Source organism: Actinoallomurus purpureus (assembly GCF_024055795.1).
Lineage (GTDB): Bacteria > Actinomycetota > Actinomycetes > Streptosporangiales > Streptosporangiaceae > Actinoallomurus > Actinoallomurus purpureus.
Genome location: NZ_JAMXMY010000009.1, coordinates 229,584 through 323,194 on the forward strand (window position 1 = coordinate 229,584; position 93,611 = coordinate 323,194).

The window sequence follows — 93,611 nt, forward strand, 5'->3', positions numbered from 1 at the left end:
CCCAGCAGTGGAACGGCTCGGCCTACAGCCCCGTGGATTCCTGGGCGCTGGATGAGACACTGCCGGCGACCGGGGACGGAACCTCACCCACTCTGTGGCTGTCGAAGATCACTCACACCGGCTCGGACACCAGCGCCGGTGGGTCGGCGGTCACGTTGCCGTCGGTGACCTTCACCCCGAAGGACCTGCAGAACCGGGTCGCCACCCATGATGGCCTGCCCATCTTGACGCGGAAGCGCATCGAGTCGGTCACCACCGAAACCGGTGAGGTGATCGGCGTCAGCTATGAGCAGGTGGATGCGTGCTCCTGGCCTGTCAGCACCACTCCGTCCGCGAACACCTCGTCGTGTTACCCGGTGTATTGGACCCCGAACGGTTACAGCAAGCCCATCCTGGACTGGTTCAACAAGTGGCAGGTCGCCTCCGTCACCGATGCTGACCCGACCGGCGGCAACCCGACGATGTTCACCTCCTACAAGTACCTGCACGGAGGTGCATGGCATTACGACGACAACGAGGTCGTCAAGGCCAAATACCGGACCTACGGCCAGTGGCGCGGATTCGGCGACGTGCAAACGTTCACCGGTCAGGGCAACGACGCCCAGACCGAGAGCGAGACCACCTACTACCGCGGGATGTCGCAGGACAACGACACCACCAAAGTGCCCCTGACCGACTCCCAAGGCAGCACCCACGACGACACCGACCAACTCGCCGGCTCGGTGCTGGAGAGCACCTCCTACGACTACGCCGGTGGACCGGCCACCAAGTCGACGATCACGTCCTACTGGGTGTCCCCGCCCACCGTGTCCCGATCGCGTACCGGGCTGCAGCCGCTGACCGCCAACGCGAGCGGTCCGGTGGAGACGTGGACCCGCGAATTGGTCACGAGCAGCGGATCTGCCGTCTGGCGCAAGACCGAGACCGACACCAGTTACGACACTGACACATCCTCGGCCACGTTCGGCCTTCCGCTGGTGAGCTTGACCCATGGTGACCTGTCCGACACCAGCCAGCAGAGCTGCACCGTCACCACCTACGCGCCTGCCAACACCGACAAGAACCTGGTCGGGTTGCCCGCGGAGGTGGAGACCGACGCGGCCTCCTGCGGCGGCGCCAACCCGGGAGGCGCCTCCGCGCCGTCGGCCGCTCAGATCAACGCGCTGACCGCTCCCACCTCGGTCACCCGGCCCGACGATGTGGTCTCCGACCAGCGCGCCTTTTATGACGATCCCCCGCAGAAATCAACGTGGCCGCAGCCGTCGAACCCGGCATGGCCACAGGCCGCTCCGACCGAGGGCAACGTTTCGGAAACTCAGGTCGCCGCCGGGTACTCCAACGGGGCCTTCCAGTACTTGGTCAACTCCGCGAGCGTCTACGACGCCTACGGCAGGACCGTGGATGCTTACGACCCGCTCGGTAACAAGACGCACGTCGACTACACGATGGCCAACGGGCTGACCACCGCGACCAAGACGACCAACCCGCTCAACCAGGCGAGCACCCAGAGCCTCGACCCGCTGCGCGGGCTGGCGACTTCCGCCACCGACGCCAATGGCATCACCACGACCACCCACTACGACGGGCTCGGCCGCACCATCGCGGTCTGGGGCTACAGCCGGGCCACCACCTCGCCGGCCAACGCGAAATTCACCTACCAGATCTCGGCGAGCGCACCGTCGGTGGTCACCACCCAGACGATGAACGACGCGCAGGGGTCCGTGACCTCCTCCACCACGCTGTACGACGCGCTCCTGCGGACCCGCCAGGTCCAAAAACTCACGCCCAGAGGCGGTCGGCTCGTCACCGACACCTTCTACGACACCCGCGGCTGGGCGTGGAAGACCAACACCGACTGGTACGACTCAAGCGGCACCCCCGGCAACGCGCTGCTGACCGTCCCGGACTCCCAGGTGCCCAACCAGAGCGTCACCGCCTTCGACGGGCTCGACAGGCCGGTCCTGGGCACCTCCTACGAGGACTCGAACATCAAGTCCCAGACGGCGACCTCTTACCTGGGCGACAAGACCATCACGGTCCCGCTGAACGCTTCCGGGTCGCCCTTCCCGGGCGCGACCGCCAAGGCCACCGTCACAGACGCCCTCGGCCGCACGACCGAGCTGGACTCCTACACCCAGCCCCCGACCGTCGCGGTCTCCACCAGCGGCACCCCGCCGATCACCAAGGTGACCATCAGCGGCGGAACCAGCCAGGCCACCCAGTACAAGTTCGACCACGTCGGTCACCAGACCGACGTCAAGGACGTGACCACCGGCGAGGACTGGAACAGCGGCTACAACCTGCTCGGCCAGGTCACCTCGAAGAAGGACCCGGACACCGGCACCTCCACCATGGTGTACGACGACGCCGGCAACCTCGCCCAGACCACCGACACCCGCAACAAGACCATCTCCTTCGCCTACGACCCGCTGAACCGCAAGACCGGCGAGTACGACGCCCCCGTTTCCGGCCAGAGCACCTCCAACCGGCTCGCCTCGTGGGTGTATGACAACTCCGACAACGCCCTCCCCGGCATGAAGAACCCGGTCGGGCAGCTCACCACCGCCACCGCCTACGTCGACGGAAACCCCTACAAGACCCAGGCGGCCGGATTCAACGCCTACGGCGAATCGGCCGGCGAGACCATCACCATCCCGGACAGCGAAGGTGCCCTCGCCGGCCCGTACACCTTCACCCACCTTTACACCAGCGGCACCGCCCTACCTGATTCGGACCGCTACCCGGCCTCCCCCGGCAGCGGATCCCTGCCCGCCGAAACGGTCACCCACGGCTACTCGGGCGCGATGGACGTCCTCGTCACCATGGGTGGCCTGGCCGCTTACACCGCCAACCTGACCGTCACGCCCTACGGGCAGGTCGCCCAGGCCGAACTCGGCAGCCACCAGGCCAACCACGCTTACATCAACAACACCTTCGACCCCCACACCGGGGCCCTCACAGACAGCCAGCTCGCCAAGACCGCCGATCCGTCCACCCGGATCGATGAGACCTCCTACACCTACGACCCGACCGGCAACCCCCTGGCCCAGACCGAGACCCGGCAAGGCGGCGCTGCGGAGACCCAGTGTTTCCGCTACGACGCCCTGGACCGGCTCACGCAGGCTTGGACCGGCACCGACAACTGTGCCGCCGATCCGTCTGACAACGGCGGAGGCACTGTCGGTTCCGGCATTACGGGCGGGGCCTACTGGACCACCTGGACACTCGACCCGCTCGGCCAGCGCACCAAACAGACCCGGCACGGACTGAACGGTGCCGGCGACACGGTCACCGCCTACGACTACAACACCGGCCAGCCCAACACGCTCGCCTCAACAAGCACCACCGGACCGGGCGGCTCCGCCGCGACCTCCTATGGCTACGACCCGGCCGGCAACACCACCACCCGCACCACCCCGGCCAATGGCCAGGAGACATTGACCTGGGACGACACCGGGCAGTTGACCGCGGTTACCGGCACCTCCGGCGGTTCCGGATACATCTACGACGCCGACGGCCAACTACTGCTCCAAAAAGACCCCGGCAAGACCACCCTGTACCTGCCGAACGAAGAAATCGCCCTCGACACCACGACCGGGGCGATCACCGGCACCCGCTTCTACAGCCTGCCCGGCGGCGGCGAAGCGGTCCGCACCGGATCTGGAACCGCCTACGGCTTCGAACTCGGCGACCAGCACGGCACCGCCAACCTCAGCCTCGACGCCACGCTGACCACCCCGACCTGGCGGCAACAAGATCCGTACGGCGACACCCGCGGCACGCCGCCGTCCAGCTGGCCCGACAACCACGGCTTCCTCAACAAGCCCCAAGACACCACCACCGGCCTCACCGACATCGGCGCACGCTGGTACGACCCCTCAACCAGCCGGTTCGCATCCATCGACCCGGTGTTCAACCCGGCGTCTCCGCAGGAACAGAACGGCTATACCTACGCCGCCTCCAATCCCGTCACCAGTAGCGACCCGACCGGGTTGATGGTTCCGTGCTCGACCGGTGCCGGGGGCTGCGGGAAGACGGGCTACATGGGCGGCTCGCCTACGCCGTCCAGCTACTGCGACACCCATGACTGCCAGGGCCCGCCCAGCTATCAGGGCTCCGGAGGCGGCAGGGGCGGCGGCGGTGGTAGCGGCGGCGGTGGTGGTGGCGGTTCCCATGGCTGTGGTGTCTGGTGTGGCGTCAAACGCTTCGTTCAAAAACATCACACGATCGTCGCTACGGTCGTCACGGTCGCTTATGAGGTCGGCTGCAACGCGGCAGCCGATGCCGAAACCGCCGGAACCGGCGCCTTGTTCTGCGCAGGGACCGGCGGGGCGGTCTACGGGTGGTTCAACAACCAGCTCGACCCGAACGCCGACCACAGCCTCGCCGCCACCGTCAAGTCGATGGCCATCAACGCCGCCGTCTCGGTCGCCACGGCCGGAGTCCTCGAAGCCGGCAGTGCTCTAGCCGCACCGATCGGAGGAGCGGTCGCCCGCGCGGCCGCGAAACCGGCTGCCAGAGCAGCTGCCCGGGCGGCCGAGGATGCTGCGCCATCAGCAGGGCGACGAGCCGCCTCCCAGGGCGGACGTGATCTGGCCGGCGCCTGCAACAGCTTCGCGGCGGCCACGTTGGTGCTGATGGCCGACGGGACCTCCAAGCCGATCGCTCAGGTCAAGGTTGGCGACAAGATCGCCGATGCGGCCCCCGGCACCGATGCCGGCACCCGTGACCAGGCCCACACCGTCACCGACGTCCACGTCACCTACGACGATCACGACTACACCGACGTCACCATCGCGACCGGCAACGGCCCGCGCACCATCACCGGGACCAGCCACCACCTGTACTGGGACATCACCACCCGCGCCTGGACCCCGGCCGACCACCTCCACTCCGGAGACCACCTCCAGACCGCGGATGGCAAACGGGCGACGATCCTGGAGCTCCGCGCCTACACCGCCGCGATGGTCACCTATAACCTCACCATCGACCACCTCCACACCTACTATGTAGAGGCAGGCACCACACCCGTCCTCGTCCACAACTGCGGGCCGAATGGCGTCATCCAGCTGCGAGATGGGGTCAAGTCAACTGGTGCGCTATCTAATTTTAACGCGAAGGCGATCGACGACGCGAAGAATGCTGGTGTACGCGGCAGTGACTATCAAACGGGCGGCAGGGACTTCATCTTTGATCCGGCCAATGGGATATTCGCAGTATCTGGAAAGAGGTACACGCTGGGGCATCCTGGGCTGGTTTCCGCTACTGGAGCAGATGATGGCTCGGTTGTCGGAGGTGAGTTGGTTAGGGGGCCCGATGGAACCTTCCTTACTGACGAGCGTTCTGGTCACTACGGTCAACAGTGGAATGATGACACACGCCAATCTTTTGAGCATTTTATGTCTGACTATGGATTTGCGGTCGATCACTTTCCAGGATGGGGGAGGTTTCATTGACAGATGGCCGCCTTGTTTCGGCGCTGAACTCAGTCGAACCAAACTCCTGGGTGCAGGCGGTGGCGTACGGGGATCCGACGCGCTGGCTTCCATTGGTTGAAGTAACGAGAACTCGCCTATGGTTGGGCCTGGACGCCGCCGGTCGCTGGGTGATCGGGCGGAAGGGAGGTGCTGTGACGCTAGACGATAGTCTCGAATCGCCAGCTTGGCTCCCTCTCTTGGAGCAATCTAGAGAGGAATTGAATCGCAATGTTGCCGAAATTGTAAAAGAATTGTCGATTCCAATATCTTTCCTCGATTTTCCCGTGCGTGAAGTAATAGCCTCGGGGCTGATGTCCGGGCGCAGGGAGTGGGTTTGTTCTGCTCTGGATTGGCTGGAAATGGAGCAGGATTTTTCTGGTTACCGTGATCCGTTGCTTGTTGCTGCACGTTCGCGCGGTGCGGGTCAGAGGAATCGTCAGCGGGCTTGGCGTCTACTCACCTCAGAGTCCACTGGCTGAAGGATCCGAAGGACTACTTCTCCCTACGCGGCGGTGACGATGGAATTTCCGGCATACCCAAACCCCGAGGTGCTCCTAGCGGGTCTCGTGCGTTGTCAGGACCTCGGTCTGCCGCAGGGGAAAAGTGGGTTCCTGTGGTTTAGCTGAGGCGTCGTATGTGCCACTGTGTCGCCTATTCAGAGGTGATGATGGTGTTTGGGCGTTGAATGACGGCGAGGAAGTAATTAGGCGGGAACTCGCCAAGCTGGCTTGTGTCGAGGTGGAGCCAAGGTTGCGTCCACGGAGGCGGTACGCGAGTTTGCGCTGATGACGGGCGTGACGTCGTGAACTGAGACGGGTCGGGTAGCGCCGGCGCATTGCTGCGCCGGCGCCCCCTCAGAACCGGGCGTGCGGTTTCCCCGCACCCGGCTTAAGCAGGCCGCGAGGGCATGAGCCAGCCCGGGTTTGTTGGAGGCTCGATCAGAAGGGAAGATCGAGTCCATGGCACGGAAGTCCCCCTACTCCTCGGAGCTGCGCCGGCGTGCGGTGCGGATGGTCGGTGAGTGAACCGCCTCGGGCTTGACGGAGACTTTCAGTGGTTGCATCCAGCCGCGTTACATGGCTGATACTGAGCGTAGTTGACAGCTTTGTTTTCCGCGGGCGGGAGGTCTCCGATCGCGAAGGCGTCGGGCGAACGAGTGCGATGTCTTCTTTAGATTTCCCTGGACTTCCCGTCTTTCCTGATCACAGCTGATGGGCGCACGCTGGTGGTGTTTGGATGCGGTGGTGGGAGGGGAGGTGAGGTCATGCGATCGTCAGGTCGGGTTTATCGGCGGTGCGGGTGTGTCGATCCGGGCTCGGGGAAGGCGCTGGGGGACCGTTGTCCGCGGCTTGCGGCTGGGCGCCGGCATGGTAGTTAGTACGTCCGGTTGGAGCTGCCGGTGGGGATCGATGGTCGTCGCCGTCGGATTCGCCGTGGCGGGTATCCGACGCGTAAGGCCGCGCTGGAGGTGCTGCGGCGGCTGCGGGTGCCGCAGTCCGGCGATGAGTGCGGTCGGGTGCTGACGGTGGGGGAGTGGCTGGCGCATTGGCTGTCCTCCCGGACGTCCCCGGCGTCCTCGACGGTCCGTGGCTACACCGGCCACGTCCGTCTCTACCTGGCCCCGTATCTGGGCCGGGTGCTGCTGGCGGAGCTATCGGTGGGGCAGGTGCAGGCGATGTTCACCGCGATCATCCGCCAGCACGAGGCGCTGGGTGCGCCGGTGTCGGCGGCGACGTTGCATCGGATCCGCGCGACGCTGCGGGCGGCGTTGAACGCCGCCATCCGCCACGGGCTCATCAGCGACAACCCCGCCACGCGCGTGGAGCTGCTGGGAGCGCGGCGGCCACGCGCGGTCGTGTGGACCAAGAACCGCATCGAGCACTGGCGCCGGACCGGAGAGCGGCCTGCGGTGGCGGTGTGGACCGTCGCCCAGACGGCAGAGTTCCTGCACGGCATCGAAGACCACCGGCTGTATGCGGCTTATCATCTGATCGCCTTGCGGGGGCTGCGGCGCGGTGAGGCGGCCGGGCTGCGCTGGTGCGACGTCGACCTCGATGGTGGTGTCGCGGTGATCTGCCGGCAACTCCAGCAATACGACGGTCACCTGATGGTCTGCCCGCCCAAGACCGCGCACAGCGCCCGGGTGATCGCGCTGGATCACACCACCATCGCCGCGCTGCGCGCCCACCAGGTCCGGCAGGAGACCGAGCGGGCGGCGTCCGATGCGGGATACAACCGCAGCGGCTATGTATTCACGAACCTCAATGGTGATCCGATGGCCCCGGACCGCCTCACCCGCATCTTCCGGACGCTGACCGCCCAGGCCGGGCTGCCGCCGATCCGCCTGCACGACCTGCGACACGGTGCCGCCACCCTCGCTTTGGCGGCAGGGGTTGATCTGCGGGTGGTCCAGGAGATGCTCGGGCATTCCAGCATCGTGCTGACCGCCGACACCTACACCTCGGTCCTACCGGACGTCGCGCACGCGGCGGCCGAAAAGGTCGCGACCCTCATCATCAAGGCGGGTCGCCTGGTTCCGGGCACGAGAAGGGTCCGGCGCAAGCAGACCGGTCGACCCAAGCGCCGCGGCCAGAAACGACGCGGCCGCACCCCGGCTAGGTCGCGGGCGCATCCGGGTCGTCAGATCGGCCGCCCCTATCGCCGCCGACGACGTAGATCCCGGGTCTGACGACCAGCCCGCGCGCTCATCGGCTCGCTCGAGCCCTCCGCACCTTGGTCGACCACACGGAAAGGCGCCAACTGAACATCGGCAGAGGCGTCGAATGGACTCCTTCGACGCGGTCTTCGCCGTGCCCACCGGAGCCGGGTTTCATGGCGGAGCGGACGTCTGCAACGGGCAGGAAGGGGCACCCGAATTCCGGCCCCAGATCGGCCTCAGTCCGGCCCCATACAAGATCAGCGGCGATGCCCTACTCAAGGCATCGCCGCTGATCACTGCCGGTGCGCCGCCAGGGACTTGAACCCCGAACCCGCGGATTAAGAGTCCGCTGCTCTGCCAATTGAGCTAGCGGCGCTTGCGACGTCCGTAACTCTAGCAGCCCCCTTGCCCAGGTTGCGAATTCAATGATCCACCCCCCGGAGGGCCAGGTCACAGGGGTCGGCGGCGGGCCTGCCAGAGGGTGATGGCCGCCGCGCGCGAGCCGACCCTGAGCTTGGCGTAGATCCGGTTGACGTGGTTCTTCACGGTCTTCTCGCTGAGGAACAGTTCCCGGGCGATCTCGCCGTTGGAGCGGCCGCCGGCGATGAGGTCCATGACCTCGGCCTCGCGGGCGGACAGGTCGAGGTCGGCGCGGCCGGCGTCGCGGAAGACCTGGAGGAGTTCGCGGGCGGTGAACCGGCCGGGCGTGAGGTGACCGGTCGCGCCGTCGCGGAGCGCCGCCGTCGCGGCCGTGGGTTCGCTGCAGATGACGAAGACGCGCGCTCTGCGGCTCAGAGGAGCCGTGTGGGCGGCGTACTCCGGGCCGAGGATCACAACGTCGGGTCTGAGGCGTTCCGCGGCCTCCAGGGCCTCTCCCGGCGCTGTGGCCTCACCAGGCTCGTTGACCACATCGAGTTCGTCGCTGTCCTGGAGCAGTGAGATGAGGGCGGGGTCGCCGTCGACGACCATGACGCGTAGCGGCAGCGGGCCGTCGGAACTCATCCTGCCTCCGGGGGGCGCCGGTCGCGGCGGGGCGTGCGCCGGGCGGTGACGAAAGGGAGACGAAGGCCGGGGTGGGCCGGAAAAGGCCGACGGCCCCGGCGCGTGCGCGCGGGGGCCGTCATCTTGGGGTGAGTGAGGGGACTTGAACCCCCGACACCCAGGACCACAACCTGGTGCTCTGCCAACTGAGCTACACCCACCATGTCCGCACGAGGCGGCAGGATGAAGTGTAGCGGTTCTCGGCACCTCATCGGTCACCGATATTCGTCGCGATGGAGCGCGCCGTCTCGGAGTCGGGTCCCGGCTGTGGGACGAAAACGGCCTCCCGGTAATAGCGGAGTTCGGTGATGCTCTCGGTGATGTCGGCGAGGGCGCGGTGGCCGCCCTTCTTGACGGGGCTCGCGAAGTACGCCCGCGGGTACCAGCGCCGGGCCAGTTCCTTGATCGACGACACGTCGATCATGCGGTAGTGCAGGTGGGCGTCCAATGCGGGCATGTCCCGGGCGAGGAAGGACCGGTCGGTGGCGATGGAGTTGCCGCACAGGGGGGCCTTCTTCACCCCGGGGACGTGGGTGCGGACGTACTCCAGGACGCGGTCCTCGGCCTCGGCGAGGGTGATCCCGCCGGGCAGCACCTCGAGCAGGCCGGAGGTCGTGTGCATGTCGCGCACGACCTTCGACATCTGCTCCAGGGCGTCCTGAGGTGGTTTGATCACCAGGTCGATGCCCGCGTCGAGGACGTTGAGCTCACTGTCGGTCACCAGGGCGGCGATCTCGATCAGCGCGTCGCGCCGCAGGTCGAGCCCGGTCATTTCACAGTCGATCCAGACCAGCCGGTCGTTCATGACCTTCACCATAAGTCCTGTCAGGACACTTTGAGCGAGGTCAGGAGCAGATCGAGGTCGCCCTGGTGCTTGTGACTGTCCGGGATCGAGACGTAGAACTGGGCCGGTGCCTGGCCGTTCCCGCGGTCGATGATCACGAGCGCGGCCGTCTCCGTACGGAAGTTCCAGCCCTGCGACTTGGCCTGGGGGAAGGTCAGTTTGACCTTCACGAGCCAGCCGGTGTGCCCGTCGACGGGGTGGGATTCGGACGTGAGGTCCTGGCGGGTGTGGGCGGGGTAGGCCGTGGGCTCCAGGGCCGCGAGCACCGCCTTGGCCTTGACTTCCAGCGGGACGGAGGTGGTGTCGGTGCCCACGCCGCTGTAGGCGCTCGCGACGTACGGCTGGCCGTTCTGGAAGTCGGTCATGACGGTGGCGACCTCGCCCTGGTCGAAGCCGAGCTTGCCGAGGCCGCTCGTGGCGGTGACGGCCTCGGTGCGCCAGCTTCCGCCGAGCCGGGGGTAGGAGATGCCGGCCTGGGTGTCGGTGGTGGTCGCGATGACCGGGGACCGGCCTCCGTTCCCACCGCCGAAGACGTTCGTGGCCAAGAGGATCGCGACGACCGTGATGATGATCACAATGGCCGCGCCGCCGCCGATCAGGAGAGGGAGCCGGGAACGGGTCCGCCCGGGCGGTGTCACCGCGCCGGGCCCCGCCCACGTCGGCGCGCCGGGCCCCGCCTGGCCGGGTGCTCCCCACGCCGTTCCCGCCTGGCCGGGCGTTCCCCACGCCGCTCCTGCCTGGCCGGGGTCTGCCCACGCCGCTCCTGCCTGGCCGGGGTCTCCCCACGCCGGCCCCGCCTGGCCGGGGTCTCCCCATGCCTGGGTCGGTCCTGTCCGGCCCGGTTCTCCCGTCGGCGCGGCCGGCCCCGCCTCTCCCCACGTGGGGGCCGGTCCCGCCTGGTCGGCCTCTTCCCCGGCCGGTGCGGTCGGCTGCGCCTGGCCGGGGTCTGCCGGCGTCTGCCGGGCCGGGTCCACCGGTCCCGGCGGGGCCCACGTCTGCGTGGTCGGCTGGCCGGGGCCGGGGCCGGGGCCGGGCTGGGCCCATGCCGGCGGAGCGTCGCTCTGGTCGCCGGCCGGCTGGTGCCCTTCGCCCAGAGGTTGCGTCGCCTGGGTCCACTGGTAACCGTCCCACCAGCGCACCAGACCCGGGTCGCCGTACGGATCGCGGTACCAACCGGCAGGAGTCATGGGGTCAGGGTATGTGGCTCATATCACTATTTGGAATACCCGATCCCGGGCCGCAACAGGGGGTCGGGGACCGGCTCGCCGAGGGCCTCCCGGACCGGCAGCACGCCCGCCCAGACGTCCAGGGCGAGGTCCTCGTCGTCGTCGGCGGGCGGGCCCTGGCGGCTCTTCACCGACGCCTCGTCGAGGGAGAGCGCGAGGACGACGGTCGCGGCGAGCTCCTTGCGGGTCGGGCGCCGGGCGGCGTCCCAGCGGCCGGGGGCGAGGTTCTCCACCAGAGCCCGGAGCCCGGTGAGCTTCTCCTCCGGGTCCGTGACGAGGCGGGGCCGTCCGTAGATGACGGCGCTGCGGTAGTTCATCGAGTGGTGGAACACCGAGCGGGCCAGGACGAGGCCGTCCAGGTGGGTGACCGTGACGCAGACCTCGCCGCCCGCGCGCAGGCTGGCGGCGCCCGTGGAGCCGTGGAGGTACAGGGTGTCGCCCTCCCGGCCGTATCCCGTCGGCAGTACCCGGACGGACCCGTCGACGATGACCCCGAGGTGGCAGATTCGCCCGGAATCGAGGACGTCGTACAGCGCCCGCCGGTCGGTGGCGGCGCGCTCGGCGAGGCGGCGGACCCGTGTGCGCTCGGTGCCGGAGAGCGCCGGAGCGCCGGCAGTGGCGTCGTACGGCGGGGAGGTCGTCATGGGCATCACGGTAGGGTCGAAGTGGCCTGGCGGGTATGGCCACTTATTCTCGGAACAAGGGAACCACTTTGTCGCGGGACCATTTCGACCTGCCCCTCGCGGTGGAGCGCGACGCCGGGACGCCGCTCAGCGTCCAGCTCGGCGGGCAGCTGCGCGCGGCGATGAACGACGGACGGCTCAAGGCGGGGGAGCAGCTGCCGTCCAGCCGGGCGCTGGCGTCCGCGCTGGGGGTCAGCCGCACCGTCGTCACCGAGGCGTACGAGCAGCTCTATGCCGAGGGATGGATCGAGGGCCGGCACGGATCGGGCACGTACGTGGCCGACATCGCCCCGCCGAGCGCGCAGTTCCTGCGCGCCGCCGGGCCGGTGTCGGAGGACCGGTCCCGGGCCGCCGGGTCGGCCATCGACCTACGGCCCGGCGTGCCCTGGGTCGACGGGCTGGACACGCCCGCGTGGCGGCGTGCCTGGCGGCTGGCGGCGACCGTGACCCCGGCGGGACGGCCGGACCCGCGCGGCCTGCCCGGCCTGCGCGCCGCGCTCGTCGACTACCTGCGCCGCAGCCGTGGGGTGGCGTGCCCGGTGGACCGGGTGCTGGTCACGCGGGGCGCGACGAACGGCCTGGATCTGCTGGGCGCGGTGGTCCTGCGGCCCGGCGACCGGGTCGGTGTCGAGGAGCCGGGCTACACCAAGGCCCGCTCGATCCTGGCCATGCGCGGGGCGGAGGTGGTGCCGTGCCCGGTGGACGAGTCGGGACTGGTCGTTGACGCGCTCCCCGACGGACTGCGCATCGTGTACACGACTCCGTCGCACCAGTACCCGCTCGGTGGCCGGCTGCCGGTGCCGCGCCGCCAGGCGCTGCTGGCGTGGGCGCGGCGCAACGGCGCGCTGATCGCCGAGGACGACTACGACAGCGAGTTCCGGTACGACGTGGCGCCGCTGCCCGCGCTGTACGGGCTGGACCCGGAGGTGACGGTCTACCTGGGCACCACGTCGAAGACGCTGGCGCCCGACGTCGGCGTCGGCTGGCTGGTGGCGCGCCCGGACCTGGTCGAGGCGATCACGGACCTGCGCGAGCGCGTCAACGACCGTACGGCGGCGGTGCCGCAGGAGGCCGTGCGCATCCTGCTGGAGCGTGGTGACCTGGACCGTCACGTGCGGCGGATGCGAGCGGAGTACGCGCGTCGGCGGGCCGCCGTCGTCGACGCCCTGGGCCACCTGCCCCTCCTGGGGGACAGCGCCGGGCTCCACATCGTCGTCACGCTTCCCCGGGACGCCGCCGCGTGGGTGGTCGAGCGCGCGGCCGAACACGGTGTCCTGCTCGCGACACTGGAACAGCGGTTCGGCGGACCGCCGGTGGTGCACGGCCTCGAGATCGGCTACGGCTCCGCGACGCTCGCGCAGGTCAGGAGCGGCTGCTCGCTGGTGCGTGCGCTGGTCCGGGAGGCTCGATCCGGTCCGGCGTACGCAGCCGCCGGCTGAGCAGCGCGTCGGGGTCGGCCGAGGCGGTCTCCTCACCGGGTGGGACCCGGGGACGGGCGATTCCCGCGGGCGCCTCCAGGCCGGTGATCTTGTGGGTGTCGATCCGGCCGGGATCCGAGCAGGTCGCCCCGGGCACCTGGGACGCTCCGTAGTGCCCGCCGCGTGCCCAGGGCCGGCGCCTGCGGGCGGCGTCGTACGCCTCGGGCCGGGGGAGCGGCTCGCCGGCGGGCCAGCGGCGCGGCACGTGCCAGCCGTCGAGCCAGCCGACGATCCTCTCCAGGCCGTTCAGCGGGCCGGCCGTGAACGGCTCGCGGGAGAACCCGACGACGACGATCTGGAAGCATGACCGGCCCTCGCGGCCGACATCGCCGGGAAGCAGTTTCGCCGCTCGCGTCGCGGGCACCATCTGCACGATCTCGCCGGTGCAGGGGTTCCACACCAGGTGGGCACTGCGTCCTTCGTACTCCAGGCGCTGGGCCACCGAGCGGGCGGAGATGTGGTGCGGATCGTTCTCGCTGGTGTGCCAGACCGTACGGGGCGCGCCTCCCTTGGGCGATCCACCGTCATGTGCGGTATGCAGGCGTCCGGCTCCAGGCAGCCATGCGTCGGCCACGATCTGTTTCCCCCCATCGGGTCGGATCCTTGCCCGAGTGGTGTTTCGCTGTCTAGGAAGTTTGTCCCATGGATAGGACATTTGGGGTGACGGGTACCTTTCTACTTTCTGGTACCCCAATGGGTCGAATGCCTACCCCCGGTGACACTCCGGTACCCGGGCCGGATCCGGCCGGGCGGGGGGCGGTTGGCGCCCGAATACCGAGTCGCGTTCTAATAGGCGCGTGAGTGGCGCGCGACCGGCCGGCGCGTGCCACGGACCGAAATGGAGGGAGGGCCCATGGTCGAGCAGGTCGCCGGGGTACCCGGGATCGACGTCCCGCGTCTGTCGTCCTGGCTGGCGGACAACCTGCCCGGCGAGGGCGGCCCGATCGCGGACATCGAGATGCTCGCCGGCGGCCGGTCCAACCTGACCTACCTTCTCCGGCTGGGCGACCGGGACGTCGTTCTCCGCCGCCCGCCGCTCGGCCACGTGCTGCCCACCGCCCACGACATGCGCCGGGAGCACACCGTCCTGTCCGCGCTCGCCGGCAGCGACGTCCCCGTGCCGACGCCCCTGGCGCTGTGTCTGGACGAGGACGTCATCGGCGCGCCCTTCTACGTCATGGAGCACGTCGACGGGCGCGTGCTGCGCACCGTGGAGGACGCCGCGGACGTCACACCCGAGGAGGCGCGCGCCCTCAGCGAGCGCCTGGCGGACGCGTTCGCCGCCATTCACCTGCTCGACGTCGAGAAGGCCGGGCTCGCCGGGTTCGGCCGCCCGCAGGGGTACATGGCCCGCCAGCTCGCCCGCTGGCGCAAGCAGTGGGACGCCTCATTCTCCGCCGACCCCACCGCCGGTGACGCCACCCGCGCGTCGTACGAGCGGCTCGTCGAGCGGCTCGCCGCACGCCTGCCCGGCGACGGGCTCACCGGCCTGGTGCACGGCGACTTCCGGCTCGACAACGCGCTCGTACGGCTGCGGCCCGAGCCCGAGATCGCCGCGGTCGTCGACTGGGAGATGTCGACGCTCGGCGACCCGCTGTCCGACCTCGGGCTGACGATGGTGTACTGGACCGACCCCGGCGACGACGAGCGCGGGTCGATCCCGGTCGGCTCCACCGTCACCACCGCCCCCGGTTTCCTGTCGAGCGGGGAGTTCGCCGAGCGCTACGCCGCGATCACCGGGTACGACCTGGCGGACCTGGACTTCTACGTGGCGTTCGGCTGCTTCAAGCTGGCCGTCGTGCTGGAGGGCATCCACGTGAGGTACCTCCAGAAGGCGACGGTGGGTGAGGGCTTCGACCGGATCGGCGAGTCCGTCCCGGTCCTCCTCGACCGCGCCCACCGTACGCTCGACGAAGGCCCTGCCTGAGCTCTCGTCAGAGTTCGGGGGTCTCGCCGACGTACAGCCCCTCGGCGAGCCGGGCGAGCACCGTCAGCGTCGCCCGGTGCAGACCGGGCCCGAACGTCACCCGCCGGACCCCCAGCTCGCCCAGCCGGGCGATCGAGGGCATGCCGGGCCGGTACAGCACGTTGACGGGCGCCGGGATGCGTTCGACCAGGGCGGCGATGGCCGCCTCGTCGGAGACCATGATCGTGAAGATGCCGTCGGCTCCGGCGTCGAGGTAGGCGCGGGCGCGGCCGACGGCCTCCTCCAGGCGTTCGGCGTCCGAGGCGTCCGGTATGGCCCCGGGGGCGTACACGTCGACCCGGGCGTTGATGAACAGCTCACGATCGGCGTCCCGCAGCGCGGCGATCCGCTCCGCCTGCTCGGCCACGTCGGCGAGGACGCGCCCCGCACCGGTGTCCGGGCCGCCGTGCACGGTGTCCTCGAGGTTGCAGCCCGCCGCCCCGGTCTCGCGCAACCGGGCGGCCAGCTCGGCCGGCGGCAGGCCGTACCCCGCCTCGGCGTCGACCGAGACCGGGACGTCCACGCCGTGCGCCACGCGGCCGGCCGCGGCGAACATCTCCTCATGCGGCGCCGCCTCGCCGTCGCCGTACCCGAGGCTCGCGGACACCGCGGCGCTGGCGGTGGCGATCGCGGCGAAGCCGGCGTCCGCGAGCACACGCGCGCTCGCCGCGTCCCAGGCGTTCGGCAGGATCAGGGGGCGGTGCTCGTCATGCAGGGCACGCAGCAGCGCCTTCTTCTCAGACAGGTCCATAGGACCGACCGTACGGCCCCGGGCGGGACCGCCGGAATGGCCACTCGGCGGCGACGGCCGGGAACCACCGAGCCCCTCGGAACCGCCGAGCCCCTCGGGCGGCGATGGCCGTGAACCGTCGTGCGCCCCGGGCCGCGACGGTCGACGACCGCCGGGCGCCTCGAGCGATGATGGCGAGGGGCCACCGGCGCTCCGGGCGGTGATGGCGAGGGACGACCGGGCGCCTCGGGCGGTGATGGCCGGGGGCGCGCCGAGCACCCCCGGCGGCGATCAGCAGTTCCAGGTGACGGAGGCGACGTGGCCGGTGGAGAAGGACACGGTGCCGCTGCCCGTGCCCCAGCACCATTCGTGGGAGCGGCTGACGTTGAGGTAGATCGGCTGATTCGGCCAAGCGGTGCCGCTGCCGCCCGTGCTGACGCCGCCCGTGGTGCCCGTGACGGCCCATTTGACGGGCCCATCCACCGCAATCAGCGTCACCTGGCAGCCGTATACCTGGTGTCCCATGCCGCACCCCTTGACCAGGAGCCTGCCCGGCTGCTGCTGCGAGGGCGTCGACGGGTTCGGCGCGGGCCGCCCGGGCCTGGTGTGATGCCTGGGCGCGGCCGTCTTGGAACTCTTGGACGGCGTCGGGGTGGGTGTCGGGGTCGGGGTGGCCGTGGGCGTGGGCGTCGGCGAGCCCGTCTTGGCCGTCGGCGAGGCGCCCGCCGTGTGGGACGACGTGCCGCCGTCATCGGTCGGGGAGTCGCCGGGAGCGGCCGCGACGCCGTTGTTGCCGGCGGGCCGCTTGCCGCCCGACGACCCGGGCGAGACGAGGAGGAATCCGCACAGGACGAGGACCGCGCAGACGACCGTGCCGGCGACGACCCAGACGCCCGTGGACTTCCGCTGCGGCTCCTCTTCGGTCCGCGGCTCGGGCGGAGGGGGATCGAAGCGCATCGCGATCGTCGCCCTGGTCCGGGCGTGTTCCGGGGAGAACGCCGTGGCCAGGACGCGCCCCCGCAGGTTCTCGGGGGCGGCGGCGACCGGCATGGCGCGCAGGAGCTGCGCGGTGGCGACCCTGCCGCTCGTGCGCAGGCCGCAGATGGGACAGCCGGCGATGTGCCGGGCCAGCGTCGCGCACCGCTCCGCGTCGAGGGGCTGCCCCGGGGGGCCCGCCAGGGCCGGAACGCTCGGGCAGTCGTCCCGGCCGGTCGCGGCGATGACGACCGCGGAGAACGCGTCGTCCAGGTCGTTGCGCGCCTGCTCGATCAGCACGGACGCCTCGTGTGGTGTCGTCGACAGCACCTCGGCGAGCTCGTGAGGGTCCAGCTCATGCCGTACGGCCAGGTCGAGCGCCTCCCGCTGCTGGCCGCTGAGCGCCAGCAGCGCCGCGTGCACGAGCTCGCGGGTCGACTCGTCGATCCCGCCGGCGGCGTCGGCCTCCGGCGCCCGCCGGCGTTCCGCGGGGAGCCCCGCGTTGGTCCGCCGGCGCAGGCACTCGGCGCGGGCCGTGGCGTACAGCCGGCCACGGAACAACCGCGGGTCGGGGAGCGCGGCGATGCGCTCGCGCACGGTGATCAGGGAGTCGTGGACGGCCTGGGCGGCGGCCTCACGGTCGCGCAGCAGGACGTGACAGTAGTCGAACAGGCGCGCGCCGTACGCGTCGTAGACCTGGGCGAGGGCGTTGGTGTCGCCGGCGTCGAGTGCCCGTGCCATCCGCTGGTCGTCGGCCCTGTCGATGCTCGGCCAACCGGCCACGTCAGCCTCCCCGCTGATCGGTTCGTCCCCCATGGCCCGGACGTCCCAGGCGCACCGTCGAATCACGCATCCTGCCACCAACAGACCACTCGCCGCGGTCTTCTGGGGTGAATGTGTTCATAGTGACAGCGCGCTGCGGCCCGGAGGCGGAGGAGGCGGAGGAGGCGACGGCGTGAGCGACCGAAACCCCACGCGACGGGCCCGGGAAGGGCCGTCCGCTCGCCGGATCGGCGGGGTGGGGCGGCCGCGCTCGGTCCGGAGCTTCAGCAGCTCCACCGCACATCGGCCGACGCGCCGGAGGTGAAGGACACCGTGCCGCTGCCGCTGCCGATGCAGATGCCCGCGTAGGTGCGCGAGACGGTGACGTAGGCCGACTCTCCGGTGCCGAGGTCGCCGCTGCCACTGGCGCGCATCGCCCCGCTGGTGCGGGCGACGGCCCAGTTCACGGGGCCGCCCTGCGCGGTCACCGTCACCTTGCAGTGGCTCGAGTAACGCATGTCGCATCCGGAGACGGCCAGCGTCCCCGGGGCGGACGAGGGCGGTGAGCCGGGCGTCGTCGGGGCCGGCCCCGTGGTCGCGGGCTTGGTGTGCTTCGGCTTCGGGGTCTTGCTCTTGCCCGGTGTGGGCGTCGGCGTGGGGGTGTGCGACGTCTTGGTCTTGGTCGGGGTCGCGCCCGCGGGGGACGACTCGGACGGATCATCGCTCGGCGAGCCGCTGGGCGGGGCGGCGATGGCCTGGTTCCCGGAGTTCTCCTTGCCGCCCGAGCCGGGCAGCAGGAGGAGGATCCCCGCGAGGAACATGACGCCGAAGGCGGCCGCGCCGACGGCGACCCACACCCCCGCCTTCCTGCGCGGCTCGTCTTCGGGGTCGTGGTCGGCCGCGCGGCGCGGCGGGTCGGATCGCATCGCGATCGTCGCCCGCATGTCGGCGTACTGCGGTGCGGTCGCCGTGCCCATCACCCGTTCGCGCAGGTCGGCCGGTACGGCGGCGATCGGCATCGCGTGCAGCAGGCGGGCGGTCGCCACCTTCCGGTTCGCGCGCAGCCCGCAGATCGGGCAGTTCCCGATGTGGCGGGCCAGCCTGCCGCAGGTCTCGGCGTCCAGCGGCCGGCCCACCGGACCAGCCAGCGCAGGGATGCTCGGGCAGTCGTCGCGCCCGGTCGCCGCGACGACGACGGCGGCGAACGCGTCGTCCAGGTCGTTGCGGGCCTGCTCGATGAGCACCGACGCCTTCTGCGGCGTCGTGCTGAGGACCTCGGCGAGCTCGTGCGGGTCGAGCTCGTGCCGCAGCGTCAGGTCGAGTATCTCCCGCTGCTGGCCGCCCAGCGCCATCAGGGCGGCGTGCACCAGCCGGCGCGTGGACTCGTCGGTCTCCACGAGCCCTTCGGCCTCACGCGCCTTCTGCCGGTCCTCGGGGATCCCGCTCTCGGCGCGGCGGCGCAGGCACTCGGCCCGGGTGACGGCGTACAGCCATCCCCGGAACAGCCGGGGGTCGGGCAGTCCGGTGATCCGTTCCTGCACGATGATCAGGGAGTCGGTCAGGCCCTGGGCTGCCAGGTCCTGATCGCGGAGCAGCACGTGGCAGTAGTCGTACAGCCGTGCTGCGTAGGCGTCATACAGCTCCGCCATGGCGGACGTGTGGCCCGCTCGCAGGGCCTGTGCCAGCCGCTGGTCATCGGCCCTGTCGATGATCGGCCACCCGGCCACTGATCCTCCCGTTGCTGCTCGCCGAAAAAGGACGCAGACGCCCCAGGGGCCTCTGTGGTTTACGCATCCTGCCACTAAAAGCCTGCCGATAGGCCAGTTTTGATCGCAAATGTGGCATAAGCGACAACGGTGAGTTATTAGTTTCGGTGTCGTGCAAGAAACCCTGACGCTGAGTGATCGGAACCGCTCAGGACGTCAGGTCCGGGAAGTCCTCCTCGCGGAACTCTCCGGCGCGGCGCTCCTCGCCCTCCAGGCCCCGAAGCTCGACGCGGCGGATCTTCCCGGAGATCGTCTTCGGCAGTTCACCGAACTCCACCCGCCGCACGCGCTTGTACGGGGCCAGCCGCACCCGGGAGTGGGCGAGGATCGAGCGCGCCGTCTCGGCCGTCGCCTCATGGCCGGCGGCCAGAGAGACGTACGCCTTCGGCACGGCCAGGCGCACCGGATCGGCGGCGGGCACCACGGCGGCCTCGGCCACCGCGTCGTGCTCCAGCAGCACGCTCTCGAGCTCGAACGGAGAGATCTTGTAGTCCGAGGCCTTGAAGACGTCGTCGGTGCGCCCGACGAACGTGATGTAGCCATCGGCGTCCCTGGAGGCGACATCACCGGTGTGGTAGTGGCCGCCGCTCATCGCCTCGTCCGTACGCCCGGCGTCGTCGCGGTACCCCGCCATCAGCGCGAGCGGGCGTTCGGCCAGGTCGATGCACACCTCGCCCTCCTCGGCGGGCTCCCCGGTCACCGGATCGATGATCGCGATCCGGTAGCCCGGCAGGGGACGGCCCATCGAACCGGGCTTCAGCGGCTGCCCGGGGGAGTTACCGACCTGCGCCGTGGTCTCGGTCTGGCCGTAGCCGTCGCGCACGGTCAGGCCCCACTGCTCGCGGACCTGGTCGATGATCTCGGGGTTGAGCGGCTCGCCCGCCGCGACGGCGGTGCGCAGGCTCAGCCGCCACGACCGCAGATCCTCCTGGATCAGCATGCGCCACACCGTCGGCGGCGCGCAGAACGTCGTCACCTCGCACCGCCGCATGACCTCCAGCAGCGCGGGCGCGCTGAACCGCGTGTAGTTGAACACGAGCACGCACGCGCCGGCGTTCCACGGCGCGAAGACGTTGCTCCAGGCGTGCTTGGCCCAGCCCGGCGACGAGACGTTCAGGTGCACGTCGCCGGGGCGCAGACCGATCCAGTACATCGTCGACAGGTGCCCCACGGGGTACGACGCGTACGTGTGCTCGACGAGCTTCGGCCGGTCGGTCGTCCCGGAGGTGAAGTAGAGCAGCAGCGTGTCGCCGGCGTGGGTCGCCGTCTCGCCGGCCCCGTCGTACGGCTCGTGTTTGTAGGCGTCGCCGTACGTCAGCCAGCCCTCGGCCGCGCCCACGCAGATCCTCGTCCACTCGCCCGTCAGTCCCGCGAACTTCGCGGTGTCGGGGGCCCCCGTCACGACGTGGGAGACGCCGCCCCGGTCGATCCGGTCGCGCAGGTCGTCGGGGGTCAGCAGGGTGGTCGCGGGGACGACGACGGCACCGAGCCTCATCGCCGCCAGCATCGTCTCCCACAGCTCGACCTGGTTCCCGAGCATGAGCAGGATCCGGTGGCCCCGCCGCACGCCCCGGGCCCGCAGCCACCCGGCGACCCGGCGGGACCGCTCGGCGAGTTCGGCGAAGGTCAGCTTCACCTCCGAGCCGTCCTCCTCGACGATCCACAGGGCGGGCCGGTCGGGGGTCTGCGCGGCCAGCACGCCGTCGAACCAGTCCAGCGCCCAGTTGAACCCGGCGACGTCGGGCCAGCGGAAGTCCCGGTAGGCGGTCTCGTAGTCCTCGGCGTTCGCCAGCAGGAAGTCGCGGGCGGCTTGGAAAGTGGCCACGTCAGGAGTCATGGGCCGCATCCTGGCACTCCGGCCGCCCGTCGCGTAAGGACCCGCGACGGGGACTTCGGCGTCCGGCGCGGCGCGTCAGCAGGTCCAGGTCAGCGCGACCGCACCGTTCGGGGAGAACGAGACATCGGACCGCTCGACCGGGGGTGTGGCCGCGCACGCGCCCGCCGTGTCGGCCGTGACGGTCAGGACCACCGAGGCCCCCGCCGTGAGCCTCCCGTGGCCGGGACCGGCGATCGAGACGTACGGGCCGGGGCTCGCCGTCCAGTCGACGGTGCCGCCGTCGGCGGTCAGGGTGACGGTGCGCGTGTCGCCCGAGCCGGTGGCGGCCACCGTGAGCCTGCCGGGAAGGGGCTTCGGCGTCCGCTTCCTCGTGCGCGTCGGCTTCGGCGTCGGCCGTGCCCTGGTCGTCGACGGCTTCGGTGCCGGGGTTCTCGTCGTACGCGTCGGCGTGGGTGTCGGCGTCGTACTGCTCGCCGTCGGCTCGGGCGAGCCCGGGTCGTCGCTGGACGAGGGGCTGTCGGATGGACCGGCGCTCGTTCCGGCGGCGATGGGACGCCGGGCACCGGACGGATGCTGTGCGGACGAGCCGCCCGTGACGAGGAAGACGGCCCCGGCCACGAGGAGGACGCACGCGGCCGCGCCCACGGCCGGCCACAGGCGCGGCACCCCCCGCCGGGCGTCCTCGCGGTCCGGCCGGATGTGATCCACGCTCGTCGGCCAGCCCCAGGCGTCGAACGGCTCCGCGCGCTGCGCGATGAGCGCACGGGCCTCATGCTGGTCGGGGGCGGCCGCCAGCGACAGCACGGTCCCGCGCAGACGCGAGGGCGGCGCCGCGACCGGCATCACCTGCAGGAGCCGGTTCGTCGAGACCTTGCGCTTGCGTCGGTCCCGGCAGGTCGGGCACGAGCCGATGTGGCGCATGAGCTTGCGGGAGACCTCCGGCGGCAGCGGCCAGTCGTGCTCGTCCACCAGCGCGGCGACGCTCGGGCAGTCGCCCCGGCCCGTCCGCGCGATGATGGCGGCGGCGAGGGCGTTGTCGAGCTCGTCGCGCGACTCGGCCACCAGCTCGAGCGCCTGCTGCGAGGAGATGCCCAGGACGCCGGTCAGCTCCTCGGCGGACAGCTCGTGGCGCACGGCCAGGTCGACCGCCTCGCGGTGGCGGCCCGGCAGGCCGGCCAGGGCACTGTGCACGAGCCGCCGGGTCTCCATGCGGCGCTGGCGCTCCTCGGCGTCGAGGAACGTGTCGTCGGCCTCCTCGGCGGCGGGGTGCCGCTGTTCGGGCGTCTGCTCGTCTCGCAGACGCCGCAGGCACGCGTTGCGCACGATCGTGTAGAGCCAGCTGCGGAACCGCTCCGGCTCACGCAGCTTGTCGATGTGCAGCAGCGCGGCGATCAGGGAGTCGCGGAGCGCATCCGCCGCGAGGTCCTCGTCGCGCAGCAGCGCGTGACAGTAGTCGAACAGGCGTGGCGCGTAGATGTCGTGGATCTGCGCGAGCGCCGTTGCATCGCCGGCGCGCAGCTCCTGCGCCAACCGGCGGTCATCGACGCGACCGAGACTGGGCCAACCGGCCACAGCGACCTCCAGGAGGTGTGGTGTCGGACGCGCCCCCGGAAATGAGAAGGAGGCCCGACGCCCCGCTCCCGTCGGGCCTCCACAAGAGAGACGCCGCTCCGGAGACCTTGGTTCACAGGATCACCGGGAGAATCTCGGATTTTTTCGGCCCGGCTCGGCGGGCATGGCGCAGAGCCGGGTTACAGCAGTTCAGTGGCAATCGGGTGCGCAGATGCGGCGGGCGACCGTGTTCAGGAAGATCCGCTGGATCTCCTGCGGTTTCATCGCCTGGTACGCCGCCCCGTCGGTCTCCGCGGCGATCTTCTGCATCGAGGCCATGTCGACGTCCGGGCCGAAGCCGATGAAGAGAACCATGACCGGCTCGTTCGGGTCGTTCTCCTTCTTCAGCGTCCGGAGCAGGTTGCTCAGCGAGATGCCGTTGGCGTCGTCGTTCTTGCCGTCGGTGAGCACGAGCACGGTGTTGTAGTAGCCCGGCTTGTAGCTGTTCTTCATCGACCGGAACGCCGCCAGCACTGAGTCGTACAGGCCCGTGTCTCCGTCGGGCTTCGGCCGGACACGGCCCAGCGCGCTGAGGATCGCCTGCCGGCGCGTCCCCGACCCGAGCCGGGTGGACAGCGGGCCGATCGGCACCTCGGTCCGGTAGTCCTGGGAGCCCTGCAGCTTCGTGGAGAACGTCCACAACCCCAGGTCGGTGTCGTCGGGCAAAATCGCGAGCCCGCCCTGGGCGACCTGGGCCGTCGCCTCCATCCGGGTGACGCCCTTGCCGACCGGCTGGACCATCGACCCGGAAACGTCGAGGAGCGTCAGCATCCGCGTGCGCAGCGACAGCTTCGTCCATGCCTGCATGACGTCGGTGACGTCACCCGAACTCGGCGTCGGCAGGGCCCGGGGGATGCGGGGGCTCAGTCCGCTCGCACTCCCGAACTCGGTGCCGGCCCGCCCGTCGGGGGTGCGGAACCCGAGGGCGTGCACCGCGGCGTGGGCCTGCTCGGAGTTCATCGCCTTCTCCAGCAGCGCCGCCGCACGGAGCTTCGTGTCGTCGTTGGTCGTCAGCGCGAAGGGGTGGTCGAGGCTGAGCATGCCCTCGTTGGGATAGATGGCGCTGGCCGGTGCGGCGGATTTGCCCTGGTTGTACTTCCACACCGCCTGCTCCGGGGCGATCACGACGGGCGCCCGGCCGTGCAGGTTCCGGTGGAAGCTGGCGAACAACGCCTGGTTGTTAGGAGAGATGCTGTTCTGCACCTTGCGCGTGATCTGCGTGAAGATCGCGTTGGCGTTCGGGTCGCCCTGGAGCAGCATCCGGGTCATGACGACCGCGCCCAGCCCCCCGGCGGTGCGCGTCGGGTCGAGGATCTGCAGGTGCACGGAGTCGGCCGGGAGCATGTCGTTCTTGCTGACCGCGCCAGCGGCGAGGGCGTCGGTGGCCTTGAGGAGCATGTCCCACGTGGGCCGGACGCCCTGCCCACGGATCTTGTTGGCGAAGGTCCGTGTGGTCGCGACGACCAGCGGCGTCTCGGCCACGCTCGTCGGCGTGGTGTTGACGCTGGCCGCGCCCTTCGGCGAACTGCGGACGAGAGTGAGCCACAGCGACGAGTCCGGGATCCACACGTCCGGGGTCACGTCGCCCGGCACGGCGCTCTGGCCGGACACGATGGTGGACGTGCTCGCCGGGTCGGAGGACTTCACCGTCGCCTTGACGCACTTGCCGCCGACGGCGTGCCGTTCGTTGTTGAACGACGTGGCGATGTCACTGATGGCCGGGGCGATGTCGGGCGCTGCGGCGACCTTGAGGTCGATGGGGGTTCCACCGCACTTGCTGCTGTCCGCGAGCGCGTACACGCCCGCGCCGAGCAGGATGGCAAGGCCGATCGCACCCGCCAGCGGGCCGATCAGGGCGCCGAGTGAGCGGCGGCGCTGTACCCGGCGGCGTCCTCCGCCGGAGGCCGGAGGCTCCGGACGGCCGTCGGGCCCGCCCGGACCGCCGGAACGCGGACCCATGGGACCGTTTCCTCCCGGCCCGCGGCCCTGCCCGCCCGCACCCTGGCCCAGGACGTCCGCGCCCCGGCCCCGACCCTGTCCGCCCGGGCCCTGACCAGGCCCGCCCGCACCTTGGCCCTGCCCGGGTCCGGGGGTACCGTGGCCGGGGCCGTTCGCAGGCCCGGCGAGGCCGCCGCCCTGCCTGCCGAAGAACGGGCCGCCCTGGACGTACGACGGGGAGTCGTAGGAGCCGCTGCCGTAGGGGTCCCGCTCCGCGCCGTAGGGGTCCCGCTCAGCAGGGCCGGGATAGGGGCCACCGGCGCCGTACGGACCGGGCGCAGGGTAGCCGGGACCGCCCGGCTCGGGCGGGCGCGGGCCGAAGTAACCCGGCTCGTCACCGGCCGCCTGGTGCCCCATGGGCCGGCCGCCTCCCGGGGGCGGATAGGGCTGGCCGTCGCCGGGCGTCTCGCTCGGGGGCATCTCGTTGCGGCGACGTCGGCTCACAGCTGTCCCATCTCGCGGATCTCAGGGCTGAGTGTAGAGCGGAACTGTAGCGGTCTTCGCAATTCGTAACAAAGATGATCAAATGAGTCGATGCCGCAGGTCAGTCCAGTAAAGATCAATGCAAACCCGGCGGTGTCCCGCTGCGGCGCCGTCCGTCCGGGCTCTCGGCGTCCGCCCTCCCGCCCCCGAGGCGCTGGTGGAACAGGGGACCCGCGACCGGGGCCGCCCACTCGCCGGGCCACCGGTGCGGCGAGGCGGCGTCGTCACGGTGAGTAACCTGGACCGTTCCGGGTGACGGTGGCCCGGCCGCATGGTCAACACCCGCGTCAACACGGCCCGCAGTCGGCCCGCATCGACGCGGCTCCCCCGGCCGGCGCCCGGCCGCCTCGGGGCGCAATCCGCCGCCGGTCGGCTTCCACACGGCCCCCGAGCATCGTCCGGCCGTCTCGTCAACGGCCCGTCGGTGCGGTCCGCCGCCGGTCCAGGCCGACACGGCTTCCGGCCGGCGTCCGGCTGTCTCGTCAACGCTCCGTCAGCGTGCCCCGTCACGTGTCCGTCCGCCTCGTCGACGCCCGCCGGCGCGGTCCGCGACCGGCCCACGTCGACACGGCCCCCGACAGGTCCGGTCAGCGCGTGGGCCGACGCACGCCTGCGGATCCGTACGTCCCGCGCGTCGTCGGTCCGACTCCCGTCGAGATCGGGCAGAGTGGTAGGGAAACGGGTACGGGGGAGGCGGCGAATGACGGACTCGCTCACGGCACCGGTGACCGATCCGCCGCGGGCCCGCCGGCGGGGGAGAAAAGCGGTCGCCCGGATCCTCGTGGCCTGCTTCGCACTGTGGGCGCTCGCCCGCCTCTCCGGCGCCGACCGGATCGGTTCCCTCACGCCTGTCCTGATCCCCGCGATGGCCGTCGTTCCGTACGCCCTTGCCGCCGCGGTCCTCCCGCTCGGCGTCGCCGCACTGATGCGGGACCGGACCGCGTTCGTCGCCGCCGTGGTCGTCACCGCGGTGCTCGCGGGGATCGTGCTGCCGCGCGCGTTCGGCGGGGACGCCCCGCGCGCGAGCGGTCCCGAGCTGCGGGTCCTCACCGCGAACCTGCGGTTCGGCCGAGCCGGCGACGCGACGCTCGTCGACCTGGTCCGCCGCACGCGCGCCGATGTCCTCAGCGTGCAGGAGTTCACGCCGGAGGCGGCCTACCGCCTCGATGAGGCGGGGATCGCCCGCCTTCTCCCGTACCGGGTGCTCGACCCGCTGCCCGGGGCGGCGGGCATCGGACTGTACGCCCGGTACCCGCTCACCCGGCAGCCCGTGCAGGGGCCGACGATGTCCGCCATGCCCAGTGCGAGCCTCGCCGTTCCCGGCGCCGCGCCCGTGCGGATGACGGCCGTGCACCCGCCCGCACCGATCGGCTCGGACATCACGTCCTGGACGCACGACCTTCGGCGGTTGCCTCGTCCGACGCCCCACGGCCAGGTCGGAATCCTCGCCGGCGACTTCAACGGCACCCTCGACCACGCGCGGCTGCGGCAGGTCATTCACAGCGGGTACGTCGACGCCGCCGACGCGAGGGGGCAGGGTCTGGTGCCGACGTTCCGGCCGTGGCCGCCCATCACCATCGACCACGTACTGGCCGACCGGCGCTGCGCGGTGCTGCGGGTGAAGGTCTACACGCAACCGCGCAGCGACCACCGGGCACTCTTCACCGTCCTGCGGCTGCCCTGACCGGAAGGCTCACGCACCGCCGGGCCGCGGCCGTCCCCGGCGAGGGCGCCCGCGATACTGAGGCCATGGCCCGCCTGATCCCCGTCACCGACCCTGCCGACCCGCGGCTCGCCGACTACACGCGCCTGCGCGACGTCAACCTGCGCAAGAGCCTCGAGGCCGAGCACGGGCTCTTCATGGCCGAGGGGGAGAAGGTCATCCGGCGCGCGGTCGCCACCGGCCATCCGGTGCGGTCCCTGCTGACGGCACGACGCTGGGTCGAGTCGCTGTCCGACGTGGTGGGTGACGCCCCGGTGTACGTCGCGGACGACGATGTGGTCGAAGCGGTCACCGGGTTCGCCGTGCACCGCGGAGCCCTCGCCTCGATGGAGCGCCTCCCCCTCCCCTCGGTCGCGGCCGTGCTGGCCGGCGACGCCCCCGCCGGCCGCGCCTTCGCACGCGACGACGTCGATGACCGGCCTGCCGAGGCGGTCGCCGGGTACGACGGCGACGGAGAGCGGGGGCGGCATTCGCCGCCGCGCCGGATTCTCGTACTGGAGGACCTGGTGGACCACGGCAACGTCGGGGCCATCTTCCGGTGCGCGGCGGCGCTGGGGATCGACGCCGTCGTCCTCTCCCCCCGGTGCGCCGACCCCCTCTACCGGCGGTCGGTCAAGGTCTCGATGGGAGCGGTCTTCGCGATCCCGTACGCGCGGATGACCGACTGGCACGGCGGCCTGGCCGAGCTGCGCGCCGCCGGGTTCACGCTGCTCGCCCTGACCCCGGACCAGTCGGCCGTCCCGCTGCGGAAGGTGCCGATGGGGGAACGGGCCGCTCTCCTGCTCGGCACGGAGGGCGACGGGCTGTCCTCGCGCTGGCTGAGCGAGGCCGACCACCCGGTCTGCATCCCGATGAGTTCGGGCGCGATGGAGCTCGGCGTCGACTCCCTCAACGTGGTCGCCGCCACCGCCATCGCATGCCACGAGCTGATGCACGGCTGAGCCCGTCAACCGGCTCGTAGGGGACACTCACCCGGGCGTGGGGCCGATCAACTGCGGGTCGGTGACGCCGCCCGGTGAAGAGAGCCCGGCGATGTCCCAGCCGGCGAGACGGGCACCGGCCTGATAGGCGCTCTCGTAGAAGGCCAGCACGGCGGCGCGCGGATCGGCCTCCGCCCGCGCGTCGTCGTAGCGCAGGACGGCCAGGTGACTCTCTCGTTGCGACACCCAGCGCGCGCTCGCGGGGGAGAGGGCCTCGTCGTCCAGTCCGGCGGGCTCGGGGGCGGTGTAGGAGTAGAAGGCCGGCTCGGGGAACGCCTCGTCGCCGAACCAGAAGCCGAAACTGATCACCTCACGGGAGTACGCCTCCCGGGTCACCGGATCGACCTCGGGCGGCTGGTCGACCCGGCGGTCGGAGAACCGCGTGCACGCGATGTCGAACGTGTGCCAGAAGTGGTGGACCGGGCTGATCTTGCCCGAGTAGCCGGCGGCGAACTCCTCCAGCAGGAGGTTCACCTGGCTGAGCACCTGCCAGTACCGAGTCGCCAGGGAAGGGTCGTACGCCGCGTGCGCGGTGTCCTCGGCGAACGGCCGGCCGGAGTCGGGCAGGTCGAACGGCCGCGGGATGGCCATGTCCACGCGTACGCCCAGGTCGGCGAGCGTCCGCATGGTGTCGCCGTAGAACGACGCCACGGACCGCCCGTACAGCGGGAACGACGCGGCCTGCCCGTCCAGGGTGGTGACGACCAGCCGGTGGGCGACGAAGTCGAAGTCGATGGTGAAGACAGGGCCGCCGTCGGCCCTTCCCATCGGCCGCGTCGTCAGGCCCCGGCCGGTCAGGTGGAACGGAACACCCCACCAGTGGTCACGCCGGACGCCGGCGGCGAGCCGGATCTTCCCGACCACCTGCGCGAAGCGGTGGAGGGTCTCCTTGGTGTCGCGCCATTCGGCCAGCGGCATGGCGGGGAACAGCTCCATGCGATCACCATTCCCTGGACGGGTCGCGCCAAGACTCTCCAGGTGAGGCCCAGTCCGTACGCTGACCTCAGCGGGACCGCGTGACGCGCGGCCCAGAACGACCTCGCGTGCGAAACGGCCCCCGCTCCCGACACTTGTCGTCGGGAGCGGGGGCCGTTCGTTACGTGAGGACCGTCAGCGGGCGCGGCGGGGAAGACCGCCGCGCAGCTTCCGGTGCGCGCCCTTGGGCTTTGCGGCGGCCTTGGCGCTCCGGGTGCTCGCCCTGCCGAGCCGCACCTGGGTGAGCAGCAGGGAGAAGGCCACCAGCAGCGCGGCGAGCCAGGCGGCCTGCGTGCTGGCCAGCTTGTCGAACGTCAGAACGTCGGGGCCCTCGGCGGCGTTCTGCATCGACTGCGAGTTCCCAGCGTTCTCGATCAGCGGTGCCGTGGACGGCGCCTGGTTCGGGCTCTGCGTCTGGTTCTGGTTCTGCCCGATCTGGGGCAGCACCGCGTTGTTCTGCGCGGCCGTCGACGGCGAGGTGTTCGCACCGTTCGCGGTGGAGCCGGAGTTCAGGTTCCCCGTCGGAGTCGACGAGCCCGTACCCGATCCGGACCCACTGCCGGACCCCGAGCCCGACCCGCTCGAATGCGTAGCCTTCGGCGTCGGCGACTTGGTCGGCGTCGGCTTCTTCACCGTGAAGCTCCGTACCCCCCTCGCCTCCGCAGCGTTCGTAGCACTGATGTACGCCGTAACGGTGACGGTGCCCTTCGTGAAGCTGCTCGGAACGGCAACCGTGATTGAGATGTGCCTGGAGTAGGAGAGCCGCCCGAGCGTGTAGGCGCGGTCATGTGTGGCATTACAGGTGACCGCGGCTTGGGAACTGCGCAGGTTGAGGACCACACCTGTGGCTGTGCCGCCTTTAGGCGTCACGAGAACGTCCATCGCATAGCTCGAGCCTGGATGGGCTGAGCTCGGAGGGTTCAGAACAGACACCGAGAGCGTCGGATCCGGTGTAGGAGTGGGTGAGGTCGTCGGCGAGGATGACTTGGTCGTCGCCCCGCCCGAAGGCGTTGGTGTTGGGGTCCCTGTTTCGCCCGCTGCGAGGGCTGGGGGTGAGTTGCCGACGATCAGGACGATCCCTGCGCCGAGAACGATGACCAGCGGGTTTCGTGCCGATCGTGCGAGCACTGCTCACAACCTCCCCATCGCACCGTAAAGACGCCCACCCCGGCCTACCCGTGTGGGCCGGGTACGAATCATGCGATCACGTGAAAGCCGATCAATCAACCGTGCTAACTGAGTTATATCGCAGCAACCTCTAGATGAGCTCTTGGTGAAGCCCGGTGATCTCGTCGCGGGACACCCAGGCCTGGTACACGCCGATGTCCACGCGCTCGAGTTCGAGGGTGGCGGCGACGGGCGCGCGACCGCCGCTGTACTCGACGCGCACCCACCCCTCGTGTTCGCCGATGACGACGAACGGCTCGCCGCGCCAGGTGCAGCGGGTCCGGATGTAGCGCAGGCTGTCGACTTCGTCTTCGCGTAGGACCTGCAGGAACCGGCCAGGCCCGACCTCGGTGAAGCCCTCCGCCGGAGTGGTGGAGTACAGCCGGACGTCACCGTCGACGCCGGGCACGGCGTCGTAGTCGGTGCCCTGCCATCGAGCGACATAGCCGTCTTTGATCACTTCTCGTTCTCCCACACGAGCCGATCCGCGTCGTACCTCGCGACGAAGCGCTCGGACTCGTCGCTGCTGATGACGTACATCTCCGAACCGTGCGGCAGCCTGAAACTTTCGGCCTTGTACTCGGGGATGCTCCCCGCGCTGCCGGAGGCGAAGCCGTCACCGGTGAACGGTGGCGCCTCCACCACCCACCCGTCCTGGCCCCACTCCTTGAGGGCGTCCTCGCTCGTGCCGCCGAACGGGGTGCGGTAGAGCCCGGATCGGTACGCCGCCCATCGGATGACGTGCACCTGGGGGTCGTCGATGGTGAAGGGGGACCCGTCGCGGAGCAGTCCGAGGCATTCGTACAGCCGACGGGGCGTGTTGAGGTCGATCACGTCCTGGACGCGGTGCACGAAGCCGGCGACCCGGTCGTACGCCTTGTCGAGGTACCAGGGGACCTGGTCGTGCGCCAGGACCTTCTGCATGATCGTGAACGCGCCGTCGGAGGGAGATGGCGGGGCCGCCTGAGCCTCGGGCCGCGGTGCGGGCGGTGTCGTCTCGCCCGCGACCGGTGCCGTCCGCGGCTCGGCCGGTGGCGTCGCGACCAAGGTCACGGGTGCCTGGGGCGGCGCCTCCGCCACGGGCTCCGGAGGTGGCGCGATGGAGACCTGCCGGGGCTCCGCGGGCGCGCCCTGGGACGGGCCGCCGGGAACGGGTTCGAAGGGGTGTGCGGCGGGGCGCGACGCGATCGCCCGAATCTGCTCCCCGGACAGTTCGATCTCGATGGGGGTCCCGGGGTTGACCGAGACGTCCCACCCCGGCTCCGGCCACCCGGCGAGGAGGTCGGCGAAGGTCGGCATGACGAATCCGGTGGTGCCGACCGCCTCCTTCATCCAGTCGAAGGAGGTGAACACGAGCACCGACGCGCGGCCCCGGACGGGAACGGCCGACCACGGGAACGCCGGGTCGTTCGGCGACGTCTGCACCGTCGGCGGGGTACGGCTCCACACTGGTAGGAACACCGATGCCCCGAGCAGCGTCTTCAGCCGCGCGTCCGGATCATTCCGCGTCTCGAACAGCCGTCGCTCGGCGTCGTTCTGCGCGGGGAAGTCGGCCGCCAGGCGGTCGGCGGCGTCGTCGTCGACGCGGCGCGACAGCGCGGTGATGCGCTCGCCGGGGATCGTGGCACCGATCGGGGAGCCGTCGTTGATGACGAGGTCCCACGCCGCGTCCGGCCAGAAGCGCAGCACCTTGGCGAGGTCGGACAGGACGAACGGGTGGCCGCCCATCACCTCGCGCATCCGGCTCGGTCCGGTGAACAGCGGCACGACGGTCCGTCCGCCGGACTCCCGGGTGTACCACTGGAAGCCCGGACGGCCGGGGCCGAGCATGAGGTCGCCGCCCTCGACGATGGGCACCCAGATCTGGCGCACGCCCAGGAGGATCCGGAGGAGCCCCTCGCGATCGTCGCGCGCGGCGGCGTCGTACAGGACGCGCTCTTCCTCGTCCAGCGGGACGAACTCGGCGTCCGCCGTGTAGTGCGGTGTGAGGGGCACGTCGGAAGAGGACGGCCGCGTCCGCGGCGGTGCGGGTGCGTCCGGGGGCGGTACGGGAGGAACGGCCGCCTGGCCGGGGCCGGCGGGCAGCGGCTCGTCGCCGGAGATGACCGGCTGCGGCGCGGTGGCGGCCAGTGGCGGCGCGCCGTGCGCGGGTGCGGGTGAGGGTGCGGGCGGCACTGCGCTCGCGGTCGAGAACGAGGGGTACGGCGGCGGCACCTCCCCGGCCGGTGGCGCGGTGTTCGGACTCGGCACAGCGTCCGCGGCCGGCGGTGCGGTGTCGAAGCCGGGCGCCGGTGGTGCGGTGTTGAGGCCGGGCGCCGGTGGTGCGGTGTTGAGGCCGGGCGCCGGTGGTGCGGTGTTGAGGCCGGGCGCCGGTGGTGCGGTGGCGGGGCCGGGCGCCGGCGCGCGACCGTCCGGCGGGAACGCGGGAGGCGCGGGAGGCGCGGGGTAGGGCGGGGCGTCGCGGAGGGGCGCGGGCGGCGGTCCGCCGGGGGCCGGATGGTGCGCGTCCGGGAAGGGGACCGCGGGCGGCGTCGGCGTGAAGCTCGGCTCCGGGGCGGCGGGTTCGGCCGGCGGCACGGCTGCCGGGGCGCCTTGAGGCGCCGGAGGGGCCGGCATCGGACCCTGGGCGGGCGGGGCGGGGTACTGTCCGCCCTGCGCGGCATGCGATCCGGCGGCCGTCTCCTGCCCGGTCGGGGCGGCGGGGGCCCGATGCCCGGCGGGCGCGGCGTGGGAGCCCGTGGGGGTCTCGTGCCCGGCGGGCGCGGCGTGCGGGCGGACGCCCGTCTCGTGCCCTGTCGCGGCGGGAGCCGCCTCGTGAACGGGGAACGCCTCAGCGGCCGGCGCGGAGTCCGTCCGCTGGGCGAGAGGCATCTGCTCGGCGGGCGGCCGTCCGGAGGTGATCTCGCCGATGAACCAGGCGGGAAGGTACCCCTCGATCGGCAGCCCGGAGTTCACCGCGAGCCACCACTCCGGGTTCGGCCAGGACCGGGCCACCTCCGCCAGCGACATCCGTACGAACTGCTCGTAGCCGGGGCCGAGGCGGAGGCGCACCGCCTCGACCGACGTGTAGACGAGGATGTGGGTACGGCCCTCGTGGGTGCTGGTCGGCCACGTGAACGCGGGCTGTCCGGGGGTGCCCGGCTCGGTCTTCGGCAGCGGAACCACGAGCTCCGCCGCGCTCAGCAGCCTGAAATAGGCGTCCTGGTCACCGGCGCGCAGCACCTCGCCCATCTGCTGCTCGAGTTGGTTCGCGGGCTCCCATGTGTCGGTCATTCGCCACCCCCCGGAAGCTCTTTGCACAAGGTGTCCACCGTACCGGCAGCAACCCAACGGTGCGCATGAGTACCACCAGTCGATCCGACTTCTCGGGACTAATCGGTATCTTCCGTCACTCTGAACAGGGCGAAGACCGACCGCTTCAGGCCACCAGCCGCCTGAGAGCGGCGAGCAGACGGTCGATGTGCTCGTCGGTGGTGCCGATGCCGAAGCTGGCCCGCAGCGCGGTGCCGTCACCGTCGCCGCAGCCGCCCTTCCCCTGACCGACGAGCCGCCGGACGAACGGGTGCGCGCAGAACTTCCCGTCCCGGACGCCGATGCCGTACTCCTCGGACAGCGCGGTGGCGACGGCGCGGGACTCGCGGCCCTCGACGACGAACGACACGATGCCGACGCGCGGGTGCCGGTCGCCCCACAGCGACAGCTCCCGTACGCCGGGGATCGCCGCCAGCCCGGTCCGGAGGCGCCGCAGGAGCCGCTCCTCCTCCGCGATGAGACCTTGCCAGTCGGTCAGGGCCTCGCAGGCGGCGGCGATCGCGACGACGCCGAGGACGTTCGGCGTGCCGGCCTCGTGCCGCTGCTGCGGGTCGGCCGACCACGTCACGTGCTCGCCGACGCTCGCCGTGGCGCCGCCGCCCAGCAGGTACGGCTCGGCGGCGCGCAGCCAGTCGGAGCGGCCGACGAGGCAGCCGGCACCGAACGGCGCATAGAGCTTGTGCCCGGAGAAGGCGACGTAGTCGACGTCGAGCGCGCCCATGTCGAACGGCCGGTGCGGGACGAGCTGCGCGGCGTCCACCGCGATGCGGGCGCCGTGCGCGCGGGCCGCGGCGGCGAGCTCGGCGACGGGCCACAGCTCGCCCGTGACGTTGGAGGCGGCGGTGACGACGAGCAGACGCGGCCCGGCCGGGGCCGCGGCCAGGGCCTCCTCCGCCGCCGCGACGGCCGCCGCGGGGGAGCCGGGGGCCGGGAGCCGTACGACCCGGTTGCCGCGCGTCCAGGGCAGCAGGCTCGCGTGGTGTTCGGACTCGAAGACCACGACCGTGGTGCCGTGCGGCAGGGCATGCGCGAGGAGGTTCATCGCGTCGGTGGTGTTGCGGGTGAACACCACGGCGTCCCGGCGCCACGCGCCGACGAACTCGCGGACGACCCGGCGGGCGCGCTCGTAGCGGTCGGTCGTCACCTGCGACGCGTACCCCGCGCCGCGGTGCACGCTGCTGTAGTAGGGGAGGGCGGCGTCGAGCGTGTCGCGGACCGCCTCCAGACAGGGGGCGCTCGCCGCGTAGTCGAGGTTCGCGTACGGAACGGTGCGGCCGCCGGACACGGGGACGGGGACGCCTTCGCCCACGATGCGCAGGGTGGGACGGGCGACGGCGGGGAGATCGAGGACAGCGGACAAGACGCACCTCCGGCGGGGCCTGGGACCCCGCGAGGGGTCCGCGCTTGCCCGGCACGGTCGTGCCGGACCCGGTCATCACCCGGGGCACCCCGCCACGGACGGAGGGTTGCCGGCCAGCAAGCCGGGGCTTCGCGCTGGCACTCGTGACCTGGTCGGGATTATAGACCACGCGCCCGAAGAACTCCGATTCGACGCCATGTGATCGCTTCTCCCGGTTCAATACCGGCAGGGGAATCGTCGAAGGGAGCAGGGAGATGCGGCGTGTATGGCGGCGGCCGGTGGGGGTCCTTCTGGTCGCGGTGTGCGCGGCCGGCTGCGGCGTCGGCACGAACAAGGGACGGGTCTGCAAGGACGCCGTCAAGGCGGTCGGGGCCTACAACACGACCCTGAACCGCATCTCACCGGACGACGTCACCCAGTGGAAGCAGGCGGCGGCGGCCCTCGCCACCCGGTTCGACGCGCTCGCCCGCGAGTCCGACGACCGCACGCTGAGCCGCACCCTGCGCGGCATGGCCGCTGAGTGGCGCGGGGTCGGCACCGGCATGACCCCGCGCGACATCTCGGGCATGCAGACCGCCGTCCAGCGTCAGCCCGCCGCACTGGCGAAGGCCTGCCGCTGAGCGTCTGAGCGTCTGAGCGCCCGCGACCGTTCGGCCGCGGGCGCTCAGACGCTCAGAACATCGAGTTCGGGTCGCTCTCGTCCACGCGGCCCGTGGGCTGGCCGGTCGGCGGGCCGCCGGTGGGCTCGTGCGTCGGGATGTGCGTCGGGATGTGGGTCGGCGAGGACGGACGCGACGGCGCGATGGTCCGGGGCCGCGACATGGTGGGACGCGGCCGCGGCTGGACGGGCGTGGTCGGGTACTGGCGCCCGCCGACGTACACCGACGGGTCGCCGAACGACTTCACCGACATGTTCTGGTCGGCCTTGACGAGGTAGTTCTTCCAGATCGTGGCCGGCAGGTCCCCTCCGTACGAGGAGTAGCCGGGAAGGCTCAGTGCCTTGTTGTCGGTCCGGAAGAGCGCCACCGAGGCCGCCAGTTGCGGGATGAAGCCGTTGAACCAGAGCTGCTTGCCGCTGCTGGTCGTGCCGGTCTTGCCGGCGGCGTTCCGGTCGGGCAGCGCGGCCCTGGTGCCGGTGCCCGCGTCGACGACCTTCTGCATGGCGTACGTCGCGTCCCGGGCGACCTGTGTGCTGAACGCCCGCTTGCCGGTGGTCGAGACGACGCGCTTCTTACCGTTCCGGTCGGTCACCGACCGGATGACGTGCGGGGCGTGGTAGACGCCCTCGGACGCGAACGCGGCGTACGCGGCGGCCTGCTGCTCCACGCTGACGTCGATCACGCCGAGCGGGAAGACGACGGCGGTGTTCGCGCCGTTGGCGGTCAGCTGCGACTCGGGGATGCCGAGCTTCTCCGCCATCTTCATCACCCTGTCGTTCCCGATCTTCTGGGCGATGTTGACGTAGGCGGTGTTGATGGAGTTCTGCGTCGCGGTGACGAGGTTCACCGGGCCGAAGTCCTCGTCGTCGTCGTTCACGACCTTGCTGCCATCGAAGGTCTGCGGGGTGCTGCCGTCGACGTAGTCGTCCAGGGACATTCCGTCATCCAGCGCCGCCGCGAGGGCATACGGCTTGAAACCCGACCCCGGCTGCACAGGGGTCAAAGCGGAGTTCAACTGCTGGTCGAGGTAGTTCTTACCGCCGTAGAACGCGTTGATCTCGCCGGTCGACGGGTCGACCGACACCAGGCCCGCCCTCACCTTGCTGGAGACGCCCGAGGGCATGGCGTCCTCGACCGCCTGCTTGGCGTCGTCCATGAGGTTCTTGTCGAAGGTCGTACGGACCCTCAGCCCGCCCTTGTCGATCTGGTCCTGGGTGTACCCCATGCGCTTCAGCTCGGCCTCGACGAGTTCGTGGATGTAGCCCCGCTGGCCGCCGTCGGTGTCCTTGATCTTCTGCTTCTGCGGCACGGGGAATCGCATGACGGCCGCCTGCTGCGGCGTGATGCTCTTCATCTGCACCATGCCGTCGACGACGTACTTCCAGCGGGCCTGCATGTACCCCTGGGCACCCTGCCTGGACAGGTCACCGGCGTAGGTCGGGACCTGGATGGCCGCGGCGAGGTACGCGCCCTCGGACGGAGTCAGGTTCTGGACGTCCTTGCCGTAGTACGCCTGCGCGGCCGTCTGGATGCTGTACGCGCCGCGGCCGAAGTAGATGGTGTTGAGGTACTGCTGGAGGATCCAGCTCTTGTCCTTCTCGCGCCCGACCTTGAGCGCGATCATGATCTCCTTCAGCTTCCGCGACGCGGTGCGCTGCTGGCTGAGGCCGCTGTAGTAGTTGCGGACCATCTGCTGGGTGATGGTGGAGCCGCCCTGCAGCGACCCGCCGGTCGCCGTGGCCCAGAACGCCCGCGCCGTGCCCTTGAACGACACCCCGGGGTCGCTGTAGAAGCTGCGGTTCTCCGCCGAGATCACGGCGTCGCGGACCTGCTTGGGGACCTTCGACAGGGGCACCGGCTGACGGTTGGTTCCCGTCCGGAGAATCACGCTGCCGTCGCTGTAGTAGAAGACCGACGCCTCTTTCACGGCCTCGGCCTGCGCCGTGCTCGGGATCGGCGTCATCAGGTAGGCGACGATGAAGCCGGCGACGGGCAGCAGGAGCAGCACGCCCAGTACGTACGCCGTGCGCCGCAGCCACTTGGCCCGCCGGCTGCCCTTCTTCTTCGGCTTCTTCTCGGGGTTCTCGGGCTTCTCGCCCTCGGGAAGAGCGCGGACGGCGGTCACGGCCGACGGGCTCTCGTCGGCCACGACCGGCGACGGACCGCCCACCGTGGGTTCCACGGGCGGGGCGATGTCGGGTCGAGTGGTGTCATCGGGATCAGTGGCTCCGGACTCGACGGCAGATGCCGGTGCGGTGACGCCGCGCGGATCGGCCGCGTCTTCCGGTCCGGCCGCGGCCTCGGGCCCGGCGGCGTCATCGTTGTTGGACGCGCCGGACGGCCCGGAAGTTGGCACGGACCCGTCATCGCTCTCTGCGCGTCCGCCCAGGGAAGGATCGGCGCCGTCGGCGTGCCCCGTGGGCTCGCCGTCGTTCGCAGAGGTGTCGGGCCTATTGGATTCGCCGGCTCCGACGCCGGCGTCTTTGTCACTCACTCGTCCCCCGTGACCTGCGTGAACCCTCGAACCTACCGCAGGGTCGCGGCTGCGCCGATCGGCGTGCCGGGCGTCCGGGGGCTTGACGATCCTAAGCCACGGAGGATAGAGGGCCCGTCAGCCCCCGGTGAGCACCGTGCCGAGCAACCGCGCCACCTCACGCGCCACGGCGTCCCGCCCCGGCGCCAGATATTTTCGGGTGTCCACAACCGTCGGATGGTCGGCGAGGTATCCCCGAACCGCGTCGGTGAAAACCTTGTTCAGGTGGGTGGCGATGTTCACCTTGACGATCCCGGCCCGTACGGCCCGGGCCAGGTCGGCGTCGGGCACGCCGGACGACCCGTGCAGGACGAGCGGCACCGGCACCGCCTCGCGCAGCCGCGCGATCAGCGCCAGGTCGACCGTCGCCGTCCGGTCCGTCATCGCATGCGAGGTGCCGACCGCGACCGCGAGCGCGTCCACGCCGGTCGCGGCGACGAAGCGAGCGGCCTCCTCCGGGTCCGTGCGGGCGCCCGGCGCGTGCACGCCGTCCTTGCCGCCCACCTCGCCCAGCTCGGCCTCGACCCACACGCCGTGATCGTGGCAGTGGGCCGTCACCTCGGCGGTGGTGGCGACGTTGGCGTCATAGTCCAGGGCGGACGCGTCGTACATCACCGAGCCCAGGCCCAGCCCGACCGCCTCCCGTACGAGCTCGGGGGAGGTCGCGTGGTCGAGGTGGACCGCGACCGGGACCTTCGCGGCGCGCGCGGCGGCGAGGCTTCCCGCCGCGATCGGCTCGAGCGCGCCGTGGTAGCGCACGCAGTTCTCGCTGATCTGCAGGATGACCGGACGGTCCGCCGCCTCGGCCCCCGCGATCAGCGCCTCGGCGTGTTCGAGCTGGATGACGTTGAACGCGCCGACGCCGTGCCCGGTGACGACGATCTCTCCTGCGGAGACGAGAGGCATCAGCGGAATCCTTCGTACGCGGCGGGATCGTACGATCCCGCGACGGGGGCGAGCACGGCCGCGGCCGACAGGGCGACGGCGTCCTTGAGCAGGTCCGGCCAGGGCGATCCGACACCGGCGGCGAGCGCGGCGACGACCGCGTCGCCCGCGCCGGTCGGGTTGCCGCCGACCACCCGGGGCGGGGCCACGCGGTGCACGTCGTCGCCGGTGACGGCCAGCAGGCCCTCGGCGCCGAGCGAGACGACCACCGCGCGCGCCCCCAGCGACCGGGCCCCGGTCACGGGGTCGTCGGTGCCGGTGAGCTCGGCGAGCTCGGCGGCGTTCGGCTTGACCGCCCAGGCGTACGGCGCGGCGTGCCGCAGGGGCTCGCCGGACGTGTCGACGATGACCGGCACGTCACGCCGGGCGAGCCGGGCGACGGCGTCCGCGGGCACTCCTGGCGGGAGGCTGCCGGAGACGACGACGACGTCGGCGTCGGGGATCCGCGCCTCCAGGGCCGCCCATTCGTCCGGCGTGACGACCGGGCCGGGCTCGTTGAGCAGGGTCGCCTCGCCGCCGGCGACGATGGTGACCGTACGGCGGGTCTCGCCGCCGATCGAGGCGAGGTCGTGCGTCAGCCCGGCGGCGTCGAGGTCGGCGCGCACGGCGTCGCCCGTCGCCCCACCGGCCAGGCCGACGACGAGGACGTCGTGGCCGAGCGACCGCAGCACGCGCGCGACGTTCACGCCCTTGCCGCCGGCGCGGGCGTGCACGGTCTCGACCCGATGGGTGAGCCCCGGACGCAGCTCCGGCACTTCGTACGTGACGTCGAGGGCGAGATTCGGCGTGACCGTGACGATCACGCCGTCACCACCGTCTGGACGCGGAGGTCCTCGTCGAGGAGCACCAGGTCGGCGCGGAGCCCGGGGGCGACGGCGCCCCGGTCGGTGAGGCCGAGCAGGGTGGCCGGGGTCGTCGCCGCGAGCCGTACGGCCTCCGATAGTGCGACGCCGGACGTCAGCACTGTGCGCCGGAACACCGCCGCGGCCGTCGCCGTGCTTCCGGCGATCGATCCGCTCTCGGCCAGGCGCGCCACGCCGTCGCGCACCTCGACGTCCAGGCCGCCGAGGCGGTACTCCCCGTCGGCCATGCCCGCCGCCGCGACGGCGTCGGTCACCAGCGCGGTCCGCGCGCCGCCCGCGACACGGGCGATGTGCGCCACGATCGACGGGTGCAGGTGCACGCCGTCGCCGACCAGCTCCACGACGACGTCCGGCGCCTCCAGGAGGGCGAGGATCGGCCCCGGTTCGCGGTGGTGCAGCGGGCGCATCCCGTTGAACAGGTGGGTCGCGACCCGCGCGCCGGCCCGCGTGGCCTCGACCGCCACGTCGTACGTCGCGTCCGTGTGCCCCACGGCGGGGATCACCCCGGCGTCGCGGACCCGGCGCAGCGCGTCCAGGCCGCCGTCGAGCTCGGGCGCGAGCGTCATCATCCGCACGCGCGGGACCTTCAGTAGCCGGTCCACGGTCGTCGGGTCGGGCGTGCGCAGCAGCGCGGGATTGTGCGCGCCCTTGCGGGCGAGCGACAGGAACGGACCCTCGTAGTGGATTCCCGCGACGACGCCGTCGTCGGCGAGTTCGGCGAGCACGGACGCCCGCCGTTCGAGGTCGTCGGGCGCCGCCGTCACCAGGCTCGCGACCAGGGTCGTGGTGCCGTGCTCGCGGTGGTACGCCGCAGCCCGCGCGCACTCCTCGTGGTCCGCCGAGTCGAACGACGCCCCGCCGCCACCGTGGCAGTGCACGTCGACGAAGCCGGGGACGATCACGTGCGCGTGATGGTCGGCCCGCTCCGGGCGGCCGTGTTCGACGCGCGCGATCCGGCCGTCCTCGACGCTCACCCATCCGGGTTCGAGGATCCCCCCGGGGGTGACGACCTTGTCCGCGCTCAGCACTGTCATCGTCGCTCCAACAGGTCGCGTGCCCAGAGTCCGGCGCCGACACACCCGGCCTCGTCTCCGAACCGCGCGATGGTCAGGCGCGGCCGGCGGTGGAAGGTCAGCCGCCCGGCGAGGTCGTCGCTGAGCGGGCCGAGCAGGAGGTCGCCCGCCCGTGACAGCCCCCCGCCGATGACGATCACCTCCGGGGCGACCAGCGCGGTCGCGGCGGCCAGGGCCGTGCCCAGGAAGCCGATCGTCTCCGCCCAGATCGCCGCCGCGTCGGCGTCGCCCTCGGTCACCAGGGCCGCTACCGCGTCGGCGGTCGCCTCCCGGCCCGTACGACGGGCGAAACGGCGGGCGACCGCGGCGGCGGAGGCAACGGCCTCCAGGCATCCGGTGCCTCCGCAGACGCACGGCTCGTCCACGCCGACGGACATGTGCCCGATCTCTCCGGCGTAACCGTTGCCGACGCACAGGTGCCCGTCGATCACCATCGCCGCCGCGATGCCGGTTCCGATCGGCATGACGAGCGAGTTGCGGGCACCCCGGGCCGCGCCGAGGCGGATCTCGGCGGTCCCGCCGGCGCGTACGTCGTGGCCGACCGCGACGGGCAGGCCGGTGCGCTCGGCGATCAGGTCACGGAAGGGGGCGTCGCGCCAGCCGATGTTCTCCGACCAGACGGCGACGCCGCGCTCGTCGTCGACGATGCCGGGCACGGCGAGGCCGACCGCCCGCGCGGTGCCCGCCCGCTCGACCAGCTCCACCACCGTCTCCACTACGGCGCCGACGGCGGCGTCGCCCTGCGGCGTGGGCCGCCGCAGGGCCGTGACCCGGTCGAGGCCGGGGGAGAGGACCGCTCCCTTCATCGACGTGCCGCCGACGTCGAGAGCGACGATCACTTGAGCACGACCGAGCGGGTCAGCGACCGCGGGCGGTCGGGATCGAGTCCCTTCTCCTCGGCCCGCGCGACCGCCAGCCGCTGCGCGACGACGAGGTGCGCCAGCGGATCGAGGTCACTGGTCACGAACGTCGCGCCGGTCGCGGCGACGTCGTCGGTGAGCCCCTCCGGAGCGGCGCCGAACATCCAGGTGAGCCGGCCCGGCTGGGCGATGCTGATCGGGCCGTGGCGGTACTCCATCGCGGGGTAGGACTCGGTCCACAGCTGTGCGGCCTCGCGCGCCTTCAGCGCCGCCTCGTCCGCCAGGCCGTTGGTCCAGCCCCGGCCGAGGAAGGTGATCTGCTCGGCGGCGAGCCACTCGGGGTGCAGGGGCTCGGCCAGCGCCCGTTCGGCGTCGTCGGCGGGCACCGCGTCGCCCAGGGAGGCGCGCAGCAGCGCCAGCGCCGTCGTGGCGAAGCGCGTCTGCACCACCGACCTCTCGTCCGCGAAGTCGAGGACGACCGTCTGGGTACCGGCCGCGAACGGCGCGTCGGGGATCGCGGTGATCGCGGTGACGTTCGGCAGGCGCTCGACCGCCTCGAGCACCTCGGTCGTGGTGCCGGAACGGCTGATGGCGACGTAGCGGTCGTAGTCGCGGCCGAAGGGCAGTTCCGAGGCGGGGAAGGCGTCGGTCAGTCCGAGGCCGCGACTCTCGCGCAGCACGGCGTACGCCCTGGCCATGTACAAGGACGTGCCGCAACCGAACACCGCCACGCGCTCACCGTCGCGGGGCAGCGCCCCTCGCGCGTCGCCGAGCCGGTCGGCGGCCCGCCGCCAGCAGGATGGCTGGCTTTCGATCTCGGCCAGTACGTGTTGCTGCGCCAATCCCGCCTCCACGCCTGCTCGTTATTGAGCGATTCGTGCTTGCATCATGCACTAATGAACACGAAGTCGACAACAGTCGAGCAGGCGCGGAATCGGCGGGTAGGGGCGGCGCGTCCCGGCGCGGCAGGTGCCGGGACACCGGTCAGTCGTGGCCCGGCGGGTGGTGGCGGCTGAGGTTGCCCTCCAGGAGGGAGAGGCAGTCGGCGACGCCGACCGTGCCGTCGGCGACCTCCGGCAACCGTCCGTCCTCCTCCTTCAGGTGGATCAGCGCCCGGTCCATCGCCGCCTGCGCCGCGAACAGGCACGGCGTGCTGTAGATGGCGACGCTGACGCCGAGGTCCTCCAGGTCGGACAGGGAGAACCGCGGTGACTTCCCGCCGGCGATCTGGTTGAACAGCAGCGGTTTGCCGCCGGTCACGGCGTGGATCTTGCGGATCCACTCGGCGCTGCGCACCCCGTCGACGAGGATGACGTCGGCGTCCGTGGCGGCCAGGGCCTCGGCGCGCAGCACGATCTCGCGCTCGTTCGTCGCGTCGGTCCGGGCGACGACGACCATGTCGCGCCGGGTCTGCAGGACCATCCGCAGCTTCTCCAGGTATTCGCCGAGCGGGAGGATCTGCTTGCCGTCGACGTGCCCGCAGCGGCGCGGGCGCTTCTGGTCCTCGATGATCACACCGGAGGCGCCGATGGCCTCGAGATGCTCGACGACGTGGCAGGCCACCTCGGGGTCGACGTAGCCGTCGTCGATGTCGACGAGCAGGTGGTGCCGGGGAAAGGCGAGCCGGAGGCGCTGGACGAAGCCCACCATGTCGGGCCAGGCGATGAAGCCGATGTCGGGCAGGCCGTAGTGCGAGGCGGCGAACCCGAATCCGGAGACGAACAACCCGTCGTAGTGCCGGGCCGCGACGGACGCCGAGAACATGTCGAACACTCCGATCAGCGGCGTGACGGATTCGGCGCCGATCGCGCTCCGCAGGTGGTGTCCGGCCTCGTTACGCCGCGCCGATCGTACGGACCGGCCGGAATGTGAATTCATGTGTTCCCCGATTGATCGTTCGAGATCAGAGCCCTGTGACGGGCGTGGCGGAATGTCATGCGGCGCCCACGGTAAAGGCTTGGCAAGGAGGGGCGCGCTGGCGTTCCGGTAAAAGGTCGCTAACCGTGAGTCGGGATATCGGAGAATCGCCCAAAAAGTCGGCGAAAAAATGTCGTGCGCGAGTCGCCGAATAGACGACTACGGCCGCGAATGTTGGCCTTGTCGTGGCGACGGGCCCTGTCCCTCGCTTGTCACTTTTGTGAGGACTGTTGCGGTCAAGGTGTGTGATTGTTGCGTAGATCACATTGATACTCGCCAGTAACGTGCCGCTGACCCGCACGTCAGGAGGAGGGTCAGATGACGGAACAGGCCGTTCCCGTCGACACGACTACTCCCTGGGGGGAGGGGATGAGGGCGGGCGACCGGGTGATCGTCGGCGTCTTCGTGGGCATCCCGTTCGTCGCGGTGATCGTGTCCGTCGCCGTGCTCTGGGGCTGGGGTGTGACGTGGCACGACCTGGTGATCGGTGCGGTGATGTACGTCATCGCCGGGCACGGGATCACGATCGGCTACCACCGGCTGTTCACCCACAAGGCGTTCAAGGCCGCCCGTCCGCTGAAGATCGCGCTCGCGGTCGCCGGCACGATGGCGGTCGAGGGCGACGTCATCACGTGGGCCGCCGACCACCGGCGCCACCACCAGTTCTCCGACCGGCCGGGAGACCCGCACTCGCCGTGGCGGTTCGGCACCTCCGTGCCGGCCCTCGTCAAGGGCATGCTCTGGGCGCACGTCGGATGGACCTTCAACAACGAGAAGACCAACCAGCGCCGCTACGTCCCCGACCTGCTCGCCGACCCCGATCTGCGCCGGGTCACGCAGTGGCAGCCGCTGATCGTGCTGTTCTCCTTCGCCGGTCCGGCGGTGGCGGGCGGCCTGTGGGGCTCCGGATCCTGGGACGCGGGAGCCGCCTGGTCGGCCTTCTTCTGGGCCGGGCTCGTCCGCATCGGCCTGCTGCACCACGTCACCTGGTCGATCAACTCGATCTGCCACGTCGGCGGGGAGCGGCCCTTCCGGGCTCGTGACCGGTCCGGCAACGTCTGGTGGCTCGCGCCCCTCTCCGGCGGAGAATCCTGGCACAACCTGCATCACGCCGACCCGACCTCCGCCCGGCACGGCGTCCTGCGCGGCCAGCTCGACTCCAGCGCCCGCCTGATCTGGCTGTTCGAACGCCTCGGCTGGACCCGCGACGTCCGCTGGCCGGACGAACGCCGGCTCGCCGCCCGGGCCGGCGCCGAGTGATCCCCTCGATCCGCTTACCGAGCCCACCCCACGTCGTGCACGATCGGCCGTTGACTTCCTCCCCCTTCTGAAGAAAGGGGGATTCCCATCGGCCTTGTGGCCGATCCGGCCTTTAGGCCGGGCGCCTCACGGCGCGGGTTTCCTGCTTCAGCGCCGGCTGCGGAAGGGAGGACCCTTGCCGTCTTACACCAGCTCCACAGGCATCACCGGGGTTGTGCCCGGCTACGGCTCGACCAGCCGCAAGGATGTTCTTGGCCGCGTTGATGTCCCGGTCATGCCGGGTGCGGCAGCCCGGACACGTCCAGTGCCGGGTGGAAAGACTCAGTTCCGCGAGCAGGTGCCCGCAAGCCGAGCAGGTCTTGGAAGACGGATACCAGCGGTCGATCACCACGAGCGTGCGCCCGGCCCGTTCGGCCTTGTACTCCAGCTGCCGGCGGAACTCCCCCCACCCCGCATCGGAGATCACCCGCGCCAGCTTTCGGTTCTTCACCATGTTGGCGACCGCGAGGTCTTCGATCACGATGACATCCGCTCTGCGCACCAGGTTGGTGCTGACGCGGTGCAGGAAGTCGTTTCGGGCGTTGCGGACCTTGCGGTGGGCGCGGGCGACCTTGGCCTTGGCCTTACGCCGGTTGGCGCTCCCGCGCTCACGGCGGGCCATCCGCCGCTGGTAGCGGGCGAGGTTGCGGGCCTTGCGCTCCAGATGGCGGGGGTTGGCGATGCGTTCCCCGTCCGAGGTGACCGCGAAGTCCTTGATCCCCAGATCGATACCGATGGCGTGCCCGGCCTCGTCCATGGGGTCGGGGGCGTCGGTGTCGACGGCGAAGGTCACGTACCAGCGGCCGTCCGGATCCCGGGAGATGACGACCATGGTCGGGTTCAGCGTGGACACCTCGACGTCGCCGAAGGACCACACGAACCGCAGCGGTGCCCGGGTCTTGGCCATGGACAACTCGCCGTCCTTCATCCGGAACGCCGAGCGGGTGTAGTGCGCCGACTGCCGGGAGCTGCGGGTTTTAAACCGCGGGTATTTCGCGCGACCGGCGAAGAAGTTCGCGAACGCCGCATGCTGATGCCGCAGCGTCTGCTGCAGCGGAACCGACGACACCTCGGACAAGAACGCCAGGTCCTCGGTCTTCTTCCACGCGGTCAGCGCCGCGTCGGTCTGCCGGTAGGAGGTCTTCTGGCCTCGCTGGTGGTAGGCCGCGTGGCGTTCGGTGAGGGTTTTGTTCCACACCAGGCGCACACAGCCGAACGTGCGGCTGAACACCGCCGCTTGTTCGGGGTCCGGGTAGGCCCGGCACTTGTACGCCGTCCGCATACCCGCGACCTTACATGTGACGCACATATTTGTAAGTCGAATGGACGGATGTCGGCGGACTTCGTTCTCAGGCCGTCCCGGCTACGCCGGGCCGCTCCTGACGGAGTCCGGATTCCTCCCCAGCGTGAAGGCCGGGGCATCCTCCGGAGGACAAGGTGAAGGGTGCAAACCGTGGTGAGGAGACAAGACGCCGAATCCCGGCCATGGCTGGCCGTCCCCCGTGGCACCGCAGTGTGGCTGCGCCCTCTCGTCGGGCCGCTGGTGGACGAGGTCATCGCCGAGATCGGATCTCAGGTCCCCGAGTTCGACCGGCCGGAAGACGAGATCTTCGGGCACCAGAAACGGCTCGCGGTCGAGGGCGCGCTCCGCCAGTTCGTCGACCTGCTGGAGAACCCGCGCGCTCCGTGGGAGAGCATCGCGTCGGTGTACCGGGCGATCGGGGCCTGGGAGGCGAATCAGGGCCGGAGTCTCGACGCGCTGCAGCGATCGCTGAGGGTGGGCGCCCGGCTGGCCTGGCGCCGCATGGCCGACCAGTGCGACTCGCCAGACGTTCTCGGGCCGCTGGCCGAGGCCATCTTCGTCTTCCTCGACGAGATCGCCGCGGCCGCCTCGGAGGGATACCTCAAGGCGATCGGACGGGCCGCCGGCGAGGTCGAGCGCCGCCGGCGAAGGCTGCTCGGCCTGGTGCTGTCCGACCCGCCGGCGTCTTCGGAAGAGGTCGCGGAGGTCGCCAGGATGGCCGGCTGGGCCCTGCCCCGTACGGTCGCCGGCGTCGCCCTCCATGAGCGGAAACAGGACCAGTTCATCCCGCTGACGCTTCCGCCGGACGTCCTGGTCGACACCGACTGCCCGCAGCCGTACCTGTTGCTGCCCGACCCGGACGGCCCGGGGCGCTCCCGCATCCTCGACGCCATCGACGTCGACTGGACCACCGCCGTGGGCCCGACCGTCCCACTCCGGGGCGCGGCGAACTCCCTGCGGTGGGCGCGTGAGGCCCTCGCCCTCGCCCGCCGCGACATCATCTCCGGTGACGGCCTCATCCGCTGCGGCGACCACGAGGCGACCCTCGTCGTCTTCCGCGACGAGGAGTTCATCCGGAACGTCGTCGCCGGCCGGCTGGCGCCCCTGGAGACCCTTCGCCCCGGCCAGCGCGAGCGCCTCGCGGAGACACTCCTCGCCTGCCTGCAGCGCGGGTTCAACGCCAACGAGGCCGCCGAGCGCCTGCACATCCACCCGCAGACGGTGCGGTACCGCCTCCGGCAGCTGGAGGAGCTGTTCGGAGAGCGCCTCTACGACACCGACCGGCAACTCGCTCTCGAGATGGCACTGCACGCCTGGCTGGCACTGGCCCGGGCCCGCGAGACCTGACCGCGGCCGTTCCGGGACCTTCCTCGTCCGTCCTCATCTTCTTCTTACCGCTGTTCGGCGACCCGATCCGCGCCATCGGCAAGACCACGGCGGTGGCCACCTCAGGACGCGGGCACATCGCAGCTACAAAAAGGATACGTAGTGTGATAGTCATGTGACGGTGCGCTACAGGTCGGCGCACGCACGTCTCGTCAACGGCAAGCCATGGAGACGGTCATGCTCGTGTTCACCCTCGCTGTAGCCGCGGCCGTCGGGGCCGTGTTCGCGGCCGCGTTCCTCTTCCGGAAGTCGCGCCACGGCGCCGACGACCGGGGCCCGGGCAGCACGACCGCGGGCCACGCAGGCTCGATGCTGTCCTCCCTCTTCCTGCTCGCGTTCGCCATCGCCATCGTCGTTCCGTGGACCACGGCCGACTCCGCCCGTCAGAACACCCAGGCCGAGAGCCAGTCGATCGTGGACGCCTACTGGGCGGCCGCGGCGCTGCCCGCCCCGGCCGGCACCCAGGTCCAGGCGTCGCTGCGCGACTACGTCCGCTTCATCGTCGACAACGAGTGGCACGTCATGGCGAAGGGGCGGCTCAGTGAGGAAGGCTGGGCGCGCCTCGACACCCTCCGCGCCCAGGTCACCGGCCTGCACGTCTCCGGCACCGCCGCGGAGGCCGCCCGCAGCACCCTCCTCGACCGGATCCGCGACATGTCGGCGGCGCGCGGCCAGCGCGCGGTGGACGCCAAGGCGACGCCGCCCAAGGGCCTGCTGGCCCTCACGGTCGTCGGCGCCGTCCTCACCTGTGCGTTCCCGTTCCTGGCCGGCGCCCGGCCGCGGGGGACGGCCCTCATCCCGGCGGCGGCGATGACGGCGATGCTCACCATCGGCGTCTACGTGACGTTCGACATCTCGCACGTCTTCAGCGGCGCCCTCCGCGTCAAGCCCGACGCCTTCACGGCGGCGCAGCAGGAGTTCCCCCGCATCCCCGAGAGCCGGTGACCCATGCGCACGCGCAGCATCAGCGTCCTGGCCACGGGTGCCCTCATCGGGTTGATGGCGGCCCCCGCGCTGGCCGACGACGGGGCCCGCTCCGCCCGGCCCCGTACACCAATCCCGTTCACGCCCTCGGCTCGACCGGCGTCGTCCACCCGAGCCACCCGTTCCACCTCGCCGACCCGCGCGCTCCCCTCCACCCGGTCCCCCCGGCACCGCCAGGGGCACCACCCGCCGTACACCGCGCGGCCGGCCGCACCCGGCGATGCGCCGGTGGCGCGGGATGCGACGGGCCACGGACGGTCCGCCGGGCCCGACGGCTCGCCGTTGCCAGGGAGTGCGACGCGGCGCGCGCGGTCCGCCGGTTCGCCGGTCACCGGGACGCGGGGCGCGGCGGGCCACGGACGGTCGGCCGGGTCCGCCGGTTCGCCGGTGGCCGGGACGCGGGGCGCGGCGGGCCGTGGGTGGTCGGCCGGGCCTGACGGCTCGCCGGTCGCGGGTATACCAGAGCCGGTCGAGCCGGGCTCCTCGGCGGAGCCGTTCGAGGTCCCTCTCGACATCGGTCTCGTGCGGCCGCCGGCCTCGCCCGTCGCTCGGCGGCCCTCCGCCGCACCGGCAGACCCGGCCGATCCCGACCTGGGTGATCCCGCCCCGGGCCCGCGGCCGGGCCGGCAGCACCGACGTCACCCGAGCCACGATGGCCAGGCCCCCGGCCGCTCCGATGGACCGATCGATAGGAGACTCGGCGCCCGAGGCGACGCCGCCCCGAGATCTCTGTCCGTGGCCGGTGGCGACGCCGCTTCCCCGCCCCTGTCCGTGGCCGTGGGCGTGGGAGGGTCACAGCCGGTCCTCGCCGTGGCGCTCTCGATCTGCGTCGACCTCGACCTGCTCCACGCCTTGGACGTCCGCCTCGCCGTCGGGGCCTGCGGCCGCGCCGCTCCTCCGGAGGTCCCACCGCCGGCGACGCCTCCACCCGCGGCTCCACCCGCCTCGCCGCCACCAGCCTCTCCACCGGCGGCGGCGCCGCCCCCTGCCCGGCCGCCGCACGCCGCTCCGCATCCCGCACCACCCGCAGCGCCGGGCGTGCCGGTGCGCCCGGCCGCCGCGAAGCCGGCCGCCGCACGGCCCGTCGCGTCGCCACCGCGGACGACGCCGAGCCACCGGCCGGGGTCGTCGTTCGCCCCGGTGCCGGAGCCCCGAAAGCGCGAGGCCGTGCACGTGCCCCGGCGGAAGAAGCCGCTGGCCACGGTCATGGTCCTCGTCGTCCTGGCGGCGATGATCGCCGTAGGGGCGGGCCTCGCGTTCGCGACCATCTGAGGGAACCGGCTTTGCTCTCCTCCGGCGACGCCGTCACCGCCGCCGAGTGCGACGGTGACGGCGCATGCCGTCCACTTTGGCTGCGAACTCGCGCGGCCGAAGGATCGGCGTACCGCGCCAAGGGGACATGCTCGTGAGGTCTGTGTCGTCGGAGACGATTAAGAGCGCGCCCGTCTCGGCTGCCAGGTCGAGGATCGCGTTGTCCTCGAAATCGGGACAGTCGGTGACCGTGTGCCGAGGATCGAGTATCCCTCCGCCGCTGTGGGAGGCGGCGCGGGCGAGGAGGCCGAGGTAAGCGTCGGCATCGTTGGGCTCCCACTTGAGGCTCTCCTGGAGAACGCGCGTGGTGTTCTCCAGAATGTGCGGTGAGAGCCACAGCGAGAACTCCGCCGCGTCGGCGATTATGCCGACGCAGTCCGCATAGGCGTTGCCCGAGGTCGGAGGCGGTGACGGCCACGACCGGAACGGGCTGTTGCCTCCCGCCACCGCGCCGACCAGGACGCCCCCGTCGAAGACGACGGGGACGGCGCTCACGTGGAGTCCCGGGCTTTGAGGATCCTCTTGGTGATCGCGGGGATGTCCTCGAGCGTGAGGTTCTGCTCGGCGAGCTTTCGCTGGCCGTAGGCCTGCGCCTCGCGGAGCTCTTCCGCGAGTTTCACCGAGGCCATCACGCGGAGCGTCGCACGCAGGTACGCCGATCGATTGCCGTCGCCGAAGTAATCGACGAGCTCGTTGAGGAGGGCGCGGTCCTCGTCGGCGACGGCAAAACCAATGGTCTTGGTGCTCATGCCAACCTCCACGACCACGATAGCATTCAGCTTGCATTTCGGATGCGAAAAGTTGCATTCAATGCTGCGGTCGCGGTACTGATGGGCTGAGCTGCGTTGATCCCTCTTGCGTCCGGCCATCCGGGCCTGGGCTCGGGAGCGTCGTTTGCCTGTCAGGACTGCGGGGTCGCGTGTGGCCCAGAGTCGCCGAATTCCGCGACTCCGGCGTAGAGCCAGTCCGTACGCGGTCCCGGCTCGCCGAGGTCGGAGCGCCAGCTCCACGGCCGTACGAGACCGGGATCGGTCAGGTGGAAGCCGTCGAAGAAGGTCTCGATCTCCTGACGAGGGCGGAAGACGATGGGACTGGTCGCGCCCTTATAGACGTCGATGACCTGCGCGATCTCTTCGGCCGGCGGTCCGTCCGTCGTCAGGTGGGACAAGGCCAGGTGGGAACCCGGTGCCAGTTGCTCGCGGAACGTCCGCAGGATCTCCTGGGGTCGCTCCGTGTTGCGGATGAAATGGAAGACCGCGACGAAGAGGATGGCCACCGGCCGCGAGAAGTCGATGAGGGCATTGACGTCCGGATGAGCCAGGACCGTGCCGGGCTCGCGCATGTCGGCGGTGATGACCGTGGTCGTCTTGTTGGTGGCCAGCAGGGCGCGTCCGTGCGCGAGCACGATGGGATCGTTGTCGACGTAGACGACGCGGGCCTCGGGATTCACCGCTTGGGCGATCTCGTGCACGTTGCCCTGGGTGGGCAGGCCGGTCCCGAGGTCGAGGAACTGGTCGATGCCCTTCCCCGCCAGGTACCGCACGGCGCGCTGCAGGAACCGCCGGTTCTCCCACACGATGTCGTGCGACATCACGTCCCCGAGCGCCGCCTTGACCTTGGCGCCCGCCTCCCGATCCGCCGGGAAGTTGTCCTTGCCGCCGAGGAAGTAGTCGTACATCCGCGCCGGCGACGGCCGGGACACGTCGAAGGGGATCGTCCGGTCGCCGGCAGTCATCGGCGCCTCCGCCGACGGACGATGACCGATATGCACGTTTCCATGAGTAACACTCTGGCCGGTCCTAGTCGTTCGTCCGTGTGGATCTCCACCTCCCGCGCGAAAAGCGGCGTGCGGCGATCACTTAGACACCCATGTCGGTGATCACCGGCGATCGGTGCGCTCTTGAGGCTGTCGCACTACTCGCGATCTTGATTGCTCAAGGCCATGGCGATCCAGCGAGTTGGCGCGCGAAGGCTGCGAATCGGGCTGCCGGCGGCGCGGTTCGGTGTGCTGAAAGCTCGGTGAACGACCGTGCGGTTCATCCCGTTAAGGGGACGCAGTGGGGCAATTCGGCTCGCCGCAGGGGTGTTCTCCGAGAGTTCTGCACGGTGGCGGCCGTGGCGAGGCCGGGGCGGCACCCGGAGGGGCCGGCGGGTTCGCGGCGGCGGTCGGGCTCCGCCGGGTGGGTCGCCGGTCACCGTGCTGGAACGGGCGGCCGACGAACTGAGCCGAGGGTGGGCAGAACGCTCGGCGAAGGCCACGCGCGGCCCGCCTCACCAAGGGCAAAACCGGGCGAACCGGGCCGCTGCCGGTTTGTTCCCGAGCGTTCTGCGCGCCACCCTCCGCCGGGTACACACGTCCGCGTCGGCCGGCCGATGCCTACACCCGGTCGAGGACGCCTTCGCCGGGGTTTTTAAATCCCTCCCAGCGTGACAGCCCAGGGCACACTGGCCCGCCTGAGCGGCCTGGTTCGGAGTTAGGCGACAGCCTCTCTTGGCGCACCGACCGCCAGTGATCTTCAAGCCCTCTCGCTCGTCGGCGGTCGAGCGCGGACTCGCCGTCGGGCGGGGCTTGAAGGGGCGCTCCCGGCCGGTCTCCCGAGCGCGCCGGAACGTCAACATCGGCCACGACCTCGGCGGGTCTCCGACGGCCGAGTTACGCCTTATGTCGGTATTGGGAATCGCCTGGGGCGGCTACCGGACGTCATTGACCTGTTCGCCGAGCACCGTGGCCCGGCGCCGGCGCTTATGCTCGCCGGCGTCCATCCGCCGGCATGGTGGCGGTCAGGTCGGCGAGGATCCGTAGGGCGGCCTCGGAAGGTGAGCCCGGCTCGGCGTTGAACACCGCCACACGCTGCCCCTCGTCATTCGGCAGGACCATGAACTCGGTCATCAGCGCCATGGCGCCCACCATCGGGTGGCGGTAGGTGCGGGCGGAGACGTCGCAGTCGCCCACCGTGTGCGAGGCCCAGAGCGTCGCGAACTCGGTGCTTCCGAGCGTCAGTTCGCCGATGAGACCGCTCAGCGCGGGGGCATCGGGGTGCCGTCCCGCGATCAGCCGCAGGTCGGCGACGGTGGACCGGGCCTTGTGGGGCCAATCGGCGTAGAGCTCACGCATGTGGGGGTCCAGAAACAGCATGCGGGCGATGTTGGGACGGTCGCCGGGGCGGTTCGCCGCGTCGAAGTCGAGGTGGCCGGCCAGCAGAGCGTGTGCCATCGGGTTCCACGCGAGGACGTCGAGGAAGCGCCCCATGACCAGTGCGGGCACGTCCCCGAATGACTCGATCATGAGTCGTACGCCCGGCCGCGCCTGTTCGGGCCTGGCGGCAGGGCGGGGAGTCTTCGGCTTCGGCCGGGCCAGCGAGTACAGATGGGCGCGCTCGGCACCGCCCAGGCGCAGGACGCGGGCGACGGCGTCGAGCACGGCGTCCGAGGCGTTGGGGCTCTGGCCCTGTTCGAGACGGGTGTAGTAGCCGGCGCTCACCCCGGCGAGCTGGGCAAGCTCCTCGCGGCGCAGGCCGGGCACCCGACGGCGTCCCCCGTACACGGGAAGCCCGGCGTCCTCCGGCTGCAGCCGCGCCCGCCTCGATCGCAGGAACTCGCCCAGTTCCGCGTGCGCGTCCATGCGCACCAGTGTCGCGGATCGGCGGCCGTCGAGCCTGTACCTGTCAGATGTAGTCACCCCAGGTGTACATCCGGCAGGGGGCTGGGCCCGGCGTGTGACCCGTCGCAGTCTGGTTCCCGGCCGACCGGCCACAGGCGGGACCAGAGGAAACGGAGATGCCGTGAAGATCCTTGTGATCGGTGCGACGGGAACCATCGGCAGTGCGGTCGCCGACGGGTTGGCGGCGCGCCACGAGGTGGTGCGTGCGTCGCGCCGTGGTCCGGTGCGGGTGGACATGGAGGACGCCAAGTCCATCGACGCCCTGTTCGCGGAGGTCGGCGAGGTGGACGCGGTGGTGTGCTGCGCCGCGAGCGGCGGCCTGACACCGCTGGACACGCGGTCGGACCCGGACTTCTGGAGCGGCCTCGGCGGAAAGCTCATCGGGCAGGTGAACCTCGTACGGCGGGCGCTCGCTCACGTACGGGACGGCGGATCCGTGACGCTCACCAGCGGCCGGTTCGCCGAACCCGTCCTGGGCAGCTCTCTCGGGTATCTGGTGAACGCGGGCCTGGAGGCGTTCGTGTACGCCGCGGCGACCGAGATGCCGCGTGGCGTCCGCCTGAACACAGTCAGCCCCGGCTGGGTGCGCGAAACCCTCCTCGGCCTGGGCATGGACCCGGCTGCCGGCATCCCGGCGGCCGATGTCGCCCGCGTCTACATCGACGCCGTCGAAGGCACCGCCCACGGCCGTACGCTCACCGTGAGCGCGTAGTCCCCGAGGCGTCGCCGCGCGGTGGGCCTTCTCGCGGGGGTTCCTGCGAACCGCGCAGGTTCCTCAACCCCGGAGTTCAACCGCGCGGATCCAGTACTTGGGGCGCTGATGGCGGCTGGTTCCCGGGGCCTGGACATACGGGGCGATCCACCACCATGATCAACTTTGCGGTGGCCGGGAAGGCTGCGGCGCACAGAAGCACGACCTGAAGGAGAGACTGTGAAGTACAAGCTGATTCCCGCTCTCGCAGCACCCGCCCTTGCTCTCGGCTTGGTCGCTCCTTCCGCTCAGGCGGCCACGCCGCAGGCAGGGGTGAAGATCGCGGCTGCCCGCGTCGCGGTCACGAAGGGCGGCGGGAGCGTGTACGGCGAGGCTCACTACGGCAACAGCGGCGGTCCGTACCTGAAGGTCGTGGACTTCACCGCCCGCGGTGGCTGGCGGATCAGGGGCAGCATCGAGAAGGCATACCGCGGCGATTGGGTCATGGTCTTCCAGTGCACGGCGGCCGATGGGGACTTCTCGACCTGCCGGCACAGCATCCCTGAAGGGACTCTGATCAGGGCCCACGTGTGGGCGTACAAGGGGAGCACCACCAAGTACCACGGCTACAGCGCGCAGACCCGCGTCTGAGATTCCGACGCACCTGGCGAGGGGCGCAGCCTGTCTGAGGGAACTGACGGGTCGGGCGGACGGCCCACTGCAGGTGACCTGCACCCGGCAACGACCGTGGCCGTCCGCACTTCACGGCGACACGCCTGTCACCAGCGGAAACTCATACACCACCTCAGTAGATGCAACCGAACTGGGCGCGGTCACTCGGGCTAAGGCCACCACGCCAGTATGAGCTGGGGTTCCCGCACAACAAATTTTTCTGGACTACGGGGCGGGTAAGGCGGCAGCTTGTCAGAGGTTTGTGTTCAAGCCGTGTGCATCTTACTCAGGATGGCGTGCGGTGCATCGGCATATCGGCGTCAGTTCTCTGGCTGGGCAGCGCCTTAAGACGGTGCATTCTCGCCCTCCGTCGTCAACTCAGCCCGTGCCCCCAACGCGTGCATGGCCTGTACCTGGTTGACCAACGTGGGAACGTCGTCCACGCGCGTGGCCTCCAGCTCGACCACAGAGCCGTCCTTCCGCGTGACCTTGGCTTTGAGTGTGCCCTTGCGGTAGCGGATCCAGGCCACGAGAACTGCGCTGATCGCCGGAGGACCAGTGCCGACGATCGCTGTCACGGAGGAGGGGTCGAAGGCGTGCATGTCCTCGGAATCGAGAGCGCCGCCTGTCATGCTGCCAACCACTTTTGCCAGCTCGGTGAAGGAAACCGGCTCGCCGCGCATGAAGAGCCTGATCACCTGATCCGGTGGTGGAGGGGGAGCGCTGGCCAGAAACTCCCGTACCATTTCGACCTTGCTTGGCCTCCGTGGCGCACCCTCGCTACCAGACTCTGCCATCGAGGTCCCTCTCACCAGACCCGGGCCTTTGAGGCAACCGGAGCTGGTTCACACTCTAACCGAGTGGATGGAGTAGCGGCTCGCAAAGACAGTGAGCAGCGGTTAATCCAGACACTGAGCCGCTCCGCGGAATGTAGGCGTGCTGAGAAGGAGCGGCGTCGGGCGCTGAGTCTGGGTGATGCGTTCGAGGTCGGCCATCTTTGCGAGGGCTGCGTCCAAGCTGATCTGAAGCTACGCCGCCGCATCACCGCCCGAGGCGAGCAGTCGGCCTTCTTCGCCGCGCCTCGAACGGCGGCGGCATGACGACACAGTCACCAGGGACGATCTAGAGGCACTGGACGACGACGGCTGAGGACTTGGACACGTATTTGGCACAGCCGCCCGTGATCAGCCGACACTAGCCGGACACAGCCGGACATGGGATCATGGGTGGCCTGCCAAGTATCCGCAGGTCAGCTACCCGTTCGGGCGGGTCAGGGGATGGCGCGCCCAGAGGGATTCGAACCCCCGACCGTCGGATTAGAAGTCCGATGCTCTATCCAGCTGAGCTATGGGCGCTCGCTCGATCGGGTCCGAGTGTACGGAATTCACGGCGTTCATGCGTCACCAGTAGGGGTGCGGTCGATCAAAGCCCTGGTCGCCGGGCGTGGCCTGATGCGGTCGCTCCCCGTCGGACCATCGGATCGGGCCTGGGCACCGAGGGCCGCAACACCCTGGCGATCGCGGTCTGGAACGGGGACGACGCCGGCGGTGGTCTCGGCCGGGTCGCCCTGGAGAGGTACGCCGGTCTGGCCACGAGAGTGCGGGTCTCGGACGTCCCCGGCTCGCGTTGACGCGCGCTATGCCGAGGCGGGGATGACCTGGGGGGACGCCGTGCGCGGGCTCGACTGGGCGGCGTGCCGGCCGAGGTGCGCCTCCAGTCGCCACAGCGTGTCGAGGTACTGGTCGGCCCACAGCAGGGCCAGGGCGGCCGGGATCGCGTCCTCCTCGCCGTCCTCGATCGCCGCGTGCACGCCACGGTACGGCCGAACTCGTCCTCAACACGGTCATCGCTGCCGTCGGTGCCGCATTGATCTACCTTGTCCCGAACGCGTCGGCCGCCCGCGACCGGGCAGAGTTCCGTACCACCGGCCCGGCACGTAGCCTCGACGCAGCACCCCAGGAACATAGAACCGCCCCGTCCTCCGGCCCATTCGGATCAGCCCATCTTCGGGAGGGCGGGGCGGCTTCGTGCTGTCCGGGTCACGCCGAGCAGACCGGGCACGGCGCTTCGACATACCGCACCGGCTTACCGTCCTCCGTGCAGTCCACCGATGCCAGCACCCCCGCGCCGTAACACGCGACGCACAGGCCGGCGGTGATGAGCGCCTGACGGACCTGGAGCTGCTCACGCGTCAGCGGCAGGCGCCGCATGACCTCCTCGACCTCGTCCTCAGCGCATCGGATGTGGACGTGCCCGCTGCCGGAGCAGTCAGGGCAGGTCTCCCACACGACGCCGGACGCGGACAGGCGGACCCGGTCGCCGTGGCTCAGGCACGTGTCGCAGGGCACCACGATGCCCCGGAATGGACCCTCGCCGATCGATCCGTAGACCTCGTAGCTCACTCTTTCCCTGTCCCGTGGCACCGCTCGCACTCGTACCACCGTGTCTGTCCGGGGTTGCGCTTACCGTTCCCGCTCGTGGACCCAGGCTTCGCCAGGTCCCAGCGTCCCCCCTCGCCATTGCAGCCGAGACACTTCTTGTCGTCTTCTTTGCCCTTGCTCATGTGCACCTTCCCTTGGGCGATGTGTGGAGGGCCGCGGCCCCGGAGCCCCGCGACGGATCATCCGGGGCCGCGGCGTCTGTGGTGCCGCCGGGCCCGTCCCCTCTAACGGGCCCGGCGGCGGTGTCCCGACCCAGACCGGCCGGGACATCTGGCCCGTACGGCCATCCGCAGGGGTTGACGGCCGTACGGGGGTCTATCGGGTGTCCTCGACCTCGTTACGGATGCGCTGCGCGGCGTCCGCGTCGAGGGCTTCGAGGCGCCGCATCTCCTCATCGCGGACGCGCGGCGGGTGACCGACCACGCTGACGTTGTTGAGCACCAGCCGGAGCGCGGCGAGATCGCGTTCGAAGCTCATGCGGGTGCCCCGATCTCCTCGAGCTCGGCGGCCGTGAGGGTCACGCCGGGCGCGGCGACGACGACGTGCACGGTCTTGCCAGTCTCGGCGTACGTGACCCACCGGGCGGCGGCGTGCCGGTCGGCGATGAACAGACCACGCCCGTGCTCGTCGTCTTCCTCGGCGGGGAGTCGCTTCGGATCGAAGGCAGGCAACGGTGAACGGTCCGGGTCGGTGACGGTGAGGTGCACGTATCGGTCGGTGACGGCCAGGTCCACGCCGATCGGGTACAGGTCGTACGGCCAGGGGCCGAGGGCGGCGGTGGCGGCGATGGCGTTGGTGACGACCTCGCTGGTGAGCAGGCCGATGTCGTATGGGTCGTGCGGGGTGCCGTCCACGGTGCTGGCTGCGAACCGGCGCGCCTTGCTCGCGTACTCGGGAAGGGCCCGCACGGCGAGCCAGGATGCGGTGGCATGGTCGGCGGGTCTCACCGGGTCGGAGGTGACGGGGGAAGCGGGAAGAGTCATATCGACTTCACTCCCTGTAGGGATTGGATGACATTGTCATCATGCGCTTGCCAGTGGCGCACCGCAACGACTCTGACGGAATTTGTTGTGTCCACGTGACGAACTGCTGACGGAGCATGCACACTCTGCGCATGACCCCGAAGAGCCTGTCCGTGCGCGCCCGCCGCCTCGCTACCGAGCTGAAACGCCGCCGAGAAGCCGCCGGCCTCACGGTCGAGCAGGCTGCCGCGCAGCTGAACTGGTCATACAGCAAGCTGATCCGCTTCGAGGGCAGGCGAGCGATCCCCAAGGTGGGCGACGTCGCACGGATCCTGGAGCTGTACGGCGTGCCGGGCGGCGACCGCGACAGCCTCCTGCAGCTGGCCCGTGAAGCGCACCAGCGCGGCTGGTGGGAGGACCTGGGCGTCTTTCCCGGCAGCTACGTCGGGCTGGAGGACTCCGCGTCGCTCATCCGCTCGTGGGAGCCGAACCTCGTGGCAGGCCTGCTTCAGAGCGAGGAGTACGCCCGCGCGATGATCGAGACCGGCATTCCCGAGCGCGGCCCCGAGGAGGTCCAGCGGCACGTGATCGCACGGATGGCTCGTAAGACACTGCTGTCGCGCCCTGGCGCGCCGGACTTCCACGCGATCCTCGGTGAGGCGGTGCTGCGCCAGCAGGTCGGCGGGCCGAAGGTGCAACGCGACCAGTTGTACGCCCTACGTAGCGCGGCCGGGCGGCCGAACGTCACGATCCAGGTGCTTCCGTACTCGGCCGGCGCGTCGAACGGCCTCGAAGGAGGCTTCGTGCACCTGGAGTTCCCCGATGAGATCGACCCGCCGATCTCCTACATGGAGACGCTTGCGGGCGAGACGTACATCGAGAGCGCGGAGGGAAACCGGAAGATTAGGCTCGCATGGGACCGCGTCGCCGATGCGGCCCTGTCACCCGAGGAGTCGGTGAAGCTGATCACCGACCTGGCAAAGGAGTAGGTCCAATCCCCATGTCCAATCCCACCCAGCTCGACTGGCGCAAGAGCAGTCGGAGCGGCAGCGGCACGAACTGCGTCGAGGTCGCGGTCACCACCCTCACCCGGTAGACGGCCCAGCGCACAGAGAAGCCCCCGGCGAGCGTTCGCTGGGGGCTTCATCCAATCCCGCGCCCATAATACGACGCGGAGCCGACATCGGCGGTCAGAACCCCAACGTGTGATCGCAGGAGACGAGCGCGTACTGCCCGCTGCTCTTCGCCGCCTTCATCTTCTGCCCGTCGACGTCGATCTCGCATGTCACCGTGCCTGAGCCCTGGTTCTGCGCCGAGATGTCGACCACTGCGAACTCGCCGCGCCGCACCTTGAACGACTTCGTCCACGGCAGGTGTGCGCCCTGCTGCTGCTCCTGGCCGCTGGCGGTCGAATAGGTCAGGTCCGCGGAGTCGGATGTGCCGGCGACCCGGTAGGTGATCGTGCGGGTGTCGCTCTTCGGCTTGGCGGCCTTGCTCGCCGGCGCGGAGCTTCCCGGGCCGGGCGCGGAGCCGCCGGCCGAGGGCGGGGTGGCGATGTTCGGGTCGGCGTCGTCGGTGGCCTTGCAGCCCGAGAGGGCGAGGACGGCGAGCAGGGCGACGATGATGCCGGTCGGAGGCAGGGGTAGGACGCCGCCCGGCGCGTCCTGGGTGGCGGGGGTTAGCGGAATGTGGCAATCCGGTTACGGTGTGATCCAGCCGGCGGCGATCGCGAGGAGGATCGTGCCGCCCGACCAGGCGCAGGCGTGGGCCAGGACCTGCGCGCCGAGGTTCACGACCGGGACGAGCCGGTCACGAATGGAGGACAGTGAGCAGCGCGGCTGATCGCGGTCTGGAACGAGGACGACGCCGGCGGTGGTCTCGGCCGGGTCGCCCTGGAGCAGTACGCCGGTCTGGCCAGGAGCTTGCGGGTCTCGGATGTCCCCGGCTCGCGTTGACGCGCGCTATGCCGGGGCCGGGATGGCCTGGGGGGACGCTGTGCGTGGGCTTGACTGGGCGGCGTGCCGGCCGAGGTGCGCCTCCAGCCGCCACAGCGTGTCGAGGTATTGGTCGGCCCACAGCAGGGCCAGGGCGGCCGGGATCGCGTCCTCCTCGCCGTCCTCGATAGCCGCGTGCACGCCCTCGAGGAGGCGCCTGCGGCCTTCGGAGTCGCGTACGTGCGGTGGCGGCACGGGGGTCTGGTGGAGAACGCAGTCGCCCAGCGCGATGTACCAGGAGCGCAGGGCGTGGACCTCCGCGTCGAGGTTCGCGGCGCAGCCCGCCAGTTCCTCGTGGCCGTCGGTCACCTGGCCGAGACCCGCGAGCGAGCGGGCCACCCGCCGTACGCGCGCCGCCCCGGTCACCAGGGCCGCCGCGCTGTCGGCGGCCATCGGATGGGCGGACCGCTCGGCGAGGTACTGCCGGAAGGAGTCGTCCAGGCGGTGTACGGAGGCGTCCGCGTCCTGTTCGGCCTGCTGCGACCAGGCCGGGTCGCCGTGGCCGACGAGCCGGCGCGTCGACGCCAGCACGTAGTCCGCGCTCCGCGCGTACGCCGCGGCCAGGTTCTCGCGCAGGAGCGTGGCCGCTCCGCGCGGCCAGAACAGCAGGCCGACGCCGAGGCTGATCGCGAACCCGATGCCCACGTCCTCGATGCGGACGAGGCCGACCTGCCAGCCGCTGGGCTGGATCAGGTTGAATACGAGGAACAGGACGACGTTGAAGGCGGCCTGACCGGCCGCGAAGGAGATCGCGCGGGGCGCGTACGCCGCGAGCAGCACGCCCACCGGCAGCACGCTCCACAGGACGGCCTCATGGGTGCCGACCGCCAGGATGAGGGGCGCGCCGACGAGGATGCCGATGGCGGTCCCGGCCAGGGCGCTGAGCACGGACCAGCCGGTGCCCAGCGCGTTGGACCGCAGGACCGACAGTGTGCCGAGGACGACCCAGAAGGAGTGCTGCAGCCCGGTCCGCTGCGCGATGTAGACGGCGACGGCCAGGCCGACGGCGCCCCGGACGCTGTTGCGGAACCACGCCGACCGGGCGTGGGCGTCCTCGATGGCCAGCTCGGTGGCCCGGATCACCGACTGCGCCTGCCGGTTCGCGGCGCTCTGCCGTGCTCCGCCGCCGTCGGGTCCCTCCGGCACGGTGTCGCCGGCGGCCATGAGCGCGTAGCGCGCGGTGTACTGCGCCGCGTACGAGATGGCGCGGGTACGGAAGGTCGGGTCCAGCGTGGCGACGAGCGCCTGGTGATCCGGGATGGCGGGCAGGGCGGGGAGGCGCTCGACGAGCACGCGGGCCATCGCCGCGCGAGTGTTCTCGATCCGCTGCAGGTCGGGCCCTTCGGCGGCGTGACCGTCCAGCCGCGCGGCACCGGCCCGTAGTGCCTCGGCCGACGCTCGCATGGCCTCGGCGTTCTCCGCGCGGCACAGCGAGATGGGGGGATCACCGGCGGGGGAGGCGAGGAAGGACAGGAGGAAGTCGAGCTCGTCGACGAGCGAGGTGAGCGCGGCCGTCGGGCCGGCCAGGCCGGTCGGCCGGTGCGGCGTCGCGACGAGGCGGCGGCGTACTCCGTCGACCGCCTCGTGGGCGGCGCTCGTCCGGGCCGCGACGGTCTCGGGGTCCCCGGCGACCTGGGCGTCGGCGAGGTCCGCGAGGGATCGGCAGGCGCGGGCCGCCTCGGTGCGGAGCACGGCGCGCTGCCGGGCGGGCCACAGGAGCATCTGGGCGCAGATCCCCGCTCCGGCGGCGAGCGCCCATCCCTCGAGCCGCGAGGGGATGGCCGACAGGGAGGCCGGGATCGTGACCGGTAGCACGAAGGCGAGGATGGCCGCCGTGGCCCCCGCCGCGAGATAGCCGTTGACGACGCCCGAGAACAGGATGAGGAAACCGACGACGGCCATGGCCGCCGCGGCGAGCACCGGGTCCCGGGAGCACAGGGTCCCCACGACGATGAGGACGGCGCCGGTGACGGCAAGGCCGCAGTAGGCGGTGAACCGTCGCCGGGGTGATCCCCCGAAGTCGGCGAAGACCAGCATCGCGAACGATCCGAAGGAGGCGAAGAGCGCCGCCTGCGGATCGTGGATCACCCGGGAGGCGACCGCGAACACGATGGGCAGCACGATCGCCGCCCGGAGGGCGGTGCGCAGCGCGCCGAACCCCGGATCGCTGAAGCGGAGCCGCCCGCGCAGCGCCCGTGCCCACGACCGCCGGGCATCGCCCTCGGCCGGGGGCGTGGGCTGCTCGTCGGGGTCGGATCGGAGTTCCGGCAGGGCCGACCCCCGGTTATCGGACATGTGCCCACGATACGGGCGCAGGCCTCATTCGTCTCCGGGGCTCGCGGCCGCAGGGCCAGGGCTAACGCTCTTCGCGGAAGGCGACGTGGCGCCGGACGATCGGGTCGTACTTGCTGAGCGTGAGCCGGTCGGGGTCGTTGCGACGGTTCTTCCGCGTCACGTAGGTGTAGCCGGTGCCGGCGGTGGACCGGAGCTTCAGCACCGGCCGGAGCGTGTTCCTTGCCACGGTGGGCTCTCCTCTCATCGGTACGGTCGGTCCGCACCACTCCTGATAACGAAAACCGTTCCCGGTTATTCCTGATGGGAGCACTGTCCGGTCCGCGGGTCTCCCGTTCGCGGGCCGGCCCGGCCCGCGACGAGCGGGCCGAACACCGTCACGGCCGTGAGGAGCACCATCGACGCCAGGCCGAACGCCCGGGTGGCGTGCCAGAGGGCCATCACCCGGCCACCTTCACGCCGGGGCGCTCGCTGTGGTCGTCCGGCCAGCCGACGATCGTGTGCACCCAGCCGTCGGCGTGGACGAGCCGGGCGGGCAGCCCGTGCCGGGCCAGCCATCCGCCCGCCCCGTGGCCACGCACGAGCGCGGCGGTAGTGGCCGCGTTGGCGTCGACGCACGTCCTCGCCGACACCGAGATGGTGCGCCACGGACCGCGGGCCGGCATGCCGGTCCGCGGGTCGACGATGTGCGTGACCGTGCGGCCGTCCGCCATGCGGCGGGTCCGCACCGTCAGGCAGGAGGTGGCCAGCCCGCCCGGGGCACGCAGTGTGATGTCCTGACCGGGCGGCAGGCCGCCGTCAGGCCTCAGCCGGTGGTCGTCGGCCACGCGGACCGGCCAGCCGTTCACGGGCACGGATCCCGCCACCGCGATGTCGCCGGCCAGCGCGACGAGCACCCCGCAGCCCGCCGCCGCGCTCGCCTCGGCGGCCGCCCGGTCGGCGGCGAACGCCTTGCCGACGGCGCCGAAGTCGAGAGTGAGCCCGTGTGGAACCGCCACGGTGGTGGACGCCGGGAGGATCTCGATCGACCGCCAGTCCTTGGTGAACGTGAGAAGCGGATGAGCCGCCGGATCAACGTGCCTGAGAAAGGTCGTAGACCGTGACGCCGCCGACGGTCTTGGCGGTGAAGTGCTGCTGCACCCAGGTCGCGATCTGCTGGGCGTCGTCACTGCCGCTGGAGTTCGCGCCGCGCATCATGCCCGTGCCCGACCCGCCGATGAAGTAGTGGATCCTCCCGGCGGCGACGTACTGCTGGAACCGCTGCAGGCTCGGCGCCGGGTCGGTGCCGTTGAACCCGCCGAGCGCCATGACCGGCTCGCCGGTCGCGAGCTGGTATCCGGCGGCGTTGTTCGACCCGGCCGCCGCCGCCACCCAGGTGAACGAGCGCGTGTTCTGCTTGAGCAGCGCGGTCAGCGCGGCACTCGGCTTCACGGCGTTGAGCAGCCCACCGGGGCCGCCCATGCCGCCCCCGCCCCCGCCGCGGTTTCCGCCCGGTGCCTGGAGGTTTCCGCCACCGGGCTGCTGCGGCACGCTCCCGTTGCCGTTGCCCTGCTGCGTGCCGCCGGGGAACCCGCCCCCGGGGAAGCCCCCACCACGGAAGCCGCCGCCGGGGAAGGCCCCGCCCTGCGCCCGGCCGCCCTGACCGCCGCGCATGCCGCCGAAGCCGCCCCGGCCGAACCCGGGCCTTCCGCCCGGCCCGCCCGACGACGGCCCCGCGGTCGGGATCGCTCCCGTGTGCGGCGTGTCCACTGTCTCGACCGCGTACGCGGCCGGGCCGGCGATCGCCGTCAGGGCCGCGACGGCGAGCGCCGCTCCGAGCAGGCGGCGCGGGGCGCGACCGGCGGAGGCGAGCAGCGCGGCGGCGAGGAGGCCGCCGATCAGCACGACGATCCGTAGCCAGGGCAGGAAGTCGGGGGTCCGGCCGAGCAGGACGTACGACCACCAGGCGGTCACCGCCACCGCCCCGGCCAGTGTGACGGCGGCGGCCGGCCGGCGCCGTTCCCGCCACAGCACGGCCGCGCCCACGCCGGTGAGCGCCGCCACCGCCGGGGCCAGCGCGATCGTGTAGTAGCCGTGGAAGATTCCCTGCATGAAGCTGAAGACCAGGTCGGTTACCACCAGCCAGCCGCCCCACAGCGCGAACCCGGCGAACTCGCTCCGGCGGTCCCGGCCCCGTGTCAGCCACAGACCGGCGACCAGCAGGATCAGTGCGGCGGGCAGCAGCCAGGCGATCTGGCCGCCGAGCTCGGCGCCGAACATCCGCATCCACCCGGCGTCCTGGTTCAGGTTGCCGAGCCCGCCCGTCTCGTCGCCGTTCAGGCGGCCGATGCCGTTGTAGCCCAGGGCCAGTTCCAGCACGCTGTCGTGCTGCGAGCCGCCGATGTACGGGCGGGAGCCCGCCGGCACGAGGGCGACGACGGCGATCCACCAGCCCGCCGCCGCGACCAGCGCCACACCGGCGAGCAGCAGCTGCCGGATCCGCCGCCACACGGGCGCCGGGGCCAGCAGCAGGTACACCAGCGCGAACGCCGGTACGACGAGGAACGCCTGAAGCATCTTGGCCAGGAAGCCGAGCCCCACGCACGACGCCGCGAACACCAGCCACCGGGTGCTCGCCGTCTCCAGCGCGCGCACCAGCCCGTACGCGCCGAGGGTGAGGAGCAGCACGAGCAGCGCGTCCGGGTTGTTGAAGCGGAACATGAGGGCGGCGACCGGGGTGGTCGCGAGGACCGCGCCGGCCAGCAGCGCCCCGCCGATCGCCACCCGGTCACCGCGTCCGCCGAGGGAGCGGCGGACCGCCGCGTACAGCACGCCGACGGTCGCGACGCCCATCAGGGCCTGCGGCACCAGGATGCTCCAGGCGTTGACGCCGAAGATCCGGGCGGACAGCTCCATCGGCCACAGCGCCATGGGCGTCTTGTCCACGGTGATGAAGTTCGCCGCGTCGGACGATCCGAAGAAGAACGCCTCCCAGCTGCGCGTTCCCGCCTGGACGGCCGCCGAGTAGAAGGAGTTCGCCCAGCCGGAGGCGCCGAGTCCCCACACGTACAGCACCGCGGTGGCCGTGAGCAGGCCGAGGAGAGCGGGACGCGCCCACGCAGGGTCGCCGGAGTCGCCGCGGAACAGCCGGCGGTACGGCAGGCGCCTGGCCATGGAGGCCGGGCCGCTCCGCTCGGTGTCGGCCTGCCGGGGCGGACCGGAGGTCATCGATGTCATGCGACCACGGTCGGCGGCTGAGGTTGGGGGTGCCTGAGCCGTCCATTAAAGCCGCGTGAGAATCGGGTCGGCGTCACCCGCCCGCTCTCCGTGGCCGGCTCGATGAACCTCCGGCGACCGGCCGATTCAGCGGGTTCTTGCGAGGAACCCCGGGCCTTCAGCTTCAGGCCCGGGAGGAATCGCATCCCGAGCCCTGCGGCGCGGAGCACCGCAGCGTCGCGTCGGAACGGTGTCTCACTCGGGCGGGGCGTTTCTGGTTGCCGATGTGCTGCTTGATGACGGCGAGGGGCGAGGACCAGCTTCCAGCGATGTGACATAAAGCGATGCCATGGCCACATCCCGTGAAGGTCGTTGTCACACGTCCCGGCCACCAGCCCACGAAGCTGATGGCCGGGACGCGGCAGATCACCTCACCGCCAGTGAGGCTCTAGCTGCAAGCTCGGTCTTTCAGGGCCGAGAAGCTGACAGGCCTCCGGATACTGGGGGAAAGCGCACGGGAAGGGTGGTCAGAGCCCGGTGGAACGGGCCTGGCCGCCAGTCCAGCTCGGTGACCGATGCGTCAAGCTCGATACCGGGCAACATGTCGAGTAGTTTCTCGATGGCCACCGTGGCGATGAGCTGCGCGGGCCGCTTGGCGGGGCAGGCGTGCGGGCCCGCGCCCCATGCCAGGTGGGCACGGTTGCCGACCCTGTTGCCGGAAGCCGTGGACGGGTCGGTGTTGGCGGCGGCGAAGCTGATGACCACCGGCTGGTCGGCAGGCAGGCGAACCCCTCGGAAGTCGACGTCCCGGTCGGGATAGGTGAAGGCGAAGTTCGCTATCGGCGGGTCCGTCCACAGGAGCTCGTCGAGTGCGTCCTCGATGAGCAGGTTGCCGCCCCAGACGTCACCGGCGACCCGATCGCTCGTCAGCATCAGCCGCAGTGTGTTGGCGATGAGGTTCTGCTCCGGCTCGGCGCCGGCTCCCATGAGCAGGAGGACCTGGTGCAGTGCCTCCTCGTCCGACAGGCCCGCCGGATGGGCCAGTATCCGAGACGTCAGATCCCGTTGGGGGTCACGACGTTTGAGGGCGATGAGCTCGGCCACGCCATGTGTCAGCACGGCGTTCGCCCGCTTGGCGTCGACGCCGTCGAAGATCCCTTTGAACCCGGCGGCGAGCTGCTCACTGAGGACGGGCGGGCAGCCGAGGGTCCGGCTGAGGACCATGAGCGGCAGGGGCCGGGCGAACAGGCTGAGCAGGTCGGCCTTCCCCGCGGAGCGGAACTCACGGATCAGGGCTTCGGCGCTGTGCTCGACATGCTCGCGGAGCACGTTGGGGTCGACGGATCCCAGCCCGTCGGTCACCGCCTGCCGAAGCCGAGAGTGGATCATCCCATCGGTGTACATGCAGTTCGGCCGGTACATCATCAGCGGCAGAACCGGGCAGTCCCGGGGAATGCGCTGTTGCCAGCGGCGTGGATCCTTGGGGAAGGTGTTGGGATCGCGCAGCACCTCCAGCGCGGCCGCGTATCCGATGATGAGCGTGGCGGGAACACCGGGTGCCAGTTCGACCGGCACCACATCGCCGTATTGGCGAAGCCACGTATATGTACGCGCAGGGTCGGCGGCGAATTCCGGGTCAAAGAGCCGTACACGAACCGGGTGTGCGGGAGGGCTCAGTGACGTGCTCTGGCTCGATCCCCAAGGCATAGTGGGCACGTGCGACTCCTGGTTGTCGGGGCGGGGGGGAGGGATTCGGTCAGCTCGGAACCCGTTGTCGGGATTTCCGCGATCGCGTAATACGGGCGGCGCGGAATATCGTTCCCGGCCGGATGAGATCGCTGGGGTGAGTTCGCATGTGCGTTACCTGCAGGAATCGGCGATTGATCTCCGCGTCGGTGATGGACGCCTCCAATATGAGGTCGCTTATCCGGCGCGCGATCCGGTAGCCGCGCGGGTACGGTTCGTCGACGTGTGGCAGTGCCAGGTCGTTGAGGGTGGACGTCTGCCAGGCGGCGTCGACGACGAGCCGGACCAGTTCGAAATAGTCTCGGGCGGGCTCCGACAGCGAGGTCACCGACCTCAGATAGGCCGACAGGCAGGATGCGTGCAGTGCGGCCGACGACATGCCCTGGCCATAGATGGGATTGAAGGACGCCACGGCGTCACCCACGGCGACCAGCCCGGCGGGGAGGTGGTGCATCAGATGGAAATCACGTCGCCTGGCGTCGGATTGCCGGTAGGTCGCGACCGGGCCGCTCATCTGGCACTCATCAACAACCTCCGCGAACATCGGCGGCAGCCGTCGGCAACGCTCCCGGAAGTCATCGGGGTCCCTGGTCGGGCGGTCGGCGGCGAAGCCCGACAACAAGACGGCCCAGCGGTCCCCTTCGACCGCGGTCAGGACACTGGTCCCCGCCTGGCGCCCTTCCTGCGGGAGAACGATCGCCTGCACGGTGGTGGCCCCGGGGGGACCGCCGCCTCGGCGGAAGCCGGCGGTGGCGTAGTTGAGGTCGATCCCGATGCGCCGCATGGCCGGACGCGGCAGGCCGGCCCGGTCAAGCCAGTCACCCAGTCGGCTCGATCGGCCCATCGCGTCGACCACCAGGTCGGCGGCCATGTTCTTGATCTCGTCGGCGGGCTCGCCGGCGAGGGCGCACCGCACACCGGAGACCCGGTCCCCGGAGAAGGTCACCTCGCGCACCTGCGCCCGTATGAAATGGACGTTCGGCAGAGAAAGCGTCCTGGCGCGAACATGGCTTTCCAGGAATGGACGGCTGGCGCTGATGATCTCATCGGACACGGGCGCCTTGGCGGCGCCGTTGACGTACATGCGGATGGCGCCGTCGCGGGAGAGCACGGCGCCCGCGGCCAGCAGGTCGTCGGAGAATCCGGGGAACCAGCGATCCAGCTGTACCCGGCCGCCGTGCAGCAGCACATGCACCTGCGAGCTGTGGGGCGCTCCAGGTCGCCCCTCGTGGGCCGCCTCGAGGTCGTCCCGTTCGAGGACCACCACCTGGTCGGCGTGCTCGCTCAGTACCCGTGCCGCGAGCAGGCCGGCGATGCTGCCGCCCATCACGACGGCGCGCCGCAGAATGACCCTGCTGTCGGCCGGCGGCTGTGAAGTGCCGAGGTCCCTGAAACGCCGGGACGATTTCCTGCTCATGCGCGTGTGCTCCATCAATCATGACGGGGGGGGAATCAGCCAGGCTTCCGGGCGATACCGCCGATATGCCATATGCGTTCTGCCGCGGCGGGCGTCATCGATATCTCTGGGTTCCAGGACGGTATCCATACCATCCCCGGAGAGGCGATGTCGAAGTCGCCGAAGAAACGCATTATGCGTTCCCTGTCGCGTGCCGTGGCCGACGGGATGGCGCTCCGATAGACCTTCATGACGCCGTCCACCTCATCCGGATGAATTTCCGGGCAGGCGTGTGAAATGGCGAGGTAGCTGCCCGGCGCCAATGCGGCACGGATCGTGTCCATGATCTCGTCCGGCCGATCATCGTCGGAGATGAAGTGGAGTACGGGGGTCAGCAGCATCGCGACCGGCTTGCTCAGGTCTATGAGCTTGATGAGTTCCGGATGGCTCAGTATTCCTTCGGGGTTCCGTAGGTCGGCGTTGATGACCTTGATTTGATCGTTATCGGTCAGCAGCGCCTGTCCATGTGCGACGACGATCGGGTCATTATCCACATAGGCCACCCGGGCCTTTGGGGTGACATATTGTGCGACCTGATGGACGTTCTCGGCCGCCGGCAACCCCACTCCGACCTCGACGAACTGTTCGATGCCGCAGTCACTCGCGAGGTGTTGAACGACGCGTCGTGAGAAGCGGCGATTCTCGATGGTGATCTGCCGTATCGCCGGGTCGGCTTCGATGGCTTCTCGTGCCCGTTCCCGGTCGACCTTGAAGTTGTCCTTGCCGTCCAGCAGGCAGTCGATCACGCGGGCTATCGATGCCGTCGCGGACGTCACCCGGGGATGGCTTCTCTGAGTCGGTCGGCCGTCGTGCCAGAGTGTCGGCGGGGCTGGATGCACTTGGACAGGATGTGATCGCGGAGGTCCCCCTGGCATCCGTACTTGTACCGAGTTCGATACGGAACCGCCGGCGGTACGGAGGGCGGACGGTATCACCGGCGGAGACCCGCCCGTCTTCGGCCCGGAACGACCGGATAGGCCGGTTTCCGTATCGGATCGGTGCTGAGATCACTACGATGAGCTCCTGATCTGACATGGACCCTGACCGGGTCGTGGTGAGACCGGATGTGGGCGGTGTCGGTGGTGGAGTGGGCCGAGAGTAGATGGCGTGGCGGCTACGTTCCGGCCGAGCTGAACAGTTTCGTCGGGCGGAGAGAGCTGCTCGCCACCGCGAAGGCGAAGCTCGCCGACCCCCAGGTGCGGCTCCTCTCCCTGACCGGCGGTGGCGGAACGGGCAAGACCCGGCTCGCGATGCGGCTTGCGAATGAGGCACGCCGGGCCTATCCCGACGGAGTCTGGTGGGTGGATCTCGCCTCGCTCGTCGATCCGCCCTCGGTCGGCAGGGTGATCGTGGGCGCGCTGCCCATCGACGATGTGTCGACGCGTGAGTTCGGCGATGTCCTGATCACGGCGCTGGCCGAGCGGGCGCTCCTGCTGGTGCTGGACAATTGCGAGCACCTCATCGAGGCGCTCGTGCCCCTCGTGGTCCGCCTCCTGCGAGCGTGCCCTGAACTACGAATCGTGGCGACCAGCCGGCTCCCGTTGCGATGCGAGGGCGAGCACCTGCTGGACGTCCCGCCGCTGAGCGTGCCCGCCGATCCCCAGGCCGTGACGACCGAGTACGAGGCCGTGCGGCTCTTCGAAGCGAGAGCCGGCGCGGCGCGGGCGGATTTCGTGATCACGGCTGAGAACGCCGCTGACGTGGCACGCCTCGCCCGGATGCTGGACGGCATCCCGCTGGCCATCGAGCTCGCGGCCCCTCTCGTTCGTGTGATGTCGCTCCCCGACATCGTGTCGCTGTTGTCGACGTTCCGGCTCAGGGCCCTGGCGAAAGAGGTGGGCACTCCAGCCCATCACCGAACTCTCTGGGACAGCTTCGAGTGGAGCTACCAGCTGTGCTCCGAGGCCGAGCAGCTGCTGTGGACGCGACTGGCCGTGTTCGCCGGCAGCTTTACCGTTGACGCCGCGGTGGCCGTCGCCTCGGATGGAACGCTCGACGCCGCCCAGGTGCCGATGATTCTGCGCGAACTGGTCGGCAAGAACATCCTCGTGGCCGATACCGACTCGATTCCCACCCGATACGCCATGCTCTCGACGGTGCGTGAATACGGGCAGGCCCGTCTGTCCTCGCGGGAGGAACACGAGCCGGCGTCCCCGCCGGATCGGCCCGCACCCGAAACCGGCGACGAATCGGCGGCGTACCGCAGGCTCAGGACGCACTTCCTCCACCGTGCCGGCCATCTCAGCCGGCGTTGGTACGGGCCGGACGAGACCCGTTACCTGTGGGAGGCCGCCCAGGACCTTCCCAACTACCGGGCCGTCCTCGACCGATGTGCCGCCGCCACGACGCTGGAGGAGGCCGAGGACGGAGCCAGGATCGCCGTTGCGTTGACGACCCTGCGCCTGTGGTTCTTCGGCGGATCACTGGGCGAAGGGCTGCGGGCCTTGCTGCGGGCCGATGAGGCTCTTGCGCGCAACAACGCCGAGGACCCGCTCCGGCTGACCGTACTCGCCAAGGCGGGCTGGATCGCGCTGTGCCTGGGTGACCAGGCCAACGCCGAGAATCTCCTGGATCGCTGTCGGTCTCTGACGTCGCGGGTGACCGGTGGAGGTGAGGCGGATGCCGCGCTGGCCGGTTACGCGTTCTTCACCGGCGCGGCGGATCTGTTCCTGCGTGGTGACCCCGCCACACCCGAGCTGTTCGCCAAGGCGCGAGATGACCTGGCCGCCGCGGACGATCCCGGCACCGTACCGATGGCGGAGATGTTCCACGCCATCGCGGCCGCGTTCATCGCGCCCGAGACGGACGCCGTGGCCGTCACCGACCGGCACTTGGCCGATACGAATGCCCATGGCGCCCCCTGGGCGATCACTTGGGCGCAGTGGGCCCGCGCTGTGACGGAGCTCCGCCACGGAGACCCGCAGACCGCCGTCGTGATGCTCAGATCCGCGCTGCGCGCGCAGTGGGACATGGGCGACCGATGGGGGTCGACCTGGTGCGTTGAGTCGTTGGCCTGGGCCGCCGGCGCCCGTGGCCATTTCGAGGAGGCCGCTCTGCTCCTCGGCGCGGCGCAGAACATGCAGCAGACGCTGGGCGTGACGATCAGCCGTCTGCGCCCTTGGGCACGGGCGCACGCCGCGTGCGCCGATCAGGCGCGTGCGGCTCTCGGCGAGGCATACGACGTCACCGAGGGCTACGGCATGGAGATGGATGTCGACGCCGTCGTCGACCTGGCGCTGGGCCAGCCCTCCGCTCCGCGGGCCGACGCGCCGTCACCGCCGCGAGCCGTCAAGTCGCCGCTCAGTGAGAAACAGCAGGCCGTGGCCGAACTGATCGCCGAGGGAAGGACCGACAAACAGATCGCCTCGGCTCTGTTCCTCAGCCCGCGTACGGTTCAGTCGCACGTGAGCGCCATCCTCCGCAGGCTCGGATTCAACAGCCGAACGGAGATCGCGAAATGGATCGTCGAACGGCAACGCGTCCCGAGCGACGGGGCGGTTCCCTCCCCATCGCGTCGTGGTCTTCCCGCACGGTCGGACCGCGGCCTTCCCTGAGGCACGCGGCCCGCCGGCTCCCCGCGGGATCAGCCCGCCGACGTGGCCTGCGATGGACGGCTTGAACACGACGAAAGGTGCACCCATGGGATTCCTCGACGAGAAGACCTGGGCGGGTTCGGTGTCCGGCGACGGCTGGTACGAGCCGTCCGGGGGAGACGCGCCCGTCGTGGAGCCCGCCACCGGCGCCGAGCTCGGGCGCACCGGCATCGCCGCGCGTGAGGACATCGCCCGGGCCGCGGCCCAGGCGGCCAAGGCCCAGCGCGGCTGGGCCGCCACCTCGTTCGAGGAGCGTGCGGCGGTGCTCCGCCGCGCCGGCCTGCTGTTCGAGCGGCACGCCACCGAGATCGAGGAATGGATCGTCCGCGAGACCGGCGCCATCCCGCCCAAGGCGGCACTGGAGACCCACATCGCCGCCCAGGAGTGCTACGAGGCGTCCGCCCTCGCCTCCCAGCCCCTCGGCGACATCCTGCCGACCACCAAGAAGCGACTCAGCCTCGCCCGCCGGGTGCCCGCCGGCGTCGTCGGAGTGATCGCCCCCTTCAACTTCCCGCTCATCCTCGGCATCCGTTCTGTGGCCCCGGCCCTCGCCCTCGGCAACTCCGTCGTCTTCAAGCCCGACCCCCGTACGGCGGTGTCCGGAGGCGTCGTCGTCGCCCGCGTCCTGGAGGAGGCGGGGCTGCCCGCCGGAGTCCTGCACATGCTGCCCGGAGGCGCCGAGGCCGGAGAAGCGCTCGTCGCCGACCCGCACGTCCGGATCATCTCCTTCACCGGCTCGACCGCCGCCGGCCGCGCGGTCGGGGAGACCGCGGGCCGCCACCTCAAGCGCGCCCACCTGGAACTCGGCGGCAACTCCGCCCTCATCGTCCTCGACGACGCCGACCTGGACCTCGCGGTGTCCGCCGCGGCGTTCGGCTCCTTCATGCACCAGGGCCAGATCTGCATGACGACCGGGCGGCACCTGGTGCACGAGCGGATCGCCGAGGAGTTCGTCGAGCGACTGGCCGCCAAGGCCGACGCCCTGCCCGTCGGGAACCCCGCGACCGAGCAGGTCGCGCTCGGCCCCATCATCGACGAGGGTCAGCGCGACCGGGTGCACGCCCTGGTCACGGCGAGCGTCGAGGCGGGGGCGCGCCTGGCCTCCGGCGGCACGTACGAGGGGCTGTTCTACCGCCCGACGGTCCTCGCCGACGTCACCCCGCAGACCCCGGCGTACGCGAACGAGGTCTTCGGCCCGGTCGCCCCCGTCAGCGCGTTCGGCTCGGCCGACGAGGCGGCCGAACTGGCCTCCGGCACCGAGTACGGACTGTCGCTCGGCATTCTCACCCGCGACGTCATGAAGGCTCTCGACCTGGCCGACCGCATCCCCAGCGGCATCGTGCACATCAACGACCAGACCGTCGACGACGAGGCGGTCGCCCCGTTCGGCGGCGTCGGCGCGTCGGGTACCGGCGCCCGCTTCGGCGGCGCGGCGGCCAACATCGAGGCCTTCACCGAGACCCAGTGGGTGACGATGCGGGGCGACATCGCCCGCTACCCCTTCTGAGATCTCGGCTTGTCAAAGGTCCGGCCTCCGCGCAGTGCGCGAAGGCCGGTGGTTGGGGCGAAACGCCGACAGCTAGGCGCCGGGCCTAGTTCGGCCAGCCATGCGCGGCGTGCACGGCCCTGTCCGGGTCGCCGGTTATCTTCCGAGTGGTGACGAAGATCTGCCACGCGGTCTCGTCGACGGGGTCGGGCTGGCGCTCGGCGTCCTCGTTCCCGCCGTTGCCGTCCTTGTTCCCGCCGTTGCCGTTCTTGTCCCTGGCGATGGTGATTTCCCCTCAGTGGGATCTGTGTTGTTGATATACGACTTGGAAGGTCCGCCGCCATCCACGATCGGCAAGTGTGACATCGCTCGCTACCCCTTCTGAGGCCTCTGAAAATTCTCTGATTCCCCGCTGGTGAGATGGCGCGCGTCCACGCGGGAATCGCCAGGAGATCAAGAGGGACCATGACTCGTCACTGGAAGCGCCTGCTGCTCATCGGGGCGGCCGCCGCCGTCGTCCTCGTGGTCGGCGGCCCGTTCGTCTACATCCACTTCATCGAGGACAAGGCGCCCGCGCCGCTGACCGTCTCGTCCTCGCCGCAGGCCGCGACGGGCGCGGCGGCGTCCGCCGACGGCACCTGGAAGACCGGCCAGGGCTCGCAGGCGGGTTACCGGGTGAAGGAGGTGCTGTTCGGCCAGAACACCGAGGCGGTCGGGCGTACGAGCGGCGTCACCGGCGACCTGACCATCGCCGGGACGAAGGCGACCAAGGGCTCGTTCTCCGTCGACCTGACCACGGTGAAGAGCGACAAGGACCGGCGCGACCAGCAGTTCCAGGGCCGCATCATGGAGACGGCGAAGTACCCGAAGGCCACCTTCACGCTCACCCAGCCGATCGACCTCGGCGGCGTCCCGGCGGTCGGCGCGAAGGTCACGGCCAAGGCCACCGGGGACCTGACGCTGAAGGCGGAGACCAGGAAGGTCACCTTCGACGTCGCCGCGTCCCGTACCGCGCCCGGCGTGTTCGACGTGAGCGGGTCCATCCCGGTGAAATTCGCCGACTGGAAGATTGCCAACCCGAGCTTCGGACCCATCCAGACCCAGGACAACGGCCAGGTGGAGTTCCTGCTCAAGTTCACGAAGTGACCGGTCGCGCGCCGGTTCGGCGTCAGGCGGTCTCCGGGCGGGTGCCTGCGCCCGTCCGGAAGACCGGCCGGCCGATCTCGGTCCGCCATCGCGACGTGTCCGCGGTCTCGCGCCGGCCGACGAGGTAGTACTCGCGGATGGGGCCGTCGACGGCCAGGGCATGGCGGGCCACGTAGGTGGCCGGCGTCCCGTAGGCGCGGTCGACGTCGGCGGGTGGTCCCGGATGGGTGATGACCGCCAGTTCGGCGGCGGGTATCACCAGGGAGGTGACCCGGCCCACCGGCCGGATCCGGCCGATGGGCCGGGAACGAAGATCGTCGCTCGCCCGCGGTGGCGCAGTAGGACGGCGCGTCAGTCGTCGGCGAACAGGTCGGCGGGGTGCGGCGCGGCGAGGTCCCGGCGGATGTACCACTCGGTGCCGAGCAGCCGCTCGCGCACCTCGCCGGGCACGCCCGCGAACATCGCGGGCCCCGCGCCGCGCTCGGCCTCCGACTCGTGCGCCTGGAACGCCCGCCACTTGCGTTCCACCCAGGGCCGTACGTCCACCGTCGTGGTGACCTGCTCGTCGGGCGTCCCCGGCAGAACCTGCCCGGGATCGGGCGGGCCGCCGAACAGCTCCTGCCACTCGGCGAGGACGACCGAGCGGGGAACGGTCACGAGGTACAGAGCCCGCACCCGCCACGGTTCGCCGGCATCCGGGTACAGCTGCGCGTAGGCCGCCGCCTCGACCGCGGCCAGGGTCACGCGGTGCGCCTGGACGTGGTCTGGGTGCCCGTAACCGCCGTAGGCGTCGTAGGTGACGACGACGCCCGGCCGGAAGTCCCGGATGTGCGCGACCAGCCGTCCCACCGCCTCATCCAGCGGCGCGGCGACGAACGCGCCGTTCCCCTCCGCCCCCGAATCGGGATTCCCCGCGTCGGAGTACCCGAGCAGGCGTGGCTCCCCGGCGCCGAGGATCGACAGCGAACGACTCAGCTCCTCGACCCGGCGCGTCTCCTCACTCCACGTGCAGGTCACCACCCCGGTACGAACGCCGGCGTCCGCATGGCGGGCCAGGATTCCGCCCGTCCACAGCGCCTCGTCATCCGGATGCGCGTGCACGCACAACAGTCCGGCGTCCGACATGGTGCCCCTCCCGACCGTCCGATCGATCATGATCGTAGGGCTGATGCGTACGGAACGTCGGAGGATGGCGTCCATCGATCTACGGAGTGAAATCCACTGGATCGCGGTTCTAGGCAGTCGGAGACTGCGGCATGAAACCGACCCAGACAGCGCTTATCGTGCCGGTGCCGGTGCCGGTGCCGGTGCCGGTGCCGGTGCCGGAAGCCGAGGAGGCGGTGGGCCCGTTCCGGGCGTCCCTCGATACCGCCCGGCAGGCGGCCGCCCTGGTACGAACGCCCGCGCCCGCGCCCGCGCCCGCGTCGCGTGAGCGGCTTAGATCAGTGATCGTCGAGGGCTTTCGCAGCTGGAGCAGCAAAAACCCTCGACGATCACGAAGGGCGGGAGGTGCGCCGGAGGTCGCGGGGTGCCTTCGACTTCCGGCGTGCGCGCGTCGACCTGCGGACGGCACGGGTAGACTGTCGGCGCTATCCGGGACGGTCACCGGCTCGGCACGATCGTCGCCATGAGGGATCGAGACCGCAGGGAAGCGCCGCTCGTCGGAGGAGCGGAAATGAGCGGGCGATCGGCCACCGCCCCTTCCTCCGTACGGCGGCGCGTCGCTCCTGCCATCGCGCTCTTCTTCCTCGCCCCGGCGATCGGGGAACTGCTCCTGGGCAATCTCCGGTTCGGGGAGGCGGTCGTCGCGCTGCCCCTCCTCGGCCTCATGTACGGAAGCGGTGCCCTGCTCATCCGCGAGACCGCCCGGCGGGCCGGGCGGGGGCCGACGACCATGCTCATCCTCGGCCTCGCGTACGGGCTCGTCGAGGAGGGCCTGGCGGACCAGATGCTGTTCCACCGGTATTACGCCGGAAACGACGAGATGGGCGACACGTACGTCGCCGCCCTCGGGATGGGCGGCTGGCTGACGATCGGCGTCCTCACCATGCACGCCGTGTGGAGCACCAACGTCGGCATCGCGCTGATCGAGGCGCTGGTGCCCGAACGCGCCGATGCGCCCTGGCTGGGCCGGAAGGGACTCGGCGCCACCGCCGCCCTCTTCGCCGTCGGGGTGGTGGCGGTCACCTGGGGCAGCTATCACGACGAGCGGTTCTTCGCCGCGCCCGCGCAGCTGCTCGGGACCGTGGCCGTCATCGCCGTCCTCGTCGTGGTGGCCTTCCGCCGGCGACCCGCAGGCGCGCTTCCCGGCACCGCTCCTCGACCGGCGGTCGTCGGGGTCGTCGCCTTCGTCGCTTCCGGCGCGTTCCTGTTCACCGCCGAGCTACCGGGCTGGTGGAACGTTGCCGCGGCGGTCTCGCTGCTCGTCGTCACGATCACCGTGATCGGCGGCCGGTGGTCCCGGCAGCGGGGCTGGGGACGGGCGCATCGCCTCGCCCTTTCCGCGGGCGCGCTCCTGACCTACGCGTGGACCGGCATCGGAATGCGGCCCGAGTCCGGTCCCAAGAGGACCGGCGACTACGTCATGAACGTCGTGCTGGCCTTGGGCGCCATCCTCTTGGTCGTGTACGCGGCCCGCCGGTCGCGCGCCGCACGTACGACCGCTCCCGTAGTCGAAGAGCACTGATCCATCTTCGAAACGCCAGCGGCTCCGGCATAGGTCTGGCTATCATCGCCGTATCCCCAACGTGACCGAGTCGTCACTGTGGGTGGGCGTCTGGTTGTGTCACACTGAAGCATGCGTGGAGGTGAAGAAGGCATGGCCATGCCGCTTCCAGCAGATGCGCCGCATGACCACTACACCGTCGAGGACTGGCTGAACCTGCCCGAGACCATCGGGCAGCGGATCGAGCTCATCGACGGGAGTTTCGTGGTGAGTCCCACGCCCTTGTCCAACCATCAGATCTGCGCGGGCAGGTTGCGCACGCTACTCGCGGCCGCGGCACCCGAAGACCTTGAGGTGGTCGAGGCGTTCGGGGTGCGGACGGCGACCGAGGTTGCGATTCCCGATGTCGTGGTCGGTGATGCGGATGTGTTGCTCGCCGGGGCAGCTGCGTTGCAGCCCGAGCAGACCCATCTCGTGGTGGAGATCGTCAGCCAGGGCAACCGTCGCCGGGATTATCACGAAAAGCCGCGGATCTATGCGGCCGCCGGTATCCCCGTCTTCCTCCGGATTGAGCTGATCGGGGCGAACCCGCCGTACGTCGAGGTGCTGAGCCTGCGTGACGGCGCCTACGTCAGTGTCGCGCATGCGGACGCCGGGCAGATCGTGAAGCTGACCGAGCCGTTCCCGGTCGAGTTTTATCCGGCGAGGCTGCTCGGCCGCCGCCTCTGATCGGGTCACTGGGACAGAGTCTTCCGGGACGGCAGGTCGCGGAACGTGGCTAAAGCCTGCGATCCGCAACCCGGGCGTATGCAGTCATCGCGGGGTGAGTTCGCTAGGTGCGGCTCGGTGACCGGCGCTTCTCGATTCCTGATCGGTCTGGTCACCTGTTTCGCCGCGCACGACGGGATCCCCGCCGTCGCACGCGCCGGGTGGCGCCGGGCGCGGCGCATCACGGGCCTGCCGCTCGAAAACGGTCGCGATACGCCGTCGGGCTGAACGCGAAGAAGTGCCCGAACCGGCGACTGGCGTAGTTCGGATCGGACCAGCCGACCATCCTGCCGATCGCCGCGACAGAAAGCTCCGTCTCGATCAGCAGCGCTGCGGCGCGTTCCGCACGCAACCTGCCCAAATAGGTCATCGGCGGCATGTCGAACCGCGCGGTGAACAGGCGTGCCAAGTAGGAGGGCGACAGGTTCACCGAGGCGGCGAGTTCGGTGAGAGTCCAGGGGTGCTGGATGTCGTCTTCCAGCAGTCGTGCCGCCGCAGGTACGGCGGAGTGCATGTCACCGGCCGGGACCGGGGGGAGGGCGGCGGTCGTTCCACCGAGCACGCAGAGCAGCAGCCCCACCCGTACGGCATGCGCCACTCCGGCCGCATCATCGTTCAGCGCGGCGAAACCTGCCTCGGCGACCTGGAGCGTCGCGGCATCGAGCTGGAGCGAAGGGCAGGAGGTGTTCAGCACCCGGCCGAGCCGTGGCTCCGCGCGCAGCCAGGCCAGCTCGTGCCGGAACACCTCCGGGCCGACGTAGACGTTGTGCACCACCAGCCCACGGCAGTCTCGGTAGCCGTGCCAGTCCCCGGGGCGCAGCAGCACCGCCGATCCACGCTCGAGGGCCCACTCACCGCCGGCCGAGACGTGCGTTGCCGCGCCCGCGGTGACCACGGCCAGCTCGATGAAGTCATGGCCGTGGGCCTCGGTATCGCGCTGCAACTCATGCCGCTCGAAAACGACCGGTGGACGGCCCGGCGCGAGGACATCGGCTCGCCGAACGCGGTGCATCGACACTCCTCACGCCTCCGGACAGCAAGATTGTGCTAGGGCCTGACGCTCCTGTGCTAGCCGCCGGACCGCCAAGACAGCGACGGTTACCAGTATGGACATCGGCACTCAGCACGCGCGCACCACACCGGACGACCTCAGCGACGAGATGGTTTCGGCCTACCGCCGGGAGGGTTTCATCCACCTGCCCGGGGTCATCTCGGCCCAGGAGGCCAAGCGGTTCGCCGACGCGGCCATGACCGCCCGGCGTGCCCTGACCGACCATCACTCCGGATCGATCTTCACCCAGCTGTTGCAACTGTGGCAGCACGACCAGACGTTGCGTGAGCTGACCCTGAACCCGGACCTGGCCGACCTCGCGACGAGGCTGGCCGGGGTCCCGCTGCGGCTGTGGCATGACCAGCTCCTGATCAAGGAACCGCGCAACGGAGCCGCGACCGAGTTCCACCAGGACCAGCCGTACTGGCCGCATGCCGGGGCGCGGCATGCGCTCTCGGCCTGGATCGCGCTGGTGGACGTCCCCGTCGAGCGCGGCTGCATGACCTTCATTCCAGGCTCTCAGCACCTGGACGGACTGAGGCCGCAGGACCTCGCGGACAGCGCGGACCTGCTCGGGCTGGCTCCGGAGCTGGTCTGGGAGCGGCGGGTGACCGTGCCGCTGCGCGCGGGCGACTGCACGTTCCACAACGCCCGCCTCGCACACACCGCCACCCCCAACTTCACCGACGATCCCCGCGTCGCACACGTCGTGATCTACGTGGACGCCGATGTGACCTTCGCCGCCGAACCCTCGCATCCCGTCACCGACCCGCTCGGCCTCACTGTGGGCGGCCCGCTGCCCGACGAGCACTTCCCACGTTTCGGCGCTATCGGGTCGCGCGGAGCGCCTGGAGGAACCAGTCGAAGGCCGGGGTCGGCGTCGGCTGGATCGGCCGGCCGTTGATGATGGCCAGGAGCTGCCGGTAGCGCTCGGCGGGGTGGTCGTCGAACACCTCGAGACGGCGCAGGATCCAGGCGCGGAAGTCCGCTGGAGCAACCGGCCATCCGACGCCGGCGGCGTGGTCACCCGGCTACCCGACGGCCTCTGACGCGTTCACTGGTTTCTGCGCCGGGCCAGCAGCAGGACGCACGCGACGGTGCCGAGCGCCACGGTGGCGAGTCCTGAGCCGCCGAGCGTCGCTCGTGGGCCCAGCGCCGTGGCGAGCGGTCCGCCGAGTGCCGTGCCGAGCGGCGATGCGGTGAGCAACGCCGCGCTGCGGGCTGCGAGCATCGCGGCCAGGTGCTGCGGTGGCGCCTTCGCCTGCACAAGCGTCACTGAGAGCGCTACGAACGGTCCGTAGATCGCGCCGCCGAGCGTGAAGCACGCGACGGTGACGGCCGTCGGCACGTCGAACCCGAACGGCAGCAGCGAGAGCCCCCAGCCGACCACGATGACGACCGTCACGGGCCAGAGCGGCAGCTGCCGCAGCGCGCCGACCGCGAGCCCGCCGAGCACCGCGCCGATGCCGAACAGCATCCAGTAGAGGCCGAGCAGCGTGCCCGGTGCGTTCAGGTCGTCGGTCACGTGGAGCGGCAGGGCGACCTCGACCGGGCCGTACAGCAGGTTGAAGAACCAGGTGAGCGTCAGCAACCCGAGCAGCTCGGGATGGGACCGCAGCAACGCGAGCCCGCCCCGGGCGGCCGCCTGGTCGACGGGGGAGACGTCCCCTGACTCCGGCAGGCGGGTGCGCGCGACGAGTACGGCGAGGAACACGTAGGTGAGAGCGTCCAGGCCGAGCACGAGCGCGGAGCCGACGTACGTCACCAGCACACCGGCGATCGCGGGCCCGGCGATCGTGGCAGCGAAGTTGAGCGAGCTGACGAGGGTGTTCGCGGCGAGCCGCTGCTCGTCGGGCAGCAGCTCGGCCAGCAGGGTGTACTTGCCCGCGCTGCCCCACGCGTGCAGCAGCGACGAGACCGCCAGCAGTACGACGTACAGCGGCGGCGTGAGCAGCCCTGCGAGCCAGGCGAGCGGTACGACGCCGAGGAACACGCCGCGCACCACATTGTCGACGAGCAGCAGCCGCCTGGCCGGCACCCGGCGCAGCCGGCGACCGAACACCAGCGCGCCGACCACGCCCGGCATCGTGTACGCGGCTACCGCGCCGCCGACCCACAGCCCTGCGGTTGCCTGCGGCGCGAGCTCGATGGCCAGCCACGCCACCGCGACGAAGCTCATCCCGTCCCCGAGGTACGAGACGGTGAAGCCGAGGATCAGCCGCCGGAACACCCGGCTTGCGAGCACCGGCCGGTAGGCGGAGGGAACGAGGCGTCGCAGTACCAAGGGCACCGCGTGAAGACGCACCTGAGATCGATCTCGTCTCGGCTGTCAGTCAGGCCTGCGATCGCCGGACGGCTCAGCGCACCTCCTGGATGCGGACCATGTTGCCCGCGGGGTCGCGGAAGGCGCAGTCGCGAACCCCGTACGGCTGCTCGGTCGGCTCCTGGACGACCTCGGCGCCGGCCTGCAGCCGTTCGAAGGTGCCGTCGAGGTCGGTGGTGGCCAGCAGGATCCAGCCGTAGGTGCCCTTGGCCATCATCTCGGCGATGGTGCGGCGCTCGTCGTCGGTGACCCCAGGGTCGGCGGCCGGCGGCGCCAGGAGGATGGACGTGCCGGGCTGGTCGGCGGGGCCGACCGTGATCCAGCGCATCTTGCCGCTTCCGACGTCGCCCCGGACCTCGAAGCCGAGAATGTCGCGGTAGAAGGCCAGGGAGGCTTCCGGGTCGTCGTGCGGGAGGGCGGTCGTGTAAATGGTGATGTCCATGACGGTCACGCTAGTTGTGGCTCGGTGACCGGTGCTTCTCGATTCCTGACCGGTCTGGTCACCTGTTTCGCCACGCAGGACGGAATCCCGGCCGTCGCGCGCGCCGTCTGGCGCCGGTAGGCGCTGGGCGGCATACCGACCAGCTCGGTGAAGCGCGTGCTGAAGGTGCCCAGCGACGAGCATCCGACCGCGAAACAGGCCTCGGTGACGCTGAGGTCGCCCCGGCGCAGCAGCGCCATCGCGCGTTCGATGCGCCGGGTCATCAGGTAGCCGTACGGCGACTCGCCGTAGGCGAGCCGGAACTGGCGGCTGAGGTGCCCGGCCGACATGTGCACGCCGCGGGCGAGCGCCTCGACGTCCAGCGGCTGCGCGTACTCCCGGTCGATCCGGTCGCGGACGCGACGCAGCCGCGCGAGGTCGCTCAGGTGCTGTGCCTCGGCGGGTCTGCTGGTCACCTGCGAAATCATGCCACATCGCAAGGACCGGCAGTCGGGCGCTGGCGCGTGAGCGCCGGCCCGGAACCAACCGCGACACACGTGCGCGCCCCGCCGGGAGGGTCAGTTGGAGACGGCCGGGCGACTGTGGGACGGCAGGCCGCGGAACGTCGCGTCGAGCGCGTCGATGAGGTGGTCGAAGGTGAGGTCCAGGGACTCGGGCAGGCCGAAGCCGCCGGCCGTCTCGAGCGAGACGAGGCCGTGGCAGACAGTGCGCCACATGCGGATCGCGTGGATCAGGTCCGGGCCCTCCAGCCCGTACCCGCCCAGGGCGGCGGCCGCCACGGCGACGGCGTGGTCGCTCACGGCGGTGTACTCCTGGTCTCCGGGCGTGGGGGCCTGCACGCTCGCGGCGTAGCGGCCCGGGTGGGCGAGGGCGTAACTCCGGTAGGCCTTCGAGACGGCGCGCAGGCATTCGCGCCCCGTCAGTCCGACGGCCGCCCTGGTCACCACGTCGGTGAGCTCGCGGATGGCCAGCAGCGCGACGTCGCGCTTGACGGCTTCCAGGCCGTTGACGTGCTTGTACAGGCCGGGGAGTGATACGCCGCACCGCTGGGCGACCGCCGCGAGGGTGAGCCGGTCCAGGCCCACCTCGTCGGCGACGGTCGCCGCTTCCGCGACGATGCGGTCGGGGGTCAGTCCAACGCGGGGCATGGTCACCGACCGTATCGTCCGAGCGCGATGCCGGTGCCGGTGACGAAGATCAGCAGCAGGATCAGGGCCGGCGCGGCGAGCAGGGCGAGGCTCTGCAGGAGGAACAGGTAGACGACGCCGGAGGCCGCGATGGCGACGGCGAGGGCGGCTCCCGCGTACCGAAGCCACCGGGGGAGCACCCCTGACGCGGCGGCAGCCACGCCGACGACGGCCAGGGCGAGCATCTTGACGCCGTCCAGCCGGTCGCCCGCCTGGAACAGCAGGTGCGCGGTGCCGGGCGCGGTCGTCCGGGACAGCGCGAGGCCGAGCGCGAACTGCACGAGCGAGATGACGGCCGCGATGATCCCGGCGCCCCCGATGACCCTGGCGGCGGTGACCGCTCCCGCGCGGGAGGCGGCCTTGGTCAGGAGGACCGAGACGATCCCCAGACCTGCGGCAGGTAGGCCCTCGGTGAGAAGGAACTGGGCCGCCACGACGCCTTGGTGGCCCGCGAACGCGGAGACGATCTCGCTGCCCGAGGCGGTGAGTTTCGGGCTGGGCGCCCCGATGGACAGTCCGGCGACCCAGGACAGCGTGTAGGCGATTCCGGTGACGGCCGGAAGCGTGATGACGCGGTGGTGGCGGCGGGCGGCGACGGAGGCGGCCATTGGTGACTCCCAAGGATTGGTTAATGCGACTAACCGCAAGTTAATTGAATTAACCAGCCTCCGCAAGGGGTCACCACCGCGATCGTCGGCCCGCTGGCGAGCACCCGTCGGCCGACGGTCCCGCGTCGATGGCGCCGTCCCGGTCGCCTACTGCAGGGGGATCTCATGCTCTCGTTCGTCGTCGCCGCGTGGACCGAAGATCCGTCGCTGATCCGCGGTGATCGGGACGTCGTTGATGCTCGCCTCACGGCGGCGCATGTAGCCGTCCGCGTCGAACTCCCAGTTCTCGTTGCCGTAGCTGCGCCACCACTGACCGGCGGCGTCGTGCCACTCGTACTGGAAGCGGACCGCGATCCGGTCGTCGGTGAACGCCCACAGGCTCTTGCGCAGGGCGTACTCCTGCTCGCGCTCCCACTTGCGGGTCAGGAACGCCACGATCTCGTCGTGGCCGGTGATGAACTCCGACCTGTTGCGCCAGACCGAATCCGTTGTGTACGCGGCGGCGAGCCGCTCAGGGTCCCGGGTGTTCCAGGCGTCCTCGGCGGCCTGCACCTTCTGCCGTGCGGTCGCCTCGGTGAAAGGAGGTAGCGGTGGGCGGCTCATCGTGGTTCCTGCTCTCATGTGGTCAGGGCGGGACGACCGGGAAATCGATGTCGACCTCGACCGCCTTGTCGAAGTAGTTCGTGAGGACGTTCAGCGCGCCACCTGCCGATCGTAGTGAGAACCGAGAGCAGTCGCTCTTGTGGGCGTTGCGGCCTGGCAATGCTTCAGTGATAGTCGGGGCATGAAGCCGGCTGGTGGTGAAAGCTCGAAGGAACTGCTCGACGAGCAGGTCGTCTACTACCGGGCGGTTGCCCCGGAGTACGAGAAACACTTTCTGCCCTTTTCCGGAGGTTCTGAGCTGTCCGAGGCGCTCGACGCGTTCCGTCCGACCGGCAGCGTGCTCGAACTCGCCTGCGGCCCCGGCACGTGGACCGCCCAACTGCTCCGTCACGCCGTGGACGTCACCGCCGTGGACGCGTCTCCGGAGATGCTCGCCATCGCCTCGGCTCGAGTGGGTGTCGAGCGGGTGCGTTTCGTGACGGCCGATCTGTTCCGCTGGCAGCCGGACCGCCGTTATGACGTTGTTTTCTTCGGATTCTGGTTGTCGCATGTTCCGCCCGAACGGTTCGCGTCCTTCTGGTCCCTCGTGGCCGACTGCCTGAAACCGGATGGGCGGGTGTTTTTCGTCGACGACGGTTACCGCACCGCTGACGAACTCATCGAAGGCGAGCGGTCCGCGACCATTGAACGCCGGCTCACCGACGGAACCGCCTACCGGATCGTCAAAGTGCCGCACCGGCCCGCCGACCTCGAACGGCAGCTCGATCGGATCGGCTGGCGCATCAAGGTTCACCCGACCTCGGGGCCCTTCTTCTGGGGAGCCGGAAGCCGGGCATAGGACTGGGGCCCTGTCTGAGTGATCGATATGAGTCGGTCGTGTAGTTCGAAGGCGGTTCGCGCCACTTCGATGCGGGTGCGGCCCTGTACGGCGATCCAGGCGTGCGCGAACGGGTCGTGGAGGAATCCCCAGTGCGGAAACTCCCGGCGCAGGCGCGCCAACCACGGTGCCGAGTCGGTACGGGACGGATCCCCTCGTGGAAGGGCCACCTCTTGGTCGATGCGCGTGTCGGCCTCGGCGGTGCCCTCGCCGGCCCGCCGCAGAGGGAGGCGGGCGCGGAACCCGTCCGCCGGACCATGGAAGCCGCTGATCTCCATGGGTCATCGGTCTTCGGCGTCGTCGACGTGGAGGACTTTCGCGATCAGGTGGGCCGCGTGCTCGATCTCCCTGGCCGGGCACATGTACTCCGTCTCCAGCGGCGCGTCTCGCGTCGGGCCGGTCCAGCACCAGTACCAATGGAGCGAATCGTCGTCGTGCTCGCACAGGGCCACATATTGCGACAGGCCGGGATTCATGGCCTTGCCTACCGGATCGTCGGTACGTGACGCCGCCGAATTCCACGCCACCAGCGCGCCCGTGCCGACCCGTACGGTCAGGCCGAGTTCGACCAGCGCGGCGGCCAGTTCGTCCAGCCGTGCCTTGACCGGTTGGGCTTTTGGCGTGGACGTCTCGGCGTCCGGCTCTCCTGTTTCCATGATCCGGCCTTTCGATCAAGCTGCTTCCGGCGATCGAACGCTCGTTGCTTTTCGACTCACCCCATCATTCCGGCCACCTTCTGTAATCGTGTAGTGCGTAATCGCGACCGGTTATAACCTGTCGCCGTGGAAGCGCGGAGCCTGGCCGAGGCCCTTCAATTGATCATGAAAAGGCGCGGGTGTTCCCAGACAGAACTCGCCCGTGAGCTGGGCGTTTCTCAGGTATGGGTCTCTCAGGTCTCGCGTGAACGGCGTGATACGGGGATCATGAAGGCGAGTCGGCTTCTCGCGCGCGTAGGCTGGGAGCTGCGCATAATGCCCATAGGGGAGGAAGAGGATCCCGTGAAGCGGAGATCATTCATCGCCGCGGCGGCGTCGGTCACGCTCCTGCCGTCGGCAAAGGCCAGTCCCTATCAAGATCCGGAATATCTGCGCGCTCTCGCGACGCAACTCCGTGCGACGCACTACGAGATCGGCGGGGTTCCCTTGGTGGCGGCCGCTTCACGGCACCTGAACAAGATCGGGCAGGCGGTCAATACGCGTGATCGAAACCTTCAGGTGGCGGCTGCGGGTCTCGCGCGTGCGGCCTCCCACGTGCTGCATGACGCGCGGCTGTTCGGCAAGGCCGAGAACGCTGGAAATCTGGCGTTGGTCCTGGCGCAACGGGCGGATCATGTCGGCGACACGGCCAACGCGCTGGAGTTGATGAGCCAGGTCAGCTCTTATCGCGGTGATTACCATCGGGCGGCCATGTATGCACAGCGTGGTCTCACCCTCTCGGGGCTCACGGATGAGCTAAAGGCGCGGCTGAGCGTTCGGCTCGGGGTCAGTCTCGCCAAAACCAGTGCGCATGGAGTCGAGCGAAGGTCGCGTCACATGCTCGACGTGGCGCACGATTTCGATGGCTCTTCGCCGGGAACGACTGCGATGATCGTTGGAAGCTCCGGCATTGCCCTCAGTCGGTTCGGGCGCCATGAAGAGGCGGGTGACCATCTCGACGAGGCGGTACGCCTTTTCGGCGGTATCCCGTTTTTGCGGGGAATGTGGCTCGCGGAAAACGCGGAGGCGGCGGTGCGGGCGGCCGATCCGGGCAAGGCGGCGGACCAGATGCACGCCTTGGCGCTAATCGGCCCGCTGATCACCTCATCTCGCTTCGATCAGAAGGTGAGCGAGATCATCGCGGGCTCTTCTCGGTGGGCGAATGTTCCGGAGGTACGGGACGCGCGTGAGCAGCTGCGGGCGGTCCAGCCGTCCGTAAAGGCCTGAGTCGCCCATTTCGGGGCAAAGTGTCCAGTCTGTCGCCTGTTATCGGAGAGCTGCGTCAGGCCGCGTCAGGCCGCGTCTATCGATCTATGAGACTGGGTATCGGTTTGGTGAGGCCGTACGTCACGGAGGAGAAATGATGGGCAAGCACGAAAAGCCTTTCCCACCAAACCCGAAACCCCCGCCGCCCCCGAATCCTGACACACTGCCAAAAGGCGGTGGACGGCGCGAAAAATGACCCAACAGGGTAAACGCTCCGGTGCGGCGGAGGTCGCGCCGGAGCGGCTCCGTGCGCTTGTCGAGCGAGGCGAGCTGTCCGCAGAGTGGGGCGGAATTCTTGAGGAGCTTCCGCGTCACCTGTTCCTTCCGGATTTGATCTGGCCTTTCGACCTCGAGACAGGGGCGTACCGCGCCGTCGACGGGCGGGAAGATCCGCAGGCGTGGGAGCGATGGGCCGCGGCCGACGCCGCGATCGTCACCCAGTGGGATGACGGCGCACACGACGGCCGCGATCCGGGCGGGACGCCGACCTCCTCCGCGTCGACACCGTCGATCGTCGGCGTCATGCTGCACGATCTGGACGTTCGACCGGGGCATCGTGTGCTGGACGTGGGTGCCGGTACGGGCTGGACGACGGCTCTTCTCGCCCGGCGAGCGGGTGCGGGAAACGTCACCGGTGTCGAGATCGATCCGCAGGTCGCCGAGGCCGCTGTCCGGCGAGTCCAGGCGATCGGGATCGATGCCGTGGTCGTGACCGGAGACGGCGGGCGGGGTTGGCCGGGCCATGCCCCGTACGACCGGGTGCAGGGCACCTATGCGGTACGGCGGGTTCCGGCGGCGTGGATCGAGCAGACCCGACCCGGTGGTCTGATCGTGGTGCCGTGGGGGACTCGGTACGCCAACGTGAACGCGGTCGCCCGGCTGCGGGTCGACGCCGATGGGTCCGCGCATGGGCGGTTCACCCGCCTGGTGGAGTTCATGCTCGACCGGCGGCAGCGGGCGACGTGGCCCGCGCACGAGGAGTACCTGCCGGGCGGCGTGTGGCCCGCGACCGTCCGCGAGTCCGAGACCACGTTGTCGTTGGACGAACTCTCAGCGGCCGAGTTCGTCATCGGGCTGCGGCTGCCCGACATCGCGCACACCGTCAGCGTGGACGATCAGGGCACGACGGCCGTTTGGCTGTACGGCCTGACGGACCGGTCCTGGGCCGTCGCGTTCTTCTGCCAGGACGGATGCACCGAGTTCGACGTTCTCCAGGACGGACCGAGGAGCCTGTGGGACGCGGTCGAGTCCGCGTGCCGATGGTGGGAGCGGGAGGACCGGCCGTGCGAGACCCGGTTCGGTCTCACGGCCGGACCGGACGGGCATCGGACCTGGCTGGACTCCCCGGACCGAGTCGTCTCGTTCACGGCGCCCTGAACGGGGCTCGCTCGAGGTCGGGACCAAAATTGCGGCCTTACCCGTACGTCATTGGTCGGGTCGGTCTTTCGGCTTGGGGCGGGCGCGGAGGTGGGCGCGTTCGCCCTGGGCGCCGAACAGGATGAGGAATTCGACTGGTTCGGGGTCGGCGGCGCCGAACCAGTGCGGTACGCGGGTGTCGAACTCGGCGGCCTCGCCGGGTGAGAGGACCAGATCCTGGTCGCCGAGGACGATCCGCAGCCGCCCATTGAGCACATAGAGCCATTCGTAGCCCTCATGGGTCTTCGGATCGGGCTCTCTCCGTGGACTGCCGCCCGGGATCACCAGCTTGTACGCCTGGATGCCCCCGGCTCGGCGGGTCAGGGGCAGCATGGTCATGCCGTCGCGGGTGATCGGGCGCAGGTGGATGCGCGGGTCTCCGGTGGGTGGGGCATCGACGAGTTCGTCGAGAGTGACGCCGTGGGCCCTGGCCAGGGGGAGCAGGAGTTGGAGGGTCGGCCGGCGGTCACCGGACTCCAGGCGGGACAGGGTGCTCACCGAGATGCCGGTCGTGGCCGACAGGTCGGCCAGCGTGACCTCGCGCTGCCGGCGGAGCGCTCGTAGCCGGGGTCCGACCGCGGTGAGCGCCTGGTCGAGGTTGTCGTCCATACCTCCAGGTTGCCAGACCGGCAACGGAGTTTGCGTCGATGGCACCCGTGTGGACGTGACCGCGGCGAGCGCACGGCGGGAGTCGGCTTCAGGCCGAACGGAACACTCGGTAATTGTGGAGCAGTAGGCGCGGCAGACCATCGGTTTCCGGACGAATCGCTACTGATCTTCCGTCTTTTCCGAGTGTTCCGTACGGTGGAGATCATCGGATGCGCGGGGCCCGACCGGTGAGACAGCAGGTACCTCGGTCGTGAGCCTCTCCCGGTCACCTTGGATGCAACGCGGCTGCTCGGCCGACCGCCGCGCAAGAGCGTGATGGCCGGTGGCGACCGCCGTCCGAATACCTCCGGTCTCCCGTGGCATTGCCGGCGAGCCGTGACCTGTTGAGAAAGGCAAGGGTCCCGGGTCCCATTTCGGATGGATCAGAACGGGACCGCAAGCTCTGTCGATCGCCGAGGGCCTTCCCGCATAGTTCTACTCGCTGGGACGTGAGATCCGCGTCCCCCGAAGGGAGAACTCCATGCGTATGCGTCTGGGCGCCACCGTTCTCGCGACGACGGCACTCGCCTCTGGGCTTGCCTTCGCCACGCCGGCCTTCGCCGACAACGCGGCTCCGATCACGGTGTCCGCTGTCAAGCCCCATGACGGTGGCTGTGGCGCCTACCACTACGGCGGTGGTTTCAAGATCAGTGCCTGTGTCGTGTACCAGAAGAAGGGCAAGTACAAGGGCAAGGTCTTGTCCTACCTCGACGTGCGAGGGGTGCCGAGCAAGAAGAACCAGAAGAAGTGCCAGATCCTGGGCCAGACCTACAAGCCGGGACGCCCGATCTCGACGCTCAAGCACTTCTCCTGCACCAAGGGCAACAAGATCATCTCTGCTACGAAGCCGGCGAAGGGTCTCACCCTCCACAGCACCGGCTCCGGCATCAACACCAGCAAGGTCAAGGCGGAGGCCACCAGCCCGCAGATCTGGTTCTCGTGATCGGAAACGGGCGAGCCTGAGCGGTGGTGGTGGGGTGCGGACCGGCTGAACGCACACGCCCCACCGGAAGGTACCGAGCCGTCCCACCTGGTGATCCCGGACGTGGGGCGGCTTGTGATCAGCAGGACAGGTTGCCGCCCGGGTCGACGCTGAGGATGTCGGCGAACCTCTTGTAGAGGTCGATGCGGTCCTGGCGCTGGGCGGGGTTCTTACCGTTGCACTCCAGGTCGCCGTTGATGCTGCGGATCGTCTCGCCGAAGCCCCGGTTCCGCACCATCGCGTCGTGCGCGGTCATGGTGCCGGCGCCCTTCTGGGTGTTCCAGAACCACAGGCCGGTCCGCCATGAGACCGCAGGATCCCTCTCCACCCGGTACGGGTCGTGCAGCAGGTCGATGCGCAGCGCGTCACCGGCGGCCTTGTAGTTGAAGTTCCAGCTCAACTGCAGCGGGCCGCGCCCGTAGTACGCCCTCTCGCCCGCCGGGCAGCCGTACGGCTGCGTCCTGTCGCAGTAATGGCCGTAGTTGCCGGTGTTCTGCTCGACGACGTACTTCAGGCCACCGGTCTCGTGGCCGACGTTGGCGAGGAAGGCCGCCGCCTCGCGCTTCCTGGTCACCTCACTCCCGGTCCTGGCGAAGCCCGGGTACGCGGTCAACGCGTCGGTCAGGCCCTTGTACGAGTAAAAGGGGTTGCGGCCGGGGAACATCGCGTTGAACTGGGACTCGCCTACCACGAACGCGGCCGCGCGGGTTTCGGCGCGGCCGACCGCTGTGGCGGTCCCCGGTGTGATCAGGGACAGCGTGCCCGCGATCGCAGCCGAGGCCGCGGGAAGTACGACACCACGTACGGACATTTCTCTTGCTCCTCGCGCAGCATGACCAGATCGGAGTAAGCGCCCGGTCCGAACCGTCGGCCTCCTGCGGCGTAGCGAGATCGGGGACGATGAAAGCCCGATCCTGAACACCCTCCGGCGTAGATGTAGGACGGTATTGCTCCCATCCGTTCGCGCATGCGGTTCCGCGCCGGGAGGGGGAGACCCATGACGAAGACGTGGCGTGGTTTTCGCGTAGGACTGCGATCACGGGTAAGCCACCAGGCCGTCCCCGCCCCCCTCGGTAGGAGGGGGCCGTCCCCGGCCGCTGCCCGCGAGGGTTCGCTCGCCCGCGTCGTACGCGAAATGTTCATGCCCAGAGGGTGCAGATCGGCGCGGCGGTTATGCGGTCGCCGAGCTCGTAGACGTGCCTTCCCGTATGCAGCACCAATCCACGGACGAAGCGGTCCCCCAGCTCATCCCGTAGCCAGGCGAGGTGCCGCCCCGAGTCGCGGTTGGGTCCTGTGGATGCCTTGACCTCGATCCCGATGATTCGATGCCCTGCGAGCTCGATGAGGATGTCGATTTCGCGCCGCCCCCCTTCCTGGCGCAAATGGTGCATGCGGGGCTGATGATCGCTGACGGGCAGTTCGGCGCGGAGTTGTTCGGCCACGAAAGTGTCGATAAGCCGACCAAGCAGATCGGGGTCCCGAAGCACGCTGTCCGTGTCCGCACCTACGACCGCATCCACCAGTGCCGCGTCGATCCGATCTCATGCAGAGGTGAGTACCTGTTTCATGCACTCCCCAGTACCTGTTTCATGCGCTCTGCAGTACCGCTCTCATGCGACAACACCTACTGCTCTTCTGCAGGCCGAAGAAGAGCGCGCGAGCTCCGCACCTCACGCCTTCTCGCCTCTGCCGAAAGAACGGGCCGTCCCGACCGCCGCGTTCGGAGGCGGGGACGGCCCGTCGACCAGCGACGCCTCAGGCCGGGCGGGGCCTGCGGTCGGTGCCGCCGCAGTCGAGCTGGCCGGCGATGGCGGGGGAGCCACCGGCGGAGGACAGCGCCTCCAGTCGGATGTACCGGGCCGTCGCCGGGCGGAAGCGGGCGCGCTTCAGGGTGTGGTCGGCGGCCCAGGTGCCCTTCGCGACCTCCTTGAAGGTCGTCCCGTCGACGCTGACCGAGACGCGGTAGGCCGTGATGTTCCCGGTGGTGACGAACTCGTCGAACGAGTACGCCGTCACCGTGTCCTGGCGGGGCAGGTAGGTGAACGTGTCGAGGCCGGCATAGCGGCGTCCCAGGTCGAGGGTGACCGACTGCGGGAGCGGGCCCGATGACGTCCACAGGGTCTGGTCGGCCTGGCCGTTCCAACCGTAGTCGCTGTGGCCGTCGATCGCCTTGGCGGCGTCGCCGCTGGTCGCGGTGGCCGACACGGGGGTGACCGGGTGGCGCAGGACGTCCGGCTGGGCGGGCAGCGGGGCGCGGGAGAGGTCCGGCCGCCAGCGCTTCCCGACCTCCCGCAGCGTCGTGACGACGGTGTCGTCGAGGAGGCCGTCGGTGTTGGGCGGGCAGTTGAGGATGAAGGTCGCGTACCGGGGTTCGAGGACCTTCAGGTGGCCGTCGACGATCTGCTCGGTCGTCAGCAGGTTCGACGGCGTCGAGGGGTGCCAGAACCAGCCGGACGGGGAGATGGTCTGGCCCTGGGAGGCGGCGTAGGTGTTGCCGGGCGGGCAGAAGACGCCGCCCTTCGGCTCCTCGAAGAACAACAGCTCGGAGTGCCACGGCAC

General features: G+C 70.4%; 84 protein-coding genes, 3 tRNA genes and 1 riboswitch (1 of these 88 only partly in view). Of the genes, 27 read left to right on the forward strand and 60 right to left on the reverse strand.

The genetic code is table 11. The annotated features are described in order from the left end of the window. From NE236_RS18765 to NE236_RS18775, 3 genes are all read left to right on the forward strand, one after another. A protein-coding gene (locus NE236_RS18765) for an RHS repeat-associated core domain-containing protein (protein ID WP_252843313.1) crosses the window boundary here: on the forward strand, positions 1–5,456 show its 3' portion. The gene continues 1,747 nt to the left of window position 1, outside the view; only the last 5,456 of its 7,203 coding nucleotides appear in the window; the start codon falls outside the window, past its left edge; it ends in the stop codon at positions 5,454–5,456. Between the two features lie 173 nt (positions 5,457–5,629). Continuing rightward, positions 5,630–5,956, forward strand: coding sequence for a hypothetical protein (locus tag NE236_RS18770; protein ID WP_252843314.1), 327 nt, complete (start codon positions 5,630–5,632; stop codon positions 5,954–5,956). Between the two features lie 920 nt (positions 5,957–6,876). Further along, positions 6,877–8,166, forward strand: coding sequence for a tyrosine-type recombinase/integrase (locus NE236_RS18775; RefSeq protein WP_252843315.1), 1,290 nt, complete (start codon positions 6,877–6,879; stop codon positions 8,164–8,166). 273 nt (positions 8,167–8,439) lie between these two features. Here the strand turns inward: NE236_RS18775 and NE236_RS18780 are convergent. The 6 genes from NE236_RS18780 to NE236_RS18805 all read right to left on the reverse strand — a co-directional run bounded on the left by NE236_RS18780 (position 8,440) and on the right by NE236_RS18805 (position 11,891). Further along, positions 8,440–8,512, reverse strand: a tRNA-Lys gene (locus NE236_RS18780). 74 nt (positions 8,513–8,586) lie between these two features. Further along, positions 8,587–9,138, reverse strand: a complete 552-nt coding sequence (locus NE236_RS18785) for a response regulator transcription factor (protein ID WP_252843316.1) — start codon at positions 9,136–9,138, stop codon at positions 8,587–8,589. A 124-nt stretch (positions 9,139–9,262) separates the two neighbouring features. Then, positions 9,263–9,338 (reverse strand) — tRNA-His (locus NE236_RS18790). Positions 9,339–9,385: 47 nt separating this feature from the next. Beyond that, complete coding sequence (gene orn, locus NE236_RS18795) at positions 9,386–9,982, reverse strand: oligoribonuclease (RefSeq protein ID WP_252843317.1); 597 nt, start codon at positions 9,980–9,982, stop codon at positions 9,386–9,388. 20 nt (positions 9,983–10,002) lie between these two features. Beyond that, positions 10,003–11,208 (reverse strand): DUF2510 domain-containing protein, encoded by a 1,206-nt coding sequence (locus tag NE236_RS18800; RefSeq protein WP_252843318.1) that lies wholly within the window; start codon positions 11,206–11,208, stop codon positions 10,003–10,005. 26 nt (positions 11,209–11,234) lie between these two features. Continuing rightward, entirely contained in the window at positions 11,235–11,891 is a 657-nt protein-coding gene (locus NE236_RS18805; RefSeq protein WP_252843319.1) for a pyridoxamine 5'-phosphate oxidase family protein, read from the reverse strand. Between the two features lie 68 nt (positions 11,892–11,959). Between NE236_RS18805 and pdxR the strand changes: the two genes are divergently transcribed. Then, complete coding sequence (gene pdxR / locus NE236_RS18810) at positions 11,960–13,369, forward strand: MocR-like pyridoxine biosynthesis transcription factor PdxR (protein ID WP_252843320.1); 1,410 nt, start codon at positions 11,960–11,962, stop codon at positions 13,367–13,369. On the opposite strand, the gene NE236_RS18815 is transcribed toward pdxR, so the two are convergent. Then, positions 13,293–13,982, reverse strand: coding sequence for a hypothetical protein (locus tag NE236_RS18815; protein WP_252843321.1), 690 nt, complete (start codon positions 13,980–13,982; stop codon positions 13,293–13,295). The two genes, pdxR and NE236_RS18815, sit on opposite strands and share 77 nt — an antisense overlap. Positions 13,983–14,261: 279 nt before the next feature. On the opposite strand from NE236_RS18815, the gene NE236_RS18820 reads away from it, so the two are divergent. After that, the gene (locus NE236_RS18820) at positions 14,262–15,335 is read left to right on the forward strand and encodes a phosphotransferase family protein (RefSeq protein ID WP_252843322.1); all 1,074 of its coding nucleotides are present in this window, start codon (positions 14,262–14,264) and stop codon (positions 15,333–15,335) included. A gap of 7 nt (positions 15,336–15,342) precedes the next feature. Here NE236_RS18820 and NE236_RS18825 read toward each other — a convergent pair whose 3' ends face one another. From NE236_RS18825 to NE236_RS18850, 6 genes are all read right to left on the reverse strand, one after another. Continuing rightward, the gene (locus tag NE236_RS18825) at positions 15,343–16,125 is read right to left on the reverse strand and encodes an isocitrate lyase/PEP mutase family protein (RefSeq protein WP_252843323.1); all 783 of its coding nucleotides are present in this window, start codon (positions 16,123–16,125) and stop codon (positions 15,343–15,345) included. Between the two features lie 270 nt (positions 16,126–16,395). Then, positions 16,396–17,862, reverse strand: a complete 1,467-nt coding sequence (locus NE236_RS18830) for a sigma-70 family RNA polymerase sigma factor (RefSeq protein ID WP_252843324.1) — start codon at positions 17,860–17,862, stop codon at positions 16,396–16,398. A 263-nt stretch (positions 17,863–18,125) separates the two neighbouring features. Then, positions 18,126–19,568: a sigma-70 family RNA polymerase sigma factor gene (locus NE236_RS18835; RefSeq protein ID WP_252843325.1), complete on the reverse strand. Its 1,443-nt coding sequence runs from the start codon at positions 19,566–19,568 to the stop codon at positions 18,126–18,128. Positions 19,569–19,755: 187 nt separating this feature from the next. Further along, positions 19,756–21,444 (reverse strand): AMP-binding protein, encoded by a 1,689-nt coding sequence (locus tag NE236_RS18840; protein WP_252843326.1) that lies wholly within the window; start codon positions 21,442–21,444, stop codon positions 19,756–19,758. A gap of 75 nt (positions 21,445–21,519) precedes the next feature. Then, a complete protein-coding gene (locus NE236_RS18845; protein ID WP_252843327.1) occupies positions 21,520–23,016 on the reverse strand; it encodes an RNA polymerase sigma factor in 1,497 nt (498 codons plus the stop codon). A 189-nt stretch (positions 23,017–23,205) separates the two neighbouring features. Then, entirely contained in the window at positions 23,206–25,497 is a 2,292-nt protein-coding gene (locus tag NE236_RS18850; RefSeq protein WP_252843328.1) for a substrate-binding domain-containing protein, read from the reverse strand. A gap of 739 nt (positions 25,498–26,236) precedes the next feature. On the opposite strand from NE236_RS18850, the gene NE236_RS18855 reads away from it, so the two are divergent. Continuing rightward, the gene (locus NE236_RS18855; protein WP_252843329.1) at positions 26,237–27,220 is read left to right on the forward strand and encodes an endonuclease/exonuclease/phosphatase family protein; all 984 of its coding nucleotides are present in this window, start codon (positions 26,237–26,239) and stop codon (positions 27,218–27,220) included. Between the two features lie 65 nt (positions 27,221–27,285). Continuing rightward, positions 27,286–28,200, forward strand: coding sequence for a TrmH family RNA methyltransferase (locus tag NE236_RS18860; RefSeq protein ID WP_252843330.1), 915 nt, complete (start codon positions 27,286–27,288; stop codon positions 28,198–28,200). Positions 28,201–28,227: 27 nt separating this feature from the next. On the opposite strand, the gene NE236_RS18865 is transcribed toward NE236_RS18860, so the two are convergent. Then, the gene (locus NE236_RS18865; protein ID WP_252843331.1) at positions 28,228–29,175 is read right to left on the reverse strand and encodes a DUF5996 family protein; all 948 of its coding nucleotides are present in this window, start codon (positions 29,173–29,175) and stop codon (positions 28,228–28,230) included. Positions 29,176–29,349: 174 nt separating this feature from the next. Then, positions 29,350–29,661 carry a hypothetical protein gene (locus NE236_RS18870; RefSeq protein WP_252843332.1) on the reverse strand — a complete coding sequence of 104 codons (312 nt, stop codon included), beginning with the start codon at positions 29,659–29,661 and terminating at the stop codon, positions 29,350–29,352. A gap of 4 nt (positions 29,662–29,665) precedes the next feature. Between NE236_RS18870 and NE236_RS18875 the strand changes: the two genes are divergently transcribed. After that, complete coding sequence (locus tag NE236_RS18875) at positions 29,666–29,971, forward strand: hypothetical protein (RefSeq protein ID WP_252843333.1); 306 nt, start codon at positions 29,666–29,668, stop codon at positions 29,969–29,971. Positions 29,972–30,472: 501 nt separating this feature from the next. On the opposite strand, the gene NE236_RS18880 is transcribed toward NE236_RS18875, so the two are convergent. From NE236_RS18880 to NE236_RS18890, 3 genes are all read right to left on the reverse strand, one after another. Then, on the reverse strand, positions 30,473–30,856 hold the full coding sequence (locus tag NE236_RS18880; protein WP_252843334.1) for a UCP033725 family protein: 384 nt from the start codon (positions 30,854–30,856) through the stop codon (positions 30,473–30,475). Continuing rightward, on the reverse strand, positions 30,838–33,654 hold the full coding sequence (locus tag NE236_RS18885) for an SseB family protein (protein WP_252843335.1): 2,817 nt from the start codon (positions 33,652–33,654) through the stop codon (positions 30,838–30,840). Before NE236_RS18885 ends, NE236_RS18880 begins: the two co-directional genes overlap by 19 nt. A gap of 145 nt (positions 33,655–33,799) precedes the next feature. Next, entirely contained in the window at positions 33,800–35,053 is a 1,254-nt protein-coding gene (locus NE236_RS18890; protein WP_372494385.1) for an aminotransferase class V-fold PLP-dependent enzyme, read from the reverse strand. Positions 35,054–35,088: 35 nt separating this feature from the next. Continuing rightward, positions 35,089–35,202: riboswitch (SAM riboswitch) on the reverse strand. Between the two features lie 105 nt (positions 35,203–35,307). Between NE236_RS18890 and NE236_RS18895 the strand changes: the two genes are divergently transcribed. Continuing rightward, positions 35,308–35,673 (forward strand): DUF8711 family protein, encoded by a 366-nt coding sequence (locus NE236_RS18895; RefSeq protein ID WP_252843336.1) that lies wholly within the window; start codon positions 35,308–35,310, stop codon positions 35,671–35,673. A gap of 52 nt (positions 35,674–35,725) precedes the next feature. On the opposite strand, the gene NE236_RS18900 is transcribed toward NE236_RS18895, so the two are convergent. The 7 genes from NE236_RS18900 to NE236_RS18930 all read right to left on the reverse strand — a co-directional run bounded on the left by NE236_RS18900 (position 35,726) and on the right by NE236_RS18930 (position 43,864). Next, on the reverse strand, positions 35,726–38,068 hold the full coding sequence (locus NE236_RS18900) for a transglycosylase domain-containing protein (protein ID WP_252843337.1): 2,343 nt from the start codon (positions 38,066–38,068) through the stop codon (positions 35,726–35,728). A gap of 255 nt (positions 38,069–38,323) precedes the next feature. Next, entirely contained in the window at positions 38,324–39,151 is an 828-nt protein-coding gene (locus NE236_RS18905) for a class II fructose-bisphosphate aldolase (RefSeq protein WP_252843338.1), read from the reverse strand. After that, positions 39,151–39,993 (reverse strand): 1-phosphofructokinase family hexose kinase, encoded by an 843-nt coding sequence (locus tag NE236_RS18910; protein WP_252843339.1) that lies wholly within the window; start codon positions 39,991–39,993, stop codon positions 39,151–39,153. The genes NE236_RS18905 and NE236_RS18910 overlap by 1 nt, the downstream gene beginning before the upstream one ends. Further along, the gene (gene nagA, locus NE236_RS18915) at positions 39,990–41,087 is read right to left on the reverse strand and encodes an N-acetylglucosamine-6-phosphate deacetylase (protein WP_252843340.1); all 1,098 of its coding nucleotides are present in this window, start codon (positions 41,085–41,087) and stop codon (positions 39,990–39,992) included. Before nagA ends, NE236_RS18910 begins: the two co-directional genes overlap by 4 nt. After that, a complete protein-coding gene (locus NE236_RS18920; RefSeq protein ID WP_252843341.1) occupies positions 41,084–41,965 on the reverse strand; it encodes an ROK family protein in 882 nt (293 codons plus the stop codon). Before NE236_RS18920 ends, nagA begins: the two co-directional genes overlap by 4 nt. Then, entirely contained in the window at positions 41,962–42,828 is an 867-nt protein-coding gene (locus NE236_RS18925) for an SIS domain-containing protein (protein ID WP_252843342.1), read from the reverse strand. The genes NE236_RS18920 and NE236_RS18925 overlap by 4 nt, the downstream gene beginning before the upstream one ends. A 142-nt stretch (positions 42,829–42,970) precedes the next feature. Continuing rightward, a complete protein-coding gene (locus NE236_RS18930; protein WP_252843343.1) occupies positions 42,971–43,864 on the reverse strand; it encodes an isocitrate lyase/PEP mutase family protein in 894 nt (297 codons plus the stop codon). Positions 43,865–44,221: 357 nt separating this feature from the next. Between NE236_RS18930 and NE236_RS18935 the strand changes: the two genes are divergently transcribed. Further along, positions 44,222–45,163: an acyl-CoA desaturase gene (locus NE236_RS18935; RefSeq protein ID WP_308209115.1), complete on the forward strand. Its 942-nt coding sequence runs from the start codon at positions 44,222–44,224 to the stop codon at positions 45,161–45,163. A gap of 112 nt (positions 45,164–45,275) precedes the next feature. Here the strand turns inward: NE236_RS18935 and NE236_RS18940 are convergent, their stop codons facing one another. Continuing rightward, entirely contained in the window at positions 45,276–46,484 is a 1,209-nt protein-coding gene (locus tag NE236_RS18940) for an RNA-guided endonuclease InsQ/TnpB family protein (protein ID WP_252843344.1), read from the reverse strand. 171 nt (positions 46,485–46,655) lie between these two features. Here NE236_RS18940 and NE236_RS18945 point away from each other — a divergent pair, with 171 nt between their 5' ends. The 3 genes from NE236_RS18945 to NE236_RS18955 all read left to right on the forward strand — a co-directional run bounded on the left by NE236_RS18945 (position 46,656) and on the right by NE236_RS18955 (position 50,147). Beyond that, a complete protein-coding gene (locus NE236_RS18945) occupies positions 46,656–47,852 on the forward strand; it encodes a PucR family transcriptional regulator (RefSeq protein ID WP_252843345.1) in 1,197 nt (398 codons plus the stop codon). Positions 47,853–48,068: 216 nt separating this feature from the next. Continuing rightward, positions 48,069–48,836, forward strand: coding sequence for a bestrophin-like domain (locus tag NE236_RS18950; RefSeq protein WP_252843346.1), 768 nt, complete (start codon positions 48,069–48,071; stop codon positions 48,834–48,836). 849 nt (positions 48,837–49,685) lie between these two features. Next, complete coding sequence (locus NE236_RS18955; RefSeq protein ID WP_252843347.1) at positions 49,686–50,147, forward strand: hypothetical protein; 462 nt, start codon at positions 49,686–49,688, stop codon at positions 50,145–50,147. A 33-nt stretch (positions 50,148–50,180) separates the two neighbouring features. On the opposite strand, the gene NE236_RS18960 is transcribed toward NE236_RS18955, so the two are convergent. The 4 genes from NE236_RS18960 to NE236_RS18975 all read right to left on the reverse strand — a co-directional run bounded on the left by NE236_RS18960 (position 50,181) and on the right by NE236_RS18975 (position 53,808). Then, on the reverse strand, positions 50,181–50,681 hold the full coding sequence (locus tag NE236_RS18960) for a PIN domain-containing protein (protein ID WP_252843348.1): 501 nt from the start codon (positions 50,679–50,681) through the stop codon (positions 50,181–50,183). After that, positions 50,678–50,935 (reverse strand): hypothetical protein, encoded by a 258-nt coding sequence (locus NE236_RS18965; RefSeq protein ID WP_252843349.1) that lies wholly within the window; start codon positions 50,933–50,935, stop codon positions 50,678–50,680. Before NE236_RS18965 ends, NE236_RS18960 begins: the two co-directional genes overlap by 4 nt. A 152-nt stretch (positions 50,936–51,087) precedes the next feature. Further along, positions 51,088–51,921: an SAM-dependent methyltransferase gene (locus NE236_RS18970; RefSeq protein ID WP_252843350.1), complete on the reverse strand. Its 834-nt coding sequence runs from the start codon at positions 51,919–51,921 to the stop codon at positions 51,088–51,090. 1,008 nt (positions 51,922–52,929) lie between these two features. Continuing rightward, positions 52,930–53,808 carry a helix-turn-helix transcriptional regulator gene (locus NE236_RS18975; RefSeq protein WP_252843351.1) on the reverse strand — a complete coding sequence of 293 codons (879 nt, stop codon included), beginning with the start codon at positions 53,806–53,808 and terminating at the stop codon, positions 52,930–52,932. A 160-nt stretch (positions 53,809–53,968) separates the two neighbouring features. On the opposite strand from NE236_RS18975, the gene NE236_RS18980 reads away from it, so the two are divergent. Both NE236_RS18980 and NE236_RS18985 read left to right on the forward strand, forming a co-directional pair. Continuing rightward, positions 53,969–54,559 (forward strand): short chain dehydrogenase, encoded by a 591-nt coding sequence (locus NE236_RS18980; protein WP_252843352.1) that lies wholly within the window; start codon positions 53,969–53,971, stop codon positions 54,557–54,559. 219 nt (positions 54,560–54,778) lie between these two features. Next, a complete protein-coding gene (locus NE236_RS18985) occupies positions 54,779–55,189 on the forward strand; it encodes a hypothetical protein (RefSeq protein ID WP_252843353.1) in 411 nt (136 codons plus the stop codon). Between the two features lie 365 nt (positions 55,190–55,554). Here NE236_RS18985 and NE236_RS18990 read toward each other — a convergent pair whose 3' ends face one another. The 6 genes from NE236_RS18990 to NE236_RS19015 all read right to left on the reverse strand — a co-directional run bounded on the left by NE236_RS18990 (position 55,555) and on the right by NE236_RS19015 (position 58,634). Next, positions 55,555–55,908, reverse strand: coding sequence for an effector-associated constant component EACC1 (locus NE236_RS18990; protein ID WP_252843354.1), 354 nt, complete (start codon positions 55,906–55,908; stop codon positions 55,555–55,557). 580 nt (positions 55,909–56,488) lie between these two features. Next, positions 56,489–56,565 (reverse strand) — tRNA-Arg (locus tag NE236_RS18995). Between the two features lie 281 nt (positions 56,566–56,846). After that, a complete protein-coding gene (locus NE236_RS19000) occupies positions 56,847–57,020 on the reverse strand; it encodes a hypothetical protein (protein ID WP_252843355.1) in 174 nt (57 codons plus the stop codon). A 229-nt stretch (positions 57,021–57,249) separates the two neighbouring features. Then, positions 57,250–57,612, reverse strand: coding sequence for a hypothetical protein (locus NE236_RS19005; protein ID WP_252843356.1), 363 nt, complete (start codon positions 57,610–57,612; stop codon positions 57,250–57,252). 354 nt (positions 57,613–57,966) lie between these two features. Beyond that, complete coding sequence (locus NE236_RS19010) at positions 57,967–58,128, reverse strand: hypothetical protein (protein WP_252843357.1); 162 nt, start codon at positions 58,126–58,128, stop codon at positions 57,967–57,969. Continuing rightward, positions 58,125–58,634, reverse strand: a complete 510-nt coding sequence (locus NE236_RS19015; protein WP_252843358.1) for an ATP-binding protein — start codon at positions 58,632–58,634, stop codon at positions 58,125–58,127. Before NE236_RS19015 ends, NE236_RS19010 begins: the two co-directional genes overlap by 4 nt. A gap of 131 nt (positions 58,635–58,765) precedes the next feature. Here NE236_RS19015 and NE236_RS19020 point away from each other — a divergent pair, with 131 nt between their 5' ends. Beyond that, a complete protein-coding gene (locus tag NE236_RS19020) occupies positions 58,766–59,602 on the forward strand; it encodes a helix-turn-helix domain-containing protein (RefSeq protein ID WP_252843359.1) in 837 nt (278 codons plus the stop codon). 11 nt (positions 59,603–59,613) lie between these two features. Next, positions 59,614–59,709 carry a DUF397 domain-containing protein gene (locus NE236_RS19025; protein ID WP_252843360.1) on the forward strand — a complete coding sequence of 32 codons (96 nt, stop codon included), beginning with the start codon at positions 59,614–59,616 and terminating at the stop codon, positions 59,707–59,709. A 94-nt stretch (positions 59,710–59,803) separates the two neighbouring features. Here the strand turns inward: NE236_RS19025 and NE236_RS43635 are convergent, their stop codons facing one another. The 9 genes from NE236_RS43635 to NE236_RS19075 all read right to left on the reverse strand — a co-directional run bounded on the left by NE236_RS43635 (position 59,804) and on the right by NE236_RS19075 (position 70,072). Beyond that, a complete protein-coding gene (locus tag NE236_RS43635; RefSeq protein WP_308209119.1) occupies positions 59,804–60,301 on the reverse strand; it encodes an MmpS family transport accessory protein in 498 nt (165 codons plus the stop codon). Between the two features lie 273 nt (positions 60,302–60,574). Further along, the gene (locus NE236_RS19035; protein ID WP_252843361.1) at positions 60,575–62,902 is read right to left on the reverse strand and encodes an FUSC family protein; all 2,328 of its coding nucleotides are present in this window, start codon (positions 62,900–62,902) and stop codon (positions 60,575–60,577) included. 61 nt (positions 62,903–62,963) lie between these two features. Further along, positions 62,964–63,128 carry a 50S ribosomal protein L33 gene (gene rpmG, locus NE236_RS19040; RefSeq protein WP_252843362.1) on the reverse strand — a complete coding sequence of 55 codons (165 nt, stop codon included), beginning with the start codon at positions 63,126–63,128 and terminating at the stop codon, positions 62,964–62,966. A gap of 65 nt (positions 63,129–63,193) precedes the next feature. Further along, complete coding sequence (locus NE236_RS19045) at positions 63,194–63,340, reverse strand: hypothetical protein (RefSeq protein WP_252843363.1); 147 nt, start codon at positions 63,338–63,340, stop codon at positions 63,194–63,196. Continuing rightward, on the reverse strand, positions 63,340–64,068 hold the full coding sequence (locus NE236_RS19050; RefSeq protein ID WP_308209118.1) for an FAD:protein FMN transferase: 729 nt from the start codon (positions 64,066–64,068) through the stop codon (positions 63,340–63,342). The genes NE236_RS19045 and NE236_RS19050 overlap by 1 nt, the downstream gene beginning before the upstream one ends. Next, positions 63,971–66,115: a mannosyltransferase YkcB-related protein gene (locus NE236_RS43640; RefSeq protein ID WP_289850581.1), complete on the reverse strand. Its 2,145-nt coding sequence runs from the start codon at positions 66,113–66,115 to the stop codon at positions 63,971–63,973. Before NE236_RS43640 ends, NE236_RS19050 begins: the two co-directional genes overlap by 98 nt. 447 nt (positions 66,116–66,562) lie before the next feature. After that, positions 66,563–67,669, reverse strand: a complete 1,107-nt coding sequence (locus tag NE236_RS19065; RefSeq protein WP_252843365.1) for a cytochrome P450 family protein — start codon at positions 67,667–67,669, stop codon at positions 66,563–66,565. A gap of 181 nt (positions 67,670–67,850) precedes the next feature. Then, positions 67,851–69,257 carry an FAD-dependent oxidoreductase gene (locus NE236_RS19070; protein ID WP_252843366.1) on the reverse strand — a complete coding sequence of 469 codons (1,407 nt, stop codon included), beginning with the start codon at positions 69,255–69,257 and terminating at the stop codon, positions 67,851–67,853. A gap of 35 nt (positions 69,258–69,292) precedes the next feature. Beyond that, on the reverse strand, positions 69,293–70,072 hold the full coding sequence (locus tag NE236_RS19075) for an SAM-dependent methyltransferase (RefSeq protein ID WP_252843367.1): 780 nt from the start codon (positions 70,070–70,072) through the stop codon (positions 69,293–69,295). Positions 70,073–70,360: 288 nt separating this feature from the next. Between NE236_RS19075 and NE236_RS19080 the strand changes: the two genes are divergently transcribed. The 3 genes from NE236_RS19080 (at position 70,361) to NE236_RS19090 (ending at position 75,521) form a co-directional block, all read left to right on the forward strand. Beyond that, positions 70,361–72,850, forward strand: coding sequence for an ATP-binding protein (locus tag NE236_RS19080; protein WP_252843368.1), 2,490 nt, complete (start codon positions 70,361–70,363; stop codon positions 72,848–72,850). Between the two features lie 85 nt (positions 72,851–72,935). After that, on the forward strand, positions 72,936–74,396 hold the full coding sequence (locus NE236_RS19085) for a benzaldehyde dehydrogenase (RefSeq protein WP_252843369.1): 1,461 nt from the start codon (positions 72,936–72,938) through the stop codon (positions 74,394–74,396). A 444-nt stretch (positions 74,397–74,840) separates the two neighbouring features. Next, a complete protein-coding gene (locus NE236_RS19090) occupies positions 74,841–75,521 on the forward strand; it encodes a YceI family protein (RefSeq protein ID WP_252843370.1) in 681 nt (226 codons plus the stop codon). 22 nt (positions 75,522–75,543) lie between these two features. Here NE236_RS19090 and NE236_RS19095 read toward each other — a convergent pair whose 3' ends face one another. Both NE236_RS19095 and NE236_RS19100 read right to left on the reverse strand, forming a co-directional pair. Further along, positions 75,544–75,801, reverse strand: a complete 258-nt coding sequence (locus NE236_RS19095; protein WP_252843371.1) for a GyrI-like domain-containing protein — start codon at positions 75,799–75,801, stop codon at positions 75,544–75,546. A gap of 71 nt (positions 75,802–75,872) precedes the next feature. Next, positions 75,873–76,646: a PIG-L family deacetylase gene (locus NE236_RS19100; RefSeq protein WP_252843372.1), complete on the reverse strand. Its 774-nt coding sequence runs from the start codon at positions 76,644–76,646 to the stop codon at positions 75,873–75,875. 550 nt (positions 76,647–77,196) lie between these two features. Here NE236_RS19100 and NE236_RS19105 point away from each other — a divergent pair. Both NE236_RS19105 and NE236_RS19110 read left to right on the forward strand, forming a co-directional pair. Beyond that, a complete protein-coding gene (locus NE236_RS19105; RefSeq protein ID WP_252843373.1) occupies positions 77,197–78,207 on the forward strand; it encodes an AF_0692 family protein in 1,011 nt (336 codons plus the stop codon). 132 nt (positions 78,208–78,339) lie between these two features. Continuing rightward, the gene (locus NE236_RS19110) at positions 78,340–78,915 is read left to right on the forward strand and encodes a Uma2 family endonuclease (RefSeq protein ID WP_252843374.1); all 576 of its coding nucleotides are present in this window, start codon (positions 78,340–78,342) and stop codon (positions 78,913–78,915) included. Between the two features lie 220 nt (positions 78,916–79,135). Here the strand turns inward: NE236_RS19110 and NE236_RS19115 are convergent, their stop codons facing one another. Beyond that, entirely contained in the window at positions 79,136–79,966 is an 831-nt protein-coding gene (locus NE236_RS19115; protein ID WP_252843375.1) for a helix-turn-helix transcriptional regulator, read from the reverse strand. A gap of 94 nt (positions 79,967–80,060) precedes the next feature. Here NE236_RS19115 and NE236_RS19120 point away from each other — a divergent pair, with 94 nt between their 5' ends. Continuing rightward, entirely contained in the window at positions 80,061–80,909 is an 849-nt protein-coding gene (locus NE236_RS19120) for a phytanoyl-CoA dioxygenase family protein (RefSeq protein ID WP_252843376.1), read from the forward strand. Between the two features lie 150 nt (positions 80,910–81,059). On the opposite strand, the gene NE236_RS19125 is transcribed toward NE236_RS19120, so the two are convergent. The 6 genes from NE236_RS19125 to NE236_RS19150 all read right to left on the reverse strand — a co-directional run bounded on the left by NE236_RS19125 (position 81,060) and on the right by NE236_RS19150 (position 85,168). Continuing rightward, positions 81,060–82,295 (reverse strand): MFS transporter, encoded by a 1,236-nt coding sequence (locus tag NE236_RS19125; protein WP_252843377.1) that lies wholly within the window; start codon positions 82,293–82,295, stop codon positions 81,060–81,062. Positions 82,296–82,362: 67 nt separating this feature from the next. Continuing rightward, a complete protein-coding gene (locus tag NE236_RS19130) occupies positions 82,363–82,770 on the reverse strand; it encodes a VOC family protein (protein WP_252843378.1) in 408 nt (135 codons plus the stop codon). Between the two features lie 5 nt (positions 82,771–82,775). Beyond that, positions 82,776–83,237 (reverse strand): helix-turn-helix transcriptional regulator, encoded by a 462-nt coding sequence (locus NE236_RS19135; RefSeq protein ID WP_252843379.1) that lies wholly within the window; start codon positions 83,235–83,237, stop codon positions 82,776–82,778. A 90-nt stretch (positions 83,238–83,327) separates the two neighbouring features. Beyond that, on the reverse strand, positions 83,328–83,918 hold the full coding sequence (locus NE236_RS19140; protein ID WP_252843380.1) for a TetR/AcrR family transcriptional regulator: 591 nt from the start codon (positions 83,916–83,918) through the stop codon (positions 83,328–83,330). Between the two features lie 2 nt (positions 83,919–83,920). Continuing rightward, complete coding sequence (locus NE236_RS19145; protein ID WP_252843381.1) at positions 83,921–84,565, reverse strand: hypothetical protein; 645 nt, start codon at positions 84,563–84,565, stop codon at positions 83,921–83,923. 147 nt (positions 84,566–84,712) lie between these two features. After that, positions 84,713–85,168, reverse strand: a complete 456-nt coding sequence (locus NE236_RS19150; RefSeq protein WP_252843382.1) for a nuclear transport factor 2 family protein — start codon at positions 85,166–85,168, stop codon at positions 84,713–84,715. Positions 85,169–85,307: 139 nt separating this feature from the next. Here NE236_RS19150 and NE236_RS19155 point away from each other — a divergent pair, with 139 nt between their 5' ends. Next, positions 85,308–86,006: a class I SAM-dependent methyltransferase gene (locus NE236_RS19155; RefSeq protein WP_252843383.1), complete on the forward strand. Its 699-nt coding sequence runs from the start codon at positions 85,308–85,310 to the stop codon at positions 86,004–86,006. Here the strand turns inward: NE236_RS19155 and NE236_RS19160 are convergent. After that, positions 85,958–86,323, reverse strand: coding sequence for a hypothetical protein (locus NE236_RS19160; protein ID WP_252843384.1), 366 nt, complete (start codon positions 86,321–86,323; stop codon positions 85,958–85,960). The genes NE236_RS19155 and NE236_RS19160 overlap by 49 nt on opposite strands. Positions 86,324–86,326: 3 nt before the next feature. Next, entirely contained in the window at positions 86,327–86,701 is a 375-nt protein-coding gene (locus NE236_RS19165) for a hypothetical protein (RefSeq protein WP_252843385.1), read from the reverse strand. 126 nt (positions 86,702–86,827) lie between these two features. Here NE236_RS19165 and NE236_RS19170 point away from each other — a divergent pair, with 126 nt between their 5' ends. Both NE236_RS19170 and NE236_RS19175 read left to right on the forward strand, forming a co-directional pair. Next, positions 86,828–87,967 (forward strand): helix-turn-helix domain-containing protein, encoded by a 1,140-nt coding sequence (locus NE236_RS19170; protein WP_252843386.1) that lies wholly within the window; start codon positions 86,828–86,830, stop codon positions 87,965–87,967. 231 nt (positions 87,968–88,198) lie between these two features. Beyond that, entirely contained in the window at positions 88,199–89,383 is a 1,185-nt protein-coding gene (locus NE236_RS19175) for a methyltransferase domain-containing protein (protein ID WP_252843387.1), read from the forward strand. A gap of 48 nt (positions 89,384–89,431) precedes the next feature. On the opposite strand, the gene NE236_RS19180 is transcribed toward NE236_RS19175, so the two are convergent. Continuing rightward, the gene (locus NE236_RS19180; RefSeq protein WP_252843388.1) at positions 89,432–90,031 is read right to left on the reverse strand and encodes a helix-turn-helix domain-containing protein; all 600 of its coding nucleotides are present in this window, start codon (positions 90,029–90,031) and stop codon (positions 89,432–89,434) included. Between the two features lie 520 nt (positions 90,032–90,551). Between NE236_RS19180 and NE236_RS19185 the strand changes: the two genes are divergently transcribed. Beyond that, on the forward strand, positions 90,552–91,013 hold the full coding sequence (locus tag NE236_RS19185) for a hypothetical protein (RefSeq protein WP_252843389.1): 462 nt from the start codon (positions 90,552–90,554) through the stop codon (positions 91,011–91,013). Positions 91,014–91,131: 118 nt separating this feature from the next. Here the strand turns inward: NE236_RS19185 and NE236_RS19190 are convergent, their stop codons facing one another. The 3 genes from NE236_RS19190 to NE236_RS19200 all read right to left on the reverse strand — a co-directional run. Next, positions 91,132–91,863, reverse strand: a complete 732-nt coding sequence (locus tag NE236_RS19190; RefSeq protein WP_252843390.1) for a chitinase — start codon at positions 91,861–91,863, stop codon at positions 91,132–91,134. Positions 91,864–92,191: 328 nt separating this feature from the next. Continuing rightward, complete coding sequence (locus NE236_RS19195; RefSeq protein ID WP_504915083.1) at positions 92,192–92,572, reverse strand: DUF4143 domain-containing protein; 381 nt, start codon at positions 92,570–92,572, stop codon at positions 92,192–92,194. Positions 92,573–92,807: 235 nt separating this feature from the next. Beyond that, on the reverse strand, positions 92,808–93,611 hold an 804-nt coding region (locus NE236_RS19200; RefSeq protein WP_252843391.1), incomplete at its 5' end, for a discoidin domain-containing protein.

Excerpts from the sequence above, each read along its gene's own strand:
- NE236_RS18785 (WP_252843316.1), bottom strand. The coding sequence starts at position 9,138 with ATGAGTTCCGACGGCCCGCTGCCGCTACGCGTCATGGTCGTCGACGGC.
- orn (WP_252843317.1), bottom strand. The coding sequence starts at position 9,982 with ATGAACGACCGGCTGGTCTGGATCGACTGTGAAATGACCGGGCTCGAC.
- NE236_RS18800 (WP_252843318.1), bottom strand. The coding sequence starts at position 11,208 with ATGACTCCTGCCGGTTGGTACCGCGATCCGTACGGCGACCCGGGTCTG.
- NE236_RS18805 (WP_252843319.1), bottom strand. The coding sequence starts at position 11,891 with ATGACGACCTCCCCGCCGTACGACGCCACTGCCGGCGCTCCGGCGCTC.
- NE236_RS18820 (WP_252843322.1), top strand. The coding sequence starts at position 14,262 with ATGGTCGAGCAGGTCGCCGGGGTACCCGGGATCGACGTCCCGCGTCTG.
- NE236_RS18825 (WP_252843323.1), bottom strand. The coding sequence starts at position 16,125 with ATGGACCTGTCTGAGAAGAAGGCGCTGCTGCGTGCCCTGCATGACGAG.
- NE236_RS18840 (WP_252843326.1), bottom strand. The coding sequence starts at position 21,444 with ATGACTCCTGACGTGGCCACTTTCCAAGCCGCCCGCGACTTCCTGCTG.
- NE236_RS18855 (WP_252843329.1), top strand. The coding sequence starts at position 26,237 with ATGACGGACTCGCTCACGGCACCGGTGACCGATCCGCCGCGGGCCCGC.
- NE236_RS18860 (WP_252843330.1), top strand. The coding sequence starts at position 27,286 with ATGGCCCGCCTGATCCCCGTCACCGACCCTGCCGACCCGCGGCTCGCC.
- NE236_RS18865 (WP_252843331.1), bottom strand. The coding sequence starts at position 29,175 with ATGGAGCTGTTCCCCGCCATGCCGCTGGCCGAATGGCGCGACACCAAG.
- NE236_RS18885 (WP_252843335.1), bottom strand. The coding sequence starts at position 33,654 with ATGACCGACACATGGGAGCCCGCGAACCAACTCGAGCAGCAGATGGGC.
- NE236_RS18895 (WP_252843336.1), top strand. The coding sequence starts at position 35,308 with ATGCGGCGTGTATGGCGGCGGCCGGTGGGGGTCCTTCTGGTCGCGGTG.
- NE236_RS18905 (WP_252843338.1), bottom strand. The coding sequence starts at position 39,151 with ATGCCTCTCGTCTCCGCAGGAGAGATCGTCGTCACCGGGCACGGCGTC.
- nagA (WP_252843340.1), bottom strand. The coding sequence starts at position 41,087 with ATGACAGTGCTGAGCGCGGACAAGGTCGTCACCCCCGGGGGGATCCTC.
- NE236_RS18930 (WP_252843343.1), bottom strand. The coding sequence starts at position 43,864 with ATGAATTCACATTCCGGCCGGTCCGTACGATCGGCGCGGCGTAACGAG.
- NE236_RS18935 (WP_308209115.1), top strand. The coding sequence starts at position 44,222 with ATGACGGAACAGGCCGTTCCCGTCGACACGACTACTCCCTGGGGGGAG.
- NE236_RS18940 (WP_252843344.1), bottom strand. The coding sequence starts at position 46,484 with ATGCGGACGGCGTACAAGTGCCGGGCCTACCCGGACCCCGAACAAGCG.
- NE236_RS18950 (WP_252843346.1), top strand. The coding sequence starts at position 48,069 with ATGCTCGTGTTCACCCTCGCTGTAGCCGCGGCCGTCGGGGCCGTGTTC.
- NE236_RS18965 (WP_252843349.1), bottom strand. The coding sequence starts at position 50,935 with ATGAGCACCAAGACCATTGGTTTTGCCGTCGCCGACGAGGACCGCGCC.
- NE236_RS18970 (WP_252843350.1), bottom strand. The coding sequence starts at position 51,921 with ATGACTGCCGGCGACCGGACGATCCCCTTCGACGTGTCCCGGCCGTCG.
- NE236_RS18975 (WP_252843351.1), bottom strand. The coding sequence starts at position 53,808 with ATGGACGCGCACGCGGAACTGGGCGAGTTCCTGCGATCGAGGCGGGCG.
- NE236_RS19010 (WP_252843357.1), bottom strand. The coding sequence starts at position 58,128 with ATGAGCTTCGAACGCGATCTCGCCGCGCTCCGGCTGGTGCTCAACAAC.
- NE236_RS19015 (WP_252843358.1), bottom strand. The coding sequence starts at position 58,634 with ATGACTCTTCCCGCTTCCCCCGTCACCTCCGACCCGGTGAGACCCGCC.
- NE236_RS19020 (WP_252843359.1), top strand. The coding sequence starts at position 58,766 with ATGACCCCGAAGAGCCTGTCCGTGCGCGCCCGCCGCCTCGCTACCGAG.
- NE236_RS19025 (WP_252843360.1), top strand. The coding sequence starts at position 59,614 with ATGTCCAATCCCACCCAGCTCGACTGGCGCAAGAGCAGTCGGAGCGGC.
- NE236_RS19035 (WP_252843361.1), bottom strand. The coding sequence starts at position 62,902 with ATGTCCGATAACCGGGGGTCGGCCCTGCCGGAACTCCGATCCGACCCC.
- NE236_RS19045 (WP_252843363.1), bottom strand. The coding sequence starts at position 63,340 with ATGGCCCTCTGGCACGCCACCCGGGCGTTCGGCCTGGCGTCGATGGTG.
- NE236_RS43640 (WP_289850581.1), bottom strand. The coding sequence starts at position 66,115 with ATGACATCGATGACCTCCGGTCCGCCCCGGCAGGCCGACACCGAGCGG.
- NE236_RS19070 (WP_252843366.1), bottom strand. The coding sequence starts at position 69,257 with ATGAGCAGGAAATCGTCCCGGCGTTTCAGGGACCTCGGCACTTCACAG.
- NE236_RS19080 (WP_252843368.1), top strand. The coding sequence starts at position 70,361 with ATGTGGGCGGTGTCGGTGGTGGAGTGGGCCGAGAGTAGATGGCGTGGC.
- NE236_RS19085 (WP_252843369.1), top strand. The coding sequence starts at position 72,936 with ATGGGATTCCTCGACGAGAAGACCTGGGCGGGTTCGGTGTCCGGCGAC.
- NE236_RS19090 (WP_252843370.1), top strand. The coding sequence starts at position 74,841 with ATGACTCGTCACTGGAAGCGCCTGCTGCTCATCGGGGCGGCCGCCGCC.
- NE236_RS19100 (WP_252843372.1), bottom strand. The coding sequence starts at position 76,646 with ATGTCGGACGCCGGACTGTTGTGCGTGCACGCGCATCCGGATGACGAG.
- NE236_RS19105 (WP_252843373.1), top strand. The coding sequence starts at position 77,197 with ATGAGCGGGCGATCGGCCACCGCCCCTTCCTCCGTACGGCGGCGCGTC.
- NE236_RS19110 (WP_252843374.1), top strand. The coding sequence starts at position 78,340 with ATGGCCATGCCGCTTCCAGCAGATGCGCCGCATGACCACTACACCGTC.
- NE236_RS19115 (WP_252843375.1), bottom strand. The coding sequence starts at position 79,966 with ATGCACCGCGTTCGGCGAGCCGATGTCCTCGCGCCGGGCCGTCCACCG.
- NE236_RS19120 (WP_252843376.1), top strand. The coding sequence starts at position 80,061 with ATGGACATCGGCACTCAGCACGCGCGCACCACACCGGACGACCTCAGC.
- NE236_RS19130 (WP_252843378.1), bottom strand. The coding sequence starts at position 82,770 with ATGGACATCACCATTTACACGACCGCCCTCCCGCACGACGACCCGGAA.
- NE236_RS19135 (WP_252843379.1), bottom strand. The coding sequence starts at position 83,237 with ATGATTTCGCAGGTGACCAGCAGACCCGCCGAGGCACAGCACCTGAGC.
- NE236_RS19140 (WP_252843380.1), bottom strand. The coding sequence starts at position 83,918 with ATGCCCCGCGTTGGACTGACCCCCGACCGCATCGTCGCGGAAGCGGCG.
- NE236_RS19145 (WP_252843381.1), bottom strand. The coding sequence starts at position 84,565 with ATGGCCGCCTCCGTCGCCGCCCGCCGCCACCACCGCGTCATCACGCTT.
- NE236_RS19150 (WP_252843382.1), bottom strand. The coding sequence starts at position 85,168 with ATGAGCCGCCCACCGCTACCTCCTTTCACCGAGGCGACCGCACGGCAG.
- NE236_RS19160 (WP_252843384.1), bottom strand. The coding sequence starts at position 86,323 with ATGGAGATCAGCGGCTTCCATGGTCCGGCGGACGGGTTCCGCGCCCGC.
- NE236_RS19165 (WP_252843385.1), bottom strand. The coding sequence starts at position 86,701 with ATGGAAACAGGAGAGCCGGACGCCGAGACGTCCACGCCAAAAGCCCAA.
- NE236_RS19175 (WP_252843387.1), top strand. The coding sequence starts at position 88,199 with ATGACCCAACAGGGTAAACGCTCCGGTGCGGCGGAGGTCGCGCCGGAG.
- NE236_RS19180 (WP_252843388.1), bottom strand. The coding sequence starts at position 90,031 with ATGGACGACAACCTCGACCAGGCGCTCACCGCGGTCGGACCCCGGCTA.
- NE236_RS19185 (WP_252843389.1), top strand. The coding sequence starts at position 90,552 with ATGCGTATGCGTCTGGGCGCCACCGTTCTCGCGACGACGGCACTCGCC.
- NE236_RS19190 (WP_252843390.1), bottom strand. The coding sequence starts at position 91,863 with ATGTCCGTACGTGGTGTCGTACTTCCCGCGGCCTCGGCTGCGATCGCG.